Raw genomic sequence first — 110735 nt, 5'->3', positions numbered from 1 at the left:
GGCGTTCGCCGAACGACGCCGCTGGCGCTGCGCGCCGACCACCGCCGCCGGCGACGGCGCGTGGCAGCCGGTGTGCAACCCCGCCGACCCGCACGACGTGGTGGGCCAGGTGCGCGAGGCCGACGCCGGCGATGTACACGCCGCGCTGGACGCCGCGGTGCGCGCCGCGCCGGCGTGGGCGGCCACACCGGCGGCCGAACGCGCGGCGCGGCTCGACGCCGCCGCCGACCGCCTCGAGGCCGACACCGTCGCGCTGGTGCCGCTGCTGGTGCGCGAGGCGGGCAAGACCTGCGCCAACGCGGTGGCCGAGGTGCGCGAGGCGGTCGACTTCCTGCGCTACTACGCGGCGCAGGCGCGGCACGGCTTCGACGCCGCCACGCACGTGCCGCTGGGCCCGGTGGCGTGCATCAGCCCGTGGAACTTCCCGCTGGCGATCTTCACCGGCCAGGTGGCCGCGGCGCTGGCCGCCGGCAACGTGGTGCTGGCCAAGCCGGCCGAGCAGACGCCGCTGGCGGCCGCCGCGGCCGTCGACGCGCTGCACGCGGCCGGCGTGCAGCGCGATGCGCTGCAGCTGCTGCCCGGGCGCGGCGAGACGGTGGGCGCGGCGCTGGTGGCCGACGCGCGCGTGCAAGGCGTGTTGTTCACCGGATCGACCGAGGTCGCGCGCCTGCTGCAGCGCTCGCTGGCCTCTCGGCTGACCACGCACGGCCGGCCGGTGCCGCTGGTGGCCGAGACCGGCGGGCAGAACGCGCTGTTCGTCGACAGCTCGGCGCTGGCCGAGCAGGCGGTGGCCGACGTCGTCGCGTCGGCGTTCGACAGCGCCGGCCAGCGCTGCAGCGCGCTGCGCCTGCTGTGCGTGCAGGACGACGTCGCCGGGCGCCTCGTCGAGATGCTGCAGGGCGCGGCGCGCGAGCTGGCCGTCGGCGACCCGCGACGACTGGCCACCGACGTCGGCCCGGTGATCGACGCCGACGCGCGCGCCGCGATCGAGCGCCACGTCGAGGCCATGCAGCGTCGCGGCCACCGCGTCTGGCGCGCCGCGCTGCCCGCGGGGCCGGCCGGACACTTCGTCGCGCCGACGCTCATCGAGATCGAGCGCGTCGCCGACCTCGGGCGCGAGGTGTTCGGCCCGGTGCTGCACCTGCTGCGCTTTCGCCGCGACGAGCTGCCGCGCCTGCTCGACGCCGTCGCCGCCACCGGCTACGGCCTCACGCAGGGGGTGCACACGCGCATCGACGAGACGGTGGCGCAGGTGGTGGCGGCCACGCGCGCCGGCAACGTCTACGTCAACCGCAACATCGTCGGCGCGGTGGTCGGCGTGCAGCCGTTCGGCGGCGAGGGCCTGTCGGGCACCGGGCCGAAGGCCGGCGGCCCGCTGTACCTGCTGCGCCTGCTCGCCGAGCGCCCGGCGCTGGCGGCGCGGCAGGCGGTGCAGCGCTGCGGCGCGCCGGCCGCCGGTACCGTGCGCACGCCGGCGCCGGCGTCTGACGACAGCGACGACGGGGCCGGCGCGCTGGCGGCGCTGCGTGGCTGGGCGCTGACGCAGGGACGCGCCGCGCTGGCCGACGCGTGCGAACGGCTTCGCGCCGCGTCGCCGGTCACCGGCTGGCGCGTGCTGCCCGGGCCCACCGGCGAGGCCAACCTGTACGCGGTGCGCCCGCGCGGCCACGTGCTGTGCCTGGCCGAAGGCGATGCGGCGGGCGACGCCGACCGGCTGACCCAGCTGGCCGCCGTGCTCGCGGTCGGCGCGCAGGCGCTGTGGCCGGCCGACGCGCTGGCGCTGGCCGACCGGCTGCCGCCCGACGTGCGCGCGCGCATCACCCTGACCCAGGACTGGACGCGCCCCGACGTGCCGCTCGACGCGGTGCTGCACCACGGCGACGCGGCACAGCGCCTCGCGCTGGCCGCGGCGCTGGCCGGGCGGCCCGGCGCGATCGTCGGCTTGGTCGCGCTCGCGCCGGGCGACGCCGACGTGCCGCTCGAGCGCCTCGTGGTCGAACGATCGCTGAGCATCAACACCGCCGCCGCGGGCGGCAACGCGAGCCTGATGACGATCGAGTGACGAGGAGGAAGGCCGGGCGGTCAGCCGTCGAAGCCGGCGCCCAGCGCCTGCACGACCTCGCCGGCCGGCACGCCGTCGAAGCGCGGCGGATGCTGGCCGCACCACAGCGGCGAGAAGTCGTCGGCGCCGCGTGCCTCGGCCCAGGCGCGCAACGGCGCGATCGCCGCGGTGGCCAGCGGGAACGCCGGCGGCGCGTCGCTCATCGGGCCGAGCTCGCGCATCAGGCGGTTGACGATGCCGCGCGCCGGCCGCCCGGTGATCAGGTTGGTCAGCGCGGTGTGCGCCGCGCGCGGCGAGCGCAGCGCGGTGCGATGCAGTTCGGTGGTCGTCGCCTGCGGGCACAGCAGGAACGCGCTGCCGACCTGCACGCCGGCCGCGCCCAGCGCCATCGCGGCGCGCACGCCCGCGGCGTCGGCGATGCCGCCGGCGGCCAGCACCGGCAGCGCGACCGCGCGCACCACCTGCGGCAGCAGCGCGAACGTGCCGGCCTGCCGCGTCAGGTCGTCGTCGAGGAAGTGGCCGCGGTGGCCGCCGGCCTCGAGCCCCTGCGCGATGATCGCGTCGCAGCCTCGCGCGGCCAGCCAGCGCGCCTCGTCGACGGTGGTCGCCGAGCTCATCACGAGGCAACCCAGCGCCTTCACGCGCCCGAGCAGCGCCGGCTCGGGCAGGCCGAAGTGGAAGCTCACCACCGGCGGGCGCAGCGCCTCGACGACCTCGGCGGCGGCGGCGTCGAACGGCATGCGACCGGCCCCGGCGGGCACGGCCGCGACGTCGATGCCGGCCTCGGCGTGGAACGGCGCCAGCGCGGCGCGCCAGCGCGCCTCGCGCGCCGCGTCGACCGCCGGGGCGCGGTGGGCGAAGAAGTTCAGCGCCCACGGCAGCCGGTCGGCGCGCAGCGCGGCGGCCAGTGCGCCGGCCTCCTCGCGCAGCGCCGGCAGCGCGAACTGCGCCGAAGGCAGCGAGCCCAGCGCGCCGGCGCGCGACGCCGCGATGGCCAGCGCCGCACCCTGCACCCCGGCCATCGGCGCCTGCACCAGCGGCCAGCGCAGGCCCAGGCGCGAGCGGAACATGTCGGCGGCGGTCATGCGGGCGATTGTGGCGCTGCGCCGATCAACCTGCATCGCGGCAGGGGGTGAGGTCTTCTATACCCCACGTGGTATAAAGACGAACGACGCACGCAACGTGCCCCGAGGAGCGACGATGAGCAGCCATGCCCTGCCGAACCCGGCCCCGCCGGGCCCGATGGACCCCGACCGGCGCACGTGGCTGCTCGCCACCGGCGCGGCCGGCGGCGTCGCCGCCGTCGGCACCGCGGTGCCCTTCGTCGCGACGTTCACGCCCAGCGAGCGCGCCAAGGCGCTGGGCGCGTCGGTCGAGGTCGACATCGCCGACATCCCGCCCGGCGGCATGAAGACCGTCGAGTGGCGCGGCAAGCCGGTGTGGATCGTGCGCCGCACGCCCGAGATGATCGCCGCCGTCGAGCGGGCCGACCCCGAACTCGCCGACCCGCGGTCGGCGCGGCCGCAGCAGCCCGAGTACGCGCGCAACGCCACGCGCTCGATCGAGCCCGACGTGTTCGTCGCGGTGGGCATCTGCACGCACCTGGGCTGCTCGCCCACCGCGGTGCCCGCCGGCAGCGCCAACCCCGGCGTCGGTGCCGACTGGCCCGGCGGCTTCTTCTGCCCGTGCCACGGATCGACCTTCGACGGCGCCGGGCGCGTGTACAAGAACAAGCCCGCGCCGACCAACCTCGAGGTCCCGCCGCACCGCTATGTGGGCGCCAGCCGGCTGCTGATCGGCGACGACGACGCGGCGGCCGCGTGACGAACCGCCCGCCATCGCAGCCTCACCCGGTGCGCGACGCGCAGCGGCCATGACCGCGCGCATCACCGTGCTCGGCGCGGGCTTCGCGGCGCTGTCGACGGTGCGCGCGCTGCGCCGGCGCGACCGCGACGCCGAGATCACGCTGGTGGCGCCGCGCGCCGAGCTGCACTACCTGCCGGGCATCATCTGGATCCCCAGCGGGCTGCGCCGGCGCGAGCAGCTGGTGGTGCCGCTGCAGCGCTTCCTGCGCCGCCATCGCGTGCGCTTCGTCGCCGCCGAGGCCACGGGGCTGGCCGACCGCGGCCGCGTCGTGCACACCAGCGCCGGCGACGTCGCCAACGACGCGCTCGTCATCGCCACCGGCGGACGCTTCCTGAGGAAGCTGCCGGGCATCGAACACGCGATCACGCCGTGCGAAGGCGTGGCCAGCGCCGAGCGCATCCGCGACCGGCTCGCGGCGATGAACGGCGGCACGATCGCGGTGGGCTTCGCCGGCAACCCGAACGAGCCCAGCGCGGTGCGCGGCGGGCCGATGTTCGAGTTCCTGTTCGGCATCGACCGCCAGCTGCGACGCGAAGGCCGGCGCGAGCGCTTCGAGCTGGTGTTCTTCAGCCCCGCCGCCGAGCCGGGCAACCGCCTGGGCCCGAAGGCGGTGGCGCACCTGCTGGCCGAGATGGCGCGGCGCGGCATCCGCACCCACCTGGGGCACAAGCTCGAACGCCTCGACGCCGACCGCGTGACCACCGCAGGCGGCGGCTTCGCCGCCGACCTGATCCTGTTCATGCCGGGCATGACCGGCAACGCCTGGTTCGACGCCACCGACCTGCCGCGCTCGCCGGGCGGGCTGGTGCAGGCCGACGCACACTGCCGCGTGCCCGGCTGGCCGCGCGTGTACGTGGTCGGCGACTCGGGCAGCTTCCCCGGGCCCGACTGGATGCCCAAGCAGGCGCACATGGCCGACCTGCAGGCCGCGGCCGCGGCCGCGAACCTGCTCGGCGACCTGGCGGGCGACGACTGCCGCGCCACCTTCAAGGTCGAGCTGGTGTGCATCGTCGACGCGCTCGACCGCGGCACGCTGGTCTACCGCAGCGAACGCCGCAACGTGCTGCTGCCGCCGTCGCGCCTGCTGCACTGGGCCAAGCGGCTGTTCGAGTGGCACTACCTGCGTGCGTACCGCTGACGCGCCGGCGTACCATGCGTCGAGGCGCGGCACGGCGCGCGCCGTGCGTCGAGGCGCCGCGATGCCGCTGGCCGAACCGTTCGAACGCCACACCGACCGCTGCGAGGCCTGGTTCGGCCGCCACGGCGCGGCCTGCGCCAGCGGACTGCCGGCGATGCCCGCGCAGACGCTGACCGGCACCGTGGCCGCGGTGCGCGACATCGAACCGGTGCGCCCGGGCTGCGGCGCCGGTGCGTTCGCCGTCGTCGCGGCGCGCAGCGACCAGTGACGACGGCCGCCGCACTGGTCGACGCGGCGCACCGGCTGTCGCACGCGGTCGACCGCCTGCGCTTCGCGGCGCCGGTGACGCACGTGCTCAACCCGCTCGACTACGCGTGGGACGTGCACCGCCGCTACCTCGAGCGCTACGGCGACGGCCGCCGCCGCGTGCTCTTCGTCGGCATGAACCCGGGCCCGTTCGGCATGGCGCAGACCGGCGTGCCGTTCGGCGAGGTGGCCGCGGTGCGTGACTGGCTCGCGCTCGCGGGCCCCGTCGGCCAGCCGCGCAGGCCCCACCCGAAGCGCCCGGTGATGGGCTTCGACTGCCCGCGCGCCGAAGTCAGCGGCCAGCGGCTGTGGGGGCTGTTCCGCGCGCGCTTCGGCACGCCGCAGGCCTTCTTCGCCGGGCACTTCGTTGCCAACTACTGCCCGCTGGTGTTCTTCGTCGGCGCGCGCAACCTCACGCCCGACAAGCTGCCCGCGGCCGAGCAGCGCCCGCTGCTCGCCGCGTGCGACGCGCACCTGCGTGCGCTGGTCGACGCGCTGGCGCCCGAGTGGGTGGTCGGCGTCGGCCAGTGGGCGCACGCGCGCGCCGCAGCGGCGCTGGCCGACGTGCGCGGGCTGCGCATCGGCCGCATGCTGCACCCCAGCCCGGCCAGCCCCGCGGCCAACCGCGGCTGGGCCGACGCGGCGACGCGACAGCTCGTCGAGCTGGGCGTGTGGCGCGGCTGAGCGGGGCGGCGCTGCGCGCGATCGCGTTCAGCCCCGCTCCCACGCGTGATAACGCGCCACCCAGTCCAGCAGCTTCTGCGGCGCGTGCGCGCGCTTCCACGCGCCGGCGGCGTGCTTGTTCGCCTCGGCCAGCGTCGGGTAGGTGTGGATCGTGCCCAGGATCTTGTTCAGCCCCAGGCCGTGTTTCATCGCCAGCACGTACTCGGCCAGCAGGTCGCCGGCGTGTTCGCCGACGATGGTCACGCCGAGGATGCGGTCCTTGCCCGGCACCGTCAGCACCTTGACGAAGCCGTGCGCGGTGCCGTCGACGATCGCACGGTCGAGGTCGTCGATGCCGTAGCGCGTCACCTCGACGGCGATGCCCTGCTCGCGCGCCTCGGCCTCCGACAGGCCCACGCGCGCGACCTCCGGGTCGGTGAACGTCGTCCACGGGATCACGCGGTAGTCGACCCTGAAACGCCCGAAGCGCCCGAACAGCGCGTTGACCGCGGCGTACCACGCCTGGTGTGCGGCGACGTGCGTGAACTGCAACGGGCCCGCGACGTCGCCCACCGCGTAGACGTTCGGGACGCGCGTGCGCAGCCAGGCGTCGGTCTCGATCGCCTTCCCCGGCGCCGGCGCGATGCCCAGCGCCTCGAGCCCGTAGCCGCTCACGCGCGGGCTGCGTCCGACCGCGCACAGCAGTTCGTCGTACGCGACCACGACCTGCCGGCCTTCGTGCCGCGCGACGAGCCGCTTCTCGCCGTCGACCACCTCGACGCGCACCGCCTCGTGGCCGGTGAGCACCGCCACGCCGTCGTCGCGCAGCGCGGCGGCCACCCGTTGCGACACCTCGGGGTCCTCGCGCCCGAGCAGGCGCGGCGCCATCTCGACCTGCGTGACCTGCGATCCGAGCCGCGCGAAGGCCTGCGCCAGCTCGCAGCCGATCGGCCCGCCGCCGAGCACCAGCAGTCGCCTCGGCAGCACGCGCAGGCCCCACAGCGTCTCGCTGGTCAGGCAGCCGGCCTCGCGCAGCCCCGGGATCGGCGGCACGAAGGGGGCGGCGCCGGCGGCGACGACGATGCTGCGCGTGGTCAGCGTGCGCGTGCCGCCGTCGTGCAGCCGCACCTGCACCGTCCACGGGCTGGTGATGCGCGCGTGGCCCTGCAGCACCTCGACGCCCAGGCCGGCGTAGCGCTCGACCGAGTCGTGCGGCGCGATGTCGCCGATCACGCGCTGCACGCGCTGCATCACCGCGGCGAAGTCGACCTCGCCTTGCACGTCCTTCAGGCCCAGCGAGGCGGCGTCGCGCAGCTGCCGCGCCAGCCTGGCCGAGCGGATCAGCGCCTTGCTCGGCACGCAGCCGGTGTTCAGGCAGTCGCCTCCCATGCGGTGGCCCTCGACCAGGGTCACCTCGGCCCTCACGGCCGCGCCGATGTAGGCCGACACCAGCCCGCCGGCGCCGGCGCCGATGACCACCAGGTCGCGCTCGAAGCGCTTCGGCCGCGGCCACTTCGCATAGACCTTGCGTTGCTGCAGCCAGCCGACGCCCGCCCGGGCGACGAAGGGGAACAGCCCCAGCAGCACGAAGCTGCCCAGCAGCGCCGGCGACAGGATGTCGCGCGCCGACGCGATCGACGCCAGCTGCGTGCCGGCGTTCACGTACACCGCGGTGCCCGGCAGCATGCCGAGCTGGCTGACCACGTAGTAGCGCAGCGCGGTGATCGGCGTCAGCCCCATCAGCAGGTTGATCAGCCAGAACGGGAACACCGGCACCAGGCGCAGCGTCAGCAGGTACAGCGCACCGTCGCGTCGCACGCCGTCGTTGATCGGTGCCAGCGACGCGCCGAAGCGCGACTGCACCGCGTCGCGCAGCAGGTGGCGCGCGACCAGGAACGCCAGCAGCGCGCCCAGGCTGGACGCGAAGCTGACCACCACCAGCCCCACACCCAGCCCGAACATCGCGCCGGCGGCCAGCGTCAGCACCAGCGCGCCGGGGATCGACAGCGCCGTGGCCGCCACGTAGACCGCGAAGAACGCCGCCAGCGTCGCGGCCGGGCGCGCCTGGTACGCGCCGACCAGCGCGTCGCGGCTGGCCTTGAGCTGCTCGAACGTGAGCAGCGCGCCGAGGTCGAAGTGCAGGTAGGCCCAGGCGGCGGCGATCGCGGCGGCGCCGGCCCCGAGCCACAGCGCGCGGCGCGACCGCGCGGCCATCACGCCGCCCCGGCGGGCGGCGCCTCGGCCGGTTGCACCCCCCCCCCCCGCGCCCCGCCGCAGCTGCTGCCCTGGCCGGCGGTGCAGCCGTAGCAGTGGTCGGCCACGCGGATCGCCTCGCCGGCCGGGTCGTGGCGCAGCAGGTCGCGCAGGTGCGCGCGCGGCCGCCCGGCCAGGCGCGCGGGCAGCCCGAGCATCTGGTTGAAGTCGCAGTCGTACAGGTCACCGCGCCAGTCAACGCTGACCAGTTCGCGGCACATCACGGTGTCGAGGTTGTCGTCGCGATGCGCGCTGCGCAGCAGCGCCATGTAAGCGGCGAACGTGCCCTTGCTGACGAGCGTGCTGCCGAAGCGCCGGATCGGCATGTTGGCCAGCGCGAACAGGCGGTCGAAGCGGATGCCGAAGTGCGCCATCAGCTCGCGCTTGTAGTCGGCCTCGAGCGCCGCCTGCGGCGGCGGCAGCGACGGGCCCTGCGGGTTGTAGACGAGGTTCAGCACGAGCGCACCGCCGTCGCCGTAGCCGAGCGCGTTGAGCCGGCGCAGCCCCGCGATGCTGCGCCCGAACACGCCGTCGCCGCGCTGGCGGTCGACGTTGGCCGGTGAATAGCAAGGCAGCGACGCGGTGACCTCCACGCCGTGCGCCGCGAGGAACCCCGCCAGGTCCTCCTGCCCGGGCTCGGACAGGATGGTCAGGTTGCAGCGGTCGATCACGCGCACGCCGAGCGCGCGCGCCGACGCCGTCAGGCGGCGGAACTGCGGGTTCAGCTCGGGCGCACCGCCGGTGAGGTCCAGCGTGGCCACGCGGCGGGCGCGCAGCACCTCGAGCAGCAGGTCGACCGTCGCGGCGTCCATCGCCTCGGTGCGGTTCGGCCCGGCGTCGACGTGACAGTGCAGGCAGCGCTGGTTGCAGCGGTAGCCCAGGTTGACCTGTAGCGTGTCGAGGCGACGCCGGCGCAGCGGCGGGAAGTCGGTGTCGGCGAGCAGCGGCAGCGTGTCGTGCATGTCGGGGTGGCGGTCGCAGGGCGTGGGTGGCAGGCGTGCCGATGAGGTTCGCCGCCGGGGCGGCGCCGGTTACATCGCCGACGCCCCGGGAAAACCCATGGCGAAGTCACTGTAACGCGGGCCTGCGTGGCGACGAATCGCCGGTGGGAGCCACCACCGGCGCCCCGGTGAAGGGCCCCCTGCCCGCACCGACGCGACCACGACCCCTCGACGCACCGCAAGGAGAGACCCGCATGCATGCTCACCCCACCGCCGCCCACACCGCCGCGCTCGCGCTGGCCATCGGCACCGCGCTGTCGCTGGCGCAGGCGTCCGCACAGGCGCAGGCGCCGTCGGCCGACACCGAGAAGTGCTACGGCGTGGCCCTGAAGGGCAAGAACGACTGCGCCGCGGGGCCCGGCACCACGTGCGCCGGCACCAGCACGCGCGACCACCAGGGCAACGCCTGGAAGCTGGTGCCCAAGGGAACCTGCGAGAAGACCGACAGCACGACCTCGTCGACCGGCTTCGGCCAGCTGCAGGCGTTCAAGGAGAAGCAGGCCTGAGCACGCCACGCGCCCGCCGTCGCCCGTCGTGCCGATGGACGAACCCGCGTCGATCCTGTGCGGCATCGGCCTGAAGCCGATGCACCTGCGCGAACTGCTGCAGCCCGACCGCGAGCCGGCCATCCGCGCCGCGCCGTTCTTCGAGGTGCACGCCGAGAACTGCATGGCCGACGGCGGGCCGTGGCGGCGCGACCTGCTGCGCTTGCGCGAACGCTGGCCGCTGTCGGTCCACGGCGTGGGCCTGTCGATCGGCGGCGAGGGCCCGCTCGACGAGGCGCACCTGGACCGCCTGGCCGCGCTGCTCGATCGTCTCGAGCCGCGCTGGTTCAGCGAGCACCTGGCCTGGTCGAGCCACGGTGGCCACTGGTTCAACGACCTGCTGCCGCTGCCGTACGACCTGCCGACGCTGCGCCGCGTGTGCGACCACGTCGACCGGGTGCAGGAGCGGCTGTGCCGGCGCATGCTGCTCGAGAACCCCAGCACCTACCTCGGCTTCGCCGCGTCGACGATGGACGAGGGCGGCTTGCTCGCCGAGGTGGTGCGCCGCACCGGGTGCGCGCTGCTGCTCGACGTGAACAACGCCTACGTCAGCGCCGTCAACCACGGCGGCGACCCCTGGACGCTGATCGAGGCCCTGCCCGCGGCGGCCGTCGCCGAGATCCACCTCGCCGGGCACGCCGTCGACCGCGACGCCGCCGGCGATCGGCTGCTGATCGACGACCACGGTTCGGACGTCGGCGCCGCGGTGTGGGCGCTGTACGCACGCACGATCGAGCGGCTGGGGCCGGTGCCGACGCTGATCGAGCGCGACCACGACGTGCCGCCGCTGGCGCGGCTCGAGGCCGAGGCCGCGCGCGCGGCGCAGCTGCAGCGCGACGCCGTCGTCGACCGGCGGCGCGCCGCCGTCGCCTGAGGCCGACCATGCGCCCGGCGCCGCCCGCGCAGCACGCCATCGCCGCGGCGCTGCTCGACCCGTGCGCCCCGGTGCCCGCGGGTCTGGTGGCGTGGAACGGTTCCGACGTGTCGGTGCGCTTCGCGGTCCACCGCAACAACGTCGTCGCATCGCTGATCGGCGTGCTGGGCGACACCTTCCCCGTGGTCGTCGCGCTGGTCGGCGACGCGTTCTTCGACGCGATGGCGCGCGAGCACGTCGACGCGCATCCGCCGCGGTCGCCGGTGATGGGCGACTACGGCGCCGCGTTCGCCGGCTGGCTCGCCGGCTTCGCGCCGGCGGCGGCCTTGCCGTACCTGCCCGACGTCGCGCGCCTGGAGTGGATGCGCTGGCAGGCGCAGCACGCGGCCGACGCCGACGCGATCGACCCGCAGGCGCTGGCCCTGCGGCTGCACGACCCCGACGCGCTGGACGCCACCGCGCTCGCGCTGCACCCTTCGCTGCGGTGGCTGCGCAGTGCGCATCCGGCGGTCTCGCTGTGGCGCGCGCACCAGCTCGACGCGACCGCGCGCGACGCGGCGCTGGCCGGCATCGACCTCGGCACGCCGCAAGCCGCGCTGGTGCTTCGCCCGCACGACGAGGTGCTCGTCGTGCCGCTGGCCGCCGCGGACGCCGACCTGGTGCACGCGCTCGCCGCCGGGCACGGGCTCGGCGCCGCCGCCCGCACCCACCCCGACGCGTCGACGACCCGCGTGCTGGCGACGCTGCTGCGGCACGGCGCCGTGGTCGGCCTGTCGCCCGCTCGCTCACCCACCGACGGCCCGCCATGACCGCCTCCCCGACGCCCACCCCGTCGCGCACCGCGGCGCCCGCGCCCGGCGCGCACGGCATTTCGAGCCCGCTGCGCGCGATGCGCGACGGCGCGCTGCGCTGGATGTCGGCGTTGCCGCATTCGGCGGTCGCGCTGCTCGGGCGCTTCTCGGTGGCCGCGGTGTTCTGGAGCTCGGGCCAGACCAAGGTCGAGGGGCTGGCGATCGACATCGTCGGCGGCCACTTCGAATGGGGCGTGCCGCGCCTCGCGCCGTCGGCCGTCGCGCTGTTCCGCGACGAATACCGCCTGCCGCTGCTGCCGCCCGAGTCGGCCGCGCTGCTCGCCGCGGTGGGCGAACACGTGCTGCCGCTGCTGCTGCTGATCGGGCTGGGCACGCGCGTTGCCGCGCTGGGGCTGCTGGTGATGACGGCGGTGATCCAGTTCCTCGTCTACCCCGGCGCCTACGCGACGCACGGGGTATGGGCGGCGGTGCTGCTGTGGCTGATCTCGCGAGGCCCCGGCGTGATCGCGATCGACCACCTGATCGCCCGCCGTTGAGCGCGCTGGCTGCGGCGACGGTCGCGCCGCACCCGTGGCGGCGGACGGGTTCGCGGCGCTTGCGCCATCGCGACCGCGGCGTCGCCGTCGCGCGGACGTCGGGCTCGGCAGCGGCAGAATCGGCGCCGGGTGTGCAGGTTCGCACCGACCCCGGCGTCCGCTGCGGCCGCTGTAACCAGAGTGCCCCGCACGACGAAGTGTCCGACGACGCCGGCAGCGAGTTCGAGTCGGCCCTGAAGCCGCTGTGGCTGCGTGCGCAGGCCGGCGACGAGGCGGCCTACCGCGAGAGCCTGCGGCGCATCGCCACGCGGCTGCGCGGCTACCTGAAGAGGCGCCTGCGCGACGTGCCCGACGAAGTGGAGGATCTGGTGCAAGAGACCCTGCTCGCGCTGCACCTGCAGCGCGGCACCTACGACCCGGCGCTGCCGGTCAGCGCCTGGGTGGTGGCGATCGCGCGCCACAAGCTGGTCGACCTGTGGCGGCGTCGCGGGCGCCGCGAGCACCTGCACGACGCGCTCGACGACGTCGACGAGCAGCTGCTGGCCGCCGCGCCTGACGACGGCGGCGCGAGCCGCGACCTGCAGCAGCTGCTCGACGCGTTGCCGGCGGCGCAGCGGCAGGCGATCGTGCTGACCAAGATCGAGGGGCTGTCGGTGGCCGAAGCCGCGCTGCGCACCGGCGCGTCGGAGTCGGCGGTCAAGGTGCAGGTGCACCGCGGGCTCAGGCGGCTGGCGGCATGGGTGCGGCGCTGAGCGCCCGACTCCCGGCGGGACGACGATGAAGACCGAGACGCTGATCGACATGCTGGCGCGCAGCGCCGGGCCGGCACCGCGCGCGGCGGCCGCGCGCCGGCTGGCGCCGGCGGCCGCGCTGGGCCTGGCGGCGAGCGCGCTGGTGGCGCTGGCCGTGCTCGGCGGCATCCCGATGGAGATGTACCGCACGCCGGCGCCATGGATGAAGCTCGCCTACGCCGGCGCGCTCGCCGCCGCGGCCGGTTGGCTGACGGCGCGGTTGTCCAGGCCGGTGGCGCGCGTGCGCGCACCGGCGCTGGTCGCGGCGGCCGTGGTGGCGGCGATGCTCGCGATCGGTGCCGGCATCGTCGCGCTGGCCCCGGCGCAGGCGCGCGAAGCGGCGATCCTCGGTCACTCGTGGAGCCGTTGCCCGGCCAGCGTGTTCGCGCTGTCGTTGCCGGCGCTGGCGGCGGCGCTGTGGGCGGTGCGTGGGCTGGCGACGACGCGCCCGCGCGCCGCCGGGTTCGCGGCCGGCCTGATGGCCGGCGCGGTGGGCGCGCTGGGCTACGCCTTGTCGTGCACCGAGACCTCGCCGGCCTTCGTGGCCTTGTGGTACTCGGCGGGCATCGCGCTGGTGGCGCTGCTGGGCGGCGTCCTCGGGCCGCGGCTGCTGCGCTGGTGAGGCCGCGACCGGGCCGCCCGGTGGACGCGCGATCGGCACGCGCCGGCCTTGCCGGTCGTCGGCCGGCCCCGCCTGCGGCGGCGCTTCAGTGCCGGCCCGTCAGGCTGCGCAGCGTCGGCAGCCGCAGCCGCGGCCGGTCGGCCGCGACGGCGGTGTCGGGGCGCACCTCGTGCAGCGTCGCCAGCGAGCGCTGCGCGAGGTCGTGGTACACGGCGGTGCCCTCGCGCTTGCGCGCGACGCCTTCGTCGTCGAGCGTGCGCACGACCTTCGCCGGCGCACCGACCGCCAGCGCGCGCGGCGCCAGCACCGTCTTCGCAGGCACGAAGGCGCAGGCGCCGACGATCGCCTGTTCGCCGACCACCGCCTCGTCCATGACCACCGCGTTCATGCCGACCATCGCGTCGCGCTTGACGGTGCAGCCGTGCAGGATGGCGCCGTGCCCGACGTGACCGTCCTCCTCGATCACCACGTCGCCGTTCGGGAAGCTGTGCACCACGCAGCAGTCCTGCACGTTGGCGCCGCGCCGCAGCTCGATGCGGCCCATGTCGCCGCGCAGGCACGCGCAGGGGCCGACGTAGCAGCCGGGGCCGACGATGACGTCGCCGATCAGCACCGCGGCGGGGTGCACGAACGCGGTGGGGTCGACGACGGGGGCGATGCCGTCGATGGCGTAGCAGGGCATGGTGCGGTTCTCCTCGGTTCGGGCATGCCGGCGTCTGTCCGCGCGCGCGTCTCTCGACCGGCAGCGCGCATTGTCGGCGCGGCGGCCATGCCGCCCGCCCGGCGACACCGGGCGCACGCGCGGCGGGCCCTCACGCGGTCGACGGCAGCACGCCCAGTCGCCGCAGAGCCGGCCGGAAGCGGTTGAAGCGGTCGACCGCACCGATGGCACCCAGGCCGACGCAGTACTTCGAGCAGCCCGTCGTCGGGTGCCGGGGGTGGCGGCGCAGCACCGCGTCGGCAAGGCCGTGGCCGCGCGCCGCCGGCCCCGCCAGCGCCGACGAGCGCCAGTGCACCGGGCGCATCGGCGCCGTCCACCTCGACGACATCTTCGTCCCCGACGGCGCCAGCTGCGTGCTCGACGGCACGCCAGTTCGACGAGAACACCGGCGCGCTGAACGCCAGCGACAACGTGCTCGGCGGCAACCTGCAGGCGTTCAAGAACTACGGCGGCCTGGCGCTGGCGAACAACCGCATGAAGGGCAACCTGCAGTGCAAGGAGAACATCCCTTCACCCACGGGCGGCGGCAACCGGGCAGCGAGCAAGGAGGACCAGTGCCGCCGGCTGTGACGCGGCGCCCGGGCGCGGGCTGAACGCGGCGGCCCGCGCGTCGCCGCGATCCACGCGGTGGCGCGAGCCCTTCGTCAGTGCAGGCGCACGGCTGCGTCGAAGTGCCAGGTGCGCCGGATCTCGAGCACGTCGACCTCTCGCGCCAGCAGCGGCGGGAACGGCGTGTGGGGCTGCAGGCGCTCGACGATGCGCCGGACCGCTTCGTCCACCTGCGGCACACCGCTGGACACCGTGAAGGTCACCGATTCCACCGACCCGTCGCTGCGCACGGCCACCGCCACCGTCGGTGGCCGATGCGCGCGACTCGCGATCTCGCGCACGGTGGCGTGCGGCGTGTTGAGCTGGATCCGCAGAGCCCAGGCCTGCGCGTACTGAACGAGTTCCGCGTTGGGGTGCGTGTAGCCCCACAGCCGCACGCGCCGGGCGGTGCTCAGCGAATGGGGCAACGAGTCGGGCTGCGCGGCGGCCCGTGCCGCGGCTTCGCGCCGCGCGGCTTCCTCGGCGAGCTGGCGCCCGATGGCCCGCTTCACCGCCTCGCGCCGCGCCTCGTCCTGCGCGGCGGCCTCCCGACGCGCAGCCTCGTCGCGCTCGGCCTGCAAGCGCGCAGCCTCGGCGCGCGCGGCCTCATGGCGCGCGGCCTCCTGGCGCGCGGCCTCATGGCGCGCCGCTTCCTGTTGCGCTGCTTCCTGTCGCGCTGCTTGCTCGCGCTCTGCCTGCAGCCGCGCAACCTCGAGGCGCGCGGCTTCCCGCTGTGCCGCTTCCTGCCGCTCCGCCTCCTCGCGCTCGGCCTGGCGCGCCGCCTCGATGCGCGCCGCCTCGTCACGCTCGGCCTGCGCTCGCGCAGCCTCGATGCGTGCCGCCTCCTGCCGCGCCGCCTCCTGGCGCTGCGCCTCGACCTGCGCAGCTTCCCGACGCGCCGACGCCTCGCGCTCGGCCCGGACCCGCGCAGCCTCGAGTCGCGCCACGTCCTGTCGCGCAGCCTCCTCGCGTGCAGCCTCCTCGCGTGCAGCCTCCTCGCGTGCGGCCTCTTCGCGTGCGGCCTCCTCGCGTGCGGCCTCCTCGCGCGCCGCCTCCTCGCGTGCGGCCTCTTCGCGTGCGGCCTCCTCGCGCGCCGCCTCCTGCCGTTCGGCCTCCCGCGACCCGGCTTCATCGCGGGTCACGTCGCCGCCTTCCCGAGGCGCCGATGCCACCTGCGGCGGGGTCGACGCGGAAGCGGCAACGGCGACGACCGACTCCTGCGCCAACACCGCGGCGCTGGCGAGCGGATCGGCGTCGCCGGTCGGCTCGCCGAGGCCCGAGGGCGCCTGCGCCGTCGGGTCGGGCGCCGGTCGATCGGGCTCGCCGGCGGGCTGTGGCGCATCGACCGCCACCCCCGCGGTGTCCGGCATCGCCGCGAACGGCATCGCGGGCGGCTCTGCAGGTGCGCTCACCGCAGCCGGCATCTGCCATGGGCGTGGCACCGCCGGCAGGGGCACCGCTGCCGGCAGCGGCGCCGGCGCCGGACGTCCGGCCCTGCGGGCCTCGGTCGGCACCCCGGGCGCCGGGTCCACGGCCTGCCCGTCGGGTGACGGGACGGGCGTGGCGGGCGGCGGCATCAGCACGACGCGCAGGTCGGGCACGACCACGCGGCGCTCCTGCCAGGGCCAGGCAAGACCCGGCAGGCCCCACCCGTCGTCACCGAGAGTCAGGCTGAGCAGCGGTGCATGCACCAGCAGCGACAGCAACAGCGGCAGCGTCAGCCGCCTCGTCTCGCTACGTTCACCAGCGCTCGGCGTCTGCCGGCGTCGCGTGGCCATCGCGAGCCACTCCGGGGCCGAGGCCCGGGGCGATGCCTCCGTGTCGCCGCACGGCTCCGGCGGCGGCGACGCGCCGGGCACCGTCGACCGGCTCTCGCTCGCGGGCCCCGATGCGGCAAGTGCGGGAGCGCCAGTGATCCGCGTGCGGGCCATCGCGACGATTCTCGGGGATCACGCTGTCGCGTCGACACCGGGGATGCGGGGCACTGCCCGCGCCGGGTGCGCAGCGGCGCCGGTCGCGACCGGACGTGATGCACCTGCACGCGCCGGCCGTGCGACGTCGCCTCCGCCGGTGCGTCTGCGTGCGCGGCCGCGTCGCGCTTCGCGTGGCCCCGTGCTGCGCCGGTGCCGGCCGGGAAGCGGACATGCGGCCCGCCGGTGGCGGGCGATGTGGCCGGTCGTGTGTTCGATCGCCTCGGCCGCGGCGCTGGCGGCGCGCGGTGAGCGCCGCCGCTCAGCCGACGCCGGGCCGGTCGAGCCGGTAGCGGTGTTCGACGCAGGGCTCGCCTCGGAACACCGCGTCGGCAGTCGCAGCGCGCCGGAACCCGGCGCGCTCGAGCAGCCGGATCGACGCGGTGTTGCGCGCGTCGGTGACCGCCTCGACGCGTGTGACACCGGTGCGGCCGAACAGCAGCGCGAGCGCGAGGCCGACCGCCTCGCCGCCGAGCCCGCGCCCCTGCACCGGCCGCGCGAGCGTGAAGCCGATCTCGGCCGAGGCCCCGTCGGCAGCGACACGGGCGCCGAGGTCGCCGATCAGCGCACCCGAGGCACGCGCGGCGATGCCGATCTGCACCCAGGCGCCGGCGGGGAACAGCGGCGCCGTGGCCATCTCGTCGATGAAGGCGAGCGCCTGCGCGTCGGTCATCGGCGTCCAGCCCTGGTAGCGGCCGACCTCGGCGTCGTGGCGGTAGGCCTGGAACGCCGCCAGGTCGGCGCGGACGACGCGGCGCAGCACGACGCGATCGCCGGCCACCGGCAGCGGGTCGGCGTTCATCTCCACCACGGCCGCAGCGCCAGCCGCTCGCGCTGCGCCACCGCGCAGTGCTGGCGAAGGGCGGCGAATGTCACGGTGACCCGGGTCGGCGATCGAGTCGGCGATTCTCGGCCAACCGCGGTCCGGCCCCCCAGTGGCCCGGTCGTGCGCTCGGCACGAGGCGATGCACCCTCGTCGATCGGCGTCGTGCCCGGCGTGGCACGAACGGACCGGTCGCGGGCGATCCCGCCTCTGTTGCCGCACGGCGCGCGCCGCGACGATCACCGTCACCGCAACGACGCGCTGCGCGCGCACGAGGAGGCCCCGTGATCGACCCCGAGACACCTGCCGCCGAAGCCGGCGGCCCGCACGCCGAAGGGCGCGCACTGCTGCGGCTGGCGCTGCCGATCATGCTGATCGCCTTCGTCAACATGGGCATGAGCATCACCGACACGGTGATGGTGTCGGCCTACTTCGGGGCCGACGCGCTGGCCGCGGTCGCGGTCGGCAGCGATCTGCAGTCGATCCTCTTCTACCTCGGCGCCGGCATCCTCGGCGGCCTCACGCCCTTCTACACCGCGGCCCTGGCGCGCGCGCAGGCCGACGAGCGCCTGCGGCTCGATCGCATCGGCCGGGCCGTGGTGGCGATGCTGGCGCTGATCGGCGCGCCGCTGCTCTGGTTTGCGCCGGACTGGCTGCGCCGCCTCGGCCTCGACGCCGGGTTGCTCGAGCAGGGACGCGGCTACGCGCAAAGCATGGCGCTGCTGCTGGTGCCGATGCTGGGGATCGCGCTGTACCGCACGGTGCTGACCGCCGCCGAGCGGCCGAAGGTGTTCCTCAAGATCACGCTGGCGATGCTGCCGCTGAACGCCGCCGCCAACCTGGTGCTGATGCAAGGCCTGGGCCCCGTGCCTGCGCTGGGCCCGACCGGCGCCGGCGTGTCCTCGGTGCTGGTGGCGCTGACCAGCCTGGGCGTGCTCGTCGTCGTCGCGCGCCGCGCGCTGCCGCCGGCGCGCGCCACCGCCGGCACGCCGGCGCTCGACGGGCCGGGTCTGGTGGCGGTGCTGCGCGTCGGCGTCCCGATCGGGATCACGATGACCGCCGAGACCGGCATCTTCCTCGGTGCCACGCTTTACGCCGCGACGCTGGGCGCGGCGGAGGTCGCCGCGCACACGCTGACGCTGCGCATGGCCGGACTCGCCTACGCCGGCTCGGCGGCGATGCTGCAGGCGGCCACCGTGCGCACGGCCAGGGCGATGGCACTGCACGATCCCGCCGCTGCCCGCGCCGTCGCCACCGCCGGCCTCGCGCTCGCGACGGCCGGCGGGGCCGCGCTGATGCTGCTGCTGGCCTTCGGCGCACGGCCGCTGGCCAACACCTTCTTCGGCGGCGACGCCGCGGGCCAGGCGGCGGCGCAGATCGCTTCGGTGCTGCTGGTGCTGCTCGGCCTGATCCAACTCGCCGGCTATCCCGGCCTGACCGCCTCGGGCCTGTTTCGCGGCCGCAAGGACAGCCGCACGCCGATGCTGTGCATGCTGGCCGGCTACTGGGCGCTCGGCGCGCCGCTCGGCCTGTACCTGTGCGAGGCGCAGGCGCTGGGCGTGACCGGCCTGTGGATCGGCCTGGCCACGGGCGCCGGCGTGACGACGGCGCTGACGCTGTGGCGCCTGCCGGGCTGGTGGCGTTCCGGGCTTCGCGCCGGCCCGGCGATCGCGATCGCGATCGGGGCCGACGGCACCACGCCGCTGCCGGCACGGCGGTGATCGACCCGCCGGCCGCGCACGCAGCGCAGCGTCTTCGCCGCGTCGCGGCCAGGCCCGCGCGCAGTGCGCGCCACCGGACGCGCAACGACGGGTCCGGGCTGCGGGGTGATCGTCGACGAAGGCAGAACGGGGGCGCGACGGCATGGCTCGGCGCACATCGCGGGACCGAGCAGGGCCCGCTGCCACGTCGTCTTGAAGGTGTGCGACACGCGCGGGCGGCGGCCGTGCATTCGTGGGATGTCGGAATCGGGCCGGCATCACGACGATCCGCAGCGATGGCAGCGCCGCGTGTCCTCGTCGTCGGCGCGACCGGCGCACTCGGCCGTCCGGTCGTGCGCCTGCTGCGCGAACGCGGCGTGCCGGTGCGCGCGCTGTCCCGCCACCCCGAGAAGGCCGCCGACCTGGCCGCGCTGGGTGCCGACGTCGTCGCCGGCGACCTGACCGACATCGCCTCGCTGCAGCGCGCCTGTGCCGGCGTGCAGCGCGTGCTGGCCGCGGCGCACGGGCTGCTGGGTCGCGGGCGCTGGCGGTCGGAGGCCGTCGACGACGCCGGCCACCGCGCGCTGTTTGCCGCCGCGAAGGCCGCAGGCGTCGATCGACTGGTCTACACCTCCGCCCACGGTGCGGCGCCTGACCACCCGATCGACTTCTTCCGCACCAAACACGCCGTCGAGCAGGCGCTGGCGGCCAGCGGCCTGCCCCACGTGGTGCTGCGCCCGACCGCCTTCATGGAACAGCACGTGCACCTGTTCAATGGCAAGGACCTGCTGGACAAGGGCAAGGCGCGGCTGATCGGCCCCGGCACGAAACCGCGCAACTTCGTCGCCGCGAGCGACGTCGCGCAGTTCGCGGTGCGCGCGCTGCTCGACGACCCGCCGCCGTTCCAGCGGCTGTCGCTCGGTGGCCACGGTCATCACAGCAACACGCAGGTCGCGCAGCTCTATGCGCGGGAGGCCGGCATCCCGGCGCGCATCGGCCGCCTTCCGGCGGGGATCGCACGCGCGATCGCCGGCGTGGCGGCGCCGCTGCACCCGGGCCTGGCGCGCGTGCTGCGGTTGTCGGCGCTGCCGGACGACGCGTACGGCGAACGTTTCGACGGTGCCGCGGCCCTGGAGCGCGAACACGGCATCACGCTCACGACGCTGGAGCAGTTCGTGCGCGGGCGCGTCGCCGAATCACGCGCACGCGGCTGAGCACGTGGCGAGCCGCATGCAGCACATGATGCGTGGCCACGGGCGAGGACCGCGCTGCCCGATGCGCCCACCGCGCGAGCCGGCGCAAGCAGACAGCGGTCGCTGCCCCCCGTTCGAGACGGCGACACGTGCGCCGAGGAGCAAGCATGTCACCCACACCGTGGACGTGGAAGCCGCGCACCGGGCTCTGGGATCGTGTGCGCACGATCGCCGGCAACGTCGGTGAACCCGTCATCAAGCTGCTCGAGGTGCCCGGCGCCTTCGTGCCCGGCGCATCGGCGGCGCTGAAGAACGCGCGCGCGCTGATCGGCGCGGACCTGAAGATCTCCGAACTCGACGCCGCCGAAGTCATGACCCCCCTGGACGGCGCGCCCGGGCCCTTTGCCAGCGCCGATGGCAGCGAGCCGGTGTTCATCGAGGGGGTGCGCCTGGCGGTCACGCTGGCCCACGACGGGCGAAGCGAAGCGCAGATCCTGCTCGAGCGACTGGACCTGCACCTGATCGACTACCGGGCCGAACGCCACCCCGAGTACGACGCCGGGATCGACGCCGCGGCACTGTTCGGCGCCGGGTTGGTCGAGCCGATGCGCTTTTTCGTCGAACTCGACGGGCCGAAGGTCGGCCGTGCGCGCCGCATGGTTCGCGAGCCCGACGGTCGACACAGGCCGCTGGTGGCCGAGAGTCCGAACTTCCTCGACACGGACCCCGCCGCACTGCTCGCGCTCGGCCCCAGGGACGCGCCGCAGCCGTTGCGGGTCACCGTCACCGCGCAGCGACCCGGGTTCTACCGCTTCTGCCTGCGGTGGTTCTACCGCGTCGGCGCCGCCGAGCTGCGGCAGCACACCTCGCTGCCGGTGTCGATCTACCAGGGCGAACGATGAGTGCGGACGACGGACTGATCGCGCGTCCGCCACGCGACGAGCGGATCCAGGTCTACCTGGACAACCAGGCGACGTGGTCGACCTTGCTCGCGACGTCGGGTGTCGGTCACGCCGCGGACGACCCGCGGCCGCGGCCGATGACGCCGGTCGACCTGGGGCAGTTCGCCGACGTGCAGAACCGCGCCGTGGCACCCGTGCGCCACGAGGTCGCGGACGCCGCGGTGTTTCCCGTCTGGTCCGCGCGCTGGCGCGTGCCGCTGCATCGCGGCGTCGCCGTGCCGCCGGCGCACCTGTGGTGGTTCGCCCGTGAACAGGACACCGTGCTGCTGTCCGACCGCCAGACCCATCACTACTGCAGCATCGGTCACGTCGACCGCGACGCCGCGTCGATCGCGTTTGCCGACCCGTGGTCCGACCGCTTCTTCCTGCAGGCCGGGTACAACACGCTGGGCATCGCGGCCGACGGCACGCGGATCGGCCGCGCCGACTTCGCACGCGCCGCGGTGGGGCTGGCCTGCTGGGACCGGCTCGGCCTGTTCGACGCCTACCTGCAGGCCTTTCCCGACCAGGCCAGGTCCGCCGAACTGCACTGCCGGATCGGCCACGCGGTGCTCAACATCGGCAGCGACCGCCTGCTGCCCCAGGCCGTCGAGCACTTCGACCGCGCTCGCACGCTCGCCCGCGCCGCCGGCAGCCGAGCGCTGGAACTGCACGCCGCCGCGCGGATGTACCTGGCGGCGACCGCGGGCTACGCGGTCTGGAAGGCGGCCGGCGTCGAGCCGATGGCCGCGATGCTGGCCGCCCTGTCGAAGGACGCCCAGCAGCACGATCCGGGACAGCGGCTGATCGAGCAACTGCAGCCGGCCGAGCTCTGCAGGCTGGCGTTCTGCGTCTGCCGGATCGGCCGCCACGACATGGCCGAGGCGGCCGCCACGCGGGCGATCGAACTCGATCCCGACTTCGAGGACGGCTGGTGGCAGCGCGGCACGGCACGTTTCGGGCAGGGGCGCGCCGCCGATGCGCTGAGCGACGCCGACCGCTACCTTGCGCTCACCGATCGCACGCTGCCCGCGGCACGCGTTCGACGAGAGGCGCTGCACCCGCTGGACAGCGTCGGCGCCTCGATGCTGGCCGCCGAAGTCGGCGAACGCGAGCAGCGCCGTGCCGCCGTGCTCGAACTCGCGGCCAGCGCCGCGGCCCACCTGAAGGACACACCGCGCGCGATCGGCTACCTGCGGCGGCTGGAGTCGCTGCATCCCGGGCGCGAAGACGTCGCGCGACGCCTCGGGCTGCTCGGCGCCTGAACCGCGGCACCGATCGACGACGTCGTCGCACCACGCCCGGCGCGACCAGCTTCACGGCCGGTCGTCGACGAGCAACGCCACCGTCCTGCGCGCCAGCGGTGCCACGACGAGCACCACCGGGAAGGCCACGAGCCACGCGGTCAGCCAGGCACCGACCCACAGGCCGGCGTAGCCTTCACCGAAGCCGACGGCGCGATAGGTCGAGATGCCGGACACCAGCAGCGACATCAGGCCCGACAGGATCAGGCCGAACAGGGCGGGGGCCACTTGTTTGGGGAACATGCAGGTCCTCCTGGAAGTTGACGTGTTCAAGCCGGGACGAGCACGCGCTCCAGGCTTTGGGCGACATGCCGGCCGAACAGGCGTGCGGTCTTGACGTCGCCCGGCACGAACGCGTCCGCGGGTGCGGCGTGCCCGGCCTGGGCCATCAGCCCCGACCACGAGCCCAGCCGGTTGGCCGCCTCTTCGTACGGCACGCCGCTGTGCTGCTCGGGCACGATGGGGTTGCCGACCCACAGCATGCCGTGCTGCATGCCGAAGACGAACATCGACAGCAAGGTCGACAGCTTGTCCCCCGAGGGCAGCGACGACACGGTGAACCCGGCGGCGAGCTTGCCCTTGAGTCGCTGGGTGCGCCAGAGGCGGCCCGTCGAGTCCATGAAGTTCTTGAACGGCGCGCTGACGCCGCCCAGGTAGGTCGGCGAGCCGAAGATGAAACCGTCGTACGCGACGAGGTCGTCGGGCCGGCGCGCGATGTCTTCCGCCGGGACCAGGCGGGCATCGACGCCGACGACATCCGAGGTGCCGACATGCACCTGGCGGGCGATGAACTCGGTGTGCCCGTGGGCGCTGTGATAGACGATGGCGAGCTTGCTCATGAGGGAGTCTCCGGGACGGTCGAGGGACGACGAGGGATGCGAGCGGCTCACGCGGCGACTCGCGCCAGCGCGGCCGCCGCGACGTACAGGCCGGCGCCGAAGACCGCGTGGTTGGCCAGGTTGCGCAGGCCGTTCTTCAGCGGCGCCGGTGTCTTGCGGGCCAGGAAGCCGGCGCCCATGGCCGGCTGCATCACGAACCAGGGTGCGACCACGGTGGCGGCTCCGAACGCCAGGGCCGGCAGCGCCGTCGGCTGATGCAGCCACGCGGCGCCCTGCAGACCGACCAGCGCCGCCGCGAAGGCGATGCCGATGAGGTAGTGGGTCAGCCAGCCCAGGCCGAGCTCGAAGGGGATCGGCGCGGCCTTCGAGATCGCCGCGTGGGCGATCGTGCCGCGTGCGACGTGCCCGACCCAGCGGCCCACCATCGCGAACCCGGTGGTCGGCACCCCCAGGCGCGCCAGCAGCCACAGCCACAGGTCCATCAGCGCCGTCGCGCCGATGCCGACCAGCGCGATGTGGGCGACGAGCGGAAAGGCAGGCATGGGGATCTCCTCAAGATGCGTTGACCGGATGACATGTCACAGGCATGATAGAAGTTGAAGTCAACTTGAAGTCAAGCGGTTTCGATGGACATCGCCGAAGTTGCCAGGAAGTCGGGCGTGGCCGCTTCGGCGCTGCGCTACTACGAGCGCAAGGGGCTGATCCGCTCGCTGGCGTCGGAGGGCGCGCGCCGCAAGTTCGCGCCGTCGGTGCTCGATCAGCTGGCGCTCATCGCGCTGGGGCAGGCGGCCGGCTTCTCGCTGGACGAGATCCGGGTCATGTTCACCCCGGGCGGCGCGCCGAACATCGACCGCGCCATGCTCTCGGCGAAGGCCGACGAGCTCGAGCGCATGGTCAAGCGCCTGAGGGCGATGATCGAAGGACTGCGGCACGCGGCGGCCTGCCCCGCGACCAGCCATGCGGCCTGCCCGTCGTTCCAGCGACTGCTGAAGGCCGCCGCCGCCGGCGCACTGGAGAAGCGGCAGCGGCGACCCGCGCCCCGAACAGGCGCATCGTCCAGGCCGCCCCGAAGCGGCGCATGATCCAGGCCGCACCGACTCGGACCACGCGCCTCGCCGGCGTCGACCCCCGCCGCCCAGATACCCGCAGGAGAACCCCTTGATCGGCCAGATCCTTTCCCGCACGCCGACCTGGGTGTTCGCGCTGTTCGCCGGCTTGCTCGCGTTCGGTCTCATGCAGGCGAGGACGCGCAACGTGCGCAGGGTTCCCGCGCTGGCGCTTCCCGCCGGCATGATCGCGCTGTCGCTGGCCGGCGTTCAGTCGAGCTTCGGCTTCGCGCCCCTGCCGGTGGCCGCGTGGGCCGCTGCACTGGCCGTGGCCGCGCTCGTCGGGTACGCCCGGTTTCGCGACGAGCGGGTGCGCTACGACGCCCACGCGAAGACGTATTTCGTTCCCGGCAGCTGGGTCCCGCTGGCCGTGATCATGGCCATCTTCTTCGCGAAGTACGTCTACGCCGTCATGAACGCCATGCACGCCGCCGTCATCTCGACGACGCTGTTCGTCGTCGGCCTTTCCGCCGTCTACGGCGTGCTGAGCGGCTACTTCGCCGCACGGGCGCTGAACCTGATCAGGCTGACGCGGCAGGTCTGATCCCTCACCCGGCGCCGGCAGGCATGGATGCGCACCTCGGGGCGCTGGCTCGGCGAACGTCGACCGGCGTCTGCGGCTTGGTCGCCGATGTCCGGCCGGTACGCGGGCCGTCCAGGTCACGCAGACGCCCTGGGGTAATCCCTGGCGCCGCCCGGTCACCATCCGGCGCTGCGGCCACTATGCTGGCCCGACCCGACGCGGCCCGCCGATCGTGCGCGGCCTGCGCTGCTGGCACAGCCCTTCCACGATGGCTCTCCTCTGGCGCATCTGGGGCACCGTGACGATCGTCGCCCTGGTGGTGCTGGGCATCTTCGTCGGCCTCGCCACGCTGCAGTTCGGCAGCATCCACGCCACGCTGGTCGGCGAGCGCCTGGTCGTGCTCGCCGACCGCACGATGGCACCGTTCGCCTCTGCGGTGCGGCTGGGCCTGCCGCTGGCCAGCGTGCGCAACGCGACGGCGCTGCTCGAGCGCGCGCGCCAGAGCGACGAGGACATCGTCGCGCTGCACGTGTTCGACAGCGACGGCCGCATCGTCCACTCCACGGCGGCGGGCGGGCCCGCGACGATCCCGCCGCAGGCCGTCGCGGCGCGCGCGGCCGCGCGCGGCGCGCCCTGGTACCTCGACAGCCACGAAGGCTTCCTGGGCAGCGTCGACATCGTCGGCGGCGACGGCGGCAGCGCCGGCGGCATCCTCATCGTCTATCCGCGCGACGGCCACCTGACGCAGGTGCGCGCGATGTTCGCCGCCGTCGTGCTGGGTGCGCTGCTGGCGCTGCTGCTCGTCGGGGCCCTCGGGGCGCTGCTGCTGCGCTGGGGACTGCGCGCGGTCATCCGACAGTTCGACGCCATCGATACCGGCTGCCGTGACTTCGAACGTGGCGCCTGGCGCCGTGCCGCCGGCGCCGACGCGCCGGCGCAGGCACCCGATGCGCTCGCCCTGCGCGAACGGCTGGAGGCCGCGGCCGCGCGCTACCGCGCGGCCGGACAGCAGCTGGCCGCGACGCGGGACCGGCCGTCGTGACGGCATGGGCCGGCGACGGCATCGCGCGCGGCCTGCGGCTGCGCCTGGTCGCACTGCTGCTCGCGCTGCTCGGCGGTGCGGTGCTGGCCGTCGGCGTGCATGCGGTCGACGCCTTCGAGCGCGCGGTGGCGCCGGAGCTGTCCAAGCGCACGCGGCTGATCGGCGCCATCGTGCGCGCCGAACTGCAGCGCGCGCTCGATCTCGGCGTGCCGCTCGGCGGCATGGCCGGCCTCGACGGCTACCTGGCGCAGACGCTGCAGAGCTTCGGGGAGGTCGACCGCATCGTGGTGCGCGCGGCCGACGGTGCCGTCGTCGCGACCGCAGCGCGTCAACGGCCCGACGCCGATCGACTCGCGATGCCGACACCCGATGCGACGGCGGCGACCGCACCACGCGGTGCGTACGCCCTGTCCATCCTCGACGGCAACCGCCTGGTCGGAGAGGTCGTCGTCGAGCTCAGCCCGGCTTTCGTGCGCACGCGGCTGCGCGAAGTGCTGCTCGACGTGATGGTGATCGGGCTGGCCGCGGCGCTGCTCGCGCTGGAGCTCACGCTGCTGCTGCTGGCGGCGCGCGCCGTGGACCGGCCACTCGCGCGCGTGTCGCGCCTGCTCGAGGCGCAGCGCGAAGGCGACTTCCGCCATCGTGTCGAGCCCGGCGGGCCGGTGGGACTGGTGCGCGCCGCGGAAAGGCTCAACGATCATGCCCAGGACCTCGCGGCACGTTTCGCCGCGCTCGGCGCCGCCACGCGCGAGGCGCTGCAACGGCAATGGGAGGTGCGCGTCGCGGCGGGGCAGCCACGGCTGCTGCGGCTGTCCGATGTCGGCGACATCCGGCTCGCGCTGTTTGTCTTCGTCGTCGGCACCGAAATCGCGGTCTCGTTCCTGCCGGTCTACACGCGCTCGCTGGCGCGGCCGGCCTGGCTGGGCCCGGAACTCGCCGCGGCCGCGCCGCTGGTCGCCTATCTCGGCGCGATCGCGCTGCTGACCGCCTTCGGCGGCGCGCTGGTCCGCCGCTTCGGCGCACGGCGGCTGTTCACGTTCTCGGTGCCACCGACCGTGCTGTGCCTGCTCGGGCTCGCCGCGGCCGACCACGTGGCCGAGGTCACGCTGTGGCGCGGGCTGATGGCGCTGTGCTACGCCAGCGCGACCATCGCCTGCCAGGAGTACGCGCTACGGGCCGCGGCCGACCAGGGCGGCGCACGCGCTGCCGGCGCCTTCGTCGCGGTCGTCTACGGCGGGGTGTTCTGCGGCGCGGCGCTGGGCGGGGTGGTCGCCGGGCGCCTGGGCTACGGCGCAGCACTCGCGACAGGAGCGCTGATCGCCGCCGCAGCGGGCGTCGTCGGCCTGCTGATGATGCGCGGCGCCGCCGGCGATGCGGTGGGGGTCGCTCTCGCGGGCGCGGCGCCTGCACCCTCGGCATCGACCGGCACGCGCACCCTGGCGCTGCTGCTGGGGCTGGCGGTGCCGATGAGCGCGGCGACGGCCGTCGTCGTCTGGTACCTGACGCCGCTGATGCTGACGGCCGTCGGTTCGGGGCCGGCCGAGGTGGCACGGGTCGTGATGCTGTACTACCTGGCAGTCGTCGTGCTGGGTCCGGCGGTGACGGCGCTGTCGCACGGCGCTGCCGGTCCGCGTGCCCTGGCCGTCGGCGGTGCGATGCTGTCGGGTCTGGCGATCCTGGCGCTGGCGTCCTGGGCGGGCTACTGGTCGGTGGTCGGCGCCGTCGCCGCGCTGGGCGTCGGCCACACGCTGATGCGTGCGCCGCTGGTCGTGCTGGCGCAGCGCATCGAGCCAGGCCGATCGGCGGTCGGGCCGATGCGGCTGGCCGAGCGGCTGGGCGCGATCGCCGGCCTCGCGGCCTGCGCCTTCGCGCTGCCGTTCGCCGGCGCCGCGGTCAGCCTGCGCGCGCTTGCTATCCTCGCGCTGCTGGGGCTGGCCGGCTTTCTGCTCGTCGAGAAGCTGCGGCGCGCCCGGCCCGCATGAGAGACACCGCGATGCGATGGCGCAACTGGCTGGCCGGACTGGCGCTGATGGCGCTGGGCGTGGCGGCGCCGGCCGCTGGACCGAAGACGGTGATGATCGTCACCTGGACCGGCTGCGAGGAAGCCTGCCAGGCCTTTCAGGCCTACCTGAACGAGCGGCGCGTGCCGGTGCGCTTCGTGCTGCGCGACGCGAATCGGCAGCGCAGCGCCTTACCCGGCTTCCTGGCCGAGGCGCGCGAAAGCCGCGTCGACCTCGTGCTCACCTACGGCACCAACGTCACGCTGGGCATGGCCGGCCGCCTGGACGAGGTCGGCCAGCCGGGATGGGCGCCGGAGATTCCGAAGGTCTTCATGATCGTCGCCGATCCCGTCGGCGCCGGGCTGGTGCGCAGCCTGGACAGGCCTGGCCGTGCGGACCTGACCGGCACCTACAACCGCGTGCCGGAACTGGTGAATCTGCAGACGCTGCGCGCCTACCGGCCGGGGCTGCGTCGGCTGGGGCTGCTGTACCACGCGGACGAGAAGAACTCGCTGATGAAGCGCGACGAACTGGCAGCGCTGGTGGGCGCGCAGGGCTTCGAACTCGTCGCGCGCGAACTGCCGCTGGCCGCCGACGGGCGCCCGCGACCGTCGGACATCGCGCCGCAACTCAACGCGCTGAAGCACGCCGGCGTCGACGTGGTCTACCTGGGGTCGTCGTCGTTCCTGCGCGACAACGCCGACCTGCTGGGCAACGCGGCCATCGCGCTGGGCCTGCCGGTGCTGAGCCCTTACGAGTCGGTCGTGCGCGACGGTCACGCGCTGCTCTCGGTGGCGGCGCGCTACGCCGAGATCGGCCGCCTGGCCGGCGCGCAGGCCGAGAAGATCCTCGCCGGCGCGAAGGCCGGCGAACTGCCGGTGGCGCGCATGACACGCTTCGCGATCGTCATCCACATGCCGCTGGCGCGCCGGCTGCAGATGACACCACCGCTGGAGTTGCTGCAGGTCGCGGAAACGGTGAACTGAGCGGCACGGCGGCGCCACGGCCGTGGGCCTGCCGGAACACCGCGCGCCGGCGCGAGTTGCCGTGGCCATGCAAAGCACCCCGGAGTTCGGCGGATCCCGGCGGCATGCGCGCAAGACCGCCCGACACCGGCGCCATCCCGCCCGTGGGCGCGGTGTGCGCCTCTCCAGTGGACCCTGGGGGCTGGGGGGAACGTCAATCTCGGACGGCCAAGGGCAGGCCCAGTCCAGACCTGGGAACGACCCGGTGCCGGTCGGGCGCTCGGCGTCGGCTGGACGCCGCCGATCGGAACGCCCTGCGTCAACACGATCCCGGTCGCTGCGCAGCCGCCCTTCCCCGGCGACCTCGCGATCGAGGAGCGGCTCGCCGCGCTGATGCGCTGGAACGCACTCGCGATGGTCGTCAAGGCGAACCAGGCCGACGGCGAGCTCGGCGGCCCCATCGCGAGCCACGCGAGCGCGGCCGACCTGTCCGAGGTCGGCTTCAACCACTTCTTCCGCGCCTGCAGCGAAGGCCTCGGCGGCGACCTCGTCTTCTTCCAGCGGCGCCCGGCGTCTGCGCACGCGCCTTCCTCGAGGGGCGGCTCGCCGTGCCTCGACCCGCACCGCGGCGTGCAGGCTGAAGTCGTCGATGTCGGCGCACAGGGGTCGGTGCGCTGCGCTCTCGCGCGGCGTCGCGCCCCTGAGCGTCGGCACCTTCTGTGCGGCGCGGGGGCCGAAGGCGATGCGGCAAGTGATGGCCGCGGCCTGCAGCGGGCGCAGCGTGCGCGCCTGCTCGCCGTGGGCATCCGGCGCGCTCAGGTCGGTCTGGCCCATGTCTTCGACCAGCACACCGCGGCGCGTGAGCATCTTCATGAGGCGGGCGATGATGGTCCCGGTACATGCCGTCCCGCACCAGCCAGTGCAGGTGGACGATCAAGTTGGCCGCGGAGCCGAAGCGCCGGATTGGCTTGATCGCGCCACCGTGACCTTCGTCGCTCCCAAGACTGGCAGCCGCCAGCAAATACCGCGTGAGCACGCGCTGCACCACCTCCAGCACCGGCGTGACCCGCTCGGGCTGCGCGGCGAGCAGCACGCGCAGCGGAATCGGCAGCGACAGCACCCACGGCCGCACCGGCACCTGGGAGATGACATGGTCCACCAGGCGCGCCGCGGCCTGCGACATCCGCGGCGCATCATTCGCTCAGAGTGCCGCCTGCCTGGGGGTGCCCACCCGTGCGTCACCCCGTTCCGGTGATCGGCTTGCGATCGCCTCGGGATGCCAGGAAGCTGCCGTTCGCCAATGACTGCTGATGGCCGGGTACCGCCGGCGTGTCTCGATCGGCGATCTCGGCGGCGGACTGTCGCAGAACTCTACGGTCGCCGGCCCCTGATGCGCCGCGACTGAAAACCGGCGCTCGCCGGCGCTCAACCGCTTCACAGCGCAGACCGAACCTTCGCCGCCGGTCGGCGAGGATCCGGAAGGGGTCGCAGGCACTGGTGAAGCGCTCGCACGCCCTCACCGAGCGACTCGAGCGCAGCCGGAGGGTGGGCCTCGCCCGCCGGCACCCTGTCGGCCGTGGCCTACCATGGCGGCCGAGATGACTGCTCCGATCACCACGGCCGAACTGCTCAAGGCCGGCCTCGCCGCGCACACGCCGATGATGGCGCAGTACCTGGGGGTGACTTCTTCTTCCAAGGATGGCGCGGCCTTCGAGGCCATCCTCCTGGCCACGGTCCCCTCCTGATCCCCCTCGCAGGCGCGCCAATTGAGGCCGTACGCGAAGCCGCCCTCCTCGCCTCAACCTGGCGTCCAGACCGCCTTACAATGAGGTAAGGAACGGGAGAAGCCTCGTGTCGACCGCCACACTGACCACCAAGGGCCAGATCACGATCCCGGTCGACGTGCGCCGCGCGCTCAACGTCGAGGCCGGTGACCGGGTCGAGTTCGTCGAGATCGAGCCCGGGCGCTTCGAGGTGATCGCCGCCACGCGCTCGGTGCGCGAGCTCAAGGGGCGCTTCGGCAAGCCCAAGGGCACCGTCTCCATCGAGGAGATGAACGCAGCCATCGCGGCGCAGGCCACACGGTCGCGATGATCGGGCTCGATACCAACGTCCTGGTGCGCTACATCATGCAGGACGACCCGAAGCAGTCGCCGAACGCCACGCGCCTGATCGAGAGCCTGACCAGCGATCAACCCGGCTTCGTGCCGCTGGTGGCGGTCGTCGAGCTCGTCTGGGTGCTGTCGTCCAGCTACGGGCTGAACCGGGACCAGCTGGTCGAGTCGCTGGACCTGCTGCTGCGCAGCAAGGAGATCGTGGTCGACCGCGCTGACCTCGTGCTGCAGGCGCAACGGCGCTTTGCGAGGGGCGGCGCCGACTTCGCGGACTGCCTGATCGAGCGCATCGCGCAGGCGCATGGGTGCCGGGCGACGATGACCTTTGACACCGGTGCGGCGAAGGCGGCGGGCATGACGCTCGTGGCGTGATCACAGCGCATCGCCACGACGACCCAAGCGGTTGGTTGGACGGACCTGACCCGTTTGCGCGCACCTGCAGCCGTCATCTCGGCGCAGTGGACGGTCTGCAGCCGGGTCACGCACCGGCGCTCTCTAGCATCGGACTGCTGACTCGACACCGGGGCACCGTGATCCGACCTTCATTGGTACCGCTCCCAGTCGCGTTGATCCAGATCCCGCACCAGCGCTCTCGCCGTGGCCAACAGCGATGCGACAGGAGCGTCGACTTCGCCGCCGACGCACAGGATGAGTCCATCGAAACCTTCGCGTGACAGCGCGTTCGCCAGGGACCTGCGCTCGGCCCCGCCCAGCGGCGCGGAGAGTCGATGGTGCGATGCGCCGTGCAGGACGACGCATCGCAGGCCGAGGCACGTCGCCCGCGCCTGCAGGCGCTGCCCGACGCTGCCGTGCCATGTTGACGGGTGTATCGCGACCGCACGGAAACCCGCGGCTGCAGCCGCGGACAGGCTGGCCATCACGTCGCCGTTCGTGCCGTCGATGGCCTCGGCGCTGAGCAGCCAGGCGATGCGTTCGTCGTGCGCAGCCATGTCAGACAGCCAGCTGCCGCATCAGCGCCTCGCGATCAGCGGTGTTGCCACCATCACCTTCGAGCACGATGGCGCCGCGCTCCAGCACGTAGAAGCGCTGTACCAGACCGATGGCGCGGTGCATGTTCTGCTCCACCAGCAGGATGGGGATGCCGTCTCGGCGCAGCCCTTCCATCAGCGCAAAGATCTCATCAACGATCTTCGGCGCCAGCCCCTCGGTCGGCTCGTCGATCAGCAGCAGACGCGGCGCCCCGACGAGCACACGCGCCATCGCCAGCATCTGCTGTTCGCCACCGGACAGCGTCGTGCCCATCTGACCGCGCCGCTCCCCCAGCCGCGGAAAGCGCGTGTAGATCGCTTCGAGTTGGCGTCGGTCTTGGGCCCGGCTGCGGCCGGGGCTCTGCATGAAGCCGAGCACCAGGTTCTCCTGCACGGTCAGGCCGGGAAAGATCCGCCGGTCTTCGGGGACGAAGCCGATGCCGCGCCGGCAGATCCGCTCCGGCGGCAGGCCGCCAATCGCTTGCCCTTCCAGTTGCACCGACCCGCGGCTCGGCGCCACCCAGCCGGCGATGGTCTTCATCACCGTGGTCTTCCCCACGCCATTGCGACCGAACAGGCCGACCACCTCGCCCGGCGCGACGTGCAGGCTGACGCCCTGCAGCACATGGCTGAGGCCGTAGTGGGTGTGAACGTCACTCAACTCAAGCATGGGCCGGCTCCTGCGCTTCGCCGAAATACGCCGCCTGCACCGCCGGGTCGGCGCGCACCGCCTGCGGCCGGCCTTCGGCCAGCTTCGCGCCCTGGTGCATAACGACCACGTGGTCCGACAGGTCCATCACCAGATCCACGTCGTGCTCCACCAGCAGGATCGACAGACCGTCGTCGACCAGGCCGCGAATCAACGCCGCGGTGTCCTGCGTGTCGGCGTGGCTCATGCCTTGCGTCGGCTCGTCGAGCAGCAGCACGCGCGGCCGCGCCGCCAGCGCCACGGCGATCTCCAGACGGCGCTGCTCACCATGCGAGAGAAAGCCTGCGAGTTCGTCGGCCCGTGATTGCAGCGAGAAGCGCTCGATCAGCTCGTCGACGCGGCACTGGGCGGCACGGCTGGCCGAGACATGCCGCAGCAGCCCGCGCCCGCATTCGACAAACTGCGCGGCCAGGCGCAGGTTCTCGCGCACCGGCAGCTCGAAGAACAGGTTGGTGATCTGGAACGATCGCGACAGCCCGGCGGCGAGCATGCGGTCAGGGCTCGAGCCCGTCACGTCGCGGCCCTCGAGCAGCACCTGGCCGGCGCTGGGCCGGATCGCGCCGCTGATCAGGTTGAACAGGCTGCTCTTGCCGGCACCGTTGGGCCCGATCACGGCCGTGATGTGACCTCGCTGCGCGTCGAAGCCGACGCCGTCCACGGCCACCAGTGCGCCGAAGCGCACGGAAAGGCCACGCACCTGAAGGATCGCGTCGTCGGTGATCGGCTTCATCGGCGGCTCCACAGGCGCTCCAGGGCCGGCGCGAGGTAGCCCACCAGACCCTTGGGAAAGAAGATCACCGAGACGACGAACAAGGCGCCGATCACGATGGCATGGTGGGCGGTGAAGGAGCCGACCACGGACTTGAGTACCGTGAGCAGCGCCGAGCCGTACAGCGCACCGACGAAGGTGCCCGTGCCGCCGACGATCACGTTGATCACCGCGTTGCCCGAGACCTGGAAGAACATCAGCTCCGGCGAGACGAAGCCGCGCAGCATCGGGTAGAGCGCGCCGCTGAGGGCAGCGATGTCGGCCGCGAGCACGAAGGCCGCGAGCTTGTAGCGCCACGGGTCGAAGCCCAGGAAGGCCAGGCGCTGCTCGTTGGTGCGAACGGCGTCGAGCTGGCGGCCGAAGGGCGTGTCCATCAGGCGCATCAGCAGGGCCAGCAGCACGGCCATGCCGGCCAGCACGAGCAGGAAGAAGCTCGGCGCGTGGGCGGTGTCCAGGCTGGCCACGCCGAGGCTGACGACCGGCGCCGGCACGCCGATCAACCCGTCCGATGCACCCAGTTCGCGCGTGTTGAACACGATCTTGCTCACCACCTGTGCAAGGCCGAAGCTGATCAGCGCGAAGTACACGCCCTTGGCGCGGATGGCGATCAACCCGCCGACCAGCCCGACCACCGTGCCACTTAGCAGCACCACCGCCAGCGCCAGCGGCAGCGAGGGCGCCAGGTGCTTGAGCGTCAGCGCCGAGACGTAGGCGCCGAAGCCGAAGAACAGCGCCTGCCCCAGCGGCAGCAAGCCGGTGCGCCCGAGCAGGAGGTCCACGCTGAGCGCGAGGCCGCCAAAGATCAGCGACTCGGTGGCCAGGCGGAAGAAGAAGACATCGCCGAGGGCCGCCGCCACCGCCGCGAACAGCAGCGCCATCGCGAAGAACGCGTAGCTCAGCCAACGAACGCCCGAGCGTCGCCTGGGAGCGGCCGGCGCCGCAGCGCTGCCGATCGTCAGAACCTCACCCATGACCGAGCCTCCCGAACAAGCCGTGCGGGCGCCACATCAGCACCAGCACCATGATTCCGAACAGCAGCGGATCGCTCCAAACCGGCGAGATGAGCAGGCTGGAGATCGACTGCACCTGGGTCAGCAGCAGGCCGGCGATGACGGCGCCCTTGACCGAGCCCATGCCGCCGATGATCACGACGCTGAACGCGATGAGCACGAAGTCGCGGCCCATGGTCGGGAACACCGAGTAGATCGGCGCCAGCAGCACACCCGACAGGCCGGCCAACGCCACGCCGAAGGCAAAGGTGCCCGCGTAGACCACGCTGACCGGCACGCCCAGCGAGGCCGCCATGTGGCGGTCGAAGGCGGCAGCGCGCACCATCGCGCCAAGCCGCGTCCGGAACACCACCAGCCACACCGCGGCGATCACCGCCGTGCCCACCGCCATCAGGAACAGGCGGTAGTTGGGAAAGAACAGCCCGAACATCTCGGTGGCCCCGGAGATAGGTTGCTCGATGCGCAGCGGGTTGGCGCCGAAGACGATCTTCAACGTGTCCTCCAGGATGACGGCAATGCCGAAGGTCAACAGCAGCGTCAGCGTGTGGCGGTCCTTGCTGTGGAACACGCGCTGTATCAGCGCGCGCTCCGTCGCGTAGCCCACCACCGCCATCAGCGGTGGCGTCAGCACGAGCGCCCACCAGAAAGGCAGGCCCACGCCGATGAGCGCCAGCGCCGCATAGGCGCCGATCGCATAGAACTCGCCGTGCGCCATGTTGATGACGTCGAGCAGGCCGAAGATGATCGTCAGCCCGAGCGCCATCAACACCACCGCCACGCCGATGGACAGGCCGTTGACGACCTGGGGCGCCAGCACGAACTGCATCCAGTCGACCATGTCAGCGCCCTCAGAAGCGGGCGCAGGCGTCGGGGCCGATCGCCGCCTCGGCCGCCACCTTGCCGACGATGCGGAACTGGCCGCCCTCCAACTTCACGGCGTACATGTCCTGCATCGCCTGGTGGTCGCCGGCGCGCAGGGTCTTCGTGCCCTGCGGCGTGGCCCACTGCAGGCCGCGCATCGCCTCGCGCACCTTGTCGGTGTCGGTGCTCCTGGCCTTCTCCACCGCCGCCTTGTAGAAGAACAGCACGCCGTAGGAGTCGGCGCCGTACAGGTCGGGCTTGGCCTTGTTCGCGGCCTCGAAGTCGGCGACGAACCTGCGGTTCTCCGCCGAATCGATGCTGGGCGAGTAGCCGACACCGGTGACGAAACCGTCAGCCGCCTTGCCAATGGCGGCGAGATTCTGGCCCGTCACCGTGCCCGAGGCGCCCACCACCTGCACGTTGCGGTTGACGCCGAACTCGGCCATCTGGGTGAACAGCCGCACCGTGTCGTTGCCGGCCACGGAGGTGTAGATCACCGTCGGGCGGGCGCCGCGGATCTGCCCGAAGTACGGCGAGTAGTCCTTGTTGTCCAGCGGCGCGAACACCTCGCCGACCGTCTTCGCGCCCTTGCCTTCGGCCGCCGCCTTGAACGCCGCCACGGTGCTGCGGCCCATCTCGTAGTCGGGCCCCAGGTAGAACACGTTGGCGTTCTTCTGCGTTGAGGCCATCCAGTCGGCCAGCGCGGCGCTCTGCATGCCCGCGCGCGCGTTCACGCGGAACACGTTGGGGCTGCACTTCTCGGCGGTGATCGAGTCGGCGAAGGACACCGTGGTGGCGATCAGCCGGTTGTTGCGCTCGGCCACCTGGCCCACGGCGAGGGTGGAGCCCGAATTCACCGTGCCGGTGAGGAAGTCGACCTTGCCGACCTGGAACAGCTTCTCGGCCTTCTGTGTCGCCACGGCCGGATTCGCCTCCTCGTCTTCATAGACCAGCTCGAGCTTGCGACCCATCACACCACCGGCCGCGTTGATCTGTGCGGCGGCCAGGTCCAGACCCCACTTCACCTGCTGGCCGATGCCCGCATAGGTGCCCGACAGCGGCGTGACGACGCCAACCCGGATCGGGCCGGACTGGGCGAAGGCGGGGCTGCTGCCAACGGTGGCCACGGCCAGTGCGCCGGCCGCGACGATGTACTTGTTCATGTCTTGTCTCCTGTGGGGGTTGGGGAACGGGATGGATCAGCGGCCGACGAAGCCGGGCCTGCGCTTGGCGTGGAAGGCCTCGACGCCCTCGCGGAAATCCTCCGAGCTGCGCAGGCGCGAATAGCAGTGCCCTTCCAGCTCGATGGCGATGGACAGCGGCGAGTCCTCGGTGTCGTTGAGCAGCTTCTTGGCGGTGCGCTGCGCGATCGGCGAGAAAGCGCGCAGTTCGTCGACCAGCGCGTCCGTCGTCCGCTCGAGCTCGGCATCGGGCACGCAGTCGGTGGCCACGCCCCAGTCGAAGGCCTGGCGGCCGCCGATGCGGCGCGAGCGCATCACGATGTCCTTCGTGCGGGTGATGCCGACCATCTTCTGCAGCCGCGCGCTGCCGCCCGAGCCGGGGATCTGGCCCAGCTTCTGCTCGGGCAGCGCGTACAGCGCGGTTTCGGAGGCGAGGCGGAAGTCGCAAGCCAGCGACAGCTCGAAGCCGACACCGAAGCAGTAGCCGCGCGCGGCCGCGATGACCGGCTTGCTGCATCGCGCCGGCGCCGCCACGTTCCAGGCCAGCTTGCTGACGTGTTCGGGCGTGGCCTCGAGGAAGCCCTTGATGTCGCCGCCGCTGGAGAAATGCTCGCCGGCGCCGCGCAGCACGATCACGCGGATGCGCTCGTCGGCATCCAGCGCCTCGAAGGCGATGCGCAACTGCTCGCGCGCCAGCATGCTGACCACGTTGAAGGGCGGGCGGTCGAGCACGATGTCGGCGCGCTCCTGCTCGGGCTTCAGCTCGAGGCGGAAGCCGTCGGTGGCGGCCGGCAGCGTAGCGGCGGGGTGATGGAGTTCTCGGAGGTTCATGGGGTCTCGCTTCAGGCGGGGGGAATGCAGGGAAGGACCGGCGGGGCAGGCTCGTACTCGCCCGACTGCAACTTGCGCCGCAGCACCTTGCCCACGGGGCTCTTGGGGATCTCGCGCACGAACACGTAGTCGCGAGGGCGCTTGAAGTTGACGAGGTCGCTGTCGCGGCAGTGCGCGTCGAGCGCCTGCGCGTCCACCGGCGCGCGCGTCTTCACGAAGGCAACCACCTTCTGGCCCCAGCGCGCGTCGTGCAGGCCGGCCACGGCGACTTCGTCGACGGCCGGATGCAGCGACAGCACCGACTCGATGTCGACCGGCGAGATGTTCTCGCCACCGCTGATGATCATGTCGTCGACGCGGCCGGTGACGAACAGGTCGCCTTCTTCGTCGACGTAGCCGGTGTCGCCAGTGAAGTACCAGCCCTGGTGCAGGCTCTTCGCATCGGCGTCCGGGCGCTTGTGGTAACCCTCGAAGGCCTCGTCGCTGCGCAGCTCAGCGATGATCTGGCCCTCTTCCATCGGCGCCGCTGCACACGCGGGATCGCGCTGGTCCAGCCTGACGACGCGCAGCCGCGTGTTGAGCCCGGCACGACCGGCCGAGCCGGGCTTCTCGGCGGCACGCTGGTTGATCGAGAAGGTGTAGATCTCCGAGCTGCCGTAGTGGTTGACGAACAGCTCGGGCACGAAGGCGGCCTGCAGGCGCTGCAGCAGCGCGTCGTGCATCGGCGCCCCGGCGAAGCCGAGCTTGCGCACGCTGCGCGTGTCGGTGCGCGCGAAGGACGGGTGCGACAGCAGGTCGTGGTAGAGCGTCGGCACGAGGTAGAGGTGCGTCACCCGCTCGTCGCGGATCGCCTCGAGCGCGCGGCGGGCGTCGAAGCGCGGCATGCAGACGAAGCGCCCGTCGATCAGCGCCAGCGCCAGCAGCGAGCGCACGCCCATCGTGTGGTACAGCGGCATCACGCCCAGCGTGCACTCGCCAACGCCATAGCGGTTCTGCGCCACGTGCGCCAGCGCGGCGATGCGTTCGGCGCGCTGGCGCCGCGGCACGCCCTTCGGTCTGCCGGTGGTGCCGCTGGTATAGAGCATCAGCGACCAGTCCGACGCCTCGGCCTGCGGCAACGGGTCGTCGGCGGCGGTCATCCAGTCCTCGAAATGCAGCGTCGCGGCGTGCACTTCGCCCACCCCGATGCGCAGCGCCCGGCTGGCCGCCGAAGAAGTGGCCACCGCGGCGTCGGCGACCGGCTCCCAGACGATCGCCTTCGCCTCAGCATCGGCCAGGCAGTAGTCGATCTCTTCCGGTTTGGCGCGCCAGTTGAGCGGCGTCATCACGATGCCGGCGAACTGGCAGGCCCAGTGCAGCGTGGCCATCTCCCAGCGGTTCTGCAGCACGACGAGCAGGTGGTCGCCGCGCGCGAGGCCGGCGTCGGCGAGCCCGCGCTGCACGGCGCCGATCCGGCCTGCCCACTCGAGGTAGCTCAGGCGCAGGCCGCCGTCGACGACCGCGACCTGCTTCGGGCTGCGCTCGACGCTCTGCAGAAAGGTGCGCCCGAGGTCAAGCATGCGACGCCTCCCAGCGTGCACGCGCCACGTCCATCACCGCGGCGACGATGGGCGTGTAGCCGGTGCAGCGGCACAGATGCCCGGACAGCATCTCGCGCACCTTTTCCTCCTCCGGCACGCCACGGCCGGCGATGCGCCCGAGCCAGTCCGCGCAGGACATCAGGATGCCCGGCGTGCAGAAGCCGCATTGCAGGGCATGGCGGCGCTTGAAGGCGGCCTGCAGGTCCTGCAGCACTGCATCGGGGCCGGCCAGGCCTTCGACAGTGCGAACCTCACGGCCGTCGACCTGCACCGCCAGCGTCAGGCAGGACCGCTGTGCGATGCCGTCGATCTGTACCGTGCAGGCGCCGCACACGCCGTGTTCGCAGCCGACGTGGGTGCCGGTGGCGCCGAGGTCATGGCGCAGGAAGTCCGACAGCAGGCGGCGCGGCGACGCACTGGCGCAGCGCTCGCGGCCGTTCAGCGTGAGGCGCACCGGATGTTCGGCGCGGGCGTCCAGCACGGTCATGCGGTTCTCCGGGTGGTGAGGGCCCGATCGGCAGCGCGGCGGCCGAGGCGGCGAACCAGCTGGCGCCGCAGCGCTGCGCTGGCCTGCGGCTCGTCGCGCACGTCGAGCGACCAGGCGAGTTCGTTGAGGGCGTCGTCGAGTGCCTCGCCGTCGAGCAGCGGCAGGTCGCGCGCCACCGGCCGGTCGGCGACGCCGCCGACGGCGATGCGCAGCCGGCGCGCATCGGCCACCGCCGCCACGGCGCAGATGGCGAAGTCGCCATGGCGCACCGCGAACTCCTCGAAACCGTGGCCCTGGCCGGCCGAGGCCAGCGGAAAGCGCACGGCCTCGACCAGTTCGTCGGCCCGGCGCGCGGTGAGCAGCATGCCGGTGAAGAAGTCCTGGGCGGCCAGGCGGCGTGCGCCGCGCGCGCTGCGCAGGCAGACCTCGCCGCCCAGCGCGAGCAGCGCCAGCGGCAGCTCGGCGGAAGGGTCGGCGTGTGCGATGCTGCCGGCCACCGTGCCACGGTTGCGGATCTGGAAGTGCGAGATGTGCGGGAAGGCCAGCGCCAGCAGCGGCAGTTCCTGCGCCAACCCCGGCCGCCACTCGAGCATGGCCTGGGTGACGGCCGCGCCGAGGTGCAGCATGGCGCCATCGACGCGCAGTTCGGCCAGCGCCGACGAGCGCGAGATGTCGACCAGGCGCTGCGGCCGGGCCAGGCGCATGTTGAGCACCGCCATCAGCGATTGCCCGCCGGCGAGGATGCGCGCCTCGTCGCCGAGCTGCGCGAGCACCGCCGCGGCTTCCGCGGCCGTCTCGGCGCGCTGGTACTCGAAGGCTGCCGGCTTCATCGCGCCACCCCCAGCCAGGCCAGCAGACGCTGCCACCATGGCGCCTTGCGCACCGCGGCGTCGCCGGCGGCTTGGCGGCCGAGCGACTCGAACAGCTGGGCCAGCACGATGCGCGCGGCCCCTTCGAGCATGCGGCTGCCCACGGCGGCCACCTTGCCACCCACCTGCGCCGCATAGTCGTAGTGAAGCCGGGTGCCGGAGGCCGTGGCCTCCAGGCGCACAGTGCCGCTGCCGGAACCCGTGCCCAGCGAAGACTGGCCCGAGCCGGCCAGCCGCAGGCTGCGCGGCGCGTCGATCTCCGACAGCTCGATGCGGGCCTCGTAGCGCGCCTTCACCAGCCCCACGCCGACGGTGACGTCGGCCCGGTAGCGATGCTCGCCGTCGCGCTGCAGCGCGTGGCATCCCGGGATGACGCGCGCCAGCGCCGCCGGATCGAGAAGCACGGCGAACACTTTCTCCGGTGGCGCGGCGATGTCCACGCTGCCCTGGGCCTGCAGCGCGAGGCCGCCGGCCACTCTGGCAGGTTCCGCCCTGCGGCCGAGCCCGGCGGGCGGCTCCGGCTCGGCCAGGCCACCCGCTTCGCCGATCAGCGCGAGCACGCGCGACGGCATCAGCGGCAGGCGCACGTCGGCGAGATCGCGCAGCGGCCGCAGCGCATCGGCAAAAGCATTGGCGATTACCACGGGTGTGCTCATGTTGTTGCCTTCGCCGAGGCCCTTGGCGCCCAGCGGCGTGAACGGGCTCGGCGTCTCCAGGTGCACGATCACCGGGTCGGGCACCTCGCAGGCGGTGGGTACCAGGTAGTCGGCGAAGGTGCCGCTCTGGAAGCTGCCGTCGGCGCCGTAGCGGAACTCCTCCATCAGTGCCGCACCCAGCCCCTGGGCGAAGGCGCCGCGGATCTGGCCGTCGGCGAGCGCCGGATTGAGCAGCCGCCCGGCATCGTGGCCGGTGATGTAGCGATCGACGCGTACGCGGCCGGTGGCCGGATCGACCTCGAGGCCGCAGACGTCGAACACGAAGCCGTAGGCGGCCGAGGTGTTGACGCGGTCCTGCGCGTCGGGCGCGGCCAGGGTCGGCGCGGTCCAGAACGCGGTCTCGCGCAGCCCGGGCGCTTCGCCCTCGGGCAGCAAGGCCGGCGCCCAGTGCGGATTGGCGGCCAGGCGCGTGAAGGGCTGGCGACGCTCGGGCATCTGTTCATCGAAGACCGCGCCGCCCTCGAAGCGCACCCGCTGCGGTGGGCAGCCGAGTTGCGGCGCGGCGATGCGTGCCAGCTTGTCGCGCAGCCGCGAGGCCGCGAGATGCACCGTGCCGGCCACCGCGCCCGCGAAGCGGCTGCTGTAGTTGCCGGCCGCCACGCTCCAGGCGTCCTTGGCGGTGTCGAACTCGACGTTCACCACCACCTGCCCAGGCTGCAGGCCGAACACGTCGGCCACCACCTGGGCGCACACCGTCATGTGGCCCTGCCCCGCAGGCGCCGACGCGACCACCACGTTGACGCCGCCGAGCAGGTCGATGGCCACTGTCGCGCTGGCGATCGCGCCGTTCTTCGGCCCGGCCTTGGCCCGCTGCTCGGGCGTCAGCACGGTGCTGATGTAGCCCATGTTCGACACCGAGGGCTCGACGATCGCCGCCACGCCGATGCCGTAGAGCCGGCCGGCGGCACGCGCCGCGGCCTGGCGCTGCCACAAGCCCTGCTCACGCGCAGCGGCCATCGCCATCGCGGTGAGGCGGTGGTAGTCGCCCGAATCGAGCACGGCGCCAGCCGCCGCGGTATAGGGGAACTGCTGCGGCTGCACGTAGTGACGCAGGCGCAGCGCGACCGGGTCTTCGCCCAGCTCGACGGCGATGCGGTCCATCAGCCGTTCGAGCGCGTAGTAGACCTGCGGCCCGCCGAAACCGCGCACCAGCCCGGTGGGCGTCTTGTTGGTGACGACCACGCGGTTGCGCACGGCAAGGTTCGGGATGTCGTAGGCGCCGCTGAGCGCGCCGTGCATGCGGTAGAAGGTGGCCGGCTCCGGCGCACGCAGGTAGGCGCCGACGTCGTCGCGCTGGTCCCAGTCGAGCGCGGTGATGCGACCCTCGCCGTCGAGCGCGGCGGTGATGTGGGTCAGCCGCGCCGTGGCCGAGGTGGCGGCGCCGAGGTGCTCGAGCCGGTCTTCCACCCACTTCACCGGCGCGCCGGCCTTGCGCGAGGCGAGGCACATCAGCACCACATAAGGCAGCACCGCCTGCTTGACGCCGAAGCTGCCGCCGCTGTCGCGCGGCACCCGGTGACGCAGCTTGTTGGCCGGCACGCCGAGGGCCAGCGACATCACCGAATGCAGCGAAAACGGGCCCATGAAGTTCGACAGCACCTCGTAGGCGTGGCCGCCGTCGGCTTCGGGCTGGTGCTCGGCCACCACGATGCCGCACTCGATCGGCGTGCAGCTGTTGCGCGGGTAGTGCACGGTGATGGCAACTTGGCGCGCGGCGCCCGCGAAGGCTTGATCCGGATCGCCGTAGCGGAAGAAGCGCTCGTTGACCACATTGCTGCCCACCGCCTCGTGCAGCACCGGTGCACCGGCCTCGCTGGCCTCGGCGATGTCCACCGTCGCGGGCAGCGCCCGGTACTCGACGCGGATGGCATCGAGTGCGTCCTCCGCCAGATAGCGGTCTTCGGCGATCACCACCGCGACCGGCTCGCCGCTGTAGCGCACGCGGTCCACCGCGAGCGCCCAGTGCTGCATCGGCGCCTTCACGCCCACGACGAAGGGCTGCGACCAGCGCTGCACGTCCTCGCCAGTCAGCACGGCGCGCACGCCCGGCATCGCCAGGGCCGCCGAGGCGTCGACCGCCAGCAGCTCGGCATGCGCATGCGGGCTGCGCAGCACGGCCGCCTGCAGCGTGCCGGGGGGCTCGCCCAGGTCGTCCGCGAAGCGGCCGCGGCCGGTCAGCAGCGCGGCGTCTTCGTGGCGCTCGATCGGTCGCCCGATGTGGCGTGGGGTAAGGGCCTCGGCGAGGCCCGGATCGCTGTGCAAGCCTGTCTCCTGCTTGTCGGTCTGCGGTGTGACGCAGTGTCGACAGGCTCGGCATGCAGGCGTGAACGCAGGCGTCCGGCAAAGATCCGGATCGTCCGATCGCTGACCGAAAAGTCTGGCCAGTTCCATGCTGCTCTGCAGCAACGCCCTGGCCGGGCAGGAAAGACAACGGGCCCTACAGGGCCCGTCGCGACGTCAGATCACCGGCGGCTGGCCGGGGGCGGCATCGTCCGGCGGCTCGAAGAGATTGACCGCGCGGCGATAGTCCGTCGGGGTGATGCCCAGGTGCTGCCGAAAGAAGCGCGCAAAGTGGCCGGGCGCCGAGAAGCCCAGCTCGTGCGCCACCGCGCTGACCGGCTCCTGCCCCCGCGACAGGCGCTGCACAGCCGCCTCGAACCTCAGCACGTTGGCGTAGACCAGCGGCGTGACCTGCGTGTCGCGCTGGAACAGCGTGAAGAAGTGGGCCCGCGACAGCCCGCTGCGCGCGGCCAAGGCATCGACGTCGAGCTCGTGCGCGATGTCTTCCCGCATCAGCGCAATGGCACGGCGCACGCGCGGGTCCATCGCCACCGGCGGTTTGGCGCGCAGCAGCGCGACCAGATCGCGCCAGCCGGAGTAGCTGTCGATCACTGCGATGATGAGGTTGAAGAGCAGTTCCTCCATGCGAGCGGGCGACACCTCGTCGGCCCACCACATCTCGAGCACGAATTCCTCGGCGATGCGCTTGGTCTGCGGCGTGATCGCCACGCACTTCTGCGGGAAGAAGCGCGGATGGGCCGACAGCGCGAGCGAGCGCTGCAGCTCCGCCAGCCAGTTCGGCTCGATGTAAAGCGCCAGGATCAGCGTGCGCTGCCCCGGGGGCGCATCGTGCTCGTAGGCGTGATGCTCCCATGCGTTGACCAGCACCGCCGACTCGTCGGTGAGCGGCGCGCGCTCGCCGCGAACGCTGAACGCGCTGTCCGCACCGCCAGCCTTGATCAGGATGTGGCAGTGATGGTGCGCATGACCGACCAGGGGCGCATCCATCTCGAGCAGGGCGACGCGGCCGAAGCGGCCCTGGAAGATCTTGACGGCGGAGGACACGTTGGGTGCTGGCTGGCGTAGGGCCGGTAGAAGTACAAGAGTGTGAGCGTTGGGGCAGTTGGCCGCAATCGAGAATCTTGCCAGTTGAGCGCGGCAAAGGGCCGCGTGGGCGGCCGGGTGAAGACAGGGCGCAAACCGGCGCGCGCGTTGATCCCGGACCGCGAACGGACACTTCTTGCGGCGAACGAGAACATCCGCGAGCGCGAATCTCTCTGTCCGGTCTGGAGCGGGTACAGGCCCGTGGCTCGCGCTACGTGTTTCGCGATTCGGATGATGACGGCCGCTGCGCCGCCAAAGCCAGCCACTTCGTCGTCCTGACCTACCATCTCGGCCGACATGACCACCCCGATCACAACGGCCGACCTCTTGAAGGGCGACCTCTCGCGCCATTCTCCGTCCATGGCGCAGTACCTGCGCATCAAGGCGGCGCACCCCGACGCGCTCGTGCTGTACCGCATGGGCGACTTCTACGAGCTGTTCTACGACGATGCGCGGCGCGCGCACCGGCTGCTCGACATCACGCTGACCTCGCGCGGGCAGTCCGCCGGCGAGCCGGTGGTGATGGCCGGCGTGCCGGTGCACGCGCTCGAGAGCTACCTGGCCAAGCTGGTGCGGCTGGGCGAGTCGGTGGCGATCGCCGAGCAGGTCGGCGAGGTCGGCGCGGCCAAGGGCCCGGTCGAGCGCAAGGTGGTGCGCGTCGTCACCCCCGGCACGGTGACCGACAGCGAGCTGATGGACGAACGCGCCGACACGCTGCTGCTGGCGCTGGCGCGCCAGCGCGCGACCTTCGGGCTGGCCTGGCTGGGGCTGGCCAGCGGCCGGCTCGGCGTGACCGAGTGCGGCGAGGCCGAACTGGGCAGCTGGCTGGCGCGGCTGGCGCCGGCCGAAGTGCTGGTCGACCGCGACGAGCTGCCCGCCGCCGTGCTGCAGCAGCGTGCCGCGCGCACCAAGCGCCCGGCCTGGCAGTTCGACGCCGCGCTGGGCCAGCGCAAGCTGCTCGACCTGCTGAAGGTCGCCACGCTGGCCGGCTTCAATGCCGCCGACCTGCCGGTCGCGCACGCCGCGGCCGCGGCGCTGCTCGCGTACGCCGAACACACGCAGGGGCAGGCGCTGGCGCACGTGACCGCGCTGGCGGTCGAACGCGCCAACGAACTGCTCGACCTGCCGCCGGCCACCGTGCGCAACCTCGAGCTGGTGGCCACGCTGCGCGGCGAGCCGGCGCCCACGCTGCTGTCGCTGCTCGACACCTGCCGCACCGGCATGGGCAGCCGCACGCTGCGCCACTGGCTGACCCACCCGCAGCGCGAGCGCGCCGCGGCGCTGCAGCGCCTGGACGCCGTCGAGCGCCTCGTCGCCGACGGCTTCGACGCGCTGCGCGAGCGGCTGCGCCACGTCAGCGACGTCGAGCGCATCACCGCGCGGCTGGCGCTGCGCCAGGTGCGCCCGCGCGAGCTCGTCGGGCTGCGCGCCACGCTGGCCGCGCTGCCGTCGCTGCGCGACGCGATGCCCACCGGCGGCGAGCGGCTGGACGCGCTGCACGCCGCGCTGCAGCCGCCGCCGCAGGTGCACGAGCTGCTGCAGCGCGCGCTGGCCGACGAGCCCGCGGCGCTGCTGCGCGACGGCGGCGTGATCGCCGCGGGCTTCGACGCCGAGCTCGACGAGCTGCGCGCGATTGCGACCCACTGCGACACCTTCCTGCTCGACCTCGAGGCGCGCGAGCGCACGCGCACCGGCATCGCCAACCTGCGCGTGCAGTACAACAAGGTGCACGGCTTCTACATCGAGGTCACCGCCGGCCAGAAGGACAAGGTGCCCGCCGATTTCCAGCGCCGGCAGACGCTGAAGAACGCCGAGCGTTTCGTCACGCCCGAGCTCGAGGCCTTCGAAGACAAGGCGCTCGCCGCCTCGGAGCGCGCGCTGGCTCGCGAGAAGTGGCTGTACGAGCAGCTGCTCGACGCGCTGCAGCCCTTCGTGCCCGCGCTCGGTGCGGCGGCGCGCGCGCTGGCCGCGATCGACGCGCTGGCGGCGCTGGCCGAGCGCGCGGCCACGCTGGGCTGGTGCCGGCCGCAGTTCGTCGCGCACCCCTGCATCGACATCGAGGCCGGCCGCCACCCGGTGGTCGAGGCGCGCCTGCAGGCCACCGGCGGCGGCCCGTTCATCGCCAACCACTGCCGGCTAGACGCGAAGACGCGCCTGCTCGTGATCACCGGCCCGAACATGGGCGGCAAGAGCACCTACATGCGCCAGGTCGCGCTGATCGTGCTGCTGGCCGCGATGGGCTCGTACGTGCCGGCGTCGTCGTGCCGGCTCGGGCCGATCGACGCGATCCACACGCGCGTCGGCGCCGCCGACGACCTGGCCAACGCGCAGTCGACCTTCATGCTCGAGATGACCGAGGCCAGCGCGATCCTGCACGCCGCCACCGAGCAGTCGCTGGTGCTGATGGACGAGATCGGCCGCGGCACCAGCACCTTCGACGGGCTGGCGCTGGCCGGCGCGATCGCCAGCCACCTGCACGACCGCAGCCGCGCCTTCACGCTGTTCGCGACGCACTACTTCGAGCTCACCGCGTTCCCCGAGAAGCACGCGCGCGCGATCAACGTGCACGTCAGCGCCGTCGAGGGCGCGGGGCGCGACATCGTGTTCCTGCACGAGATCGAGGCCGGCCCGGCGAGCCGCAGCTACGGCGTGCAGGTGGCGCAGCTCGCCGGCATGCCGGCCGCGGTGATCCGTCAGGCGCGCGCCGCGCTCGAGGCGCTCGAGGCGCAGCAGCGCGGCGGCAGCGCGCAGGTCGACCTGTTCGCCCCGCCGCCGGCGGCGCCGCCGCCCGCGGCGTCGCCGGTGGACGACGCGCTGGCCGACCTCGACCCTGATACGCTCACGCCCCGCCAGGCGCTCGACGCGCTGTACCGGCTCAAGGCCCTCGCCAAGTCCACGCCATGACCTACTGTGTCGGCATCCGGCTCGACGCCGGACTCGTGTTCCTGTCCGACTCGCGCACCAACGCCGGGCTCGACCAGATCAGCACCTTCCGCAAGATGATGATCTACGAGCAGCCCGGCGAGCGCTTCATGGTCATGCTGTCGGCGGGCAACCTGAGCATCAGCCAGAGCGTGCGCGAGATCCTGCAGGTCGAGAAGCTCGACCGCGGGCCGCACGAGCCGCCGCTGACGATCTGGAACGCCACCAGCATGTTCGACGCGACGCGCGTGCTCGGCAGCGCGGTGCGCCGCGTGTACGAGCAGGACGGCCCGTCGCTGCGCAGCGCCGGCATCGACTTCAACGCCAGCATGATCTTCGGCGGGCAGATCAACGGCGAGGCGATGCGCCTGTTCCTCGTCTACTCGGCGGGCAACTTCATCGAGGCCACACGCGAGACGACCTACTTCCAGATCGGCGAGAGCAAGTACGGCAAGCCGGTGCTCGACCGCATGATCACGCCCAGGACCTCGCTCGACCAGGCGGCCAAGTGCGCGCTGGTGTCGATGGACTCGACGCTGAAGTCCAACCTCACGGTCGGGCTGCCGCTGGACCTGCTGGTGTACGAGGAGGGCACGTTGCGCACCGACCGCATCGTGTGCATCGACGAGCACAACCCGTACTTCCACATGGTGCGCAGCACCTGGGGCCAGCGCCTGCGCGAGGTGTTCGACGCGATGGACGACCCGCGCTGGGACCGCGGCGACACGACGCACCCGCTGATCGCCGACTCGAAGCGCTACGAGCCGATGCGCAAGATCACGCACCCGGGCGAGAAGATCGTATGACGGGGCCCGCCGCCGTCGCACCTTCGGCGCTCGCCCTCGACGCGGCGCCGCCAGCGAACCGGCGCGGCCGGATTCGCGGCGGTCGCTCGACGCGTTCGCGCGTGCGCGGCGTTGCGGCATAGTCGAGCGGTGCCTGCGAATCCTTCGCGCGCCGGCCACCGTGGCGCGATCGTGTTCTCGCACGCCAACGGCTTTCCGGCCGGCACCTACCGCGTGCTGTTCGACGCCTGGCGGCGCGCCGGCTACACGGTGCACGCGGTCGACATGTTCGGGCACGACCCGGCGTACCCGGTCACCGGCAACTGGCCGCACCTGCGCCGCCAGCTGATCGAGTTCGTCGAACGCGAGGTCGGCGCCGCGGCCTGGCTCGTCGGCCACTCGCTGGGCGGGCTGCTCAGCCTGATGGCCGCGTGCCGGCGGCCCGACCTGGCGCGCGGCGTGGTGATGCTCGACTCGCCGGTGGTCGCCGGCTGGCGCGCCCACGGGCTGCAGGTGGCCAAGGCCAGCGGGCTGATCCGCCGCGTCTCGCCGGGCCGGGTCTCGCAGCGCCGCCGCCACGAGTGGCCCGACCGCGCCGCGGTGCAGGCGCACTTCGCCGCCAAGCACGCGTTCGCGCGCTGGGATGCGCGTGTGCTCGCCGACTACGTCGATGCCGGCTTCGTCGAACGCGACGGCCGCGTCGTGCTGGCGTTCGACCGCGACATCGAGACGCGCATCTACAACACGCTGCCGCACCAGCTCGGCCGCACGCTGCGCCGCCACCCGCCGCGCTGCCCGGTGGCCTTCGTCGCCGGCACGCAGTCGCTCGAGGTGCGCCAGGGCGGGCTCGAGGCGTCGCGTGCGCTGGCCCGCGAGCGCTTCACCTGGATCGAGGGCACGCACCTGTACCCGATGGAAAAGCCCGACGAGACCGCGCGCATCGTGCTGGAGGCGCTGGCCGGCTTCGCTTGACCCCGCCCCGGCCGGATGCCCGGGCTGAGGCATCATCGCCCCGATGCGCAGTACCCCCGCGACCGACCCGGTGGGCACCGCCGGCCCACCGGCCGCCTCGGGCATCGTCGCGCGCGAGCGGCTGCTGCAGCGGCTCGACGCCGGCGGCTGCGTCTGGCTCGCCGCGCCGGCCGGCTACGGCAAGAGCAGCCTCGCGGCGTCGTACGTGCACGCGCGCCGGCTGCCTTGCGTGTGGCTGCACCTGTCGGCCGCCGACGCCGACGCGGCGGGGTTCTTTGCGCACCTCAGCGCCGCCGCCGGCCTGCGGCTGCCGGTGCCGCAGGCCGAGCAGCTGCCCGACATGGCCGCATTCGCGCGCCGCTACTTCCCGGCCTTGTTCGCCGCGCTGCCGGCCGACGGCGTGCTGGTGCTCGACGAGGCCGAGGCGGTGGCCGACGCGCTGCAGGCGGTGCTCGCCGAAGCGGTGGCCGCGGTACCGGCGCGGCGGCGGCTGATCGTGACCTCGCGCGCCGCGCCGCCGCCGGCGCTGGCGCGCGCCCGTGTCGAAGGACGGCTGTCGACCGTCGAGAGCGACGCGCTGGCGATGACCCCCGACGAGGTCGGCGCGCTGTTCGCGCAGCGCCGGCACGCCGCGTCGGCGCAGGACATCGAGGCGGTGCACCGCCGCACGCTGGGCTGGCCCGCCGCGGTGTCGCTGACGCTGCTGGCGGGCGGGCGGCTTCCCGGTGCCGACGACGACGTGCTGCGCGACTACCTGGCGCACGAGGTGTGGCCGGCCTTCGACGAGCCGACGCGACGGCGGCTGCTGCTGGCCGCGCAGTTGCCCTACGTGGGCGCCGCGCTCGAACGCGCCTGGCCGCGGCTGGAAGGCACGACGGCGATGCTCGAGCGGTTCGCGCGGCGCGGTCTGTTCGTGCTCACCGAGCTCGGCGGCGCACCGCGGCACGTGCTGCACCCGCTGATCCGCGACTTCCTGCGCCGCCACGCCGAGGACACGCTGCCCGGCGCCGAGCTCGCGGCGCTGCGGCGCGACGCGGCGCGCGCGCTGGCCGACGCCGGCGACGCCGAGTCGGCGCTGCCGGCGCTGCTCGGCGCCGGCGACTTCGAACGCGCCGCGCCGGTGCTGCTGGCGCTGGCGCCGCGGCTGGTCGCGCAGGCGCGGCTGCGCACACTCGGCGGCTGGCTCGCGTCGTTCCCGGCGGAGTGGCGCGAGCGCGACCCCGACCTCGAGTACTGGGCCGGGCTGGTGTGGGTGATGAGCCGGCCGGCGCGCGCGCGCGAGCACCTGCTGCGCGCCGCGGCCGGCTACGCGGCGCGCGGCGACGCCGCGGCGCGGCTGCGCACGCTGGCGCACCTGGCGTACCTGTCGTTCGTCGACTTCGCGCCCGACTACCCGATCACCCGCTGGCTCGACGAGCTGAAGGAGGTCGCACCGCGCTTCGACGACCTCGCCAGCGCCGAGGACAAGGCGCAGGTGGCGATGACGGTGGTCTACGCGCTGCTGGTCGGCGAGCCGGCACACCCCGAACTGCCGCGCTGGCGCGCACGCGCGCTCGACGCGCTGCACGCACCGATCGGGCTGCAGCTGCGCGCGCGCGTGGCCTCGGTGCTGGGCATCAACCTGCTGTGGAGCGGGCTGTTCGAGCAGCTCGGCGCGATGCACGACCTGCTGGCGCCGTCGGTGGCGCAGCAGACCCCCAGCGACTACGGCCGCCTCGTCTGGGGGCTGGTCGAACTCGACGCCTGCTGGGCGCAGGCACGACTGGCCGACGCGGGTGCGGTGCTGCAACGCCTGCTGGCCACGGCACGGCAGTGCGGCATCCACGGGCTCGACACCTACCACCGCCTGCTCGCCAACGACGCGCAGCTCGCCGCCGGTGAGCTGGGCGCGGCCGAGGCGCTGCTCGCCGAGGCGCGTGCGGCGATGCTGCCGACGCAGCTCACCGAGGTCTGGCACGCCGCGTTCCAGGCCGCGTGGCTGGCCGCGTGGCGCGACGACGTGCCGGCGATGCTGACGCACTCGCGCGCCGCGATCGACGCCGCGCGTGCGATCCGCAGCCCGGTGTGCGAGGCCTTCGGCTGGATCGCGCAGGCGCTGGCGCACCGCCGGCGCCACCACGACGCCGACGTTGAGGCCACGCTGGCGGAGCTGCACGACGTCGCCGCGCGCGCCGGCAGCGCGATGGTCGACTTCCACCTGCACGACCTGCGCGCCTGGCTGGCGCGCCGGCGCGGCGACACCGCCGGCGAGGCCGCCGCGCTGGCCGAGGCGATCGCGCGGCTGGCACGCCACGACATCGTCCACCCGGCGCTCGGCACCGACGCCCTGCTCGGCGAGACCGCCGCCGCGGCGCTGGCGCACGGCGTCGAGCCGGCCTTCGTGCAGCGCTGGATCCGCCGCCGCGCGCTGCCGGCCCCGGCCGACACGATCGCACCCGACTGGCCGCACCCGCTGCGCCTGCAACTGCTCGGCGGCTTCGCGGTGGTGATCGACGGCCGGCCGCTGACCTTCGAGGGCAAGGTGCAGAAGCGCCCGCTGGAACTGCTGCAGGCGCTGGCCGTGCACGGCCCGGCGCCGGTGCCGGTGGCGCAGCTCGTCGACGACCTGTGGCCCGAGCTCGACGGCGACGCGGCGCGCAAGTCGTTCGACGCGGCGCTGCACCGCCTGCGCAAGCTGCTGGGCGAACACGGCAACGCCCTGCGGCTGGAGGCCGGCGCGGTGTACCTGGACGCCCCGCGCATCGGTTGCGACCTGTGGACGCTGCGACGCCTGGCCGACTCGTCGCCCACGCAGTGGCAGGGTCACGCGGCACTGGCGGCCTGGGCGCGGCAGCATGCCGACCTCGCGCTGCTGCCGCTGCAGGCCGCGCCGTGGACCGTGACGCCACGCGAGCGCCATGCGCGGCGCATGCAGCCGTGGTCCGGCGACGGCACCCCGGTGCCGGCGCGATAGGACTTCGACGCACGCCGCCGACCCGTCGCCCCCCCCCCCGATCGCGGGGCGCACCCCGATCGGTAGGTGATCCGTCAGGCGACGCCGACGACATTGCCTCCACGCCCGCCGAGTCGGCGGGCATCGTCGAAGCCCCGGGGTCGGTCCGGCACGTTGCGCCGGCTCAGGTCCTCGGATCTCGGCGTCCCATGTGAAGCACTGGCGAGGGAGTGGCGCGATGGGGTGCGAGTGGGTGAAGGGTTCGGTCGCCCGCGTGTGGCGGCATCGCGTCCTGGGCTGGGTCGTCTCGGGGGCGATCGTCGCGGGCGCGGCGCACGCCACCGTCGTCGCACCGGGCACACCGACCACGGCCGTGCCGGACCCCCTGCTGCTGACACTGCAGGACGGCCAGTTCCTGCTGCCGGTCGAGGTCTCGGGCGCCAGCGGGCTGCAGGAATGGACCTTCGACCTGGCGTTCGACCCGAACGTGGTTCAGGTCGTCGATCCCGGTGATGGCAGCTCCGGCATCTTCGGCGCGCAGTTCGCCGCGGGCGACCTCGACACGCTGTCGTTCATCCTCGCCGGGTTCGTGTTCAACGATCAAGGCCTCGTCGACGACGTCGCCGGCTTCTACCCCGGCCTGTTCGACGGCGTGACCGGCGACGGCGTGCTGGCGTGGATCCTGTTCGAGACGATCGACGGTCGGCAAGGCCAGGATCCCGGCTTCACGGTCCCGACGGCACCGCCACCGTCGGTGCCCGAGCCGGGCACGCTCGCGCTGCTCGCGCCGGCCTTGGTGCTTGTCGCAGCGGCGCGCCTCCGACGCGCTCGGCACGCCGCCAGCCACTGACCCGCACACCGTCCGGCCGCAACCCGCCACGCCGTTCGTCCGCCGAGCCGGCGCGATCGCGACGCGGCCGCACCGCCACTGCATCCAACCCAGGAGCTCGCTCGCATGAAGACATCGAACCATCGCACCCAGGCGCTCACGCTGCTGCTGTTGGCGGCGGCGTCACTGCCCGCATCCGCGCAGCTGTCGACGACCGCGAACGGCCCGTACTACGCCACCCCGTCGTGGAACCAGAAGCTCGCGACCAACCGCTTCGTGGTGCTCGCCAACTGGAACGGTGAAGCCGTGCTCGACCGCGAGACCGGGCTGGTCTGGGAAACCACCTCGGGCCCGCCGTTCGCCACGTGGTTCGAGGCCTCGTTTCGCTGCATCGGGCTGACGAAAGGCGGCAGGGCCGGATGGCGACTCCCGACCGTGCAGGACCTGCAGAGCCTGACCGACCCCGCGAAGACAGGCTCGCCGCCGACCATTGCTCTGCCCCAGGGACACCCGTTCAGCCCCGTCTCCCCCTACTACTGGTCCGCGACGGATCGGGCGATGACGTCGTCGACCGGTCCGCTGGCGTGGGCCGTGAGTTTCGTCGGGCATCCGGTGAGCGTCGAGTTCAAGGCGAACACGACGGTCGGGCAGTGGGGGGTGGGCAGCTGGTGCGTGCGCGGAGGCCCGGCCACCGGGGCGCAATGACCCGGTCCGCCGATTCGTTGCGGGCGCGCCGCGGGCCGCCCGGCGACCGAGGGCGACGGGCGAATCGGCGGCTCGTCGGTCAGACCCCTTCGCACATGCCGGCCACCGTGGCCGCCGGATCGGCACGTTCCCAAGGAGAACCGATGTTCAAGTACCTGCGCAATGCGGCCGCCTCGCTGGCTGCCGGCCTGCTGCTCGTGACCACCGGAGCGGCCCGTGCCGCCCCGGTGCTGTTCAACGTCACCTTCCCCGGCGCGCTGCAGACGTTCGACGTCACGCAGCCCGGCGACTACCGCATCGTCGCGGCCGGTGCGGCCGGAGGCACCGTCCAGAGCGGCGGGCCGAGCGGCCTGGGCGCCTGGGCGGAGGGCATCTTCACGTTCAACGCAACGCAGCAGCTCCAGATCATCGTCGGCATGCGGCCGCCGCCCACGACCGGCGCCGCCGGTGGCGGCGGCGGGAGTTTCGTGTTCCTGCCCGCCGACCCGAACGTCTTCCTCGGCCTGCCGATGCCCCTGGTCGTCGGCGGCGGCGGGGGTGGGGGCATCTTCTCGCAGGTCGGTGACATCTCGGGCCGCAACGCGTCGCTCGGGCCGAACGGCACGGCTGGCGTGGCGACCTTCGGCGGGGTCGGTGGCGCGGGCGGCACGAACGGAACGGGTGGCGTGGCCGGCTTCAGCTCGTCGGGCCCTGGTTCTGGCGCCGGCGGTGGCGGCGGATTCTTCACCAGCGGTGGCGGGACGCCCGCAGGTGCGGCCAGGGGCGGCGAGGCGGCGATCCTCGGCGCCGCTGGGGGCGATGGATTTCAGGACGGTGGATTCGGCGCAGGCGGTGGGGCGGTCTTCTTTGCCGGCGGTGGCGGCGGCGGCTACAGCGGCGGGGGCGGGGGTGGCAGCGACACCGGGGGCGGTGGCGGCGGCGGGGGCGGCTCCTTCGTCAACGAGGACTTCGGTGGTTTCATCCCGGGCAGCAGCATGTTCAGGCTGCTCGGCGAGAGCAGCCACGGCTTCGTGATGATCGAGTTCCTGGGCCGCGGCGGCGGCACGCCGGTGCCGCTGCCGGGCACGCTGGCGCTGCTGGGTGCGGGGCTGGCGGGGCTGGTGCTGTCGCGCCGCCGCGGCCGCGACGCGCATCGGTAGGCGATCCGTAGGTGCTCGTCGCTCATGCTCGCGCCGCACGCACGCCACCGACGAGGGTCGGCGCGGGCGATGTGCAACGACCCAGGGGGAAGCGCATGATCCACGGCATCGGCACCCTGCCTTCGCGCGCCCCGGCGTGGCGGATGCCGGTGTCGCCGCCGGCGCGCGCGTCGAACCTGCTGTGCAACCCGGCGTTCGAACGCACCGAGGCACTCGACGGCGCGTTCCGGCGGCCGAGCGACTGGCAGGCGTCGGCGTTCGGCCCGCACGCCGGTGCGGTGATGGCCGCGTGCCCTGCGCCGCTGTCCGGCCGCCGTGCCGGACGCGGCGCCAGCGTCGCCTGGCTCAACGACAGCCTGCCCGCTTGCACGCCGCGCCGGCCGACGGCGCTGTACCAGACGCTGCGGCTCGACCGCGGCGCCTACCGCTTCGGCGGCCGCTTCGCGCTGCGCATCTGGGACGCCTCGCTCGACCCCGCCACGCGCCGCGTGCTGAACGCGTCGCGGGTGTTCCTGCGCGCCTACCGCGGCAGCATCGCGCACGACGCCGCGACCGCAGCCCCAGCGGGGGTCGACGGCACGCTGCTCGCGGCGATCGACCTGTCGCCGCGGCGTTTTGCGTTCGGCGCGTTCCGCCGGCCGCCCCAGGGAGGGACGATGGTGCGCTTCGCCTACCTCGGGTTCGACACCCACGACGACGGCTTCGCGCTCGACGACGCCGGCCCGTGCGAGGTGACGCTGCAACTGGTCGTGCAGCCCGTCGCGCCGCCCGGCGGCGACGACGCCCCCCTCGTGCCGCTGACCCACGTCACCGTGCTGGCCGACCACCTGTTCGTCGAACCGGCGGCGTCCTGACGCCGCCTCGCCGGCCGGCGATGGCGGCCGCGCCTGGCCACGGTCGGCAACCTGTTGCTTCCCGGCACCGCCGAACCCTGCGGGTTTACCCTTGGTTGACGCTGCGCAATGCAGCGACGCCGCGCAGGTGAAGACTGGCTCGGCCAGCGCGCGCGGGGCGCCCGACGCCCTCGGCGGCCGCTGGCGGGCGCCTCGCGCGCCCGGACCACCCCATGCCATCCACGCATCCGATGAGGAGTTCTCCATGAGCAGTACTTCGAGACCTCACCCCGCCGCGCGGCTGCTGCCTTTGCTGGTCGTCTGCGCCGCGTTGAGCGCGTGCGGCGGCGGAGGCGGCGACGACGGCGGCGACGTCGACGTCGCCGACGACCCGGCGCCACCATTGCCCGCGGTCGTCAGGTTCGGCGTCGGCACCAAGGACGCGGCGCCGTTGACCTTCACCGCCGGCATCGGGCCGGCGCCGGTAGCCATCGCCTACCCGTTGCTCGGGTTCAGCGGCACCTGGAATCGCACCGCCGACGCCTACACGATGGCCGGCAACACCGCCGTGAACAGCGGCCCGGTGCCGCCACTGTTCGGCAGCTTCAACAACCAGATCGTCGAGGCGCTCGCGTGGGTCGGCAGCCGCAGCCCCACGGCAGGCAAGCTCGAGCAGATCACGCCGGCGGGCAGCCCGTTCTTCCTGCCGAACCCCGTGCAGTCCACGGTCACGGCCAACGGCGTGACGCTGACCTACCCCGGGCAGGCGTCGCTGGTGGTCGACTTCGACACCTTCATCGCACTGTGGGCCGACGACACCCAGCCCGTGCCCTGGCGCGTCGCGTCGTTCGGCGGCACGGCGATGGCACTCGCCGTCGACCGCGTGCGCATGGCCCTCGACCTGATGGCCTTCGTCAACGCCAACGACACGGCGATTTCCGCCGCCGGCGCCGCCGGCCTGCAGACCGCCTGTTCGCCGCGCCCGGGCGCCGCCGCCGGCACCCGGCGCGTCGCGCTGGCCGACCCCGACGGCGAGTTGAACCCCGGCGACGGCCTCGTCGTGACCTACACGAACTGCTGGGTCGACGACCCGACCAACGACATCGACCAGCTGCTCGACGGCACGATCAGGCTGAACAACTACATCGAGAACGCCACCGGCGCGCGCGCCTTCGTGTCGACCGGTTTCGACGAGTTGCGCTTCGAGTCGCTGACGATGCGCGAGACCGAGACCGCCGGCGGCACGGTCAGCGTCGACCCGACGGCGATCGTCACGACCGGCACGCTGAGCCTGTTCGTCGAACCCTGAGTGCCGCGCACGCCGCCGCCCCCGGCGGCACGGCTCCCTATAATCGGGCTTTACCTACACGGCACCCGCAGGCCCCGCGCCTCGGGTGCCGTCTGCCATGACCAAGTTCGTCTTCGTCACCGGTGGCGTGGTGTCCTCGCTGGGCAAGGGCATCGCGTCGGCGTCACTGGCCGCGATCCTCGAGTCGCGCGGCCTCAAGGTCACCCTCATCAAGCTCGACCCGTACCTCAACGTCGACCCGGGCACGATGAGCCCGTTCCAGCACGGCGAGGTGTTCGTCACCGACGACGGTGCCGAGACCGACCTCGACCTCGGCCACTACGAACGCTTCATCACCACGCGGATGAAGCGCAGCAACAACTTCACCACCGGCCAGATCTACAAGAGCGTGCTCGAGAAGGAGCGCCGCGGCGACTACCTCGGCAAGACGGTGCAGGTGATCCCGCACGTCACCAACGAGATCCAGCTGTACATCCAGCGCGGCGCGGCCGACGTCGACGTGGCCATCGTCGAGATCGGCGGCACCGTCGGCGACATCGAGAGCCTGCCCTTCCTCGAGGCGGTGCGCCAGATGAGCCTGCGCCTGGGGCCGAACAACGCGGCCTTCGTGCACCTGACCTACGTGCCGTGGATCGCCGCGGCCGGCGAGCTGAAGACCAAGCCGACGCAGCACACGGTGCAGAAGCTGCGCGAGATCGGCATCCAGCCCGACTCGCTGCTGTGCCGCGCCGACCGCCCGATCCCCGACGACGAGCGCGAGAAGATCTCGCTGTTCACCAACGTCGCGCGGCCGGCGGTGATCAGCATGTGGGACGTCGACACCATCTACAAGGTGCCGCGCATGCTGCACGAGCAGGGCCTGGACGAGATCATCTGCATGAAGCTGCAGCTGCTCACGCGGCCCGCCGACCTGAAGCGCTGGGACCGCCTGGTGCACGCCGTCGAGCACCCGCAGCACGAGGTGACGATCGCGATGTGCGGCAAGTACACCGACTTGTCGGACTCGTACAAGTCGCTCAACGAGGCGCTGCGCCACGCCGGCATCCACAACCACGCGAAGGTGAACATCGAGTACGTCGACGCCGAGACGCTGACGCCGGCCAACGTCGCGCAGCTCGGCGCCTACGACGCGATCCTCGTGCCCGGCGGCTTCGGCAAGCGCGGCATCGAGGGCAAGGTGCTGGCGGCGCAGTACGCGCGCGTGCACGGCCTCCCGTACCTGGGCATCTGCCTGGGCATGCAGGTGGCCACGATCGAGGTCGCGCGCCACCTCGCCGGTCTCGACGGCGCCAACAGCACCGAGTTCGACCCCGACACGCCGCACCCGGTGATCGCGCTGATCGACGAGTGGCAGGACCGCGACGGCACGATCCAGAAACGCGACGCCAGTTCCGACCTCGGCGGCACGATGCGCCTGGGCGCGCAGACCAGCGACGTCAGACCCGGCACGCTGGCCTACCGCATCTACGGCCCGACGGTCACCGAGCGCCACCGCCACCGCTACGAGGCCAACGAGCACTACCTCGAGCGGCTGCAGGCCGCGGGGCTGGTGATCAGCGCGATCACGCAGCGCGAGAAGCTCACCGAGATCGTCGAGCTGCCGCACGACGTGCACCCCTGGTTCGTCGGCGTGCAGTTCCACCCCGAGTTCAAGAGCACGCCGTGGGACGGGCACCCGCTGTTCATCGGCTACGTCAAGGCCGCGCTCGATCACCGCGCGCGCCGCGGCGCCACCGTCGTGAAGGCCGTCGCATGAAGCTGTGCGGCTTCGACGTCGGGCTGGATCGGCCGCTGTTCCTGATCGCCGGGCCCTGCGTCGTCGAGAGCGAGCAGCTGCAGGTCGACGTGGCCGGGCGCCTGAAGGAGATCACCTCGGCGCTGGGCATCCCGTTCATCTTCAAGTCGAGCTACGACAAGGCCAACCGCTCCAGCGGCAGCGCGTTCCGCGGCCCCGGGATGGAACGCGGGCTGGAGATCCTCGCCAAGGTCAAGCGCGAGCTCGGCGTGCCGGTGCTCACCGACGTGCACACCGACGCCGAGGTGCCGGTGGTCGCCGCGGTGGTCGACGTGCTGCAGACGCCGGCGTTCCTGTGCCGGCAGACCGACTTCATCCGCGCGGTGGCGCAATCGGGCAGGCCGGTGAACATCAAGAAGGGCCAGTTCCTGGCGCCGCACGACATGAAGAACGTCATCGACAAGGCGCGCGCCGCGGCGCGCGAGAAGGGCCTGGACGACGACCGCTTCATGGCCTGCGAACGCGGTGTGAGCTTCGGCTACAACAACCTCGTGTCGGACATGCGCGCGCTGGCGATCATGCGCGAGACCGGCGCGCCGGTCGTGTTCGACGCCACGCACAGCGTGCAGCTGCCCGGCGGCCAGGGCAGCTCCAGCGGCGGGCAGCGCGAGTTCGTGCCGGTGCTGGCGCGCGCCGCGGTCGCGGTGGGCGTGGCAGGGCTGTTCATGGAGACGCACCCCGACCCGGCGAAGGCGCTGTCCGACGGCCCGAACGCGGTGCCGCTGAAGCGCATGCAGGCGCTGCTCGAGCAGCTCGTCGCGCTCGACCGCGTCGTCAAGGCGCAGCCGCTGCTCGAGAGCGACTTCGCCTGCTGAAGCCGTGTCGACCCGCCCACTGTCCGGTCCGCATCCCCGGTCGAGACGATGTCCCGTGCTGACGCCGCAAAGGAGCGTGCGATGCCCGACGCCTACGTGATCGTGACGATGAACATCACCGACGCCGAGCGCTACCGGCAGTACATGGCCGAGGCGCCGGCCGCGGTGAAGGCCTTCGGCGGCGAGTACCTGGTGCGCGGCGGACGGCACGAGACGCTCGAGGGCGACTGGCGTCCGGCGCGCGTCGGCGTGCTGCGCTTTCCGTCGTACGAGCAGGCCAAGGCCTTCTACGACAGCGAGATGTACCGCCGGGTGCGCGCGCAGCGCGCCGGCGCCACCGAATACTTCCACATGGTCGTCGTCGAGGGTGTCGCCGCCCCCGTCTGAGCGTCCTCCCCACATCGAAAGGCTAGCAGTGAGTGCGATCGTCGATATCGTCGGCCGGGAAATCCTCGACAGCCGCGGCAACCCCACCGTCGAGTGCGACGTGCTGCTCGAGAGCGGCACCATGGGCCGCGCCGCGGTGCCCTCGGGCGCGTCCACCGGCAGCCGCGAGGCCATCGAGCTGCGCGACGGCGACAAGTCGCGCTACGGCGGCAAGGGCGTGCTGCGCGCCGTCGAGCACATCAACACCGAGATCAGCGAGGCGGTGCTGGGGCTCGACGCGTCGGAGCAGGCGTTCCTCGACAAGACGCTGGTCGACCTCGACGGCAGCGACAACAAGGGCCGGCTGGGCGCCAACGCGACACTGGCGGTGAGCATGGCGGTGGCGCGCGCGGCGGCCGAGGAGTCGGGCCTGCCGCTGTACCGCTACTTCGGCGGCATGGGCGGCATGCAGCTGCCGGTGCCGATGATGAACGTCATCAACGGCGGCGCACACGCCAACAACAGCCTCGACCTGCAGGAGTTCATGATCGTGCCGCTGGGCGCGCCGAGCTTCCGCGAGGCGCTGCGCTACGGCGCCGAGGTGTTCCATGCGCTGAAGAAGATCATCGACGCCCGCGGCATGCCCACCGCGGTGGGCGACGAAGGCGGGTTCGCGCCCAACGTCGCGAACCACGAGGCGGCGATCCAGCTCATCCTGGAGGCGATCGACCAGGCCGGCTACACCGCCGGCGAGCAGATCGCCATCGCGCTCGACTGCGCGGCCAGCGAGTTCCACAAGGACGGCAAGTACGTGCTCGCCGGCGAGGGCCTGACGCTCGAGCCGGCGGCGTGGATCGACATGCTGGCCGCGTGGTGCGACAAGTACCCGATCGTCAGCGTCGAGGACGGCATGGGCGAAGGCGACTGGGACGGCTGGAAGCGGCTCACCGAGCAGCTGGGCCACAAGGTGCAGCTGGTCGGCGACGACCTGTTCGTCACCAACACGAAGATCCTGAAGGAAGGCATCGACAAGGGCATCGCCAACTCGATCCTCATCAAGATCAACCAGATCGGCACGCTGACCGAGACCTTCGCCGCGATCGAGATGGCCAAGCGCGCCGGCTACACCGCGGTGATCAGCCACCGCTCCGGCGAGACCGAGGACAGCACGATCGCCGACATCGCGGTGGGCACGAACGCCGGCCAGATCAAGACCGGGTCGCTGAGCCGCAGCGACCGCATCGCCAAGTACAACCAGCTGCTGCGCATCGAGGAGGACCTCGGCGACGTCGCCAGCTACCCCGGTCGCGGCGCGTTCTACAACCTGCGCTGACGCGCCGGCGCGGCGATGCCGGCACGCTGGGTCACCCCCGCCCTGGCCGCGGTGCTGCTGGCGGTGCAGGCGCAGCTGTGGTTCGGCCAGGGCAGCGTGCCGCACGTGATGCAGCTGCGCTCGCAGCTGGCGGCGCAGCAGGCGGTCAACGACGAGGCGCGGCTGCGCAACGAGCAGCTCGCCGTCGAGGTCGGCGACCTGAAGGAAGGGCTGGAGATGGTCGAGGAGAAGGCGCGCGCCGAACTCGGCATGCTCAAGCCCGACGAGATCCTCGTGCAGATCACGCGCCGGTGACGTGACCCACCCCCGCAGCGCCTGCGGCGCTCCCCCTCGAGGGGGCACCGCCAGCGGACCGGCGCAGCCGGATCCGCGGTGGTCACTGGACGGGTTGTGCTTCGTCGGGCTGCGGCGCTGCGTTGCGGCCGTGAACGGCTGACGTCGCGATGGACACCCTGTGGTCGCTGGTCGGTGCGCCGGCTTTCGTGCTGTGGGGCAGCCCGGTCGCCTGGGCCGAGGTCGTCGCGTTCGTGCTCGCGGTGTGGATGGTGGTGTGCAACTGGCGCGTGAACCCGCTGGCCTGGCCGCTGGCGATGGCCTCGTCGGCCCTGTACGGGCTGCTGTTCGCCGACCACCGGCTCTACGGCGAGGCGAGCCTGCAGCTGGTGTTCATCGCGGTGGCGGTGTGGGGCTGGTGGCAGTGGGTGCGCGGCACCGGCGACGACGGCCGCGCGCTGCGCGTGCGCCACCTGGACCGCCGGCACCTCGCCGGCGTCGTCGCCTTCGTGCTCGTCGCGTGGCCGCTGCTCGGCGTGTTCCTCGACCGCTTCACCGACAGCGACGTGCCGTTCTTCGACGCGCTGCCCACCGTCGGCAGCCTCGCGGGCCAGTGGCTGCTCGGACGCAAGTACGTCGAGAACTGGCCGGCGTGGATCGGGGTCAATGTCGTCAGCGTGGGGCTGTTCGCATGGAAGGGGCTGTGGCTGACGGTGCTGCTGTACGCGCTGTTCGTCGTGATGGCGACCATCGGCTGGCGCACGTGGCGCCGGCGGGCGCGCGCGCAGGCGGTGCACGGTGGCTAGCCCGGTGAGCGCCGGCCGCGTGATCGCGCTGGTCGGCGCCGAGAGCACCGGCAAGACGACGCTCGCGCGCGCGCTGGCCGCGCAGTTGCCGGCGCTGACCGGTGCGCCGGTGACCTGGGTCGGCGAGTGGCTGCGCGAATGGTGCTCACGCGAGGGCCGCACGCCGCGTTCCGACGAGCAGGCGGCGATCGCCGCCGAGCAGCAGCGGCGCATCGACGCGGCGGCCGCGACGCACGCCTGGGTCGTCGCCGACACCACGCCGCTGATGACCGCGGTCTACAGCGCGCTGCTGTTCGGCGACCGCTCGCTGCTGCCGCTGGCCGCGCAGGCGCACCACGGCTACGCCGCGACGCTGCTGACCGCCGTCGACCTGCCGTGGCAGGCCGACGGCCTGATGCGCGACGGCGCGCACGTGCGCGCGCCGGTCGACCGGCTGGTGCGCGAGGCGCTGGCCGCCCACGGCATCGTCTGGTCGGTGGTCGGCGGCGCCGGCGAGGCGCGTGTCGCCGCCGCGCTCGACGCGCTCGCGCCACTGCTGCGCGCACACGCCGCGCCGGGCACCGGGCTGTTCACGCGCTTGGCCGAACGCGAGGCGGTGCATGCCGCGTGGACCTGGGTGTGCAGCGAGTGCGACGTGCCCGACTGCGAGCACGCGACGCGGCGGCAGCGCCGCGGAGCATGACGGACCCGGCCGTAACGGCGCTGCCGCGCGCCGCGTCGGGCCCGGCCCCGGTGGTCGTCGAGGCGCTGCTCGTCGGCCGCGTCGCGCCGCTGGGCGCCGGCGTGCTCAGCGCGATCGACAAGCACCGCGTCGACAGGCCGCTGGCGCTGGGCGCGTCGGGCCTGCAAGGCGACGAGCAGGCCGACCGGCGCCACCACGGCGGCGTCGACAAGGCGCTGCATCACGTGGCCGCCGAGCACTATGCGTGGTGGGCCGCCGCGCTGCCGGGCGTCGACGCGCGGCGCTGGGCACCCGGCGCGTTCGGCGAGAACCTGAGCACCTGCGGCATGACCGAGCACGAGGTCTGCGTCGGCGACCGCTACGCGTTGGGCGGCGCGCAGGTCGAGGTGTCGCAGGCACGCCAGCCGTGCTGGAAGCTCAATCTGCGCTTCGGCGTGGCCGACATGGCGCGCCGCGTGCAGGCCAGCCAGCGCACCGGCTGGTACTACCGCGTGCGCCGCGAAGGCGTCGTCGCCGCCGGCGACACGCTGCGGCTGCTCGAACGCCCATGCCCGCGGTGGCCGCTGGCGCGGTTGCTGCACCACCTCTACGTCGACCCGCTCGACCGCGACACGCTGGCCGAGATCGCCGCGCTCGAGCCGCTGGCCGCGTCGTGGCGGCAGCTCGCACGCCGCAGGCTCGAAAGCGGCCGCGTCGAGGACTGGGCACGGCGGCTCGACGGCTGAGCGCCGCCGGCGTCACTGCACCGACGCGCTGGTCGGCGGCTGGTCGGCCGGCGGCGTGAACAGCTCGCCGACGTCGACGGCGTCGAAGCGGTAGTGCCGGCCGCAGAAGTCGCATCCGACCTCGGCCTCGCCGCGCTCGGCGAGCAGGTCGTCGACCTCGGTGCGGCCGAGGCCGAGCAGCATCCGAGCGACGCGCTCGCGCGAGCAGGTGCACGCGAAACGCGGGCGCAGCGGCTCGAAGCGGCGCAGCGTCTCCTCCCAGAACAGCCGGCGCAGGATGGTGGGCACGTCGAGCGAGAGCAGTTCGTCGCGCGTCAGCGTGGCCGCGAGGTGCGCGATGCGGTTGAAGTGTTCGTCGTCGCCGGCCCCGTCGTCGCGGCGTGCGCCGGCCAGGTTGCCTTCGCCCTGCGCGGGCAGGCGCTGGATCAGCAGGCCGGCGGCGACGCGGTCGTCGGCGGCCAGCAGCAGCCGCGTGTCGAGTTGCTCGGACCGGCGCATGTAGTGCTCGAGCACTTGCGCCAGCTGCTGCAGCGGCTCGCCGTCGTCGTCGCGCAGCGGCACGACGCCCTGGTACGGTTGCTGGCCCGGCAGGCGGCGCTTCGGGTCGAGCGTGATCGCGCAGCGCCCGCGGCCGTGCACGTCGAGCAGCGCCTCGAGCCGCGCGTCGGGCGGCACGTCGCCCTCGACCTTCGCGGTGGCGCGGAACGCCAGGTCGGGCTGCACCTCGACGACCGCCAGCCTGAGCGGCCCGTCGCCGTGCATCTGCAGCACCAGCGCGCCGTCGAACTTGATGTTCGACTGCATCAGCGTGCCGGCGGCGGCCATCTCGCCGAGCAGCGCGCGCACCGGCGGCGCGAACGCGCCCATGCCGCCGTGCGCCGGGTCGCGCCGGCGCAGCAGTTCACGCCAGCTCTCGCCCAGGCGCACCAGCATGCCGCGCACCGGCAGGCCCTCGAACAGGAACTTGTGCAACTCGTCCATCAGCGCGCCGGCGCGTCGACGCGCACGCCCGTGTCGCGGTGGCGCCGGGCCTGCTCGACGTAGTGGCGCCAGGCCCAGTCCAGCCGCGCCAGCTGCTCGGGCGTGAGCTCGCGCACCACCTTGGCCGGGCGGCCCATGACCAGCACGCCGTCGGGGAACTCGCGGCCCTCGGGCACCAGCGTGCCGGCGCCGACCAGGCAGCGCCGGCCGATGCGCGCGCCGTTGAGGATCACCGACTGGATGCCGACCAGCGTGCCGTCGCCGATCGTGCAGCCGTGCAGCATCGCCTGGTGGCCGACGGTGACCCCCCGGCCGACGGCCAGCGTGTAGCCGGCGTCGGTGTGCAGCACGCAGCCGTCCTGCACGTTGCTGCCGGCGCCGACGACGATGCGGTCGTTGTCGCCGCGCAGCACGGCGCCGTACCAGATGCCCACGTCGTCGCCGACCTCGACCTGGCCGACGACGGTGGCCGACTCGGCCACCCAGGCGCTGGCGGCCACCTGCGGTGCATGCTCGCCCAGCCGGTAGATGGCCATGCGCTCCTCGGAACCTTGATGTGGGGGACGCACAATTGTAGGAATGGACGCCCGAGCACGCGCGCTGCAGGTCTTGGCGCTGACCGACCCCGCGACGAAGGCCGAGGCCGCGACCGCGCTGTGGCGCGAGCTGTGCGACAGCCGCACGTCGATCGACCCGCTGGCTGTGCTGGAGCCCGTGGTGCCGCTGCCCGGGCGGCCCGCGCGGCCGCGGCTGGTGCCGCCGGCACAGGTGCCGCAGCGCGCGGTGCACACCGTCGAAGGCCGCGCCGCGCTGCTGCACGCGATCGCGCACATCGAGTTCAACGCGATCAACCTCGCACTCGACGCCGCGTGGCGCTTTCCCGGCCTGCCCGAGACCTTCTACCGCGACTGGCTGCGCGTCGCCGCCGAGGAGGCGCTGCACTTCACGCTGCTCGCCGCGCACCTGGCCACGCAGGGCCACGCCTACGGCGACTTCGACGCGCACGACGGGCTGTGGGCGATGGCCGAGAAGACACGCGACGACCTCGTCGCACGCATGGCGCTGGTGCCGCGCACGCTCGAGGCGCGTGGCCTCGACGCGACGCCGGCGATCCAGCGCAAGCTCGCGCGCGCCGGCGACGCGCGCGCGGTCGAGATCCTCGACGTGATCCTGCGCGACGAGGTCGGCCATGTCGCGATCGGCAACCGCTGGTACCGCTGGACCTGTGCGCGCGACGCGCTCGACCCGCTGGCGCACGACGCGCTGCTCGCCGAGCGCCACGCCGCACCGCGGCTGAAGCCGCCGTTCAACCTGGACGCGCGCCGCGCCGCCGGGTTCGGCGACGACGAGATCGCGGCGCTGCAGCGCGCGCCCTGAGCGCGCGCCGCGGGTACGGTGCTCCGCCCTTGCGGCGCGGCGCCGGCGTGCCTACGATCGCGCTCGCGCCGAACGTCGCGCGCGCCGCAGGAGAGCGCCGTGGACCACGCCCTGCATGCCCCCGCCCCACTGGCCGTGCGACAGGTGCGCGTCGTCGCGCCGCAGCGCACGCTGCACTGGCTGCGCCGAGGCGCCGCCGACTTCGTGCACCAGCCCGGATTCAGCCTGGCCTACGGCGCGCTGGTGGCCGGCTTCGGCGTCGTGCTGCTCGCGCTGGCCTGGGGCGCGAGCTACCTGGTGCCGGCGTTCGCCGGCGGCTTCCTGCTGGTCGCGCCGTTCCTCGCGATCGGGTTGTGCGCGCTCGCGCAGCAGCGCGACGCCGGCGAGCGCGTGTCGGCCGCGCGCGCGGTGTTTGCGTGGCGGCGCAACGGCGCGTCGTTCGCGCTGTTCGGGCTGATGCTCGCGCTGGCGCTGATCCTGTGGGAACGCGTCGCGGCGATCGTGTTCGCGCTGACCTACGGCGGCACCGTGCCCGACCTCGACCGCCTCGTCGACGACCTGCTGTTCTCGCCGCAGTACCTGGCGCTGCGCCTGGCCTTCTTCGCCTGCGGCGCGGCGTTTGCGACGCTGGTGTTCGCGCTGTCGGTGGTCACCGCGCCGATGCTGCTCGACCGCCCGGTCGACCTGTTCACGGCCGCGGCCACCAGCTGGCGCTGCTGCGCGCGCAACCCGGGCACGATGCTGCTGTGGGCGCTGCTCGTCGCGGCGCTGACGACGCTGGCGATGGCCACCGCGATGCTCGCGCTGGTGGTGGTCTTTCCGTGGCTCGGCTACGCCAGCTGGCACGCGTACCGCGACCTCGTGGCGTGATCGCGCGGCGCCGGCGTGAACCTTCGCCCCGGCGCGCCACGCGCGATCGCGCCGTCCGCGCCCGCGCGGGCGGCCCGCAGCCGCGGCACTCAGCCCCTCGGGTGATGGCGGGCGTGCAGCTGGCGCAGGCGCTCGCGCGCGACGTGGGTGTAGATGGTCGTCGTGCCGATGTCGGCGTGGCCGAGCAGCAGCTGCACCGCGCGCAGGTCGGCGCCGTGGTTGAGCAGGTGCGTCGCGAAGGCGTGGCGCAGCGTGTGCGGCGACAGCGGTGCGGTGATGCCGGCGCGCAGCGCGTGTTTCTTCACCAGCTGCCAGAACATCTGCCGCGTCATCGCGCCGCCACGCGCGGTGACGAACAGGGCGTCGCTGGCGCGCGCACCGAGGATCTCTGCGCGCGCCTGCGCCAGGTAACGTTGCAGCCAGGCATGCGCCTCCTCGCCGAACGGCACCAGGCGCTCCTTCGAACCCTTGCCGGTGACGCGCAGCACGCCCTCGGCCAGTGCCACCTGCACGGTCTTCAGCGTCACCAGCTCGCTGACGCGCAGCCCGCTGGCGTACATCAGTTCGAGCATCGCACGGTCGCGCAGGCCCAGCGGCTGCGCGGCGTCGGGCGCGGCGAGCAGCGCGTCGACCTGCGCCTCGCTCAGCGTCTTCGGCACGCGCAGCGGCTGGCGCGCGGTGAGCAGCTTGAGCGTCGGGTCGGCGCCGATGCGCCGCTCGCGCAGCGCCCAGCGGAAGTAACGCTTGAACACCGTCAGCCGCCGGTTGGCGGTGGTCGCGCGCGTGCTGGCGTGGCGCGCGGCCATGTACGCGAACAGATCGCTCTCGCGCGTGTCGTCGAGCGTGCGCGCCGTCTCTGCAGCCAGCCAGCGCGCGTACAGCGTCAGGTCGCGCCGGTACGCCGCCAAGGTGTGCGCTGCCAGCCCGTCCTCGAGCCAGATCGCGTCGAGGAACAGGTCGATCGCGGCGGCGCTGGCCCCGGGCAGCGGCGCCGATGCGCGCCGCGGCGAGGCCGCGCCGCGCGGGGCGGCGCGGGGGCTCAGAGTTCGAGCTTCTGCTTGGCCACCACTTCCTTGTACACCGCCAGCTCGGCCTTGATCTGCGCGGCGAACTGCTCGGGCGTGTTGCCGACGATGATCGAGCCGGTGTCCTCGATGCGCTTGCGCACGTCGGGGTCCTGCAGCACCGTCTTCACCGCGGCGTGCACCTTGTCGACCACCGCGCGCGGCGTGCCCTTGGGCGCGAGCACGCCGTAATACGCCATGCGGTTGACCGGCTCGAGCCCGACCTCGGCGAAGGTCGGCACGTTGGGCATGACCGCCAGGCGCTGCGGCGCGGCCACCGCGATCGGGATCAGTCGGCCGTCCTTGATGAACGGCAGCGCCGAGGGTACGTTGTCGAAGATGATCGGCACCTGGCCGGCGACGGTGTCCTGCAGCGCCGGGCCGGCGCCGCGGTAAGGGATGTGCGTCATGAACACGCCGGCCAGGCTCTTGAACAGCTCGGTCTGCAGGTGGCCGATGCCGCCGGTGCCCGAGCTGGCGTAGCTGAACTTGCCGGGGTTCTTCTTCAGCGTCTCGATGAAGCTCTTGTAGTCCTTGGCCGGGAACGACGGGTGCACCGCGATCACGTTGGGCGTGGCCGCGATGTTGGTGATCGCCACCATGTCGGTCAGCGGGTCGTACGGGATCTTCGGGTTGATCGCCGGGTTGGCCGCGGTGGTCGACACCGTGGCCATGCCCAGCGCGTGGCCGTCGGGCGGCGACTTGATCATCTCCACCGCGCCGATCACGCCGCCGGCGCCGCCCTTGTTCTCGACCAGCACCTGCTGGCCCAGCGCGCTGCCCATCTTCTCGGCGACGATGCGCGCGATGATGTCGGTAGTGCCACCGGGGGCGAACGGCACGATCAGCCGCACCGGCTTGGTCGGGTAGGCCTGGGCCCAGGCGGGGCCGGCGGCCAGCGGAACGGCCGCGACGACGGCCAGCGCCGCCAGGGTCTTCAGGGACTCGCGTTTGCTCATGCGTGGATTCTCCGCTTGCGGTGGACAGGGTCTCGGCGCGGCGTGCCGCGGCCGCTTGCCGCGCATTCTGACCGAGCGGCGCGCCGGAAGATCCGCGCCGATCCCCGGGGATGACCCGAGGTCCCGGCGCCGCGGCACGGCGCGACGGGGCGGCTGGCACACTGCCCGCATGCACCTGGCCCTGCTGCTGCCCGACTTCGCACTCATCGCCGCCGGGTACCTGATCTGCCAGCACACCGCGCTGAACCGGCCGGTGTGGGAGGCCGCCGAGCGGCTCGTGTACTACCTGCTGTTCCCGGTGCTGCTGTTCGGCGTGATCGTGCGCAACCCGCTGCAGCCCACCGCGATGGTCTCGCTCAGCGCCAGCGGCCTCGCGGTGGTCGGCACCGGCGTCGTGCTCGCGTACGCGCTGCGCGCGGTGCCCGGCGTCGACGCGCGCGCGCACGCGTCGGGCGCGCAGACGGCGTTTCGCTTCAACTCCTACGTCGGGCTGGCGCTGGCCGAGCGGCTGGGCGGCGCGCCGGCGGTGGCGGCGATCGCGCTGCTGGTGTCGGTGTGCGTGCCGCTGTGCAACGTCGCCGCCGTGTGGCCGCTGGCACGCCACGGCGGGCACGGCTACCTGCGCGAACTGGCGCGCAACCCGCTGATCCTGGCCACCCTCGCCGGGCTGGCGGGCAACCTGCTCGGGCTGAGGCTGCCCGAGGTGCTGGGCACGACGCTGCACCGCATCGGTGCGGCCGCGCTGCCGCTCGGGCTGATGGCGGTGGGCGCCGGGCTGCGGCTGGGCGCGCTGCGCGACGCGCCGCGGCTGGCCGCCGCGCTGCTGGGCATCCGCCACCTGGTGCTGCCGGCACTGGCGCTGGTCATCGTGACGCTGGTCGACCTGCCGCCGGTGCAGCAGCTCGCGGTGGTCGCGTTCGCCGCGCTGCCCACCGCGTCGAGTGCCTACGTGCTCGCCGCGCGGCTGGGCGGGCACGCCAGCTACGTCGCCGGCCTGGTCAGCGTGTCGACGCTGCTGGGCATGGTCAGCATCCCGCTGGCGCTCACCGCGCTGCACTGGCTGGGCTGAGCGCGGCGCCGGCCTGCGCCAGCGCCCAGTCCACATGCTCGCGCACCAGCGGCGTCGCGGCGTCGCGCCGCGCGCGCAGCGCCTGCACGATGTCGCGGCGCGCATCGGCGCCGGGCGCGGCGCGCAGCGCGTTGCCCAGCGCCACCGCGAGGTTGCGCTGCCAGCGCTCGAAACCGATGCGGCGGATCGCGCTGCCTTCGGTGCGCCGCAGGAAGGTCGCCTCGTTCCAGGCCCACAGCGCAAGCAGCGTCGGCGCCGCGAAGTCGTCGCGCACGTCGAAGTCGGCGAGCGCGCTGCGCCGCGCGTACTTGTTCCACGGGCAGACGAGCTGGCAGTCGTCGCAGCCGTAGATGCGGTTGCCCATCGGCGCACGCAGCGCGACGTCGATCGGCCCGGCGTGCTCGATCGTCAGGTAGCTGATGCAGCGCCTCGCGTCGAGCCGGTACGGCGCGACGATGGCCTGCGTCGGGCACACGTCGATGCAGGCGCTGCACGCGCCGCAGTGCGCCGGCACCGGCGGCGTGGGCGGCAGCGCGAGGTCGACGAAGACCTCGCTGAGGAAGAACGTCGAGCCGGCGTCGCGCGACAGCGCCAGCGTGTGCTTGCCGCGCCAGCCCAGCCCCGATCGCGACGCCAGCTCCACCTCGAGCACCGGCGCCGAGTCGGTGAACACGCGGTGGCCGAACGGGCCGACGGCCTGCTCGATGCGCTCGGCCAGCCGCTGCAGCCGCGTGCGCAACACCTTGTGATAGTCGCGACCGCGTGCGTACAGCGACACCGTGGCCTCGGTCGGCTGCGCCAGGCGCCGCTGCTCGCGCTCGCGCCAGTCGTCGCCGGCGTCGCGCGGCAGGTAGTCGACGCGCGCGGTGATCACCGACACCGTGCCGGGCACCAGCTCGGCCGGCCGCGCGCGCTTCAGCCCGTGGCGCGCCATGTAGTCCATGCCGCCGTGGAAACCCGCGTCGAGCCAGGCCCGCAGCCCCGGCTCGGCCTGCGCGAGATCGATGCCGGCGATGCCGATCTGGGACAATCCCAGCTCACGCGCCCAGCCCTGCAGCTGCCCGACCAGCGCAGGTGCGTCGACGACGAGATGACCCTGCCCCATCGGACGATTCTAGAAACCCACGTCCTCGACTGGCCCGACGAAACCGCGTGCGCGGCCAGCGCGGCCGCGCTGGCCGCCGCCCCGGCGCTGCGCGACGCCTTCATCGAGCTGCGCGGCGACCTCGGCGCCGGCAAGACCACTTTCGTGCGCCACCTGCTGCGCGCGCTCGGCGTCGGCGGTCGCATCAAGAGCCCGACCTACGCGCTGGTCGAACCGTACGAGATCGACGGCGGCGCGGTGTGGCACTGCGACTTCTACCGCTTCGACGACCCGCGCGAGTGGGACGACGCGGGTCTGCGCGACCTGTTCGCCGCGCCGGGGCTCAAGCTCGTCGAGTGGCCGGAGCGTGCCGCCGCGCTGCTGCCGGCGTGCGACCTGTGCGTGGAACTCGCGGTCGTCGACGGCGGTCGACGCCGGGTGACGTTGCAGGTCCACACCGAACGCGGCCGCGCCCTGCTCGCCGCGATGACCCGATGACCGAGGCGTCGCCGGCGCGCCGGCGCGCGCTCGGCGGCCTCGGCGCGCTGGCGCTGGCCTTCGGCGTGGTCGGCGCGGCGCACGCGCGCGGCATCGTCGCGGTGCGCGTGTGGCCGGCCGACGAGTACACGCGCATCACGATCGAGTCCGACGCGGCGCTGCGCGCCAGCGCGCAGCAGCTCGGCGGACCCGATCGACTGGTCATCGACATCGACGACGTCGAACTCGACGACGCGCTGCGCGAACTGGTGGGCAAGGTGCGACCCGACGACCCGTTCATCGCCGCGGTGCGCGTCGGCCAGTACCAGCCGCGTGTCGTGCGCTTGGTGGTCGACCTGAAGCAGCCGGTGCAGCCGCAGCAGTTCGCGCTCGAGCCGGTCGCCGCGTACCGTCACCGCCTGGTGTTCGACCTGCACCCCACCGTCGAGCCCGACCCGCTGCTCGCGCTGATCCGCGACAAGGAGCGCGCCGAGCAGCAGGCGCAGCGTGCGGTGCGCGACGCGCTGGGCGAGTTCATTGGCAGCCTCGACCGCGCGCCGGCACCGGCATCGTCGGCGCCGGTGCAGACGCCCGCGCCGCGCGCGCCGTCGCCGACGCTGCAGAAGAAGATCGACCGGCTGATCGTCGTGGCGATCGACCCCGGCCACGGCGGCGAGGACCCCGGCGCGATCGGCCCCACCGGGCTGCGCGAGAAGGACGTCGTGCTCGCCGTCGCACGGGCGCTGCGCGATCGGCTGAACCGCGAGCCGGGCATGCGCGCGATGCTCACTCGCGACGCCGACTACTTCGTGCCGCTGCACGAGCGCGTGCGCAAGGCGCGCCGCGTGCAGGCCGACCTGTTCGTGTCGATCCACGCCGACGCGTTCATGCGCCGCGAGGCGCGCGGCGCCAGCGTCTACGCGCTGAGCACGAACGGCGCAAGCAGCGCCGCGGCGCGCTGGATGGCGCAGCGCGAGAACGCGTCGGACCTGGTCGGCGGCATCAACGTGCGCGCCGCCGACGCGCACGTGATGCGCGCGTTGCTCGACATGAGCACCACGGCGCAGATCAAGGACAGCCTGAAGGTCGGACGCGAGGTGCTGGGCCAGATGCGCCACGTCGGCCACCTGCACAAGCGCGAGGTCGAGCAGGCCGGCTTCGCGGTGCTCAAGGCGCCCGACATCCCGAGCATCCTCGTCGAGACGGCGTTCATCTCGAACCCCGACGAGGAGCGCAAGCTGCGCGACGCGCGTTACCAGCGCCGGCTGGTCGACGCGCTGGCGGCAGGCATCGGGCGCTACTTCGCGAAGAACCCGCCGCTGGCGCGCAGCCGCACGCTGTGACCCGCACCCCTCTGGCGGTGCGGCCGCAGGCGCTGCCTACAATGCCGCCGTCGATGAACGCCGTCCTGCCCCCGCGCCGCCCGATCCGGGAGCTGAACGACGAGCTGATCAGCCAGATCGCCGCCGGCGAGGTGGTCGAGCGGCCGGCGTCGGTGGTGCGCGAACTGGTCGACAACGCGCTCGACGCGGGTGCACGCGCGGTGACCGTGCGCCTGGCCGCCGGCGGCGTGCGCGCGATCGTCGTCGAGGACGACGGCGGCGGCATCGCCGCCGACGAGCTCCCGCTGGCGGTCAAGCGCCACGCCACCAGCAAGGTCGCCGACCTCGACGAACTCGAGCGGGTGTCGACGATGGGCTTTCGCGGCGAGGCGCTGGCGGCGATCGCGTCGATCGCCGAGCTGCAGATCACCAGCCGCGAGCCGGGCGCCGCACACGCACAGCGCATCGACGCGCGCAGCGGCGAACTGCAGCCCGCGGCACGCGCGCCGGGCACCACGGTCGAGGTGCGCGAGCTGTTCTTCGCCACGCCGGCACGGCGCAAGTTCCTGAAGACCGACGCCACCGAGCTGGCGCACGCGGTCGACGCGGTGCGCCGCCACGCGCTGGCGCGCCCCGACGTGTCGTTCGCGGTGTGGCACGAGGGCCGGCTGGTCGCGCAGTGGCGCGCCGCGGCGCCGGCGCAGCGGCTGGCCGACGTGCTCGGCACCGAGTTCGTCACTGCCAGCCGCGAACTGCAGCGCGACGCCGGGCCGCTGCAGCTGCGCGGGCGCCTGGGCCTGCCCGAGGCGGCGCGCAGCCGCGCCGACCACCAGTACCTGTTCGTCAACGGCCGTTACGTGCGCGACCGGCTGGTCGCGCACGCGCTGCGCGCCGCCTACGACGATCAGCTGCACGGCAGCCGCCAGCCGGCGTACGTGCTGTTCATCTCACTCGCGCCCGAGCTGGTCGACGTCAACGTGCACCCGACGAAGATCGAGGTGCGCTTCCGCGACGCACGCGCGGTGCACGAGACGGTGCGCCGCGCCGCCGAGGACGCGCTCGCGCCGTCGCGTGCGGCCCTGCTGCCGGCGACCGCACCCGCGCCGGCCGCTGCGGCCGCACAGGCGCCGACGGCGGCGTCGCCACCGACCTGGCAGAGCGCGCTGGCGCTCGATCACGCTGCCGCCTGGGTGGCGCGCGAGCCGTCGCCGCGCGGCTGGCCCCCGGCCGCCGACGCAACCGCACGTGCGGGCGGCGGCGCGCCGGGCGCGGGCTGGGCCGCGTGGCAGGCGCTGCGCGGCGCGCCGCCCCGCCACAACGCCGCCGCCGGCGCGCCGACCGCGGCGACCCCGCCCCACGACACCGCGGCGGCCGGCGACTGGCCGCTCGGGCGCGCCGTCGCGCAGCTCGGCGGCGTGTACGTGCTGGCCGAGAACACGCAGGGGCTGGTCATCGTCGACATGCACGCGGCGCACGAGCGCATCGTCTACGAACGGCTGAAGGCCGCCGCGGCGGCCGGCGCCGACGGCGAGGCGCTGCCGGCGCAGCCGCTGCTGATCCCGGTGAGCTTGGCCGCCACCGCGGCCGAGATCGCCACCGCCGAGGCCGAACACGACACGCTGCGTTCGCTGGGCCTGGACGTCGGCACGCTGTCGGCGACCACGCTGGTGGTGCGCAGCCGCCCGGCGGCGCTGCCCGACGCCGACCCGGCGGAACTGGCGCGCTCGGTGCTCGCCGAACTCGCCCAGGTCGGCGCCAGCCGCGTCGTGCAGCGCGCCCGCGACGACCTGCTCGCGACGATGGCCTGCCACGGTGCGGTGCGCGCGAACCGCCGCCTGACCCTCGACGAGATGAACGCGCTGCTGCGTGCGATGGAGGCCACCGAGCGCGCCGACCAGTGCAACCACGGACGGCCCACCTGGCGCCAGCTGACGATGAAGGACCTCGATGCGCTGTTCCTGCGCGGGCGTTGAGCGCCGCACCGCAACGGCGTGGATCGTGCTGGCGGCGTGGTGGCTCGCCGCGGCGCTGGCCGCGGCCGCGGCGCGCGCCGACCCGCTGCCGCGCGCGGTGCTGTGGTCGGTCGACGCCGAGCACGTCGCCGTCGCCGGCGACAGCCTGACGCGCGTCGCCGCCCGCCACGGCGTCGGCGTGGCGCTGCTCGCGCGCGACAACGCGCTGTCGCCGCAGGCGCGTCTGCGCCCGGGGCAGGCGCTGCGCGTGCGCAGCCACCACTTGCTGCCGCAGCCGCTGGCCGACGGCGTCGGCGACGACGGCATCGTCATCAACGCCGCGCAGCGCATGCTGTGGCTGCGCCGCGGCGGCGAGCTGGTCGCCGCATACCCGGTGACCGTCGGCCGCCCCGACTGGGCCACGCCGCGCGGCGCGTTCCGCGTGGTCAGCCGCGAGAAGGACAAGACCTGGATCGTGCCGCCGTCGATCCAGCAGGAGATGCGCGAGCAGGGCAAGCCGGTGCTCACGCGGGTGCCACCGGGCCCCGACAACCCGCTGGGCGGGTGGTGGATCGGCACCAGCCTGCCGGGCATCGGGATCCACGGCACCAACGCGCCCGGCAGCATCTACGGGTTCCGCTCGCACGGCTGCGTGCGCATGCACAGCGACGACGCGGCGGCGCTGTTCGGGCGCGTCGCGGTCGGCGACACCGGGCGCATCGCCTACGAGCCGGTGATACTGGTGCAGACCGACGACGGCGCGATCTGGTTCGAGGCCAACCCCGACCCGTACCGTGCCGGCACGACCACGCTGCGCACGCTGCGCGAGCGCGCCGAGCGCGCCGGCGTGGCCGCACGCGTCGACTGGCCGCTCGTCGAGGCGCAATGGCGCCAGCGCGACGGCCAAGCCCGACCGGTGCACCTGCCGTGGCCGGCTGGCGGACAATCGGCCGGATCGTGACCGCCGCCCCCGCGAAGGACTCCGACGCATGACCTCGACTCCGCTGTCGCGCCGCACGCTGCTGTCGCGCGCCGCCGTCCTGGCCGCTGGCCGGCCGGCCGCCGCCGGCGCACTGGTGGCTGCACCGCTGGCCGCGCGCGCATCGCCGCTGTCGTTCGCCGACGGCGAGCGCCTCGCGCTGCACAACCTGCACACCGGCGAGCAGGTCGACGTGGTGCTGCACGACCGCGGGCGGCGGCTGGCCGACGCGAAGGCCGAGATCGACCGCCTGCTGCGCGACCACCGCAGCGGCGACGTGCACCCGATCGACGACGGCGTGCTCGACCAGTTGCTCGCGCTGCGCGCGCGGCTGGGCCTGGCGCGGCCGTTCCACGTGATCTCCGGCTACCGCTCGCCGGCCACCAATGCGCGGCTGGCCGCCGCCAGCGGCGGCGTCGCGCGCACCAGCCTGCACATGCAGGGCCGCGCGATCGACATCCGCGTGCCGGGGCTCGATCTGCGCGTGCTGCACCGCGCCGCGCTCGAACTGGGTGCCGGCGGCGTGGGTTACTACGCGAAGTCGGACTTCGTGCACGTCGACACCGGTCGCGTGCGCCGCTGGGGCGGCTGAGGCGGGAGCGGCCGCGATGCGACTGCGCGCCTTCGCCGCGAACCGCGCCGGCCGGCGCGCGGCGCTCGCCGTGCTGCTCGGCGCGTCGCTGCTGGCCGGCTGCGCGACGCTCGACGAGAAACAGCGCGAGTGGGTGTTCCAGCCGAGCAAGGCCACCTGGTGGGGCGGCGCCGCCGCGGCCGACGGCATGGGCGACGTGTGGATCGAGTTCGACTCGCGCGAGGCCGACGCGCGCATCCGGCTGCACGGGCTGTGGCTGCCGCGCGCCGACCCCGACGCGCCGGTGCTGCTGTACCTGCACGGCGCACGCTGGGACGTGCGCAGCAGCGCGATGCGCATGCGCCGCATGCACGAGCTGGGCTTCTCGGTGCTCGGCATCGACTACCGCGGCTTCGGGCGCAGCACCGACATGCTGCCGTCGGAGGCGATGGCCTACGAGGACGCGCAGGCCGCCTGGCGCTGGCTCGCCGAGCGGCACCCGCACGCGCCGCGCTACGTGTTCGGCCACTCGCTGGGCGGCGCGATCGCGGTGCACCTGGCCAGCGAGGTCGACGACGCCACCGGGCTGATCGTCGAAGGCAGCTTCACGTCGATCCGCGACGTGGTCGGCACCTTCAAGTGGGGCTGGCTGCCGGTGGGGCCGCTGATCACGCAGCGCTTCGAGGCGGTCCAGCGCATGCGCCGCCTGCGCGTGCCGGTGCTCGTCGTGCACGGCAGCGACGACCGGCTGATCCGACCCGAGCTGGGCCGCGCGCTGTACGAGTCGGCGCCGGCGCCCAAGCGCTGGGTGCTGGTCGAAGGCGGCTCGCACCACAACACCAACGCGGTCGGCCAGCCGCTGTACCGCGAGGCGGTGGCCGAGCTGTTCGGCATCGCGGCGCGCGCGCCCTGACGTCGCGCCGCCTCGGCGGCGCGCATGCTCCAGTCGCCGCCCGCGCCGCGCGCGACCCCTGCCCGAAGGACACCCCGTGAGCGAACGGCCGAAGCTGAAACTCAAACCCGGCGGCGCCGCGCGCGACCCGCGACGCAAGCCGGTGCGCGCCGCCACGGCGCCGCACCGCGCGGCACCGCCCGAGCCTGCGCGCCACGGCGACGAGCGTGCCCCGAGGCGCCCACCCCGGCCGGCCACGACGCGGCGCGACGATCGCCCCCGGGACGCACGGTCGGGCGGCACCGATGACCGCGGCGCTGGACGCCCCGGCGAGCGCCGCTCGAGCGGCGACCGCGCGCCCGACCGTCGCCGCGAGCCGCGCCGTGACGAGCCGCCGCACCGCGGCGCAGGTTCGGACGACCGGCGGCCGCGCGCGCAGCCGGGGCCGCGTCGCGATGACGTCGGCGCACCACGCGGTCGACCGTCCGGGCCGGTCGACCGGGCGGACGACCGCCGGTCACCTCGCGGCGGCGGGCGCGCCGCAGCGCCGGACCGCGCCCCCGTGCGCGACCGGCGCGAGCCGCTGGCGCGCGACGAAGGCCGGCCGGCGCCGCGCCGCGACGCGCCGCCGAAACCGGCCGCGCGGACCGGACCGCGCCCCCCCGCAGCGCCGGCGCGCGAGCCCCGCGGCGCGCGAACGCCGCGCGAGGCGGCGACCGACGCGCGCACCGCACCGTCGCGCGGTCCTGCCGCGCCGCGCGCCGAGGCGCCGCCCACGGCGCAAGGCGTGCGGCTGTCGAAGCGGCTCACCGAGGACGGCATCGCGTCGCGGCGCGAGGCCGACGAGTGGATCGAGGCCGGCTGGGTTCGCGTCGACGGCCGCATCGCGCGCCTCGGCCAGCGCGTGACGCCCGGCCAGCGCATCGACGTCGACCCGGCGGCGCGTCGCGCGCAGGCGCGCCGCGTGACGATCCTGCTGCACAAGCCGCTGGGCTACGTCAGCGGCCAGGCCGAGGGCGGCCACGAGCCGGCGTCGGTGCTGGTGCGCCCCGAGAACCACTGGGCCGACGACCCGACGCGCATCGCGTTCCAGGACGCCCACCTGCGCGGGCTGGCGCCGGCCGGCCGGCTCGACATCGACTCGACCGGGCTGCTGGTGCTGACGCAGGACGGCCGCGTGGCCAAGGCGCTGATCGGCGACGACTCGTCCGTCGAGAAGGAGTACCTGGTGCGTGTCGAGCCGCTGCCGGGCGGCGCGGTGGCGCCCGGCGCGCTCGATCAGCTGCGCCACGGGCTCGAGCTCGACGGGCGCGCGCTGAAGCCGGCGCAGGTCAGCTGGGCCCACGAGGACCGCCTGCGCATCGTGCTGCGCGAGGGGCGCAAGCGGCAGATCCGCCGCATGTGCGAGCTCGTCGGGCTGAAGGTCGTCGCGCTCAAGCGCATCCGCATCGGCCGCGTCGCGCTCGGCGCGCTGCCGCCGGGGCAGTGGCGCTACCTCGGCGACTTCGAGCGGTTCTGACGACGTCGCTGGCTGCTCCGCGGGGTGCAAGCGCCGCGCGGCAGGGACGCGCCCGCCTTCAGCGGCCGGTGCCCCCTCGAGGGGGACGCGCCGAAGGCGCTTCGAGGGTGCTCACGACAGCCTCGCCGCGGCGCCGTCGATCGCCGCCTTCAGTTCGGCGTAGCTCGTCGTCACCGGGAACTGCGGGAACTGCGCGACGACGTTGGCCGGTGGGTGGATCAGGAAGCCGGCGTCGGCCGCAGCGAGCATCGCGGTGTCGTTGTACGAGTCGCCGGCGGCGATGACGCGGAAGTTCAGCTCCTGCAGCGCCTGCACCGCGTGCCGCTTCTGGTCGCTCTGGCGCAGCCTGTAGTCGGCGACGAAGCCGTCGGCGTCGATCACCAGCCGGTGGCAGAACAGCGTCGGGCGGCCGAGCTGGCGCATCAGCGGGTCGGCGAACTCGTAGAAGGTGTCCGACAGGATGATCACCTGGTAGCGCGCGCGCAGGTCGTCGAGGAAGTCCTTCGCGCCGTCGAGCGGCGCCAGGTCGCCGATGACCGCCTGGATGTCGGCGAGCTTCAGCCCGTGGCGGCGCAGCAGGTCGAGCCGCCAGCGCATCAGCTTGTCGTAGTCGGGCTCGTCGCGCGTGGTGCGCGAGAACTCGGCGATGCCGGTGCGCTGGGAGAAGGCGATCCAGATCTCGGGGATCAGCACGCCCTCGAGATCGAGGCAGACGACTTGCATGGGGTGAAGGCCGCAGGCGCGCGCTGCGCGCCGAGAGGTGACTAGGTGGGCGACGACGGCGAAGCGCGCGATGGTAGCGCAGCACCGCGCGCTGCCGTCAGCGCCCGCCGAGCACCTGCGGGTTGACCGGCGTCGGCGGCACGCCGCCGGTCAGCGCGGCGATCAGGTTGTCGGCGGCGAGGTCGGCCATCGCGCGCCGCGTGGCCACCGTCGCGCTGGCGATGTGCGGCGTGAGCACGACGTTGGGCACCTCGAGCAGGCCGGGGTGCACCTTCGGCTCGCCCTCGAAGACGTCGAGCGCCGCGGCGGCGATGCGCTGCTCGCGCAGCGCCTGCGCCAGCGCGGCGTCGTCGACGATGCCGCCGCGCGCGACGTTGGTCAGCGTCGCGGTCGGCTTCATCAGCGCGATCTCTCGCGCGCCGACGGCGTGGTGCGCTGCCGGCGAGTAAGGCAGCACCAGCACGACGTGGTCGGCCTCGCGGAACAGCGTGTCCTTGTCGACCCAGCGTGCGCCCAGCGGCTGCTCGACGGCGGGGTCGAGCCGGCTGCGGTTGTGGTAGATCACCCGCATGCCGAAGCCCAGCGCCCCGCGCCGCGCGATGCCCTGGCCGATGCGCCCCATGCCGAGGATGCCCAGCGTCGCGCCGTGCACGTCGCTGCCGGTGAACATGTCGTAGCGCCACTTGGTCCAGCGCCCGGCGCGCAGGTAGTGCTCGCCCTCGGCCATGCGCCGCGCCGCGGCCATCATCAGCGCGAAGCCGAAATCGGCGGTGGTCTCGGTGAGCACGTCGGGCGTGTTGGTCACCAGCACGCCGCGCTCGGTGCAGGCGTCGACGTCGATGTTGTTGTAGCCCACGGCCATGTTGCACACGGCGCGCAGCTGCGGGTTCGCGTCGAGCAGCGCGGCGTCGACGCGCTCGCTGCCGGTGACGTAGGCACCGGCCTTGCCGCGCAGCCGCTGGCTCAGCTCGCCGGGGCTCCAGATCACGTCGTCGGGGTTGTCGTCGACCTCGAAGTGCGTGCGCAGCCGCGCGAGGACCTCGGGGAACACGGCGCGGGCCACCAGCACGGCGGGTCGGGTCATGGTCGTCGTCTCCTTGGGTGGGTGGGTCGGCGTCGGACTCACTCGACGAATCGCGCGAACGCGTCGACGCCCTCGCGCTCGGACACCAGCCGGTTGATCGGCGCGTCGGGGTCGGCCCAGCCGAGCGACATGCCGCACACCACCATCTGCTCGGGCGGCAGCGCCAGGTGCTGCTCGATGATGCGGTGGAAGCGCGAGAAGGCCTGCTGCGGGCAGGTGTCCAGGCCGCGCGCGCGCGCCGCCACCATGACGCTCTGCAGGAAGGTGCCGTAGTCGAGCCAGCTGCCCTGCGCGAGGCGGCGGTCGATCGTGAAGATCAGCCCGACCGGCGCGTCGAAGAAGCGGTAGTTGCGCCCATGCTGCTCGTGCATGCGCGCCTTGTCGCCCTTGACGATGCCGACCAGCGCGTACATGTCCCAGCCGAGCTTGCGCCGGCGCTTGAGGTACGGCGGGAACCACTCGGCGGGGTAGTACGGGTAGTCCTCGGCGTGCTGCGACGCCTGCGCCGGGTCGTCGAACGCGGCGAGGATCTTGTGCGTGAGCGCCGCGCGCGCCTCGCCGAGCAGCACGTGCACGCGCCAGGGCTGCGTGTTGGTGCCCGACGGCGCGCGCGACGCGACGCGCAGGATGTCCTCGATCGTCGCGCGCGGCACCGGCGTGGGCAGGAACGCGCGCACCGAGCGGCGCGAGGTGATCGCCGCGTCGACGGCGGCGACGGTCTCGGGGGTGATCTCGGGCATCGGCTCGGGCGGGGTCAGACGCGATCGTGCAGCGCACGCAGTGCGGCGTGCAGCGCGTCGGGCAGCGCGGCCACCGGGCGGCGGCTCTCGCGGTCGACGTAGACGTGCACGAAGTGGCCTGCCGCGGCGCCGAGCGGCTCGTCGGCGGCGAACAGCCCGACCTCGTAGCGCACGCTGCTGCGCCCGACCTGCGCGACGCGCAGTCCGGCGTCGACGTCGCCGGGGAAAGCCAGCGGCGCGAAGTAGTTGCAGTACGTCTCGACGACCAGGCCGATCACGGCGCCGGCGTGGATGTCGAGGGCGCCGGCGTCGATCAGGTGTGCGTTGACCGCGGTGTCGAAGAAGCTGTAGTAGACGACGTTGTTGACGTGGCCGTACAGGTCGTTGTCCATCCAGCGCGTCGTGATGCGGCGAAACACCGGGTAGTCGGCGCGGGACGGCGGCCGGGCGCGGGTCGTGCTCATCGCGGACATTCTTCCATCGTTCGGGAACCTCAGCGGGTCAGGCCGCGTGCCACGCGCACCAGCTGTCGAACGCCAGCTGCTGCGTGCGCAGCTGCAGCGCGACGGTCTGGCCGATGTCGTGGCCGTAGCCGCCGGCCATCGTCAGCGCCAGCGGGATGCGGCGCGCGCGGCAGGCGTCGAACACGCGCCGGTCGCGTTCGGCCAGCCCAGCGGCGCTGAGCTTGAGCCGGCCCAGCCGGTCGCCCTCGTGCGGGTCGGCGCCGGCCAAGTAAAACACCAGCCCCGGCGGCTCGTCGCGGTGCTGCGCCCACAGCGCGGCCAGCGCGTCGTCGAGCGCGGCCAGGTACGGCGCGTCGGTGCAGCCGTCGGGCAGCGCGACGTCGAGGTCGCCGGCCACCTTGCGCGCCGGGAAGTTGTTCGCGCCGTGCAGCGACAGCGTGAACACCGTCGGGTCGTCGCGAAAGATCGCCGCGGTGCCGTCGCCCTGGTGCACGTCGAGGTCGATCACCGCCACGCGCAGCAGCCGCCGGTGGCGGCGGTGCCACTCGGCCTGCATCAGCCGCGCGGCGACCGCGACGTCGTTGAACACGCAGTAGCCCGAGCCCTTGTCCGCGCTCGCATGGTGCGTGCCGCCGGCCAGGTTGCTCGCCACCCCCTCGGTGAGCGCGGCACGCGCCGCGGCGATCGTCGCGCCGACCGAGCGGCGCGCGCGCTCGGCCATCGCCGCCGACCACGGAAAACCGATCTCGCGTTGCTGCGCCGTGCTGAGCAAGCCCTCGGCGACCTGGGCGATGTAGGTCGGCGTGTGCGCCAGCGCCAGTTCGCCGTCGCTGGCCGCAGGCGCCGGCTGCAGCCGGATGCCCGGGGCCTCGGCGAGCAGGCGGTCGCGCAGCAGGCGGTACTTGGGCATCGGGAAGCGGTGGCCGGCCGGCAGCGGCAGCACGAACTGGTCGCTGTAGAAGGCCTGCATCGCGGCGCATTGTCGACGCGCCGCCGGCGCCGTCGCCGCTGGAGGTGGCACTCTAGAATGCTGCGGCGCAACAAATAGGGCTTGCAAGCACCGCCACAGACCCTATACTTCAATCCATGCTGCAGTGCAGCAAACCCTGCCCCACTGACCCCCCACCGGAGATCACGCCATGATGACCCCTGAGCAAGTGCTGGCCGCCCACAAGGCCAACGTCGAGACCCTGTTCGGCCTGACCAACAAGGCGTTCGAAGGCGTCGAGAAGCTCGTCGAGCTGAACCTGCAGGTCGCCAAGGCCACGCTGGCCGAGAGCGCCGACACGACCCGCGCCGCGCTGTCGGTGAAGGACGCGCAGGAACTGCTGGCCCTGCAGGCCGGCCTGCTGCAGCCCGCCGCCGAGAAGGCCGCCGCCTACAGCCGCCACCTGTACGACATCGCCGCCGCGACCAACGCCGAGGTGACCAAGGTCGCCGAGGAGCAGGTGGCCGACACGCAGCGCAAGTTCATGACGCTGGTCGACACGATGGTCAAGAACGCGCCGGCCGGCAGCGAGAACGCCGTCGCGCTGGTCAAGTCGGCCGTCGCCGCCGCGAACAACGCCTACGAGAGCGTGCACAAGGCCGCCAAGCAGGCCGCCGAGGTGGCCGAAGCCAACTTCCAGGCCGTGACCAGCACCGCCGTCAAGGCCACGCAGACGGCGACCAAGACCGGCAAGCGCGCCGCCTGAGCGGCTCGCGCCGACGCCGCGGCGGGCATTGCCGCGGCGTCGCACAGGTTGTCTCCTCGGTACCTGTCGAAACCTCGTTGAAGGTACCTTCGGCCCGGCGGCTTCGCCGGGCCTTTTTGTTTGCTGCCGGCGCCGCTTCAGCGGTCGCGAAAGCTCGGCGCGCGCTTGGCGAGGAACGCAGCGACCCCCTCGCGGTAGTCGTGCGCGTGGCCGAGTTCGCGCTGCAGGTCGGCCTCGAGCCGCAGCGCGTCGGCATAGCTCATCGCCGCCGAGGTGTCGATCGCGCGCCGGGTGTCGGCGAGCGCCTTCGTCGGCATCGCCGCGAGCCTGTGCGCCAGCGCCTTCACCGTGTCGGCGAACGCGGCGTCGTCGACGCACTGCCAGATCAGCCCCATCGCCTGCGCCTGTTCGGCGCCGAGCTTGTCGCCGGTCATCGCCAGCCCGAGCGCGCGCGCGCGCCCGACCAGGTTCGGCAGCAGCCAGGTACCGCCGCAGTCGGGGATCAGGCCGATCTTCGAGAACGCCTGGATGAAGCTCGCCGACCGCGCGGCGACGACGAGGTCGCAGCCGAGCGCGAAGTTCGCCCCGGCGCCGGCGGCCACGCCGTTGACCGCGGCGACCACCGGCACCGGCATCGAACGGATGCGCAGCGCCAGCGGCCGGTACAGCCGCTCGATGACGTCGCCGACGTCGACCTCGCCGCTGCTCATGCCGGCGTCGTTGAGGTCCTGGCCGGCGCAGAAACCGCGGCCGGCGCCGGTGACGACGACGCAGCGCACACCCGCGTCGTCGGCCGCCGCGTCGAGCGCGGCGCGCAGTTCGGCGTGCATCGCGGTGGTGAAGCTGTTCAACGCCTGCGGGCGGTTCAGCGTCAGCGTGCGCACCGCGCCGTCGTCGGCGATCAGCACCAGTTGTCCGCTCATGGTCGGGTCTCCTCGTCGGTCGCCCGCGATCGTACCCGCCGCGCGCGCCCGCGTGGCGGCCCCGTCGCCGGCGACTGCGCCATCGCGCCACGCTCGGCGTCGGCCAGCAGCCGCGCGAGCCGGTCCTTCAGCTTCTCGGTGCTCAGCTGCTCGCGCAGGCGCTCGACCATCAGCGGCAGCGCGAACGGGCTGGGCGCCGCGAGCTCGACGAGGTCGATCGGTGCCGCGGCCATCGTGTCGAGCACGGCGCACAGCCGGGTCAGCTCGAGCTCCTGCGCCAGCACCTCGCCGTCGGCCTGCGTCAGCAGCAGGTTGCCGGCGTCGTACTTGCGGAACACCTCGTAGAACAGGCTCGACGAGGCCTGCAGCTGGCGCAGGCTCTTCGGCGCGCCGGGGTACCCGCCGAACACCAGCCCGGCCACGCGCGCGATCTCGCGGAAGCGCCGCTGCGCGAGCGCACCGCTGCCCAGGCTCGCGAGCACGTCGGCCGCCAGCCGCGTCGTCGCGAACAGGCTCCCGTCGTGCAGCGCCGCGAGGTCCAGCGGCCGCGCGGCGAGGATCTCGAGCCCGTAGTCGTTGACCGACAGCGAGCAGGTGTTCGGCACGGTGCGCGCCAGCCGCCACGCCAGCAGCTGCGCGAGCCCGATGTGCACGTGGCGCCCGCCGAACGGGTAGAGGAACAGGTGCTCGCCCTCGCGCGCGCGGTAGCGCTCGACCAGCAGCCGGCCGGCGCGCGGCAGTCGCGAGCGCTGCTGCTGCGTCGCGAGCATCGGCGTCGCAGCGACGATCTCGGGCTCGGCGCACGCGGTGGCGTCGCCGCAGGCGAAGCCCTCGATCAACGCCTGCACCGCGTCGGCCATCTCGCTCGACAGCGGCATCGTGCTGCCGGCCCAGGCCGGCACGATGCCCTGCGGCCGGGTCGCCTTGCGCACGTAGGCCGTCAGCTCCTTCGCGCGCACGTACTCGAGCACGCGGCCGGCGAACACGAAGTGGTCGCCGGGCTTCAGTCGCGCGATGAAACCCTCCTCGATCGTGCCGACGTTGCCCCCCGAGGTCCACTTCACCTGCATCGCCGCGTCGCTGACGATGGTGCCGACCTGCAGCCGGTGGCGCAGCGCGATGCCGCGGTCGACGACACGGTGGACGCCGTCGGCGCCACGCTGCACGCGGTGGTACTCGGGGTAGGCGTGCAGGCTCGCTCCGCCCTGCACGACGAAGGCCAGCGCCCAGTCGAACTCGTCGCGCGTCAGCGTGCGGTACGCCGGCGCGGTGCGCACCTCGTCGAACAGCGCGTCGGCGTCGAACCCACCCCCGAGCGCGACCGTGACCAGGTGCTGCACCAGCACGTCGAGCGGCTTGTCGGGGCTGGCGCGCGACTCGACACGCCCGGCGAGCGCCGCGCGCCGCGCCGCCGCGGCTTCGACGAGTTCGAGCGTGTTCGTCGGCACCAGCGTCACGCGGCTCGCGCGCCCGGGCGCGTGGCCGCTGCGCCCGGCGCGCTGCAACAGCCGCGCGACGCCCTTGGCGCTGCCGATCTGCAGCACGCGTTCGACCGGCAGGAAGTCGACGCCGAGGTCCAGCGACGACGTCGCCACCACCGCCTTCAGCCGCCCTTCCCTGAGCCCGAGCTCGACCCACTCGCGCACCGACTTGTCCAGCGACCCGTGATGCAGCGCGACCAGACCGGCCCAGTCGGGACGGGCTTCGAGCAGCAGCTGGTACCAGATCTCGGCCTGGCTGCGCGTGTTGGTGAACACCAGCGTCGTCGACGCGCGTTCGATCTCGGCGACCACCGCCGGCCGCATCTGCGCGCCCAGGTGCCCGCCCCAGCCGAAGCGTCCGGGCTCTTGCGGCAGCAGCGTGTCGACGACCAGCGGCTTGTCGATGCGGCCCTGCACGAGCACGCCGTCGCCGCTGCCGACCAACGTGCGCATCGCGTCGGCGAGGTTGCCCAGCGTCGCGCTCAGCCCCCAGGTGACGAGCGCCGGGTTCCAGCGCCTCAGCCGCGCCAGCGCCAGCTGCACCTGCACGCCGCGCTTGCCGCCGATCAGCTCGTGCCACTCGTCGACGATCACGGTGTGCACGCCGGCGAGTCGGTCGCGCGCGTCGGCGCGCGTGAGCAGCAGGCTCAGCGACTCGGGCGTCGTCACCAGCGCGGTCGGCAGCCGGCGATCCTGGCGCGCCCGTTCGGCCGCCGGCGTGTCGCCGGTGCGCAGGCCGATGCTCCACGCCGGCGCCAGTTCGCTCGCGGGCTCGCGCAGCGCACGCACGGTGTCGGCCGCCAGCGCGCGCATCGGGGTGAGCCACAGCACGCCCAGCGGCGGCGCGGCACCGTGGCCGGACATCCCGAGCCGTTCGGCGCGCTGCAGCGCACCGAGCCAAACCGCATAGGTCTTGCCGCTGCCGGTGGTCGCGTGCAGCAGCCCGCTGCGCGCACCGGCCAGCGCACGCCAGACCTCGCGCTGGAAACCGAACGGCGACCAGCCGCGGGAAGCGAACCATCCGTCCAGCGTCATGCCCGCCGGTGCAGCAAGGCCCTGCGCAGCCGGCGACCCGCGCCGCAGCGCCGCGTTCAATCGCGGCGCGGTTCGGCGCCGCGCACCTCGCGCGCCTCGACGTCGATCACCTCGCCGTTGCGTCGCGGCGGCATGTCGGGGCGGTCGCCGACGCCGGCCGGCGTGCGCCAGCGTCCGCGCGCGAAGCGCATCACGGCCGGGCGGCGCCCGGTGAACAGCGCCCACAGCAGCACCCCGATCGACGCGATCAGTCCGGCCAGCAACGCCGCAGCGAAGAACAGCGCGCCGGCGATGGCGAGCAGCACGCGCAGCAGCAGCCCCGCGGCGGCGGTCAGCGCGCGCGACACGGCACCGGGCCGCTCGGAGGTGGTGGTCATCGTGGTGGTTCGAGGCCCGGCGGCGTCGCGGGTTCCGCTTGGTGAAGTGCAAGCATGCGCAGTGGCGCCCAGTATCGGCGAAATCAGTGCCCGGCGGCCGGCGCCTCCTCGGGCAGCTTCAGGCCGACGCGCGCGATGCGCGCGCCGTCGAGCGCGCGCACGCTGAACTGCGCGCCGGCCCACTCGGTGGTGTCGCCGACCACCGGCGGGCGCCCCAGACGCCAGCCCAGCCAGCCGGCGAGGTCGCGCGGCCCCTCTGCGGGCAGCGGCAGGCCGTAGAAGCTGCACAGGTCCGCCAGCGGCGTGCCGCCGTCGAGCACGAAGTCGCCGAACAGCGCGCGGTGCGCGGGCTCGTCCTCGACGTCGGGCAGGTTGACCCCGAAGCGCTGCGCGGCCCAGCGCATCGTCGTGCCCTGCAGCAGCAGCGACGCGAGCACCGCGACGAAGGCGACGTCGAACAGCAGCCTCGCGTCGGGCACGCCGTAGGCGATCGGGAACACCGCCAGCACGATCGGCACCGCACCGCGCAGTCCGACCCAGCTGATGAACGCGATCTCGCTGCGCGTGAAACGCAGCGGCGCCAGGCACAGCCACACCGCGAACGGCCGGGCGACGAGCATCAGTGCCGCGGCCACGCCGAGCGCCGGCAACAGGTTGTCGACCATGCGCGACGGCGTCACCAGCATTCCCAGCAGCAGGAACATGCCCGCCTGCGCGAGCCAGGCGTAGCCGTCCATCGCCGCCAGCGCGCCGAGCACGACACGCTCGGCACGGTGGCGCACGACCATGCCGTACAAGTACACCGCGAGGATGCCCGAGCCGCCGGCCAGGCTCGCGCCGCCGAACACCGCGACCCCCGACGACAGCAGCAGCAGCGCACCCAGCGCCTCGTACTCGTCGCCCAGGCGCAAGCGTCTCAGCAACGCGCCGACCAGCCACCCGCCGGCCAGCCCCACGACCAGCCCCCAGCCGGCTTGGCTGAAGAACATCACCAGCAGCGCCCAGCCGTCCAGCGGCTGCGGCGCGGTGATCCAGGTGATCAGCATCACCGTGAGAAACACCGCCATCGGGTCGTTGATGCCCGACTCGATCTCCAGCGTGGTGGCCATGCGCTCGTTCAGGCGCAGCTGGCTGGTGCGCATCAGCGAGAACACCGCGGCGGCGTCGGTCGAGCCGACGATCGCGCCGGCGAGCATCCCGAGCCGCCACTCGATGCCCAGCAGCAGCGCCGCGGCCGCGCCGGTGATCGCCGCGGTCACGACGACGCCGATCGTGGCCAGCCCCAGCGCCGGTCGCAGCCCGGTGCGGAAGGTGCTGAACGCGGTGCGCAACCCGCCGTCGAGCAGGATCACCGCGAGCGCCGCGTTGCCGACCCAGAACGCGGCGCGATAGTCGCTGAACTCGACGCCGCCGGGGCCGTCCTCGCCGACGAGCATGCCGGCGACGAGGAACACGAGCAGGAACGAGAACCCTGCGCGCGCCGAGAACAGGCCGGTGAGCACGCTGACGAAGACCAGCGTGCCGGCGGCGAGCAGCGCGACGTTCAGCAGGTCCATGCGCGCACGTTACCAGTGCACCCCGGCGCCGACGATCCAGCCCTCGACCGGGTCGACGTCCTCGGGCAGCCCCCAGCGCGGCCGGCGCGACGCCCAGGCGGCCTGCGCCAGGCACAGCAGCGCGTCGATGCGGTCGCCCGACGCGTCGGCGGCCAGCGCGTCGCGCTGCGCGTGGCCGAGCTTGACGCGCAGACCCAGCGGCGAGCGGCCCTGCTCGAGCGCGTCGACGATCTGCCGGCGCGCGATCAGCGTCGCCGCATCGTCGTGGTTCTTGTAGCGCTGGCGCCCGAGCAGCGCGTGCGCCAGCCAGCCCGGGTAGCCCTCGAGCGCGACGCGACGCACGTCGCCGTCGTGCAGCGCGGGGATCGAGGCACCGGACGCGACCAGCCGCGCGAATCCCTCGTAGTACATGAAGCCCACCGGCACGTAGCGGGTCTGCAGCGGGCTGGTCGACGCGACGCCGGTGAACGCGGTGTCGGTGCGCCGGTGCGGCAGCCGCTGGCCGGGCGGGCGGGCACGACCCCAGTCGTCGATCAGCGCGCGCAGCGCCATGCGCGTCGGGCAGCGCCGGTGCAGTTCGGCCACCACCTCGGCAGCGCCGGCGCCCAGGCGCTGCGCGTCGACGAAGGCCCGGGGCAGCCCGAACGGAAAGTCGAACGCGCCGACCCATGGTCCCGGCTCGGCGAGCAGCGCCTCGAACGCCTGCAGCGTGTCCAGCGTTTGCAGTGCGCACAGGCGCAGCACGTCGCCGGCCCACTCGCCGTGCGCGACGACGATCGGCTTGCGTCGCGCCGGCGTGCAGCTGAAGTCGACGCCGATCAGCGCGGCGTGCGGCGGTGTGCTCATGCGCCGATTGTCGGCGCCGGCGCTTCAGCCGACCGCCAGCACGACCACCCCGCCGGCGATGCACGCCGCGCCGAGCAGGCGCAGCGCGCGGTCGCCCTCGCCGAGCAGCCGGCCGCCGAGCAGCGCGGCCACCAGCATCGACACCTCGCGCGCCGGCGCGACGTGCGACAGCGGCGCCAGCGTCACCGCGTACAGCACCAGGATGTACGCCGCCGGGCTGAGCAGCGCGACCACCAGTGCCGCCCGCCAGTGGCGGCGCAGCGCGTCGCCGAGGCCGGCGCGGTCGCGCCAGAACATCGGCAGCATCATCGGCACGCGCAGCACGTTGCACAGGTAGTCGTGGATCAGCGGGCCGATCAGCAGCACCTTCACCGCGTAGGCGTCGACCACCGAATACGCGGCGATGCACACGCCGGTCACCAGGCCCCAGCGCACCCCGGCGGCCACGCGGGCGCGCCGCGCCGCGTCATGCGCGCGCCGCCACGGCGCCGCAGCGCCTGCGATCAGCACCACCCCCGCGGCCACCGCGACCGCGCCGACGCCCGCCGCCACGCTGGCCGGCTCGCCGAGCAGCAGCACCGCCGCGGCCGCGGTGATCAGCGGCCCCGACCCGCGCGCCACCGGGTAGACCACCGTCAGGTCGCCGACGCGGTAGCCCTTGAGCAGCGCGCTGAAGTACGCCAGGTGCAGCGCCGCGCTGGCGGCGATCACCGCCCAAGGCTGCCAGCCCCAGCGCGGCACCTCGTGCCAGCCGGCCCACAGCGCGGCCGGTGCCCACAGCACCGCGACCATCGCCCCCGACAGCAGCGGCAGCCGCGCGTCGCCGCCGGCGCGCTTGGCGGCGATGTTCCACAGCGCGTGCAGCAGTGCGGCGGCGACGACGAGTGCAAGCGCGGCGGCGGGCATCGCCCGATTGTGGTCGGCACGCGACTACCATCGCGTCGATGACGACGAACCCGGTGCTGGTCGAGGTGCTGCGCGGCAACCACGTCGAGTCGTGGCACCGCGGTGCGGTGGCGGTGGTCGACGCCGACGGCAGGCTCGTCGCCGCGCTCGGCGACGTCGACCGGCCGGTGTTTGCGCGCTCGGCGGTCAAGCCGCTGCAGGCGTTGCCGCTGGTGGCCGGCGGCGCGGCCGAGCGCTTCGGCCTCGGCGACGACGAACTGGCGCTGGCGTGCGCGTCGCACAACGGCGAGCCGGTGCACGTGCGCACCGCCCGGTCGATGCTCGCGAAGGCCGGGCTCGACGCCGACGTGCTCGAGTGCGGCGTGCACTGGCCGTACCACGAAGCCGCCCAGCGAGCACTGGCGGCGGCCGGCGAGCGGCCCGACGCGTTGCACAACAACTGCTCGGGCAAGCACGCCGGATTCGCCTGCGTCGGCTGCCTGCTCGCGGCGGCGCGCGGCGAAGAACCGCGCGGCTTCCTGCGCGGCTACGTGCGTGCCGATCACCCGGTGATGCAGGAGGTCACCGCCGCGCTGCAGGCGACCACCGGGTTCGATCCGGCCACGGCGCCCATGGGCATCGACGGCTGCGCGATCCCGACCTGGGGCATCGCGCCGCGTGCCTTGGCGCTGGGCTTCGCGCGCCTGGCCACCGGCCGCGGGATCGACGCGCCGTACGCACGCGCGGCGCGCCGGCTGCGCGCCGCGATGGCCGCCGCGCCGTACCTGGTCGGCGGCGCCGAGCGTTTCGATACCCAGGTCATGCAGCGCCTGGGCGAGCGCGTGTGCTGCAAGGCCGGCGCCGAGGGCGTGCACTGCGCCGCGCTGCCGACGCTCGGGCTGGGCGTGGCCGTCAAGGTCGACGACGGCGCCACGCGCGCCGCGTCGGCGGCGATGGCCGCCACCGTCGCCGCGTGGCTCGAGCTCGACGCCGACGAACGCGGCTTCGTCGACGCGCTGGCCGCAGCGCCGGTCACGAACCGCCACGGCGCCGTCGTGGGCCGGCTGCGCGTCGTCGCGACGCCGACGCGAGCGCGCTGACGGCGCGTTCAGCCTGCCGCCGCGGGCAGCGGCGTCGGCGCCTGCGCGACGCGCTGCCAGTGCACCGCGGCCTGCGGCAGCAGCCACTGCACGCCGTAGCGCATGCGCGCGACCTTCGCCGCCGCCCAGCCGGCGTCGGCGTCGTGCGCCGCCGCGCGCGCGCTGGCGGCGAAGGCCCAGGCCATCAACGTGTGCGCCAGCCCCGCCAGCACGTCGTCGGCCACGCGCAGCGGCGCCTCGGGGTCGGTCGCCACGGCGCGCTGCAGCGCCGCGAAGCCGTCGCGCGCCGCGCCGGTGTGCTGCCGCAGCGCGTCGGCGAACCCGGCGAGCGCCGGATCGGCGGCGCAGCGTGCGGCCTCGGCGTCGTGGTCGTCGAGCAGCGCCGCCAGTGTCGCGCCGCCGTCGGCCAGCAGCTTGCGCTGCACCAGGTCGATGGCCTGGATCTCGTTGGTGCCCTCGTAGACCATCGCGATGCGCGCGTCGCGCAGCGTCTGCTCGACGCCGACCTCGCGCACGTAGCCGTAGCCGCCGAACACCTGCAGCGCGGCGCTCGCACCATGAAAGCCGTGGTGCGTGCACCAGGCCTTGACCACCGGCGTCAGCAGCGCCGCAAGCCGGCCGGCGCGCTCGCGCCGTGCCGCGTCGGCAAGGTGCGCGGCCTCGTCGAGCGCCAGCGCGGCACGGTAGGCAATCACCCGCAGCGCCTCGGCGAGCACCCGCAGCCGCAGCAGCGCATGGCGCACCGCCGGGTGTTCGGCGATCGGGCGGCCGAACTGCACGCGCTCGGCGGCGTGGCGCCGCGCGTTCTGCGCCGCCATCTCCAGGTGGCCCAGCCCCTGCAGCCCCACGTGCAGGCGCGCCGAGTTCATCATCAGGAACATCGCCGCCAGCCCGCGGTGCGGCTCGCCGACGAGCCAGCCGGTGGCGCCTTCGTAGCGCATCGCGCAGGTCGCGCTGCCGTGAATGCCCATCTTGCGCTCGAGACCGTCGCAGTGCATCGCGTTGCGCGCGCCGTCGGGCAGCACCTTCGGCACCAGCGCCAGCGACAGGCCCCTGCTGCCCGGCGGCGAGTCGGGCAGCCGGCACAGCACCAGATGCACGATGTTGTCGGTCAGGTCGTGGTCGCCGCCGCTGATGAAGACCTTCTGCCCGGTCACGCGCACGCTGCCGTCGGACTGCGGCTCGGCCCGCGTGCGCAGCGCGCCGAGGTCGCTGCCGGCCTGCGGCTCGGTCAGCGCCATCGCCGCCAGCCACTCGCCGCTGGCGATCATCGGCAGGTATCGCGCCTTGAGCTCGTCGCCGGCGTGCGCGGCGAGGGTCTCGTAGGCGCCGTGCAGCAGGTCGGGGTACATGTTCCACGCGTGGTTGCACGCGTCGAGCATCTCGCGCACCGCCGCGTCGAGCAGCAGCGGCAGCCCCTGCCCGCCCCACTTCGGCGCGCACGGCAACGCCGGCCAGCCGCCGTCGACGAACGCGCGGTAGGCCTCGCGGAAACCCGCCGGCGTGCGCACCGCGCCGTCGGCGCCGCGCGTGCATCCCTCGACGTCGCCGTGTGCGTTCAGCGGCAGCAGCACCTCGCGCGCGAAACGGGCCGCCTCGTCGAGCACTGCGGCGGCGGTCTCGGCGTCGACATCGACGAACGCCGTGCAAGCGCGCCACGACGACGGTGCGTCGAGCACGCGCTCGATGACGAAGCGCATCTCGCGCAGCGGTGCGTGGTAGTCGTAGGGCATCGCCGTGGCTCCGGTGGGTTCAGTCAACCGTCGTGCACGGTCCGCCGGGCGAGGTCGTCGGTCGGTGGCGGTGCCGCGGCGACGGTCGCCGGGCGCACCGCGCCTTGCAGCCTCCTGAGGCGATCAGGCCCGCAGCGCCTTCGGTGCCTCCCCGTCGAGCGACGGCCGAGGGCGCTGCGCAGGGATCCCTTCCGTTGCCCATGGCGTGCCGGCGGCGCTCCGACCGAACCACTGCAACGCTGCGAGCGGCCGCCACGCATCCGGCTTCGCCGGTGCGCTGGCGGCCCCCCTTCGAGGGGGAGGCGCCGAAGGCGCTGCGGGGGTGGTCCACCTCACGCGTCGGTCTTGCTGCCCAGGTACGTCTCGATGACACGCGGGTCGCCGGCCAGCGCGTCGGCCGGCCCGTCGAGCACGATCTCGCCGGTCTCGAGCACGTAGCCGTGGTCGGCCACCTGCAGCGCGGCGCGCGCGTTCTGCTCGACGAGCAGGATCGACACGCCCTGCGCACGCAGGCGCCCGATGGTGGCGAAGATGTCGCGCACGATCAGCGGCGCCAGCCCCAGGCTGGGCTCGTCGAGCATCAGCAGCTGCGGGCCGCTCATCAGCGCGCGGCCGACGGCGAGCATCTGCCGCTCGCCGCCCGACAGCGTGCCGGCAAGCTGCGTGCGCCGCTCCTTCAGGCGCGGGAACAGGTCGTAGACGCGCTCGAGCGCGCCGCGCCAGTTCGGCACGCGCTGCTTCATCGCGCGGTAGCCACCGAGCAGCAGGTTGTCCTCGACCGGCATCGTGCCGAACAGCTCGCGCCGCTCGGGCACCAGCGCGATGCCCAGCATCACGCGTTCCTCGAGGCCGGCCTCGGCGAGGTCGCGGCCGTCGAAGCGCACCGAACCGCGCGACGGCAGCACGCCCATCAGCGCGTTGAGCAGCGTGCTCTTGCCGGCGCCGTTGGGCCCGATCACGGTGACGACCCGCCCCTTGTCCAGGCGCAGCGCGAGGCCGGTCAGCACCTCGGCGCGGCCGTAGCCGGCGTGCAGGTCGGCGACTTCGAGCAGCGGCGCGGTCATCGCCGTCAGTGCTCGGTGCCGAGGTACGCGGCGCGCACCTCGGGGCTGGCCTGCACCTCGGCCGGCGTGCCTTCGATCAGCCGGGTGCCGAACTCCATCACGACGATGCGGTCGGTGAGCTTCATCACGAAGTCCATGTCGTGCTCGACGAGCAGGATCGACAGCCCCTCGGCCTTGAGCTGGCGCAGCACGTCGCCCAGCGCCTGCTTCTCCTTGTGGCGCAGCCCGGCGGCGGGTTCGTCGAGCAGCAGCAGCGCCGGGTCGGTGGCCAGCGCGCGTGCGATCTCGACCAGCCGCTGCGGCCCCAGCGCCAGGTTGCCGGCCAGCTCGTGCATCTTGTCGGCCAGCCCGATGCGCGCCAGCTGCTTCTCGGCCTCGGCGAACAGCTGGCGCTCCTCGGCGCGGTCCAGGCGCAGCACCGCGCCGAGCGCGCCCCGGCGAGAGCGCAGGTAGCCGCCGAGCGCGACGTTCTCGAGCACCGTCATCTCGGGCACCAGCTTGACGTGCTGGAACGTGCGCGAGACGCCGCGGCGCGCGATCTCGCGCGACGGCAGCCCGTGCACCGGCCGGCCGCGCCAGCGCACCTCGCCGCCGGACAGCGGCAGCACGCCGGTGATCAGGTTGAAGGTGGTCGACTTCCCGGCGCCGTTCGGCCCGATCAGGCCGACGAGGTCACCGGCACGAATCGAGAAGCTGACGTCGTTGACCGCGACCAGCCCGCCGAAGACCTTGCGCACGCGGTCGACCTCGAGCAGCAGCTCGCCGCGCGCCGGCTTGTCGCGCGCAGGCAGCGCGGCGGCACCGTCCCAGTCGCGCGGTCGCGCCCCGGCCGGCAGCGCGCGGTCGACGAAGGCCCACAGGCCGTCGGGCGCGTACTTGAGCACGGCCACCAGCACGACGCCGAACACGATGACCTCGAAGTTGCCGCTGGTGCCGATCAGCCGGGGCAGCAGCACCTGCAGCTGGTCCTCGACGACGCGCACCACCGCCGAGCCGAGAAACGCGCCCCAGACATGGCCGACGCCGCCGAGCACCGCCATGAACAGGTACTCGATGCCCTTGGCGATCGAGAACGGCGTCGGGTTCACGGTGCGCTGGAAGTGCGCGAACAACCAGCCCGACAGCGCCGCGAGCAGCGCCGCGACGACGAACGCGAGCAGCTTGTAGCGCAGCGTCGAGATGCCCATCGCCTCGGCCATCGTCGAGCCGCTCTTGAGCGCGCGGATCGCGCGCCCGGTGCGCGAGTCGAGCAACCGCGTCACCGCCAGGGCCGCCAGCAGCGCGATCGCCCAGATCAGCACGTGCAGCCCGCGGCCGGTGCCCAGGTCGACGCCGAACGCCGTGATCGTCGGGATGCCGAGCAGCCCGTCGTACTTGCCCAGCCACTCCATGTTGGCCATCGTGTAGTTCAGGGCCAGCCCCCAGGCGATGGTCGCCAGCGGCAGGTAGTGGCCCGACATGCGCAGCGTGATCGCGCCGACCACCAGCGCCGCCGCGGCGGCGAGCGCGAGCCCGATCCACAGCGTCAGCCACGGCGACACGCCCACCTTGGTCGCAAGGAAGGCCGCGGTGTAGGCGCCGACGCCGACGAACGCCGCCTGGCCGAACGAAGTCAGCCCACCGACGCCGGTGAGCAGCACCAGTCCGAGGGCGACCAGCGCGTACAGCCCGACGTAGTTGCTCTGCGTGATCCAGAAGTCGGGCACCGGCAGCGCCGGCAGCGCCAGCATCAGCACGGCGAATGCCGGGAACGCCCAGCGGCGCAGCGCGGGGTTCATTCGGCTGGCTCTCATGGTCGCAGGCCGGCTCGCCGACGGGTGCGGGCCCGACCGAGCGACCGCCGCGGATCCGGCTCGGCCGGTCCGCTGGCGATGCCGCCGGCGGGGGTGGCGCCGAAAGCGCTTCGCGGGGAAGTCATTGTTCCTCGCCGTGCGGGTCGCGCAGCGAGCGCCACAGCAGCACCGGCAGGACGGCCGCGAACACGATCACCTCCTTGAACGCGCTGGCCCAGAACGCGCCGAAGCTCTCGAGCAGGCCCACGCCGAGCGCGCCGACCAGCGCCAGCGGGTAGCTCGACAGCCCGGCGAACACCGCGGCGACGAAACCCTTCAGGCCGATCAGGAACCCACTGTCGTAGAACACCGTCGTCGTCGGCCCGATCAGCAGCCCCGACAGCGCGCCGATGAACGCCGCCATCGTGAACGACAGCCGCCCCGCGCCGGTGCTCGAGATGCCCATCAGCCGCGCGCCGAGCCGGTTCACCGCGGTCGCGCGCAGCGCCTTGCCGTGCAGCGAGCGCTCGAAGAACAGCCACAGCATCACGATCAGCGCCAGCGTGGCGGCGAAGATGATCAGCGTCTGGCCCGCGACGGTCAGCCCCCCCAGGCTCAGCCGCGTGTCCCAGAAGCTCGGGTTGCGGAAACCCTCGGCGCCGAAGAAGAACAGCCCCAGCCCGACGAGGGCGAAGTGCACGCCCACCGAGACGATCAGCAGCACCAGCACGCTGGCGTCGGCGAGCGACTCGTAGGCCAGCCGGTAGATCAGCGTGCCGAACGGCGTGACCAGCGCCATCGTCAGCGCCGCCTGCGCCAGCAGCGGCCAGCCCTGCGGCGCGGCCCACAGCGCGAACAGCGAGACCGCCACCGGGTAGGCCACCGTGCGCGCGACACGCCGCGCGATCCGTGCGGCGCCGCGGCGGTGGCGCAGGCCGTCGACGACATCGCCGACCGCCACCGCCGCGGTGAGCACGAGCAGGAACCACACCGTGCCCGGCACCTTGCCGCTTTGCAGCAACGCCAGCGTCAGCGCGCCGAACGCGACGAACTCGCCCTGCGGGATGAAGATCACCCGCGTGACCGCGAACACCAGCACGGTGGCCAGCGCCAGCAGCGCGTAGATCGCGCCGTTGGTCAGCCCGTCGAGGGCGAGGATGCCGGCGATCGTCAGGTCCATGGTGTGGTGCGTCGGCGCCCGACGGTGCGTCCTGCGGCCGGGGCCCCGCTGCCGCGGGGCCCCTCGGCGCGGGGGCGCCAGGTCAGCCGGCGACGGCGGTGGCTCGCCCCGCGGCGATTCACTTCTCGACGACGAACTTGCCGTCGACGACCTTCAGCATCACCCCGGTCTCGTTGGTGTAGCCCCAGTGGTCCTGCGCGGTCCAGTTCATCACGCCGTGCGAGAACACGGTGCGGCCCATCGTCTCCATCGCCTCGCGCAGCGCGGCGCGGAACTCGGCGGTGCCGGGCTTGGCCTTCTTCAGCGCCATCGGGATGACCTTCTCGAGCACCAGGCGCGCGTCGTACGAGTGGCCGGCGAACTGGTTCGCCGAGCCGACGCCGTAGGCCTTCTCGTAGCTGGTGAGGAAGTCGATCGCCGCGGCCTTGCTGGGGTGGTCGTCGGGCAGCTGGGCGCCGACCATCGCCGGGCCGGAGACGACGAACGCACCCTCGACGTCCTTGCCGCCGATGCGCATCAGGTCCATCGTGGCCGCGGCGTGCGTCTGGTAGATCTTGCCCTTGTAGCCGCGCTCGACGACGGCCTTGTGCGGCATCGCCGCGCCCGAACCCGAGGCGACGATGAGCATCGCGTCGGGGTTCGCCGCGGTGAGCTTCAGCGCCTGCGGCGTCACGCTGGTGTCGGTGCGCGCGAAGCGCTCCACGGCGACGACCTTCATGCCCGCCTTCTCGGCCAGCGGCGTCAGCGCCTTGAGCCACAGCTCGCCGTAGACGTCGGTGTAGCCGAGGAAGCCGATGGATTTGATGCCCTGCTTCTTCATGTGCTCGACGACGGCGTAGGCCATCACGTCGTTGCTCTGCGGCAGGCGGAACAGCCACTGGTCCTGCCCCGGCGGGACACCCACCGGCGAGCCCGCGAGCTGCACCGTCTTCGCCTCGGTGGCCACCGGCGTCATCGCCGCGGCCACCGTGGTGATGCAAGATCCGATGATCATGTCGACCTTGTCCTCGGTGACGAAGCGCCGCGCGTTGTTGACGCCCTTGCCGGGGTCGGTGGCGTCGTCGAGGATGATCAGGTTGACCTTCTCGCCGCCGATGGTCTGCGGCCACAGCTTCATCTGGTTTTGCATCGGGATGCCCAGGCCCGAGCCGGGGCCGGTCAGCGACAGGCTGACGCCGATGGTGACGTCGGCCCAGGCCGGCGCGGCGGCGAGCAGCGCGGCCGCCGCCGCGGCGGCCAGGGTCTTGAGCATCGAGCGCTTGGCGGACTTCATCGACGGGTCTCCTCGTGGGTCGGTGGGCAGGGCAGGCACGGCGCCTGCCGGGTGATCGACGGCGATCGCCTCGCCGGGGGCACGCCGGGGCGCGTCGCCGCAGTGGACACGCACCGGGCTCATCTCGCCTCGGTGTTTTCGATCAGCGACGCGACGCCCCGGCCACCGGACGCCGCCGCGCGCGCCGGCGCGGGCGTCGTCGAACGACGGGCAAGGGCCGCGGTTCACGCGGACTTCCCCACCTTGCCGGCGCGCTTGGCGAGGAAGTCGCGCACGCGCTGCTTGGCCGCCTCGTCGCCCTGCGCGATCGCCGACATCAGCGACTCGACGAACAAGCCGTCGGACTGCGCCATGTCGGCGATGCGCGGCAGCGCCTGCGTCACCGCGTAGTTCGACAGCGGCGCGTTGGCCGCGACACGCGCGGCCAGCTCGAGCGCCTTGGCCAGGCCCCGGCCCTCGGCGACCAGGTAGTGGGTCAGCCCGGCGGCCTGGCCCTCGTCGGCGTCGAGCACGCGGCCGGTGAGCATCATGTCGGTCATGCGCGCCACGCCGATCAGCCGCGGGATGCGCGCCGAGCCGCCACCGCCGACGAAGATCCCGCGCTGGCCCTCGGGCAGCGCGTAGAACGCGCTCGGCTCGGCGACGCGCAGGTGCGCGCTGGCCGCCAGCTCGAGTCCGCCCCCGACCACCGCGCCGTGCAGCGCCGCGACCACCGGCACCGGCGCGTACTGGATCTGGTCGAACGCGGCGTGCCACAGCCGCGAGTGCAGCACGCCGTCGGCGACGCTCTGTTCGGTGACCTCCGACAGGTCCAGCCCGGCGCTGAAGTGCGCGCCCTCGCCGCTGATCACCGCCGCGCGTGCGTCGGGCGGCAGGTTGACGAACGCGGTGTGCAGCTGCCGCACCAGCGCCTCGTTGAGCGCGTTGCGCTTGTCGGGGCGGTGCAGGCGCAGGTGCACGACCGGCCCCGCGACCTCGATGCGCAGCAGCGGCAGGCCGGCGAGCACGCCGGTGGCGGGCTGGAAGTGCATGGGACCGGTGTTCACGATGCGGACCTCCCGGCGAGGACGACGCCGGGGCCGCCGGCATACAGCGCCGCGACGTCGGCGGCGCGGCGGCGCAGCACCGCACCCTGGTTGATGTAGCCCTTGTCGGTGATCTCGCCGGCGTCGACGCTCGGCGGCTCGGCGAGCACCAGCGCGCGCGCCGGCACCTGCGACGATCCGCCGCCCTCGGCCTTCAGCGCGCCCAGCGCGGCGGCGATGCGCGTCGCGAGTTCGGCCGGCGGCAGCGTCGCGGCCTGCGGCGTCGGGAACACCAGCACGCCGACCTCGTCGCGGTCGTGCCCGGTGATCACGACGTCCTGCGCCAGCGGCGCCAGCGCCGAAACCACGCGCACGCGCAGCATGCCCACCGAGACCCAGGTGCCGGTGGTCAGCTTGAAGTCCTCGGCGACGCGGCCGTCGAAGACGACGCCGCGCTCCGGGTGCTCGACGTTGGCGAGGTAGCCGGCGTCGCCGATGCAGTAGTAGCCCTCGGCGTCGAAGGCCTGCGCCGTCAGGTGCGGCGCGTCGCGGTAGCCGGGGAACACGCCGACGCCGCGCACGCGCATCTCGAGCTTGCCGCCGTTGGGCACGAACTTCAGCTCCATGCCCGGCAGCACGCCGCCGATGACGCCGGCGCGATCGAGTGCCCAGTGCGCGCTGGTGATCGCCGGCGAGGTCTCGGTCGACCCCCACGATGTGGTCAGCCACACCTCGTCGCCGCGCACGCGCCGCGCCAGCGCCTGCAGCCGGTCCCAGGTGGCCTGCGGCAGCGCCGCGCCGGCGTAGAACACCACGCGCAGGCGCTCGAACACGCGCCGCGCCAGCGCCTCGTCGGCCTCGAGCAGCGGCAGCGCCATGTCGAAGCCACGCGGCACGTTGAACCAGATCGTCGGCTGCACCGCGGCCAGGTTGGCCACCGACTTGTCGATCAGCCCCGGCGCCGGCCGGCCCTCGTCGACGACCAGCGTGCCGCCGTTGCGCAGCACCAGGTGCAGGTTGTGGTTGCCACCGAAGGTGTGGCTCCAGGGCAGCCAGTCGACGACCACCGGCTTCTCGTGCTCGAGGAAGCGCCAGGCCTGCGCGACCATCTGCTGGTTCGCGCACAGCATGCGGTGGGTGTTGATGACCACCTTCGGGTGCCCGGTCGAGCCCGAGGTCAGCAGGTACTTGGCGTGCGTGTCGGGCGTGATCGCGGCAAACGCGTCCATCACCGCCGGGCCCTCGGCGGTGCGCGTCAGGCTGTCGAAGGCGATCGCGCCGGGATAGGCCTCGGCGCCGTGGCTGAACACCGCGACCGCGTGCAGCCCGCTGCTGGCCAGCGCCGGGCCGTAGACCTCGGCGTCGGACGCGTACACCAGCGCCGGCCCCAGCGTGTTGAGGATGCCGTGGATCTTGCTGTGGTCACGGGTCATCCGACTGTAGGCGCTGGAGACGGTGCACACCGCGCGGCCGACGTGCATGCCCGCGAGCAGCAGCAGCAGGTGGTCGATGGCGTTGTCCGACAGCACGACGATCGGCGCCTGCGGCGCGAGCTTCAGCCCGATCAGGCTCTGCGCGATGCGGTCCACCAGCGCGCGCGTCTGGCCCCAGCTGAGGTGGCGCCAGTCGCCTGCGCGCGGGCGCTCGGAGAACGCCGGCGCGTCGGGCGTCTCGGCGGCCCAGCGCTCGAGCCACTCGCCGATGCAGCGCGCGTACGGGCGCAGCGGCTCGGGCGAACGCAGCACGAAGCTGCCGTCGTCGAGCAGCACGCGCACCGCGCGCGGCGGCGCCAGCTGGCGGGCATCGTCGGTCCACTCGAGGGCCATGGTTGTCTCCCAATCCATACACATGTGTATGTGCCGGAGCGCGGATCGTAGTCCACGCTCCATAGCGAATCATTCCGGGATTTCCCGGGTTTCCATACACAAGCGCATGGCATGATGCGGGGACCGCACCGAAACGCCGCGATGCCCCCGCCCGCCCCGCCCCGCCGCGCCGTGCGCCGCGCGCCGCCCGCCGCGACGCCGGCTGCCGCCGACGACCCGGCGCGCACGCCGTTGACGCGCGAGGCCTGGACCGAAGCGGCCACCGAGGTGCTCGTCGACCGCGGCATCGACCACGTGCGCGTCGACGTGCTGTCGCAGCAGCTCGGCGTGACACGCGGCAGCTTCTACTGGCACTTCCGCGACCGCGAGGAGTTGCTGCGCAGCGTGCTGCACGCCTGGCGCGAGCGCGCCACGGAGCAGCTCACGCTGCGGCTGGAGCGCGCGCACAGCGACCCGCGCGAGCAACTGCGCGACGTGATCTCGCTGCCGTTTCGCGGCCGTGCCGCGGCACGCGCGGCGCGCATCGAACTGGCGATCCGCGCCTGGGCGCGGCGCGACGCGATGGCGCGCCAGGCCGTCGACGAGGCCGACGCGGCGCGCATCGGCTACATCGCGCAGGTGTTCTCGTCGCTGGGCTACCCGATCGGCGAGGCGCGCTCGCGCGCGTTCCTGCTCTACGCCTACGTCGTCGGCGAGTCGCTGATGGCCACGCAGGGGCCGGCCGCGCAGCGCGAGTCGCGCAGCCGTTTCGTCGAGCAGCTGATGAACACGCCGCTGGCCGGCTGAGCGACGCCGACAGCGTTCAGAAGATGCCCAGCGCCAGCCCCGAGGCCATCGCCGCGCCGGCTTCGGCGCAGCGCGCCAGGTCGTCGGCGCCGAGGGTTTTCGGCGCCAGGATCGCCTCGGGTGTCTGCGCGCGCGTGCACACGATCAGCGGCGGCGCCACGGCCTTGAGCCGCCAGCCGGTGGCGATGCGCTCGATCTGGCGTGCCGCGGCGCTGCCGTCGCTGCCGGCGCACACCAAGCTGGCGTAGGGACGCCCGTCGATGCGCCCGAGCACCGGGTAGTAGCTGCGGTCGAAGAAGTCCTTCATCAGCCCGGCGATCGCCGCCAGGTTCTCCGGCGTCGCGAACAGGTAGCCGTCGGCGGCGAGCAGGTCCTGCGGCCCGGTGTCGGTGGCGCGCTGCAGCCGCAGCGCCAGCGCCGGCTCGGCGGCGCGCGCGCCGTCGGCGGCCGCCTGCGCCATCTGCGCGGTACCGCCGGTGTGCGTGTGGTAGACGATGAGCAGGCTGCGCGACGTCGACATGGCCACGCTCGAGCATAGCCGCGTGGCCACGCCGCAGGCAGCGGCCGCGGCGACGCAGCGATTAGGCGAATCTGCCCAGTCGGCGGCGCGCCGGCTGCGTACACTGGCCGGTATGGGTCGTTCCACCGCGCCGACGCCGCGCCCGACGCCGCGCCCGACACCACGCAAGGGACCGCGCATCGGTCTGGCCCTGGCGGGCGGCGGCCCGCTGGGCGCGATCTACGAGATCGGCGCGCTGTGCGCGCTCGAGGAGACCCTGGTCGGGCTCGATCTCAACGCGCTCGACGGCTACATCGGTGTGTCGGCCGGGTCGTTCATCGCCGCCGGGCTGGCCAACGGCATCAGCGCGCGGCGCATGTGCCGCGCGTTCATCGAGAACGACCGCGACGCCGGGTTCGAGATCTCGCCGACGGCGTTCATCCACCCGGCCTGGGGTGAGTACCTGCAGCGCCTGGCGTCGGTGCCGACGCTGGTCGCGCAGGCGGGTCTGCGGTACGCGTTCAAGGGCCGCTCGCTGCTGTCGGCCTTCGAGCGCCTGGGGCGCGCATTGCCCACCGGCGTGTTCAGCAACGCGCCGCTGGAGGCGCAGATGCGGCGCGTGTTCGAGGTCGACGGGCGCAGCAACGACTTCAGGCGCTTGCGCCGGCATCTGATCATCGTCGCCACCGACCTCGACAGCGGCGAGTCGGCACCGTTCGGCCTGCCGGGCTGGGACCACGTGCCGATCTCGCAGGCGGTGCGCGCCAGCGCCGCGCTGCCGGGGCTGTTCCCGCCGGTGAAGATCGGACGGCGCCACTACGTCGACGGCGCGCTGAAGAAGACGCTGCACGCGCGCGTGCTGCTCGAGCAGGGCGTCGACCTGTTGCTGTGCCTGAACCCGCTGGTGCCGTTCGATGCCACCCACTCGCCGCAGCACCGGGTGCTGTCCAGCGGCGACGAGCGCATCCCGCACCTGGTCGACGGCGGCCTGCCGGTGGTGCTGAGCCAGACCTTCCGCTCGCTGATCCATTCGCGCCTCGAACTGGGCATGAAGGGCTACGAGACCAGCCACCCCGACACCGACATCGTGCTGTTCGAGCCCGACCAGCGCGACCCCGAGCTGTTCCTCGCCAACATCTTCAGTTACTCGCAGCGCCGCGTGGTGGCCGAGCACGCCTACCAGCAGACGCGCGCCGACCTGCGCTCGCGCCGCAGCACGCTGGGCACCGTGCTCGCGCGCCACGGTGTGAGCATCGATCACGCGGTGCTCGACGACCCGTCGCGCCGGCTGGTCAGCCGCCGCCTGCCGCCGCGCACCCGCGGCGCGCGCGCGCTCAAGCGCCTCGAGGAGGTGCTCAACGACCTCGAACGTGCGCTGCCCGCGGCGCCCGCGGGCCGGCACGCCTGAGACGCGCCGGCGCCCGGGCGCCTGCACGACGCATCGATCGCCTGCGTCAGCCCAGGTAGCGCGCCTCGAGGTGCGCGCGGAAGTGCGCCGGGTTCAGCGGTTCGCCGCTGGCGCGGCGCGCCAGTTCGTCGGTCGGCCAGCGGCTGCCCTGTGACCAGACGTTCTCGTGCAGCCAGTCGAACACCGGCCGCAGGTCGCCCTCGGCGATGCGCGCGTCGAGCGCGGGCAACACGCGGCGCATCGCGGCGAACCACTGCGCCGCGTACATCGCGCCCAGCGTGTAGCAGGGGAAGTAGCCGAACAGGCCCTCGGGCCAGTGCACGTCCTGCATCGGGCCATCGCGATAGTTGCCACGCGTGTCGACACCCAGCAGTTCCATCATCTTCGCGTCCCACAGCGCCGGAATGTCGTCGGCCTCGATCTCGCCTTCGATCAGCGCGCGCTCGATCTCGTAGCGCACGATGACGTGCGCCGGGTAGGTGACCTCGTCGGCGTCGACGCGGATCAGGCCCGGCTTCACGCGTGTCATCAGCCGCTGCAGGTTGCCTGGCTCGAACGCGGCCTGGTCGCCGAAGGCCTCGGCCAGCAGCGGCGCGAGCTGGCGCACGAAGCCCGGGTGCGCGCCGAGCTGCATCTCGAAGGCCAGCGACTGGCTCTCGTGGATCGCCATCGAGCGCGCCTGCGCCAGCGGCTGGCCCAGCCAGTCGCGCGGCAGGTTCTGCTCGTAGCGGCCGTGCCCGGTCTCGTGGATCGTGCCGAGCAGGCTGCCGAGGAAGTCGTGCTCGGCGAAGCGGGTGGTCATGCGCACGTCCTCGGGCACGCCGCCGCAGAACGGGTGCGCCGAGACGTCGAGCCGGCCGGCGCCGAAGTCGAAGCCGAGCAGGCGCATCGTGCGCTCGCACAGGCGGCGCTGCGCGTCGACGGGGAACGGTCCGGCCGGCGTGTGCAGCGGCTCGCGCGACTGGCGGTCGAGCACGCGCTGCACCAGCGATGGCAGCCACCGGCGCAGGTCGCCGAACACGCGGTCGATCTCGGTGCTGGTCATGCCCGGCTCGAAGCGGTCCATCAGCGCGTCGTAGCGCGCCAGCCCGCTGCGGTCGGCCAGATGCGCCGCCTCCTCGCGCGCGATCGCCACCATCTCGCGCAGGTTGGGCAGGAAGCCGGCCCAGTCGTTGGCGGCGCGCTGTGTGCGCCACGCGTGCTCGCTGCGCGAGGCGGCCAGTTGCGCGCGCTGCACCAGCGACTCGGGCAGCGCCGTGGCCAGCCGGTACGCGCGCTGCATCTCACGCAGGTTCGCGCGCTGCGCGTCGTCGAGCGGCTCGTCGCCGGCACGCCGCAGCTGCTCGGCCAGCGCCGGATCGGTGCGCAGGCGGTGCAGCAGCGCGGCCATCTCGGCCAATGCCGCACCGCGGGCCTCGGCGGCCTTCGGCGGCATGTTCGCAGCCTGGTCCCAGTGCGCGACCGCCGCGAGGTGATCGAGGCGGTGCAACCTGCCGTGGTGCGCCGCGAGCGCGTCGTAGGCGGGGGTCGTGGAGGGGGTAGACATCGTGCTGGGGTTCCTCGGCGCCGCCGTCGCGCCCGACCGAAGCGACAACCATTGTGGCCGTCGCCGCACGCCATCGGCGCGGCGCCGGTCCACCCCCGTTGGGGGGATGCCCTCAGCCCGGTACGTAGGCCCCGGGCGCGGCCCAGTACGCGGCACCGACGTACACCAGGTAGCGTGCGAACTTGCCGATCGCCATGTAGGCCAGGCACGGCCAGAACGCGAGCCGCAGCCAGCCGGCGACGGCGCAGATCGGGTCGCCGACGAACGGCAGCCACGACAGCAGGCACGCCGGCGGGCCCCAGCGCTGCAGCCAGGCCAGCGCGCGGGCGTCGCGCGGCTCGCGGTGCCGCACCTTCTCGTAGGCGCGCTCGGCGCCGTAGCCCATCCAGTAGCTGATCGCGCCGCCGGCGGTGTTGCCGGCGGTGGCCACCAGCAGCGCCGGCCAGAACAGCTCGGGGCTGAGCTTGACCAGCCCGTACACCGCCGGCACGCTGGCCATCGGCAGCAGCGTGGCCGACAGCAGCGAGACGACGAAGATCGTGCTCAGCCCGTGCTCGGGCAGCGCCAGCCACGCGAGCACGGTGGGCAACCAGTCCTGCATCGCGGCGATTCTCGCCGCCGGGACGCTCCCCACCGGCGGCTATACTTTTGCCTGCTTTTTCAGCACCCGCCTCTTCCACCCCTTCCGCATGAAGATCGGCGCGATCGAACTGCCGAGCGTGATGCACGCCGGCCGCGAGGTGGGGCTGGTCGTCGCGCCGATGGCCGGCGTCACCGACCGGCCGTTTCGCATGCTGTGCCGACGCCTGGGCGCGCACCACGCGGTCAGCGAGATGGTCACCAGCAAGCGCGAGCTGTGGAACAGCCTGAAGACCTCGCGCCGCGCCGACCACGCCGGCGAGCCCGGGCCGGTCGCGGTGCAGATCGCCGGCGTCGACCCGGCCGAGATGGCCGACGCGGCGCGCTACAACGTCGACCGCGGCGCGCAGATCGTCGACATCAACATGGGCTGCCCGGCGAAGAAGGTGTGCAACGTGTGGGCGGGCTCGGCGCTGATGCGCGACGAGGCGCTGGCCGCGCGCATCGTCGACGCGGTGGTGGCGGCCTGCGCGCCGCGCGGCGTGCCGGTGACGCTGAAGATGCGCACCGGCTGGTGCGCGCGCACGCGCAACGCGCTGGCGATCGCGCGACGAGCGCAGGACGCCGGCATCGCGCTGCTGACGGTGCACGGCCGCACGCGCGAGCAGGGCTACGGCGGCAGCGCCGAACACGACACGGTCGCCGCGCTGAAGGCGGCGCTGGCCGTGCCCGTGGTCGCCAACGGCGACATCGACTCGCCCGAGCAGGCGGCCGCGGTGCTGGCGCACACGCGCGCCGACGCGGTGATGATCGGCCGCGCCGCGCTGGGCCGGCCATGGATCTTCGGCGACGTCGCGCACTTCCTGGCCACCGGCACGCACCGCGCGCCGCCCGCGGTCGACGAGGTGCGCCGCTGGCTGCTCGAGCACCTGCAGGACCACTACGCGCTGTACGGCGAGCACACCGGCGTGCGCAGCGCGCGCAAGCACATCGGCTGGGCGCTGCGCGGCCTGCCCGGCGGCGAGGCGTTCCGCCAGCGCATCAACGCCATCGAGACGCCCGATGCGCAGTGGCGCGCCGTCGGCGACTGGTTCGCCGAACTCGCCGCCGTCCACCACCGGCTGCCGGCCCCGGGCGCGGACGCGGCCAACGACGACACCCTCGTGAAACGAGCATGAGCAAGCGAACCCCGCTCGAGACCTGCGTGCGCGACACGCTGGAGCAGTACTTCAAGGACCTGCGCGGCACCGAGCCGCACTCGATGCACGAGATGGTGATGCACGCGGTCGAGCGGCCGCTGCTCGACGTCGTGATGCAGCACGCCGAAGGCAACCAGAGCAAGGCCGCCGAGTGGCTGGGCATCAATCGCAACACGCTGCGGCGCAAGCTGCTCGACCACAAGCTGATCAAGCCATGACCACCGCCCTGATCTCCGTCTCCGACAAGACCGGCGTGGTCGACTTCGCGCGCGCGCTGCACGCGCTCGGCGTCAGGCTGCTGTCCACCGGCGGCACCGCGAAGCTGCTCGCCGACGCCGGCCTGCCGGTGGTCGAGGTCGCCGACCACACCGGATTCCCCGAGATGCTCGACGGGCGCGTGAAGACGCTGCACCCGAAGATCCACGGCGGGCTGCTCGCGCGCCGCGACGTGCCGGCGCACATGGCGGCGCTGGCCGCGCACGGCATCGAGACCATCGACCTGCTCGCCGTCAACCTCTACCCGTTCGAGGCCACCGTCGCGCAACCCGGCTGCACGCTCGACGAGGCGATCGAGAACATCGACATCGGCGGCCCGGCGATGGTGCGCAGCGCGGCGAAGAACTGGAAGGACGTCGCGGTGCTCACCGACGCGTCGCAGTACGAGGGCGTGGTCGCCGAACTGCGGCGCGACGGCCGCGTCGGCGACGCGACGCGCTTCGCGCTGGCGGTGGCGGCGTTCAACCGCATCAGCAACTACGACGCGGCGATCAGCGACCACCTGTCGTCGCTGCAGCCCGACGGCACGCGCAGCGCGTTCCCCGGCCAGAGCAACGGCCGCTTCGTCAAGCTGCAGGACCTGCGCTACGGCGAGAACCCGCACCAGCGCGCCGCGTTCTACCGCGACCTGCACCCGGCGCCCGGATCGCTGGTCACCGCCAAGCAGCTGCAGGGCAAGGAGCTGAGCTACAACAACATCGCCGACGCCGACGCGGCGTGGGAGTGCGTGAAGAGCTTCGACGCGCCGGCGTGCGTGATCGTCAAGCACGCCAACCCCTGCGGCGTGGCCGTCGCCGCCGGCCCGGCCGAGGCCTACGCGAAGGCCTTCCAGACCGACCCGACGAGTGCCTTCGGCGGCATCATCGCCTTCAACCGTCCGCTCGACGGCGAGGGGGCGAAACTCGTCGCCAAGCAGTTTGTCGAGGTGCTGATCGCGCCGGCGTTCAGCGACGAGGCGCGCGCGGTGTTCGCCGCGAAGGCCAACACGCGGCTGCTCGAGATCGCGCTGCCTGCGGGCGGCGACACCGACTGGGCGCGCGGCCGCAACGCGGTCGACGCCAAGCGCGTCGGCTCGGGGCTGCTGCTGCAGACGGCCGACAACCGCGTGGTCGCTCGCGCCGAGCTGAAGGTGGTGACGAAGAAGGCGCCCACTGGGCAGCAGCTCGACGACCTGTTGTTCGCGTGGACGGTGGCCAAGTACGTGAAGAGCAACGCGATCGTCTTCTGCGGCGGCGGCATGACGCTGGGCGTCGGCGCCGGGCAGATGAGCCGCATCGACAGCGCGCGCATCGCGGGCATCAAGGCCGAGAACGCGAAGCTGTCGCTGGCCGGCTCGGCGGTGGCCAGCGACGCGTTCTTCCCGTTTCGCGACGGTCTCGACGTGGTCGTCGACGCCGGCGCGGCGTGCGTGATCCAGCCCGGCGGCAGCGTGCGCGACGACGAGGTGATCGCCGCCGCCGACGAACGCGGCATCGCGATGGTGTTCACCGGGGTGCGGCACTTCCGTCACTGACTCGCGCGGCCCATGGGTGCCCGCCGCACGCTGCTCGTTGCGCTGGCGGTGGGCTGCGCCGCGGTGCTGCTGGTGCTGCGGGCGATCGACGCGCACTTGGTCCACCCGGCGTCGCCGCACGGCGTCTTGTCGCTCGAGTTCTGCGGATTCGCCGACGGTTGCGCCGCGATCCGGGCGCAGTGGGACGAGCGCACGCGCGAGTGGGCGATGCTGTCGCTGGGCGTCGACGCGCTGTTCCTGCTGCTCTACCCGGCGCTGCTGGCCGCCGCGCTGGTCACGCTCGCCGCGCGCGTGCCGCGCGGCTGGCGCGCCGCGGCGCGGCTGATGGCGCTGATGATGCTCGGCGTGGCCGCCGCCGACGCAGCCGAGAACGCCTGGCTCGTGCACACGCTGATACACGCCGACGACGCCGCGGCCGCCGCGAGCGCCTGGCGCGCGGCCGCCGCCGCGACACTCAAGTTCGCCGGCCTGATCGCCGCGCTCGTGCTGGTGGCCGCGCTGCTCGTCGTGCGACGCCGCCCGACCGACCCCCGCTGACCCCCGACAACCTTGAGGAGCCGCGATGCCGTTCCTGCCACCCGACTTCGAGATCCCCGCACCGCCGGCCACCGACGAGTTCGTGCTCACGCCGCTGCGCGTCGACCACCTGGTGCTCGACTACGAGGCCGTGATGTCCAGCCGCGAGCGGCTGTGGACGCTGTTCGGCGCCGGCTGGGGCTGGCCGCGGGCCGACCTGACGCTGATGCAGGACCTGGTCGACCTCGGCTGGCACCAGAAGGAGTTCCAGCTGCGCCGCTCGTTCAACTGGGCCGTGATGAGCCCCGACGGGCGCACGCTGCTGGGCTGCTGCTACCTCGACCCGAGCGAACGCGACGGCTTCGACGCCGAGGCCTGCTACTGGGTGCGCAGCGACCGCGTCGAGGCGGGGCTCGAGCAGCGCGTCGGCGCCACGTTCCGCGACTGGCTCGCCGTGCGCTGGCCGTTCGCACGCGTCGCGTTCCCGGGGCGTGACGACCCCTGGTGAGGCACGGCGGGGGTCAGTCGGCAACCCCCCCGCCGCGCTCCTTCAGCAGCGCCGCGAGGATCGAGCGGGGGCAGCGCGACGCATCCTCGCAGTAGCAGCCCAC

108 protein-coding genes and 1 pseudogene (1 of these 109 running past the window's edge) are annotated in these 110735 nt (G+C 73.5%); 61 read left to right on the top strand and 48 right to left on the bottom strand.

Going from position 1 to position 110735, the window contains the following annotated elements; genetic code table 11:
• Nucleotides 1-2062, top strand: the 3' portion of a protein-coding gene (gene putA, locus PKC53_RS02830; RefSeq protein ID WP_324426087.1) for a trifunctional transcriptional regulator/proline dehydrogenase/L-glutamate gamma-semialdehyde dehydrogenase. The gene continues 1757 nt to the left of window position 1, outside the view; only the last 2062 of its 3819 coding nucleotides appear in the window; the start codon falls outside the window, past its left edge; its stop codon occupies nucleotides 2060-2062.
• A 20-nt stretch (nucleotides 2063-2082) separates the two neighbouring features.
• On the opposite strand, the gene PKC53_RS02825 is transcribed toward putA, so the two are convergent.
• Nucleotides 2083-3147, bottom strand: coding sequence for a DUF561 domain-containing protein (locus PKC53_RS02825; protein WP_324426085.1), 1065 nt, complete (start codon nucleotides 3145-3147; stop codon nucleotides 2083-2085).
• A 115-nt stretch (nucleotides 3148-3262) separates the two neighbouring features.
• Here PKC53_RS02825 and petA point away from each other — a divergent pair, with 115 nt between their 5' ends.
• The 4 genes from petA (at nucleotide 3263) to PKC53_RS02805 (ending at nucleotide 6056) form a co-directional block, all read left to right on the top strand.
• Nucleotides 3263-3886: a ubiquinol-cytochrome c reductase iron-sulfur subunit gene (gene petA / locus PKC53_RS02820; protein ID WP_324426083.1), complete on the top strand. Its 624-nt coding sequence runs from the start codon at nucleotides 3263-3265 to the stop codon at nucleotides 3884-3886.
• A 49-nt stretch (nucleotides 3887-3935) separates the two neighbouring features.
• Nucleotides 3936-5066: an FAD-dependent oxidoreductase gene (locus PKC53_RS02815; protein WP_324426081.1), complete on the top strand. Its 1131-nt coding sequence runs from the start codon at nucleotides 3936-3938 to the stop codon at nucleotides 5064-5066.
• A gap of 61 nt (nucleotides 5067-5127) precedes the next feature.
• A complete protein-coding gene (locus PKC53_RS02810) occupies nucleotides 5128-5334 on the top strand; it encodes a hypothetical protein (RefSeq protein WP_324426079.1) in 207 nt (68 codons plus the stop codon).
• A complete protein-coding gene (locus PKC53_RS02805; RefSeq protein WP_324426077.1) occupies nucleotides 5331-6056 on the top strand; it encodes a uracil-DNA glycosylase family protein in 726 nt (241 codons plus the stop codon). The genes PKC53_RS02810 and PKC53_RS02805 overlap by 4 nt, the downstream gene beginning before the upstream one ends.
• A gap of 27 nt (nucleotides 6057-6083) precedes the next feature.
• Here the strand turns inward: PKC53_RS02805 and PKC53_RS02800 are convergent, their stop codons facing one another.
• Together PKC53_RS02800 and arsS are read right to left on the bottom strand one after the other, a co-directional pair.
• On the bottom strand, nucleotides 6084-8249 hold the full coding sequence (locus PKC53_RS02800) for an FAD-dependent oxidoreductase (protein WP_324426074.1): 2166 nt from the start codon (nucleotides 8247-8249) through the stop codon (nucleotides 6084-6086).
• Entirely contained in the window at nucleotides 8249-9250 is a 1002-nt protein-coding gene (gene arsS / locus PKC53_RS02795) for an arsenosugar biosynthesis radical SAM (seleno)protein ArsS (RefSeq protein WP_324426072.1), read from the bottom strand. Before arsS ends, PKC53_RS02800 begins: the two co-directional genes overlap by 1 nt.
• A 233-nt stretch (nucleotides 9251-9483) precedes the next feature.
• Between arsS and PKC53_RS02790 the strand changes: the two genes are divergently transcribed.
• From PKC53_RS02790 to PKC53_RS02765, 6 genes are all read left to right on the top strand, one after another.
• Nucleotides 9484-9795, top strand: coding sequence for a DUF2282 domain-containing protein (locus tag PKC53_RS02790; protein WP_324426070.1), 312 nt, complete (start codon nucleotides 9484-9486; stop codon nucleotides 9793-9795).
• A 34-nt stretch (nucleotides 9796-9829) separates the two neighbouring features.
• Entirely contained in the window at nucleotides 9830-10708 is an 879-nt protein-coding gene (locus PKC53_RS02785; protein ID WP_324426068.1) for a DUF692 domain-containing protein, read from the top strand.
• Nucleotides 10709-10716: 8 nt separating this feature from the next.
• The gene (locus PKC53_RS02780; RefSeq protein ID WP_324426066.1) at nucleotides 10717-11517 is read left to right on the top strand and encodes a DNA-binding domain-containing protein; all 801 of its coding nucleotides are present in this window, start codon (nucleotides 10717-10719) and stop codon (nucleotides 11515-11517) included.
• A gap of 80 nt (nucleotides 11518-11597) precedes the next feature.
• A complete protein-coding gene (locus PKC53_RS02775) occupies nucleotides 11598-12056 on the top strand; it encodes a DoxX family protein (protein ID WP_324426103.1) in 459 nt (152 codons plus the stop codon).
• A 197-nt stretch (nucleotides 12057-12253) separates the two neighbouring features.
• Nucleotides 12254-12808: a sigma-70 family RNA polymerase sigma factor gene (locus PKC53_RS02770; protein ID WP_324426064.1), complete on the top strand. Its 555-nt coding sequence runs from the start codon at nucleotides 12254-12256 to the stop codon at nucleotides 12806-12808.
• 25 nt (nucleotides 12809-12833) lie between these two features.
• Complete coding sequence (locus PKC53_RS02765) at nucleotides 12834-13469, top strand: DUF1109 domain-containing protein (RefSeq protein WP_324426062.1); 636 nt, start codon at nucleotides 12834-12836, stop codon at nucleotides 13467-13469.
• Between the two features lie 85 nt (nucleotides 13470-13554).
• Here PKC53_RS02765 and PKC53_RS02760 read toward each other — a convergent pair whose 3' ends face one another.
• Together PKC53_RS02760 and PKC53_RS02755 are read right to left on the bottom strand one after the other, a co-directional pair.
• The gene (locus PKC53_RS02760; RefSeq protein WP_324426060.1) at nucleotides 13555-14151 is read right to left on the bottom strand and encodes a phenylacetic acid degradation protein PaaY; all 597 of its coding nucleotides are present in this window, start codon (nucleotides 14149-14151) and stop codon (nucleotides 13555-13557) included.
• Between the two features lie 130 nt (nucleotides 14152-14281).
• Entirely contained in the window at nucleotides 14282-14518 is a 237-nt protein-coding gene (locus PKC53_RS02755) for a hypothetical protein (RefSeq protein ID WP_324426058.1), read from the bottom strand.
• An 83-nt stretch (nucleotides 14519-14601) separates the two neighbouring features.
• Here PKC53_RS02755 and PKC53_RS02750 point away from each other — a divergent pair, with 83 nt between their 5' ends.
• The gene (locus PKC53_RS02750; protein WP_324426056.1) at nucleotides 14602-14760 is read left to right on the top strand and encodes a hypothetical protein; all 159 of its coding nucleotides are present in this window, start codon (nucleotides 14602-14604) and stop codon (nucleotides 14758-14760) included.
• 74 nt (nucleotides 14761-14834) lie between these two features.
• Here the strand turns inward: PKC53_RS02750 and PKC53_RS02745 are convergent, their stop codons facing one another.
• Both PKC53_RS02745 and PKC53_RS02740 read right to left on the bottom strand, forming a co-directional pair.
• Nucleotides 14835-16556: a TonB family protein gene (locus PKC53_RS02745; protein WP_324426054.1), complete on the bottom strand. Its 1722-nt coding sequence runs from the start codon at nucleotides 16554-16556 to the stop codon at nucleotides 14835-14837.
• 454 nt (nucleotides 16557-17010) lie between these two features.
• Nucleotides 17011-17550 (bottom strand): GNAT family protein, encoded by a 540-nt coding sequence (locus PKC53_RS02740; RefSeq protein WP_324426052.1) that lies wholly within the window; start codon nucleotides 17548-17550, stop codon nucleotides 17011-17013.
• A gap of 305 nt (nucleotides 17551-17855) precedes the next feature.
• On the opposite strand from PKC53_RS02740, the gene PKC53_RS02735 reads away from it, so the two are divergent.
• From PKC53_RS02735 to PKC53_RS02720, 4 genes are all read left to right on the top strand, one after another.
• Complete coding sequence (locus PKC53_RS02735; protein WP_324426050.1) at nucleotides 17856-19292, top strand: MATE family efflux transporter; 1437 nt, start codon at nucleotides 17856-17858, stop codon at nucleotides 19290-19292.
• Between the two features lie 275 nt (nucleotides 19293-19567).
• Nucleotides 19568-20485, top strand: coding sequence for an NAD(P)H-binding protein (locus PKC53_RS02730; protein WP_324426048.1), 918 nt, complete (start codon nucleotides 19568-19570; stop codon nucleotides 20483-20485).
• Between the two features lie 146 nt (nucleotides 20486-20631).
• Entirely contained in the window at nucleotides 20632-21366 is a 735-nt protein-coding gene (locus tag PKC53_RS02725; protein ID WP_324426046.1) for a hypothetical protein, read from the top strand.
• Nucleotides 21363-22670 (top strand): hypothetical protein, encoded by a 1308-nt coding sequence (locus tag PKC53_RS02720; RefSeq protein WP_324426044.1) that lies wholly within the window; start codon nucleotides 21363-21365, stop codon nucleotides 22668-22670. Before PKC53_RS02725 ends, PKC53_RS02720 begins: the two co-directional genes overlap by 4 nt.
• A 51-nt stretch (nucleotides 22671-22721) precedes the next feature.
• On the opposite strand, the gene PKC53_RS02715 is transcribed toward PKC53_RS02720, so the two are convergent.
• The 3 genes from PKC53_RS02715 to PKC53_RS02705 are packed head-to-tail and all read right to left on the bottom strand — an operon-like array spanning nucleotide 22722 to nucleotide 24090.
• A complete protein-coding gene (locus tag PKC53_RS02715; protein ID WP_324426042.1) occupies nucleotides 22722-22952 on the bottom strand; it encodes a DUF2798 domain-containing protein in 231 nt (76 codons plus the stop codon).
• Between the two features lie 26 nt (nucleotides 22953-22978).
• Entirely contained in the window at nucleotides 22979-23548 is a 570-nt protein-coding gene (locus PKC53_RS02710; protein WP_324426040.1) for a flavodoxin family protein, read from the bottom strand.
• A 47-nt stretch (nucleotides 23549-23595) separates the two neighbouring features.
• A complete protein-coding gene (locus tag PKC53_RS02705) occupies nucleotides 23596-24090 on the bottom strand; it encodes a DUF2938 family protein (RefSeq protein WP_324426039.1) in 495 nt (164 codons plus the stop codon).
• Nucleotides 24091-24174: 84 nt separating this feature from the next.
• On the opposite strand from PKC53_RS02705, the gene PKC53_RS02700 reads away from it, so the two are divergent.
• From PKC53_RS02700 to PKC53_RS02660, 9 genes and pseudogenes are all read left to right on the top strand, one after another.
• Nucleotides 24175-24630: a helix-turn-helix domain-containing protein gene (locus PKC53_RS02700; protein WP_324426037.1), complete on the top strand. Its 456-nt coding sequence runs from the start codon at nucleotides 24175-24177 to the stop codon at nucleotides 24628-24630.
• Nucleotides 24631-24706: 76 nt separating this feature from the next.
• On the top strand, nucleotides 24707-25198 hold the full coding sequence (locus PKC53_RS02695) for a DUF6622 family protein (protein ID WP_324426035.1): 492 nt from the start codon (nucleotides 24707-24709) through the stop codon (nucleotides 25196-25198).
• Nucleotides 25199-25445: 247 nt separating this feature from the next.
• Complete coding sequence (locus PKC53_RS02690) at nucleotides 25446-26219, top strand: hypothetical protein (RefSeq protein ID WP_324426033.1); 774 nt, start codon at nucleotides 25446-25448, stop codon at nucleotides 26217-26219.
• The gene (locus PKC53_RS02685) at nucleotides 26216-28201 is read left to right on the top strand and encodes an MFS transporter (protein WP_324426031.1); all 1986 of its coding nucleotides are present in this window, start codon (nucleotides 26216-26218) and stop codon (nucleotides 28199-28201) included. Before PKC53_RS02690 ends, PKC53_RS02685 begins: the two co-directional genes overlap by 4 nt.
• A gap of 11 nt (nucleotides 28202-28212) precedes the next feature.
• Nucleotides 28213-29205 (top strand): ABC transporter substrate-binding protein, encoded by a 993-nt coding sequence (locus tag PKC53_RS02680; RefSeq protein WP_324426029.1) that lies wholly within the window; start codon nucleotides 28213-28215, stop codon nucleotides 29203-29205.
• Nucleotides 29206-29526: 321 nt separating this feature from the next.
• Nucleotides 29527-29789: pseudogene (locus PKC53_RS02675) on the top strand (pyruvate dehydrogenase (acetyl-transferring), homodimeric type); the annotation flags it as partial.
• Between the two features lie 993 nt (nucleotides 29790-30782).
• Nucleotides 30783-30929 carry a hypothetical protein gene (locus PKC53_RS02670; RefSeq protein WP_324426027.1) on the top strand — a complete coding sequence of 49 codons (147 nt, stop codon included), beginning with the start codon at nucleotides 30783-30785 and terminating at the stop codon, nucleotides 30927-30929.
• A gap of 106 nt (nucleotides 30930-31035) precedes the next feature.
• Nucleotides 31036-31278: an AbrB/MazE/SpoVT family DNA-binding domain-containing protein gene (locus PKC53_RS02665; protein ID WP_324426025.1), complete on the top strand. Its 243-nt coding sequence runs from the start codon at nucleotides 31036-31038 to the stop codon at nucleotides 31276-31278.
• A complete protein-coding gene (locus PKC53_RS02660) occupies nucleotides 31275-31670 on the top strand; it encodes a type II toxin-antitoxin system VapC family toxin (protein WP_324426023.1) in 396 nt (131 codons plus the stop codon). The genes PKC53_RS02665 and PKC53_RS02660 overlap by 4 nt, the downstream gene beginning before the upstream one ends.
• 170 nt (nucleotides 31671-31840) lie before the next feature.
• Here the strand turns inward: PKC53_RS02660 and PKC53_RS02655 are convergent, their stop codons facing one another.
• The 12 genes from PKC53_RS02655 to PKC53_RS02600 all read right to left on the bottom strand — a co-directional run bounded on the left by PKC53_RS02655 (nucleotide 31841) and on the right by PKC53_RS02600 (nucleotide 44645).
• Nucleotides 31841-32248, bottom strand: a complete 408-nt coding sequence (locus PKC53_RS02655; RefSeq protein WP_324426021.1) for a hypothetical protein — start codon at nucleotides 32246-32248, stop codon at nucleotides 31841-31843.
• Nucleotide 32249: 1 nt separating this feature from the next.
• The gene (locus PKC53_RS02650) at nucleotides 32250-32957 is read right to left on the bottom strand and encodes an ABC transporter ATP-binding protein (protein WP_324426019.1); all 708 of its coding nucleotides are present in this window, start codon (nucleotides 32955-32957) and stop codon (nucleotides 32250-32252) included.
• The gene (locus PKC53_RS02645; RefSeq protein ID WP_324426017.1) at nucleotides 32950-33726 is read right to left on the bottom strand and encodes an ABC transporter ATP-binding protein; all 777 of its coding nucleotides are present in this window, start codon (nucleotides 33724-33726) and stop codon (nucleotides 32950-32952) included. Before PKC53_RS02645 ends, PKC53_RS02650 begins: the two co-directional genes overlap by 8 nt.
• On the bottom strand, nucleotides 33723-34736 hold the full coding sequence (locus PKC53_RS02640) for a branched-chain amino acid ABC transporter permease (RefSeq protein WP_324426015.1): 1014 nt from the start codon (nucleotides 34734-34736) through the stop codon (nucleotides 33723-33725). The genes PKC53_RS02645 and PKC53_RS02640 overlap by 4 nt, the downstream gene beginning before the upstream one ends.
• Nucleotides 34729-35613 (bottom strand): branched-chain amino acid ABC transporter permease, encoded by an 885-nt coding sequence (locus PKC53_RS02635; RefSeq protein WP_324426013.1) that lies wholly within the window; start codon nucleotides 35611-35613, stop codon nucleotides 34729-34731. Before PKC53_RS02635 ends, PKC53_RS02640 begins: the two co-directional genes overlap by 8 nt.
• A gap of 10 nt (nucleotides 35614-35623) precedes the next feature.
• Entirely contained in the window at nucleotides 35624-36799 is a 1176-nt protein-coding gene (locus PKC53_RS02630) for an ABC transporter substrate-binding protein (RefSeq protein ID WP_324426011.1), read from the bottom strand.
• A 36-nt stretch (nucleotides 36800-36835) separates the two neighbouring features.
• Complete coding sequence (locus PKC53_RS02625) at nucleotides 36836-37648, bottom strand: enoyl-CoA hydratase/isomerase family protein (protein ID WP_324426009.1); 813 nt, start codon at nucleotides 37646-37648, stop codon at nucleotides 36836-36838.
• 11 nt (nucleotides 37649-37659) lie between these two features.
• Complete coding sequence (locus PKC53_RS02620) at nucleotides 37660-39207, bottom strand: AMP-binding protein (RefSeq protein ID WP_324426007.1); 1548 nt, start codon at nucleotides 39205-39207, stop codon at nucleotides 37660-37662.
• Nucleotides 39200-39715 carry a (2Fe-2S)-binding protein gene (locus PKC53_RS02615; protein WP_324426006.1) on the bottom strand — a complete coding sequence of 172 codons (516 nt, stop codon included), beginning with the start codon at nucleotides 39713-39715 and terminating at the stop codon, nucleotides 39200-39202. The genes PKC53_RS02620 and PKC53_RS02615 overlap by 8 nt, the downstream gene beginning before the upstream one ends.
• Entirely contained in the window at nucleotides 39712-40545 is an 834-nt protein-coding gene (locus tag PKC53_RS02610) for an FAD binding domain-containing protein (RefSeq protein WP_324426004.1), read from the bottom strand. The genes PKC53_RS02615 and PKC53_RS02610 overlap by 4 nt, the downstream gene beginning before the upstream one ends.
• Complete coding sequence (locus tag PKC53_RS02605; RefSeq protein ID WP_324426002.1) at nucleotides 40542-43562, bottom strand: molybdopterin cofactor-binding domain-containing protein; 3021 nt, start codon at nucleotides 43560-43562, stop codon at nucleotides 40542-40544. The genes PKC53_RS02610 and PKC53_RS02605 overlap by 4 nt, the downstream gene beginning before the upstream one ends.
• Before the next feature lie 195 nt (nucleotides 43563-43757).
• Nucleotides 43758-44645, bottom strand: coding sequence for an AraC family transcriptional regulator (locus PKC53_RS02600; protein ID WP_324426000.1), 888 nt, complete (start codon nucleotides 44643-44645; stop codon nucleotides 43758-43760).
• Nucleotides 44646-44981: 336 nt separating this feature from the next.
• On the opposite strand from PKC53_RS02600, the gene mutS reads away from it, so the two are divergent.
• From mutS to PKC53_RS02515, 17 genes are all read left to right on the top strand, one after another.
• On the top strand, nucleotides 44982-47588 hold the full coding sequence (gene mutS / locus PKC53_RS02595; protein ID WP_324425998.1) for a DNA mismatch repair protein MutS: 2607 nt from the start codon (nucleotides 44982-44984) through the stop codon (nucleotides 47586-47588).
• Complete coding sequence (locus PKC53_RS02590; protein WP_324425996.1) at nucleotides 47585-48412, top strand: proteasome-type protease; 828 nt, start codon at nucleotides 47585-47587, stop codon at nucleotides 48410-48412. The genes mutS and PKC53_RS02590 overlap by 4 nt, the downstream gene beginning before the upstream one ends.
• A gap of 129 nt (nucleotides 48413-48541) precedes the next feature.
• Nucleotides 48542-49363, top strand: a complete 822-nt coding sequence (locus PKC53_RS02585; protein WP_324425994.1) for an alpha/beta hydrolase — start codon at nucleotides 48542-48544, stop codon at nucleotides 49361-49363.
• A gap of 43 nt (nucleotides 49364-49406) precedes the next feature.
• Entirely contained in the window at nucleotides 49407-52316 is a 2910-nt protein-coding gene (locus PKC53_RS02580) for a hypothetical protein (protein WP_324425992.1), read from the top strand.
• 217 nt (nucleotides 52317-52533) lie between these two features.
• A complete protein-coding gene (locus PKC53_RS02575) occupies nucleotides 52534-53145 on the top strand; it encodes a cohesin domain-containing protein (RefSeq protein WP_324425990.1) in 612 nt (203 codons plus the stop codon).
• 105 nt (nucleotides 53146-53250) lie between these two features.
• Entirely contained in the window at nucleotides 53251-53829 is a 579-nt protein-coding gene (locus tag PKC53_RS02570; RefSeq protein ID WP_324425988.1) for a DUF1566 domain-containing protein, read from the top strand.
• Between the two features lie 143 nt (nucleotides 53830-53972).
• Nucleotides 53973-54968, top strand: a complete 996-nt coding sequence (locus tag PKC53_RS02565; RefSeq protein WP_324425986.1) for a PEP-CTERM sorting domain-containing protein — start codon at nucleotides 53973-53975, stop codon at nucleotides 54966-54968.
• Between the two features lie 95 nt (nucleotides 54969-55063).
• Nucleotides 55064-55822, top strand: a complete 759-nt coding sequence (locus PKC53_RS02560; RefSeq protein WP_324425984.1) for a hypothetical protein — start codon at nucleotides 55064-55066, stop codon at nucleotides 55820-55822.
• 244 nt (nucleotides 55823-56066) lie between these two features.
• Nucleotides 56067-57110: a hypothetical protein gene (locus PKC53_RS02555; RefSeq protein ID WP_324425982.1), complete on the top strand. Its 1044-nt coding sequence runs from the start codon at nucleotides 56067-56069 to the stop codon at nucleotides 57108-57110.
• A 97-nt stretch (nucleotides 57111-57207) separates the two neighbouring features.
• Entirely contained in the window at nucleotides 57208-58866 is a 1659-nt protein-coding gene (locus PKC53_RS02550; protein ID WP_324425980.1) for a CTP synthase, read from the top strand.
• A complete protein-coding gene (kdsA, locus tag PKC53_RS02545) occupies nucleotides 58863-59720 on the top strand; it encodes a 3-deoxy-8-phosphooctulonate synthase (RefSeq protein WP_324425977.1) in 858 nt (285 codons plus the stop codon). Before PKC53_RS02550 ends, kdsA begins: the two co-directional genes overlap by 4 nt.
• Nucleotides 59721-59801: 81 nt before the next feature.
• Nucleotides 59802-60107, top strand: coding sequence for a DUF1330 domain-containing protein (locus PKC53_RS02540; RefSeq protein ID WP_324425975.1), 306 nt, complete (start codon nucleotides 59802-59804; stop codon nucleotides 60105-60107).
• 28 nt (nucleotides 60108-60135) lie between these two features.
• The gene (eno, locus tag PKC53_RS02535; protein ID WP_324425973.1) at nucleotides 60136-61419 is read left to right on the top strand and encodes a phosphopyruvate hydratase; all 1284 of its coding nucleotides are present in this window, start codon (nucleotides 60136-60138) and stop codon (nucleotides 61417-61419) included.
• Nucleotides 61420-61434: 15 nt separating this feature from the next.
• On the top strand, nucleotides 61435-61713 hold the full coding sequence (locus PKC53_RS02530) for a septum formation initiator family protein (RefSeq protein WP_324425971.1): 279 nt from the start codon (nucleotides 61435-61437) through the stop codon (nucleotides 61711-61713).
• Nucleotides 61714-61862: 149 nt separating this feature from the next.
• Nucleotides 61863-62498, top strand: coding sequence for a nicotinamide riboside transporter PnuC (gene pnuC, locus PKC53_RS02525; RefSeq protein WP_324425969.1), 636 nt, complete (start codon nucleotides 61863-61865; stop codon nucleotides 62496-62498).
• Nucleotides 62499-62502: 4 nt separating this feature from the next.
• Nucleotides 62503-63180 carry an ATP-binding protein gene (locus tag PKC53_RS02520; protein WP_324425967.1) on the top strand — a complete coding sequence of 226 codons (678 nt, stop codon included), beginning with the start codon at nucleotides 62503-62505 and terminating at the stop codon, nucleotides 63178-63180.
• Entirely contained in the window at nucleotides 63177-63905 is a 729-nt protein-coding gene (locus PKC53_RS02515) for an MOSC domain-containing protein (RefSeq protein ID WP_324425965.1), read from the top strand. The genes PKC53_RS02520 and PKC53_RS02515 overlap by 4 nt, the downstream gene beginning before the upstream one ends.
• Before the next feature lie 12 nt (nucleotides 63906-63917).
• Here the strand turns inward: PKC53_RS02515 and PKC53_RS02510 are convergent, their stop codons facing one another.
• Nucleotides 63918-64886 carry an Hsp33 family molecular chaperone HslO gene (locus tag PKC53_RS02510; protein WP_324425962.1) on the bottom strand — a complete coding sequence of 323 codons (969 nt, stop codon included), beginning with the start codon at nucleotides 64884-64886 and terminating at the stop codon, nucleotides 63918-63920.
• Entirely contained in the window at nucleotides 64886-65422 is a 537-nt protein-coding gene (locus tag PKC53_RS02505) for a gamma carbonic anhydrase family protein (RefSeq protein ID WP_324425960.1), read from the bottom strand. The genes PKC53_RS02510 and PKC53_RS02505 overlap by 1 nt, the downstream gene beginning before the upstream one ends.
• A 43-nt stretch (nucleotides 65423-65465) precedes the next feature.
• Here PKC53_RS02505 and PKC53_RS02500 point away from each other — a divergent pair, with 43 nt between their 5' ends.
• Nucleotides 65466-66263: a ferritin-like domain-containing protein gene (locus PKC53_RS02500; RefSeq protein WP_324425958.1), complete on the top strand. Its 798-nt coding sequence runs from the start codon at nucleotides 65466-65468 to the stop codon at nucleotides 66261-66263.
• A gap of 99 nt (nucleotides 66264-66362) precedes the next feature.
• On the top strand, nucleotides 66363-67133 hold the full coding sequence (locus PKC53_RS02495) for a DUF2189 domain-containing protein (protein WP_324425956.1): 771 nt from the start codon (nucleotides 66363-66365) through the stop codon (nucleotides 67131-67133).
• An 89-nt stretch (nucleotides 67134-67222) separates the two neighbouring features.
• Here the strand turns inward: PKC53_RS02495 and xerD are convergent, their stop codons facing one another.
• Both xerD and PKC53_RS02485 read right to left on the bottom strand, forming a co-directional pair.
• The gene (gene xerD / locus PKC53_RS02490) at nucleotides 67223-68119 is read right to left on the bottom strand and encodes a site-specific tyrosine recombinase XerD (RefSeq protein ID WP_324426101.1); all 897 of its coding nucleotides are present in this window, start codon (nucleotides 68117-68119) and stop codon (nucleotides 67223-67225) included.
• Between the two features lie 53 nt (nucleotides 68120-68172).
• Complete coding sequence (locus PKC53_RS02485) at nucleotides 68173-69156, bottom strand: tripartite tricarboxylate transporter substrate binding protein BugE (protein ID WP_324425954.1); 984 nt, start codon at nucleotides 69154-69156, stop codon at nucleotides 68173-68175.
• A gap of 169 nt (nucleotides 69157-69325) precedes the next feature.
• Between PKC53_RS02485 and PKC53_RS02480 the strand changes: the two genes are divergently transcribed.
• A complete protein-coding gene (locus PKC53_RS02480; protein ID WP_324425951.1) occupies nucleotides 69326-70225 on the top strand; it encodes an AEC family transporter in 900 nt (299 codons plus the stop codon).
• Here the strand turns inward: PKC53_RS02480 and queG are convergent.
• Nucleotides 70200-71330 carry a tRNA epoxyqueuosine(34) reductase QueG gene (queG, locus tag PKC53_RS02475; RefSeq protein WP_324425949.1) on the bottom strand — a complete coding sequence of 377 codons (1131 nt, stop codon included), beginning with the start codon at nucleotides 71328-71330 and terminating at the stop codon, nucleotides 70200-70202. The genes PKC53_RS02480 and queG overlap by 26 nt on opposite strands.
• On the opposite strand from queG, the gene tsaE reads away from it, so the two are divergent.
• From tsaE to PKC53_RS02440, 7 genes are all read left to right on the top strand, one after another.
• Nucleotides 71316-71807 (top strand): tRNA (adenosine(37)-N6)-threonylcarbamoyltransferase complex ATPase subunit type 1 TsaE, encoded by a 492-nt coding sequence (gene tsaE, locus PKC53_RS02470; RefSeq protein ID WP_324425947.1) that lies wholly within the window; start codon nucleotides 71316-71318, stop codon nucleotides 71805-71807. The two genes, queG and tsaE, sit on opposite strands and share 15 nt — an antisense overlap.
• Nucleotides 71804-73129, top strand: a complete 1326-nt coding sequence (locus PKC53_RS02465; RefSeq protein ID WP_324425945.1) for an N-acetylmuramoyl-L-alanine amidase — start codon at nucleotides 71804-71806, stop codon at nucleotides 73127-73129. The genes tsaE and PKC53_RS02465 overlap by 4 nt, the downstream gene beginning before the upstream one ends.
• 53 nt (nucleotides 73130-73182) lie before the next feature.
• On the top strand, nucleotides 73183-75081 hold the full coding sequence (mutL, locus tag PKC53_RS02460; protein WP_324425943.1) for a DNA mismatch repair endonuclease MutL: 1899 nt from the start codon (nucleotides 73183-73185) through the stop codon (nucleotides 75079-75081).
• Nucleotides 75056-76021 (top strand): L,D-transpeptidase family protein, encoded by a 966-nt coding sequence (locus PKC53_RS02455; RefSeq protein WP_324425941.1) that lies wholly within the window; start codon nucleotides 75056-75058, stop codon nucleotides 76019-76021. The genes mutL and PKC53_RS02455 overlap by 26 nt, the downstream gene beginning before the upstream one ends.
• Before the next feature lie 28 nt (nucleotides 76022-76049).
• On the top strand, nucleotides 76050-76631 hold the full coding sequence (locus PKC53_RS02450) for a DUF882 domain-containing protein (RefSeq protein WP_324425939.1): 582 nt from the start codon (nucleotides 76050-76052) through the stop codon (nucleotides 76629-76631).
• Nucleotides 76632-76647: 16 nt separating this feature from the next.
• Nucleotides 76648-77523 carry an alpha/beta fold hydrolase gene (locus PKC53_RS02445; RefSeq protein WP_324425936.1) on the top strand — a complete coding sequence of 292 codons (876 nt, stop codon included), beginning with the start codon at nucleotides 76648-76650 and terminating at the stop codon, nucleotides 77521-77523.
• A gap of 766 nt (nucleotides 77524-78289) precedes the next feature.
• Nucleotides 78290-79021: a pseudouridine synthase gene (locus PKC53_RS02440; RefSeq protein WP_324425935.1), complete on the top strand. Its 732-nt coding sequence runs from the start codon at nucleotides 78290-78292 to the stop codon at nucleotides 79019-79021.
• A gap of 111 nt (nucleotides 79022-79132) precedes the next feature.
• Here the strand turns inward: PKC53_RS02440 and thrH are convergent, their stop codons facing one another.
• From thrH to PKC53_RS02415, 5 genes are all read right to left on the bottom strand, one after another.
• Nucleotides 79133-79744, bottom strand: a complete 612-nt coding sequence (gene thrH, locus PKC53_RS02435) for a bifunctional phosphoserine phosphatase/homoserine phosphotransferase ThrH (protein WP_324425933.1) — start codon at nucleotides 79742-79744, stop codon at nucleotides 79133-79135.
• Nucleotides 79745-79841: 97 nt separating this feature from the next.
• A complete protein-coding gene (locus PKC53_RS02430; RefSeq protein ID WP_324425931.1) occupies nucleotides 79842-80828 on the bottom strand; it encodes a D-glycerate dehydrogenase in 987 nt (328 codons plus the stop codon).
• Nucleotides 80829-80866: 38 nt separating this feature from the next.
• Nucleotides 80867-81568 (bottom strand): nitroreductase, encoded by a 702-nt coding sequence (locus PKC53_RS02425; protein WP_324425929.1) that lies wholly within the window; start codon nucleotides 81566-81568, stop codon nucleotides 80867-80869.
• A 14-nt stretch (nucleotides 81569-81582) separates the two neighbouring features.
• Complete coding sequence (locus PKC53_RS02420) at nucleotides 81583-82041, bottom strand: thioesterase family protein (protein WP_324425928.1); 459 nt, start codon at nucleotides 82039-82041, stop codon at nucleotides 81583-81585.
• A 28-nt stretch (nucleotides 82042-82069) separates the two neighbouring features.
• The gene (locus tag PKC53_RS02415; RefSeq protein ID WP_324425926.1) at nucleotides 82070-83002 is read right to left on the bottom strand and encodes a histone deacetylase; all 933 of its coding nucleotides are present in this window, start codon (nucleotides 83000-83002) and stop codon (nucleotides 82070-82072) included.
• Between the two features lie 169 nt (nucleotides 83003-83171).
• Here PKC53_RS02415 and phaP point away from each other — a divergent pair, with 169 nt between their 5' ends.
• Complete coding sequence (phaP, locus tag PKC53_RS02410) at nucleotides 83172-83726, top strand: TIGR01841 family phasin (protein WP_324425924.1); 555 nt, start codon at nucleotides 83172-83174, stop codon at nucleotides 83724-83726.
• 137 nt (nucleotides 83727-83863) lie between these two features.
• Here phaP and paaG read toward each other — a convergent pair whose 3' ends face one another.
• The 6 genes from paaG to PKC53_RS02380 all read right to left on the bottom strand — a co-directional run bounded on the left by paaG (nucleotide 83864) and on the right by PKC53_RS02380 (nucleotide 90850).
• Nucleotides 83864-84649: a 2-(1,2-epoxy-1,2-dihydrophenyl)acetyl-CoA isomerase PaaG gene (gene paaG / locus PKC53_RS02405; RefSeq protein ID WP_324425922.1), complete on the bottom strand. Its 786-nt coding sequence runs from the start codon at nucleotides 84647-84649 to the stop codon at nucleotides 83864-83866.
• On the bottom strand, nucleotides 84646-87165 hold the full coding sequence (locus PKC53_RS02400) for a ligase-associated DNA damage response DEXH box helicase (protein WP_324425920.1): 2520 nt from the start codon (nucleotides 87163-87165) through the stop codon (nucleotides 84646-84648). Before PKC53_RS02400 ends, paaG begins: the two co-directional genes overlap by 4 nt.
• Before the next feature lie 56 nt (nucleotides 87166-87221).
• Entirely contained in the window at nucleotides 87222-87542 is a 321-nt protein-coding gene (locus PKC53_RS02395) for a hypothetical protein (protein WP_324425918.1), read from the bottom strand.
• An 83-nt stretch (nucleotides 87543-87625) separates the two neighbouring features.
• Nucleotides 87626-89098 carry a potassium/proton antiporter gene (locus tag PKC53_RS02390; protein ID WP_324425916.1) on the bottom strand — a complete coding sequence of 491 codons (1473 nt, stop codon included), beginning with the start codon at nucleotides 89096-89098 and terminating at the stop codon, nucleotides 87626-87628.
• 9 nt (nucleotides 89099-89107) lie between these two features.
• On the bottom strand, nucleotides 89108-89944 hold the full coding sequence (locus PKC53_RS02385; RefSeq protein WP_324425914.1) for a DUF429 domain-containing protein: 837 nt from the start codon (nucleotides 89942-89944) through the stop codon (nucleotides 89108-89110).
• A 24-nt stretch (nucleotides 89945-89968) separates the two neighbouring features.
• Nucleotides 89969-90850, bottom strand: coding sequence for an EamA family transporter (locus PKC53_RS02380; RefSeq protein ID WP_324425912.1), 882 nt, complete (start codon nucleotides 90848-90850; stop codon nucleotides 89969-89971).
• Between the two features lie 38 nt (nucleotides 90851-90888).
• On the opposite strand from PKC53_RS02380, the gene PKC53_RS02375 reads away from it, so the two are divergent.
• On the top strand, nucleotides 90889-91929 hold the full coding sequence (locus PKC53_RS02375) for an asparaginase (RefSeq protein WP_324425910.1): 1041 nt from the start codon (nucleotides 90889-90891) through the stop codon (nucleotides 91927-91929).
• A gap of 8 nt (nucleotides 91930-91937) precedes the next feature.
• On the opposite strand, the gene PKC53_RS02370 is transcribed toward PKC53_RS02375, so the two are convergent.
• The 7 genes from PKC53_RS02370 to PKC53_RS02340 all read right to left on the bottom strand — a co-directional run bounded on the left by PKC53_RS02370 (nucleotide 91938) and on the right by PKC53_RS02340 (nucleotide 101802).
• Nucleotides 91938-93662 (bottom strand): acyl-CoA dehydrogenase family protein, encoded by a 1725-nt coding sequence (locus tag PKC53_RS02370; protein ID WP_324425908.1) that lies wholly within the window; start codon nucleotides 93660-93662, stop codon nucleotides 91938-91940.
• A gap of 332 nt (nucleotides 93663-93994) precedes the next feature.
• Nucleotides 93995-94726 (bottom strand): ABC transporter ATP-binding protein, encoded by a 732-nt coding sequence (locus tag PKC53_RS02365; protein WP_324425906.1) that lies wholly within the window; start codon nucleotides 94724-94726, stop codon nucleotides 93995-93997.
• A 5-nt stretch (nucleotides 94727-94731) separates the two neighbouring features.
• Nucleotides 94732-96504: a branched-chain amino acid ABC transporter ATP-binding protein/permease gene (locus PKC53_RS02360; RefSeq protein WP_324425904.1), complete on the bottom strand. Its 1773-nt coding sequence runs from the start codon at nucleotides 96502-96504 to the stop codon at nucleotides 94732-94734.
• Between the two features lie 136 nt (nucleotides 96505-96640).
• The gene (locus tag PKC53_RS02355; protein WP_324425902.1) at nucleotides 96641-97678 is read right to left on the bottom strand and encodes a branched-chain amino acid ABC transporter permease; all 1038 of its coding nucleotides are present in this window, start codon (nucleotides 97676-97678) and stop codon (nucleotides 96641-96643) included.
• A 118-nt stretch (nucleotides 97679-97796) separates the two neighbouring features.
• A complete protein-coding gene (locus tag PKC53_RS02350; RefSeq protein ID WP_324425900.1) occupies nucleotides 97797-98951 on the bottom strand; it encodes an ABC transporter substrate-binding protein in 1155 nt (384 codons plus the stop codon).
• Between the two features lie 224 nt (nucleotides 98952-99175).
• Nucleotides 99176-99982 (bottom strand): crotonase/enoyl-CoA hydratase family protein, encoded by an 807-nt coding sequence (locus PKC53_RS02345; protein WP_324426099.1) that lies wholly within the window; start codon nucleotides 99980-99982, stop codon nucleotides 99176-99178.
• Nucleotides 99983-99993: 11 nt separating this feature from the next.
• Nucleotides 99994-101802: a feruloyl-CoA synthase gene (locus PKC53_RS02340; protein ID WP_324425898.1), complete on the bottom strand. Its 1809-nt coding sequence runs from the start codon at nucleotides 101800-101802 to the stop codon at nucleotides 99994-99996.
• Nucleotides 101803-101943: 141 nt separating this feature from the next.
• On the opposite strand from PKC53_RS02340, the gene PKC53_RS02335 reads away from it, so the two are divergent.
• Complete coding sequence (locus tag PKC53_RS02335; RefSeq protein WP_324425896.1) at nucleotides 101944-102588, top strand: TetR/AcrR family transcriptional regulator; 645 nt, start codon at nucleotides 101944-101946, stop codon at nucleotides 102586-102588.
• Between the two features lie 16 nt (nucleotides 102589-102604).
• On the opposite strand, the gene PKC53_RS02330 is transcribed toward PKC53_RS02335, so the two are convergent.
• Nucleotides 102605-103108, bottom strand: coding sequence for an NAD(P)H-dependent oxidoreductase (locus tag PKC53_RS02330; protein WP_324425894.1), 504 nt, complete (start codon nucleotides 103106-103108; stop codon nucleotides 102605-102607).
• 112 nt (nucleotides 103109-103220) lie between these two features.
• Between PKC53_RS02330 and PKC53_RS02325 the strand changes: the two genes are divergently transcribed.
• Entirely contained in the window at nucleotides 103221-104495 is a 1275-nt protein-coding gene (locus PKC53_RS02325; RefSeq protein WP_324425892.1) for a patatin-like phospholipase family protein, read from the top strand.
• Between the two features lie 46 nt (nucleotides 104496-104541).
• Here the strand turns inward: PKC53_RS02325 and PKC53_RS02320 are convergent, their stop codons facing one another.
• Entirely contained in the window at nucleotides 104542-106041 is a 1500-nt protein-coding gene (locus tag PKC53_RS02320) for a carboxypeptidase M32 (RefSeq protein ID WP_324425890.1), read from the bottom strand.
• A 112-nt stretch (nucleotides 106042-106153) separates the two neighbouring features.
• The gene (locus PKC53_RS02315) at nucleotides 106154-106642 is read right to left on the bottom strand and encodes a YqaA family protein (RefSeq protein ID WP_324425888.1); all 489 of its coding nucleotides are present in this window, start codon (nucleotides 106640-106642) and stop codon (nucleotides 106154-106156) included.
• A gap of 88 nt (nucleotides 106643-106730) precedes the next feature.
• Here PKC53_RS02315 and dusB point away from each other — a divergent pair, with 88 nt between their 5' ends.
• Genes dusB through PKC53_RS02290 form a run of 5 tightly spaced genes read left to right on the top strand, consistent with a single transcriptional unit; the run spans nucleotide 106731 to nucleotide 110632 of the window.
• Nucleotides 106731-107798 carry a tRNA dihydrouridine synthase DusB gene (dusB, locus tag PKC53_RS02310; protein ID WP_324425886.1) on the top strand — a complete coding sequence of 356 codons (1068 nt, stop codon included), beginning with the start codon at nucleotides 106731-106733 and terminating at the stop codon, nucleotides 107796-107798.
• On the top strand, nucleotides 107795-108037 hold the full coding sequence (locus tag PKC53_RS02305) for a Fis family transcriptional regulator (protein WP_324425884.1): 243 nt from the start codon (nucleotides 107795-107797) through the stop codon (nucleotides 108035-108037). The genes dusB and PKC53_RS02305 overlap by 4 nt, the downstream gene beginning before the upstream one ends.
• Nucleotides 108034-109608, top strand: coding sequence for a bifunctional phosphoribosylaminoimidazolecarboxamide formyltransferase/IMP cyclohydrolase (purH, locus tag PKC53_RS02300; protein ID WP_324425882.1), 1575 nt, complete (start codon nucleotides 108034-108036; stop codon nucleotides 109606-109608). The genes PKC53_RS02305 and purH overlap by 4 nt, the downstream gene beginning before the upstream one ends.
• A 12-nt stretch (nucleotides 109609-109620) precedes the next feature.
• Nucleotides 109621-110145 (top strand): hypothetical protein, encoded by a 525-nt coding sequence (locus PKC53_RS02295; protein WP_324425880.1) that lies wholly within the window; start codon nucleotides 109621-109623, stop codon nucleotides 110143-110145.
• A 25-nt stretch (nucleotides 110146-110170) separates the two neighbouring features.
• Nucleotides 110171-110632 carry a GNAT family N-acetyltransferase gene (locus PKC53_RS02290; protein ID WP_324425878.1) on the top strand — a complete coding sequence of 154 codons (462 nt, stop codon included), beginning with the start codon at nucleotides 110171-110173 and terminating at the stop codon, nucleotides 110630-110632.
• Nucleotides 110633-110735: the final 103 nt, after the last annotated feature.

The organism is Azohydromonas sp. (assembly GCF_035325925.1).
Taxonomy (GTDB): domain Bacteria; phylum Pseudomonadota; class Gammaproteobacteria; order Burkholderiales; family Burkholderiaceae_C; genus Calidifontimicrobium.
The sequence above is the reverse complement of the archived record's forward strand: the minus strand, read 5'-3'. Positions and strand labels throughout refer to the sequence as shown.

Excerpts from the sequence above, each read along its gene's own strand:
- PKC53_RS02825 (WP_324426085.1), bottom strand. The coding sequence starts at position 3,147 with ATGACCGCCGCCGACATGTTCCGCTCGCGCCTGGGCCTGCGCTGGCCG.
- petA (WP_324426083.1), top strand. The coding sequence starts at position 3,263 with ATGAGCAGCCATGCCCTGCCGAACCCGGCCCCGCCGGGCCCGATGGAC.
- PKC53_RS02815 (WP_324426081.1), top strand. The coding sequence starts at position 3,936 with ATGACCGCGCGCATCACCGTGCTCGGCGCGGGCTTCGCGGCGCTGTCG.
- PKC53_RS02810 (WP_324426079.1), top strand. The coding sequence starts at position 5,128 with ATGCCGCTGGCCGAACCGTTCGAACGCCACACCGACCGCTGCGAGGCC.
- PKC53_RS02800 (WP_324426074.1), bottom strand. The coding sequence starts at position 8,249 with ATGGCCGCGCGGTCGCGCCGCGCGCTGTGGCTCGGGGCCGGCGCCGCC.
- arsS (WP_324426072.1), bottom strand. The coding sequence starts at position 9,250 with ATGCACGACACGCTGCCGCTGCTCGCCGACACCGACTTCCCGCCGCTG.
- PKC53_RS02790 (WP_324426070.1), top strand. The coding sequence starts at position 9,484 with ATGCATGCTCACCCCACCGCCGCCCACACCGCCGCGCTCGCGCTGGCC.
- PKC53_RS02785 (WP_324426068.1), top strand. The coding sequence starts at position 9,830 with ATGGACGAACCCGCGTCGATCCTGTGCGGCATCGGCCTGAAGCCGATG.
- PKC53_RS02780 (WP_324426066.1), top strand. The coding sequence starts at position 10,717 with ATGCGCCCGGCGCCGCCCGCGCAGCACGCCATCGCCGCGGCGCTGCTC.
- PKC53_RS02775 (WP_324426103.1), top strand. The coding sequence starts at position 11,598 with ATGCGCGACGGCGCGCTGCGCTGGATGTCGGCGTTGCCGCATTCGGCG.
- PKC53_RS02765 (WP_324426062.1), top strand. The coding sequence starts at position 12,834 with ATGAAGACCGAGACGCTGATCGACATGCTGGCGCGCAGCGCCGGGCCG.
- PKC53_RS02760 (WP_324426060.1), bottom strand. The coding sequence starts at position 14,151 with ATGCCCTGCTACGCCATCGACGGCATCGCCCCCGTCGTCGACCCCACC.
- PKC53_RS02755 (WP_324426058.1), bottom strand. The coding sequence starts at position 14,518 with ATGTCGTCGAGGTGGACGGCGCCGATGCGCCCGGTGCACTGGCGCTCG.
- PKC53_RS02745 (WP_324426054.1), bottom strand. The coding sequence starts at position 16,556 with ATGGCCACGCGACGCCGGCAGACGCCGAGCGCTGGTGAACGTAGCGAG.
- PKC53_RS02740 (WP_324426052.1), bottom strand. The coding sequence starts at position 17,550 with ATGAACGCCGACCCGCTGCCGGTGGCCGGCGATCGCGTCGTGCTGCGC.
- PKC53_RS02730 (WP_324426048.1), top strand. The coding sequence starts at position 19,568 with ATGGCAGCGCCGCGTGTCCTCGTCGTCGGCGCGACCGGCGCACTCGGC.
- PKC53_RS02725 (WP_324426046.1), top strand. The coding sequence starts at position 20,632 with ATGTCACCCACACCGTGGACGTGGAAGCCGCGCACCGGGCTCTGGGAT.
- PKC53_RS02720 (WP_324426044.1), top strand. The coding sequence starts at position 21,363 with ATGAGTGCGGACGACGGACTGATCGCGCGTCCGCCACGCGACGAGCGG.
- PKC53_RS02715 (WP_324426042.1), bottom strand. The coding sequence starts at position 22,952 with ATGTTCCCCAAACAAGTGGCCCCCGCCCTGTTCGGCCTGATCCTGTCG.
- PKC53_RS02710 (WP_324426040.1), bottom strand. The coding sequence starts at position 23,548 with ATGAGCAAGCTCGCCATCGTCTATCACAGCGCCCACGGGCACACCGAG.
- PKC53_RS02705 (WP_324426039.1), bottom strand. The coding sequence starts at position 24,090 with ATGCCTGCCTTTCCGCTCGTCGCCCACATCGCGCTGGTCGGCATCGGC.
- PKC53_RS02700 (WP_324426037.1), top strand. The coding sequence starts at position 24,175 with ATGGACATCGCCGAAGTTGCCAGGAAGTCGGGCGTGGCCGCTTCGGCG.
- PKC53_RS02690 (WP_324426033.1), top strand. The coding sequence starts at position 25,446 with ATGGCTCTCCTCTGGCGCATCTGGGGCACCGTGACGATCGTCGCCCTG.
- PKC53_RS02680 (WP_324426029.1), top strand. The coding sequence starts at position 28,213 with ATGCGATGGCGCAACTGGCTGGCCGGACTGGCGCTGATGGCGCTGGGC.
- PKC53_RS02670 (WP_324426027.1), top strand. The coding sequence starts at position 30,783 with ATGACTGCTCCGATCACCACGGCCGAACTGCTCAAGGCCGGCCTCGCC.
- PKC53_RS02660 (WP_324426023.1), top strand. The coding sequence starts at position 31,275 with ATGATCGGGCTCGATACCAACGTCCTGGTGCGCTACATCATGCAGGAC.
- PKC53_RS02655 (WP_324426021.1), bottom strand. The coding sequence starts at position 32,248 with ATGGCTGCGCACGACGAACGCATCGCCTGGCTGCTCAGCGCCGAGGCC.
- PKC53_RS02650 (WP_324426019.1), bottom strand. The coding sequence starts at position 32,957 with ATGCTTGAGTTGAGTGACGTTCACACCCACTACGGCCTCAGCCATGTG.
- PKC53_RS02645 (WP_324426017.1), bottom strand. The coding sequence starts at position 33,726 with ATGAAGCCGATCACCGACGACGCGATCCTTCAGGTGCGTGGCCTTTCC.
- PKC53_RS02640 (WP_324426015.1), bottom strand. The coding sequence starts at position 34,736 with ATGGGTGAGGTTCTGACGATCGGCAGCGCTGCGGCGCCGGCCGCTCCC.
- PKC53_RS02635 (WP_324426013.1), bottom strand. The coding sequence starts at position 35,613 with ATGGTCGACTGGATGCAGTTCGTGCTGGCGCCCCAGGTCGTCAACGGC.
- PKC53_RS02630 (WP_324426011.1), bottom strand. The coding sequence starts at position 36,799 with ATGAACAAGTACATCGTCGCGGCCGGCGCACTGGCCGTGGCCACCGTT.
- PKC53_RS02625 (WP_324426009.1), bottom strand. The coding sequence starts at position 37,648 with ATGAACCTCCGAGAACTCCATCACCCCGCCGCTACGCTGCCGGCCGCC.
- PKC53_RS02620 (WP_324426007.1), bottom strand. The coding sequence starts at position 39,207 with ATGCTTGACCTCGGGCGCACCTTTCTGCAGAGCGTCGAGCGCAGCCCG.
- PKC53_RS02615 (WP_324426006.1), bottom strand. The coding sequence starts at position 39,715 with ATGACCGTGCTGGACGCCCGCGCCGAACATCCGGTGCGCCTCACGCTG.
- PKC53_RS02610 (WP_324426004.1), bottom strand. The coding sequence starts at position 40,545 with ATGAAGCCGGCAGCCTTCGAGTACCAGCGCGCCGAGACGGCCGCGGAA.
- mutS (WP_324425998.1), top strand. The coding sequence starts at position 44,982 with ATGACCACCCCGATCACAACGGCCGACCTCTTGAAGGGCGACCTCTCG.
- PKC53_RS02590 (WP_324425996.1), top strand. The coding sequence starts at position 47,585 with ATGACCTACTGTGTCGGCATCCGGCTCGACGCCGGACTCGTGTTCCTG.
- PKC53_RS02580 (WP_324425992.1), top strand. The coding sequence starts at position 49,407 with ATGCGCAGTACCCCCGCGACCGACCCGGTGGGCACCGCCGGCCCACCG.
- PKC53_RS02575 (WP_324425990.1), top strand. The coding sequence starts at position 52,534 with ATGGGGTGCGAGTGGGTGAAGGGTTCGGTCGCCCGCGTGTGGCGGCAT.
- PKC53_RS02570 (WP_324425988.1), top strand. The coding sequence starts at position 53,251 with ATGAAGACATCGAACCATCGCACCCAGGCGCTCACGCTGCTGCTGTTG.
- PKC53_RS02565 (WP_324425986.1), top strand. The coding sequence starts at position 53,973 with ATGTTCAAGTACCTGCGCAATGCGGCCGCCTCGCTGGCTGCCGGCCTG.
- PKC53_RS02560 (WP_324425984.1), top strand. The coding sequence starts at position 55,064 with ATGATCCACGGCATCGGCACCCTGCCTTCGCGCGCCCCGGCGTGGCGG.
- PKC53_RS02555 (WP_324425982.1), top strand. The coding sequence starts at position 56,067 with ATGAGCAGTACTTCGAGACCTCACCCCGCCGCGCGGCTGCTGCCTTTG.
- PKC53_RS02550 (WP_324425980.1), top strand. The coding sequence starts at position 57,208 with ATGACCAAGTTCGTCTTCGTCACCGGTGGCGTGGTGTCCTCGCTGGGC.
- kdsA (WP_324425977.1), top strand. The coding sequence starts at position 58,863 with ATGAAGCTGTGCGGCTTCGACGTCGGGCTGGATCGGCCGCTGTTCCTG.
- PKC53_RS02540 (WP_324425975.1), top strand. The coding sequence starts at position 59,802 with ATGCCCGACGCCTACGTGATCGTGACGATGAACATCACCGACGCCGAG.
- PKC53_RS02530 (WP_324425971.1), top strand. The coding sequence starts at position 61,435 with ATGCCGGCACGCTGGGTCACCCCCGCCCTGGCCGCGGTGCTGCTGGCG.
- pnuC (WP_324425969.1), top strand. The coding sequence starts at position 61,863 with ATGGACACCCTGTGGTCGCTGGTCGGTGCGCCGGCTTTCGTGCTGTGG.
- PKC53_RS02515 (WP_324425965.1), top strand. The coding sequence starts at position 63,177 with ATGACGGACCCGGCCGTAACGGCGCTGCCGCGCGCCGCGTCGGGCCCG.
- PKC53_RS02510 (WP_324425962.1), bottom strand. The coding sequence starts at position 64,886 with ATGGACGAGTTGCACAAGTTCCTGTTCGAGGGCCTGCCGGTGCGCGGC.
- PKC53_RS02505 (WP_324425960.1), bottom strand. The coding sequence starts at position 65,422 with ATGGCCATCTACCGGCTGGGCGAGCATGCACCGCAGGTGGCCGCCAGC.
- PKC53_RS02500 (WP_324425958.1), top strand. The coding sequence starts at position 65,466 with ATGGACGCCCGAGCACGCGCGCTGCAGGTCTTGGCGCTGACCGACCCC.
- PKC53_RS02485 (WP_324425954.1), bottom strand. The coding sequence starts at position 69,156 with ATGAGCAAACGCGAGTCCCTGAAGACCCTGGCGGCGCTGGCCGTCGTC.
- PKC53_RS02480 (WP_324425951.1), top strand. The coding sequence starts at position 69,326 with ATGCACCTGGCCCTGCTGCTGCCCGACTTCGCACTCATCGCCGCCGGG.
- tsaE (WP_324425947.1), top strand. The coding sequence starts at position 71,316 with ATGACCCTGCCCCATCGGACGATTCTAGAAACCCACGTCCTCGACTGG.
- queG (WP_324425949.1), bottom strand. The coding sequence starts at position 71,330 with ATGGGGCAGGGTCATCTCGTCGTCGACGCACCTGCGCTGGTCGGGCAG.
- PKC53_RS02465 (WP_324425945.1), top strand. The coding sequence starts at position 71,804 with ATGACCGAGGCGTCGCCGGCGCGCCGGCGCGCGCTCGGCGGCCTCGGC.
- mutL (WP_324425943.1), top strand. The coding sequence starts at position 73,183 with ATGAACGCCGTCCTGCCCCCGCGCCGCCCGATCCGGGAGCTGAACGAC.
- PKC53_RS02455 (WP_324425941.1), top strand. The coding sequence starts at position 75,056 with ATGCGCTGTTCCTGCGCGGGCGTTGAGCGCCGCACCGCAACGGCGTGG.
- PKC53_RS02450 (WP_324425939.1), top strand. The coding sequence starts at position 76,050 with ATGACCTCGACTCCGCTGTCGCGCCGCACGCTGCTGTCGCGCGCCGCC.
- PKC53_RS02445 (WP_324425936.1), top strand. The coding sequence starts at position 76,648 with ATGCGACTGCGCGCCTTCGCCGCGAACCGCGCCGGCCGGCGCGCGGCG.
- thrH (WP_324425933.1), bottom strand. The coding sequence starts at position 79,744 with ATGCAAGTCGTCTGCCTCGATCTCGAGGGCGTGCTGATCCCCGAGATC.
- PKC53_RS02430 (WP_324425931.1), bottom strand. The coding sequence starts at position 80,828 with ATGACCCGACCCGCCGTGCTGGTGGCCCGCGCCGTGTTCCCCGAGGTC.
- PKC53_RS02425 (WP_324425929.1), bottom strand. The coding sequence starts at position 81,568 with ATGCCCGAGATCACCCCCGAGACCGTCGCCGCCGTCGACGCGGCGATC.
- PKC53_RS02420 (WP_324425928.1), bottom strand. The coding sequence starts at position 82,041 with ATGTCCGCGATGAGCACGACCCGCGCCCGGCCGCCGTCCCGCGCCGAC.
- PKC53_RS02415 (WP_324425926.1), bottom strand. The coding sequence starts at position 83,002 with ATGCAGGCCTTCTACAGCGACCAGTTCGTGCTGCCGCTGCCGGCCGGC.
- phaP (WP_324425924.1), top strand. The coding sequence starts at position 83,172 with ATGATGACCCCTGAGCAAGTGCTGGCCGCCCACAAGGCCAACGTCGAG.
- paaG (WP_324425922.1), bottom strand. The coding sequence starts at position 84,649 with ATGAGCGGACAACTGGTGCTGATCGCCGACGACGGCGCGGTGCGCACG.
- PKC53_RS02400 (WP_324425920.1), bottom strand. The coding sequence starts at position 87,165 with ATGACGCTGGACGGATGGTTCGCTTCCCGCGGCTGGTCGCCGTTCGGT.
- PKC53_RS02395 (WP_324425918.1), bottom strand. The coding sequence starts at position 87,542 with ATGACCACCACCTCCGAGCGGCCCGGTGCCGTGTCGCGCGCGCTGACC.
- PKC53_RS02390 (WP_324425916.1), bottom strand. The coding sequence starts at position 89,098 with ATGGACCTGCTGAACGTCGCGCTGCTCGCCGCCGGCACGCTGGTCTTC.
- PKC53_RS02385 (WP_324425914.1), bottom strand. The coding sequence starts at position 89,944 with ATGAGCACACCGCCGCACGCCGCGCTGATCGGCGTCGACTTCAGCTGC.
- PKC53_RS02380 (WP_324425912.1), bottom strand. The coding sequence starts at position 90,850 with ATGCCCGCCGCCGCGCTTGCACTCGTCGTCGCCGCCGCACTGCTGCAC.
- PKC53_RS02375 (WP_324425910.1), top strand. The coding sequence starts at position 90,889 with ATGACGACGAACCCGGTGCTGGTCGAGGTGCTGCGCGGCAACCACGTC.
- PKC53_RS02370 (WP_324425908.1), bottom strand. The coding sequence starts at position 93,662 with ATGCCCTACGACTACCACGCACCGCTGCGCGAGATGCGCTTCGTCATC.
- PKC53_RS02365 (WP_324425906.1), bottom strand. The coding sequence starts at position 94,726 with ATGACCGCGCCGCTGCTCGAAGTCGCCGACCTGCACGCCGGCTACGGC.
- PKC53_RS02360 (WP_324425904.1), bottom strand. The coding sequence starts at position 96,504 with ATGAACCCCGCGCTGCGCCGCTGGGCGTTCCCGGCATTCGCCGTGCTG.
- PKC53_RS02355 (WP_324425902.1), bottom strand. The coding sequence starts at position 97,678 with ATGGACCTGACGATCGCCGGCATCCTCGCCCTCGACGGGCTGACCAAC.
- PKC53_RS02350 (WP_324425900.1), bottom strand. The coding sequence starts at position 98,951 with ATGAAGTCCGCCAAGCGCTCGATGCTCAAGACCCTGGCCGCCGCGGCG.
- PKC53_RS02345 (WP_324426099.1), bottom strand. The coding sequence starts at position 99,982 with ATGCACTTCCAGCCCGCCACCGGCGTGCTCGCCGGCCTGCCGCTGCTG.
- PKC53_RS02340 (WP_324425898.1), bottom strand. The coding sequence starts at position 101,802 with ATGGCCCTCGAGTGGACCGACGATGCCCGCCAGCTGGCGCCGCCGCGC.
- PKC53_RS02335 (WP_324425896.1), top strand. The coding sequence starts at position 101,944 with ATGCCCCCGCCCGCCCCGCCCCGCCGCGCCGTGCGCCGCGCGCCGCCC.
- PKC53_RS02330 (WP_324425894.1), bottom strand. The coding sequence starts at position 103,108 with ATGTCGACGTCGCGCAGCCTGCTCATCGTCTACCACACGCACACCGGC.
- PKC53_RS02325 (WP_324425892.1), top strand. The coding sequence starts at position 103,221 with ATGGGTCGTTCCACCGCGCCGACGCCGCGCCCGACGCCGCGCCCGACA.
- PKC53_RS02320 (WP_324425890.1), bottom strand. The coding sequence starts at position 106,041 with ATGTCTACCCCCTCCACGACCCCCGCCTACGACGCGCTCGCGGCGCAC.
- PKC53_RS02315 (WP_324425888.1), bottom strand. The coding sequence starts at position 106,642 with ATGCAGGACTGGTTGCCCACCGTGCTCGCGTGGCTGGCGCTGCCCGAG.
- dusB (WP_324425886.1), top strand. The coding sequence starts at position 106,731 with ATGAAGATCGGCGCGATCGAACTGCCGAGCGTGATGCACGCCGGCCGC.
- PKC53_RS02305 (WP_324425884.1), top strand. The coding sequence starts at position 107,795 with ATGAGCAAGCGAACCCCGCTCGAGACCTGCGTGCGCGACACGCTGGAG.
- purH (WP_324425882.1), top strand. The coding sequence starts at position 108,034 with ATGACCACCGCCCTGATCTCCGTCTCCGACAAGACCGGCGTGGTCGAC.
- PKC53_RS02295 (WP_324425880.1), top strand. The coding sequence starts at position 109,621 with ATGGGTGCCCGCCGCACGCTGCTCGTTGCGCTGGCGGTGGGCTGCGCC.
- PKC53_RS02290 (WP_324425878.1), top strand. The coding sequence starts at position 110,171 with ATGCCGTTCCTGCCACCCGACTTCGAGATCCCCGCACCGCCGGCCACC.